The following is a 110,331-nucleotide window of genomic DNA, read 5'->3' as shown; positions in this document are numbered from 1 at the left end:
TGCTGCTGGTGGTCGCCGCCGCCTTCGCCGTCCCGCTGTTCCTGGGCGGCGGGCACGGGCCGCTGCTGCCCGGCTGGGCGTGGACCGTGCTCAAGACGACCGCCGTGCTCGGGGCGCTGCTCTGGGCGCGGCGCCGGGTGCCGACCGTACGGATGGAGCGTTACGTGGAGCTCGCCTGGGTGGTCCTGACGCCGCTCGCGGTGGCGCAGGCGCTGGTGGTGGCCGTGGTGGTGCTCGCCCGGTGAGCACGGCCGCGTTCTGGTGCATGGCCGTCCTCGCCGTCGCGGGCGGCGTCATGGTCTTCCGTTTCGACTCGATGGCGCGTGCGACGTTCTCGCTGCTCACGGCGCTGCTGTGCGTGGGCGGGGAGTTGATCGTGCTCGGTCTGGACTATCTGGGCATCGCCACGATCCTGATGATGACGATCGAGATGGCCATCATGGCCGTCTTCATGATCATGTTCATGATGAACCCGGCCGGGCTCATGCCGATGACGATGATCCACAACAAGCGGGGCGCCGTCGTCATCTGCGCCCTCGCGTTCGCCCTCCTCGTCGCCGGCATCCTGCTCGCCCCGTGGCCCCGCCCGCGCGGACGTCCTCCGGCCGACCCCACCATGGACCTCGGGATGTCCATGATGGGGCCGCAGATGCTGACCATGATGACGCTCGGCATGGCGCTCTTCGCGACGATCGTGGGGACCGTCGTGCTCGCCACCCGGCGGGGCCGTTACGACCGCTACGGCGACGGGCTGCGGGCCGCCCCGCCCGCGGACCCGGTGCGGGGCGGGGTGGGCCGGTGACCCTGGAGCTGTTCCTGATCGTCGCCGCCGCGCTGTTCTGCGTCGGACTGTTCGGCGCGCTGACCCAGCAGTCGATCGTGATGCTGATGATGGGCCTGGAGCTGATGCTGGGCGGGGTGATCCTCGCCGCCGGCGCGGCCTGGCACTACCTCGCGCCCGCGACGGCCGACGGACAGGTCCTGATCGTGGTCGCCGTCACCGCGATGGCCCTGGAGATGGCGATCGGCTTCGCCGTCGTCACCGCCCTCTTCCGGTCCCGGGAGATCGACATGACCGACATGGCGGCGGAGTTGAAGGAATGAGCCTTCTCCTGTGGACGCTCGTCGGCGTGCCGCTCGCGGCGGGACTCCTCCTCACCGCGGCCGGACGACCGGCGGACCGATGGGCCCCCGGTACGGCCGTCGCCGTCGCCGCGGCGGCCCTGGGCCTGGCCGTCACCGCCGCGGTCCGCCGGCCGGCGGTCGAGGCGCCCTTCCTGGAGGGGCTGCCCGTCCGCCTCGCGGTGGACGGTCTCTCCGGAGTGCTCGTCGTCACCGTCGCCGCCGTCACCCTCGCCGTACTCCTGTTCAGCCGGGCCGAGTTCGGGTCCGAGGAGGCGCGGGCCCGCTTCTTCGGCCTGATGCTGCTGTTCGCGGGAAGCATGCTCGTCACGGTCACCGCCGTCACCCTCCCCACACTGCTGATGGGCTGGGAGTCGATGGGCGCCACGTCGTGGGCGCTGATCGGCTACTGGTGGCGCGAGCCCGCCCGTGCGGCAGCCGCCGACACCGCCTTCCTCACCACCCGTACCGCCGATCTCGGGCTCTACCTCGCCGCGGGCGCCGCCCTGGCGGCCGCACCCGGTCCGCTCACCCTCGACGGGCTCGCCGGCCTCGACGAGCCGTGGCTGTCCTTCGTGACGGCGGGTCTCCTGGTCGCGGCCTTCGGGAAGTCCGCGCAACTCCCCTTCAGCTTCTGGCTGTCACGGGCCATGCAGGGCCCGAGTCCGGTGTCGGCCCTCTTGCATTCGGCCGCCATGGTCGTGGCGGGCGCCTATCTGCTGCTGCGGACCGCGCCGCTCCTCGACGCCTCCGGCTGGGGTGCGGACACGGCGGCCTGGACGGGCGCGGCGACCGCCGTCGCCCTGGGGCTCGTGGCCGTGGCGCAGACCGATCTCAAGCAGCTGCTCGCCGCCTCCACCTGCGCGCAGATCGGGTTCATGGTGGTCGCCGCCGGGACCGCGGCGACCACCGGAGGCGCCCTGCAACTGATGGCACACGCCGCCGCGAAGAGCCTGCTGTTCCTGGTGGCCGGCGCCTGGCTCACGGCGCGGGGCACCCAGCGGCTCCCCGAACTCCGCGGGGCCGCCCGGGCGCAGCGGACGGTCGGCGCGGTCTGCACCGTGGGCGCCCTCTCGCTCGCCGGGCTGCCCCCGCTCTCCCTCTGGGCGGCGAAGGACGTACTGCTCGCGGGCGCCGCGGCGGACGGCCCGTGGCTGTACGCGACGGGGCTCGCCGCCGCCGTGCTCTCCGCCGTGTACAGCGTGCAGATCCTCCGCTTCGTCTGGAGCGCCCCCGAGCCGGATGCCGCGACCGCGCGCCGGATTCCCGGCGGAGCGGTCGCGCCGCTCGTGCTGCTCGCCCTCGCGTGCCTCGCCCTGACGCCCGTCGCCTTCCCTCCCGTACGCGACGCGCTCACCGGATACCTCGGCGCGGAGGGTCAACCGGAGCCGCACGTATGGGAGTTCGCGCTGTCCGGCGCGCTCGCTCTCGTCGCCTCCGCCGTCACGTGGAGGCGGGGCGGGATCCGGCCCTGGGGCCTCGCCCGGGAGTGGCTCGGTCTCGAACGCGCCGCCCACGTCCTCCTCGTCTCGCCCACGCTGCGGGTGGCCGGTGTTGCCGCCGCGTTCGACGCCCGGGTCCTGGACCGCGCCGTGCACGTTTCCGCCCAGGGGGCGCTGGGCTTCGCCCGGTGGACGAACCGCTTCGCCGAAGGAGCCGTCGACAGGACGGTCGAGGGTGTCGTCACCACGGCCAGGCGCCTCGGCGGTTGGGCCCGCAGGCCGCAGACCGGACAGCTCCACCAGTACCTCGCCCAGGCCGTCGCCGCCTTCTCCGTCATCGCCGTCGTGCTCGTCCTCGTGAGGTAACCGTGCTCACCGCCCTCGTCTTCGCCCCGACCGCGATCGCCCTGCTGCTCCTCGCGCTCCCCTCCCGTACCCCCGTCCAGGCGCTGCGCGCCCTCTGGGTGGCGACGGCCGCCGTCGAGCTAGGCCTCGTCGTCGCCGTCTGGGCCGGGTACGAGACGACAGGCGCGACGCAGTACGAGGTGAGGGCCCGGTGGATCCCCAGCGCGGGCGTGGGCTACCACATCGGCGTCGACGGACTGTCCCTGCCGCTGCTCGCCCTGACCTGTGTGCTGTTCCTCGCCTGCGCGGTGTACGCGCTGCGCGAGAGCCGCCGGTTCCGCGCGTTCGCCGCCCTGTTCCTCTTCCTCCAGACGACCTGCCTGGGCCTGTTCGTCTCCCTCGACCTGATCCTGTTCTTCGTCTTCTTCGACCTGTCGATCGTGGCGATGTACTTCGTCATCGCCGGGTGGGGACACCGCGACGCCAAGCGGGCCGCGCTGATGTTCTTCCTCTACACCTTCATCGGCTCGCTCGCGCTGCTCCTCGGCTTCATCGGCCTGTACCTCGCCGCCGCTCCGCACACCTTCGACATGGTCGAGCTGGCCCGGCAGAACCCGCTCGCCGGCCGCTCCACGTACGCCGCCCTCGTCCTTCTCGCCGTCGCCGTCGGCCTGGCCGTGAAGACCCCGACGGTCCCCTTCCACACCTGGCTGCCGCCCGCCCACACCGAGGCCCCGGCAGCCGGCTCCGCGATCCTCGCCGGAGTCCTCCTGAAGATGGGGACGTACGGGTTCCTGCGCATCGCCATGCCCCTGCTGCCGGACGCGTGGCGGCGGTACGCCCTCGTCCTCGTCGTGATCGGGGTCCTGTCCGTCCTCCACGGAGCCCTGGTGGCGCTGGCCCAGACCGACTTCAAACGGATGGTCGCCTACACCTCCGTCAACCACATGGGCTACATCGTCCTGGCCGTCGGCGCCGCCGCCGCGACCGCCGACACCTCCGCCCAGGCACGCCGGTTGGCCGTCACCGGCTCGGTCACCCAGATGGTCAGCCACGGCCTGATCACCGGCGCGCTGTTCCTCCTCGCCGGAGTGATGTACGAGCGGGGGCGGACGTACGAGATGAGCGCGTACGGCGGACTCGCCGCCACCGCACCCGTCTTCGCCGCCCTCACCGGCGTGGCCGCCTTCGCGTCGCTCGGGCTCCCCGGGTTCTCCGGGTTCGTCGCGGAGTTCCAGATCTTCACCGGCTCCCTCGGACCGAGGCCGCTCGCCACCGCGCTCGCCGTCCTCGGCATCCTGCTCACGGCCGGACTGTTCCTCCGTGCGCTGCACCGGGTCCTGACGGGACCGCTGCGACTGCCCGACGCACCCGGAACTCCCCGGTCGTTCCCGGACCTCCGGGCCCACGAGAGCGCGGCCGTCCTCCCGCTCCTCGGTCTGGCCGTCGTCCTCGGCATCGCGCCCCGCTTCCTCCTGGACGTCATCGAGCCGGCTTCCCGCACGGTCCTGGAGCAGCTCGCCCGATGACCGACATGAACGAGAACCCGCTCGACATCCTCCCCGAGGTACTGCTCGCGGCCTCCGCCGTGCTCGGGCTGCTCCTCGGCGCGTGGCTGCCGCGCGGCCGGCAGTGGCTGGTGGGCCTGCTGGCGGCGGTGGCGGCGGGCGCGGGGATCGTGGCGGCGGCCGTCGCCGCCGCCGGCCCCGAACTGACCACGTTCGGCGAGGCGTTCACCGTCGATCCGGTCACCAGTACGTCCAGGATCGTCGTCCTGGGCGCCGTCCTGTTCGTGCTCGCCCTGTTCGCGAGGCCGTTCCACGCTCACGCGCGCGAGAGCGAGACGTACGTCCTGCTGCAGCTGTCCGCCCTCGGCGCCCTCGTCATGGCCGGCACCCAGGACCTGCTGCTGCTCGCCGCCGGCTACCTGCTGGCGAGCATCCCCGCCTACACCCTGGCGGGCTTCCGCAAGGACGGGCCGGGCACGGAGGCGGCGCTCAAGTACTACGTGATCGGCGCACTGCTCGGCGTACTGATGCTGGCCGGGATCACCGTGCTGTACGCGGCGGGGCGGGCGACCGGCTACCCCCTGCTGGGCCCCGCGCTCACCGGGGCCCCCGAGGCCCTGGTCGCCGCAGGCACCGTCGGGCTCCTCGCCGGCGTGCTGTTCAAGGCCGGAGCCGTCCCGGCCCACTTCTGGGTGCCGGACGCCGTCCAGGGCAGTACCGCCCCGGTCGCCGCGCTCCTGACCACGATCCCGAAGATCGGCGCGCTCGCCGCGCTGCTGCGGCTCGGCGAGGCGGTCCTCGCCGACAGCGGGATGCCGTGGGCGGGAGTGATCTCCGTGGTGGCGGCGGCGTCGATGACGCTGGGCAACCTGGCCGCCTTCTTCCAGGACGACGTGAAGCGGCTCCTCGCCTACTCGACTATCAGCCAGGTCGGCTACCTGCTGCTTCCCGTCGCGGTCGCCGGCCGATCGGACCTCGCCCAGGAGGCGCTGCTGTACTACGCGGCCGCGTACGCCGTGACGAACCTCGGCGCCTTCGCCGTGGTCTGCGCGCTCCCCCGGGCCACGCGGCTCGACGACTACCGCGGCCTGGCCCGCCGGCGTCCGCTCCTCGCCGCGAGTCTCGTCGTCTGCCTCCTCGGGCTCGTGGGCACCCCGCCGACCGCCGTGTTCGTCGGCAAACTGGAGGGGTTCAGCGCCGCGTTCGACGGCGGCTACGCCTGGCTCGCGGTGCTGGCCGCCGTGAACACCGTCGCCTCCCTCTTCTACTACCTCCGCTGGATCGTGCCGGCGGTCTCGCGGAGCGAAGGTGCCGCGCTCGCCGCCGAGGACCGCCCGGCACGAGCGGTCGCCTACACGGCCACCGCGGTGTCGGTGGGGCTCGGGCTCGCGGCGGGACCCGTACTACCCGCGCTGGGCGGCTCGCTCGCCGGGTGACTAGTGGTCGTGGCTGTGGGGCAGGGCCGCGTGGAGAGCGACGGCGCCGTCGAGCGCGTGGCGCAGTTCGTTCAGCTGATGAGCGGTGAGCGGACCGTCGCCCACCGGCTGGAGCGTGTCGTACTGCGGCGGATTGACGATGCTGGTGTGCTGGTAGTCCTTCACCTCGCGTTCGAGCTCGGGCCGCACCCACGGCCGCGTCCGCCCGGAGCCGTCCCAGGGCTGGAGTCTGCGCACGTACCACAGGGGCTCGCCGGGGTCGTCCCCGTACACGGTGGCGGGGTCGAGCCGGGTGGCCGGGTCCTCGTACTGCCACATCGCGAAGAGGCGGTCCACGTTCGAGTGGAGCAGGAAGACGAACGGGTCGCGGAAGGAGGTGTGCGCGTTGCCGATCGTGCCCCCGACGTACTTGTGGGCGAAGTCGTGGCAGCGCTCGAGCCGGATGCGCATGCTCAGGTAGTTCGACGAGCGGATGATCTCGGAGTCCCGGAAGGGCAGCTCGGGGGCGCCGTCGCGGACCTGTCGCGTGAGGCTGCGCGGCGGGTCGAAGGGATGGCCGTGCGCGACGTCCGAGACGGTGTCGCCGCGGAAGGGGTCCGCGTCCGGCTTGTAGAGGTCGCCGACCCAGGGTTCTCCCGCCTCACCCGTCTTCGACCCCATGAACCGGGGCGTGAAGAGCGGGGCGGCGTCTTCGGTCCAGTCCCAGTAGTGCAGGCTCAGAACCGGGTTGGCCTCCCGCAGCAGCTGCTCGAAGCGGTTGCAGAGCTCACGGTGCCACGGCAGGAACTCCGGCCCCTGATGGACGTGCGTCGCCTGGTGGATCTCGTCCTGCTTGAACCACTTGCTGACGCCGCCGGGCGGGAACTCGTCCCGGGAGCCCGGGTAGAAGGTGTTGTTCAGGTCCTTGATGGCCTTGACGAGCGCGTCCCGTTCGTCATCGTCTATGTCAGCGACGTTGCGGCGGATGCCGTCACCTCGGATCACAAGATCACTCCTTCACGAGGTGGAGTGCGCCGGGCGAGCCGTCGTTCAACGCGCAATGGTTGAAACCGACTTCACCGGAGGAGGGAGGAACCCCCTCTTTCCAGTCCGCCACGAAAAGATGCCGTACGCATGTGGATCAGAACGGCAGGTCAGTGGGGCCCCTGGCCGTGGCGGAGGTGGAGGGTGGTTTCCACCTCCGTCGGCACCGATTCCTCACGATGACCTTGACCGGTCATCCCGGCGAGGGTGACCGCGACGAGACGCCGGACCGCCGCCTTCGACGGGAGGCCCGCCGCCGCGCCGAGCGCGTGGAGGCCGTACGCGGCGAGCTCGTCGGGCGCGACGTCGGCGCGTACCGCACCGCTCGCGGCGGCCTCGGCGACAAGCTGCCGGACCAGGGCCAGGAGCCGCTGATGGGCCTGCGTGACGGCCGGCCCCTGATGCAGCAGCGCGGCCGTGTCGGATCCGCGGTGGGCCTGCCGCTCGTACGAGATGAGGGCGTACGCCTCCAGTACGGCGCGGAGCCGCTGCCCCGGGTCCGCGACGCGGTCGCGCACGGCTTCGAGCTGTTCGAGGTGGTGCCCGACCTGGCGCTCGTGCCAGGCGGCGAGGATCGACGCGACGTCCGGGAAGTACTTGTAGAGCGTCGCCCGTCCGATACCGGTCTCCTGCGCGATGCGCGACATGGTCACCGACATCGGGCCGTGTTCGGCGACGAGCGCGGCGGTCGCGTCCAGCGTCGCCTCCCGCACCGCATGGCGGTGCGCCTCGATCGTCTCGTTCCACAGCTTCGGCATCCCCACAATCTACGGGACGCGGCGAGGGCGACACCATGACTTGACAGAGACACTCTGTATCGAAAAAGTGAACCGCGGCCCGCCACCGAATCGAACGACCGCTTCCTCCCCACACGCACAGGAGCCACCCATGTCCGACCGGACCCCTCCCCCGCACGCTCCCCGCCCACGGTGGGTGACCGCCCTCCTGGTCGGCTCCGCGGTCCTCGCCGTGGCCTTCCTCGCCCTGCACCTCGCGGGCGGCGGCATGCGAGGCCACGGTTGATGGCGATGTCGCCACGCGTGCGCAAGCTCTCCCTCACCGCCCATGTGACCGCCTCCGTGGGCTGGTTCGGCGCGGTCGCCGTCTTCCTCGCCCTCGCCGTCACCGGACTGACCGCGAAGGACGCCCTGACGGTGCGATCGGTGTACGTCACCATGGGCGTCACCGGCTGGTACGTCATGGTGCCGCTCTGCTTCGCCGCGCTGGCGACCGGCGTCGTGTCCTCGCTCGGCACGACCTGGGGCCTGCTGCGCCACTACTGGGTCACGGTCAAGCTCGCGATCACCGTCCTCGCGACCGGCGCGCTGCTCCTCCACATGCCGGCCATCAGCCACATCGCGGGCGCGGCGGCGGCGCCCGACTGGTCCGGCGACGCCTGGACCGGCCTGCGCACGCAGCTCGTCGTCCAGTCCGCCGCGGCCCTGATCGTGCTGGCCGGGGCGACGGCCCTGTCGACCTACAAGCCGCCGGGCCGGACCCGCTACGGACAGAGCAGGCAGCTCAGGGCCGCGAGCCCCGGCGCGTCATAGTTCCAGGCCCTCACCGAGCCGGCCGCCTCCGGGTCGCGAGGGCGAAGACCGGTCCCAGGGCGAGGAGCAGTGCGAGGGCCGCGTACCCGTGGTCGAGGCTCGTGGCGGTTGCCACCCCCGCGACGAGGAGGGGGCCGCCCGCGTCGCCGAGCTCCCGGCCGAGTTCGGCCGCGCCCATGGTCTGCCCCATGCGTTCCTCGGGTGTCGCCGCCGCGAGCGCGGCGAAGCCCAGCGGAGTGATCACACCGGTACCGGCACCGATCAGGACGGCGGCGGACAGGATTCCGTACAGGCCGGGCAGCAGGGCACAGCCGAGCCCCGCCGCCGTGACGAGGAGGCCGGCGACGAGTCCGGTACGGGTGGTCAGCCGCCCCTCGTCGAGCGCGCGGCCGGCACGGGGCTGGACGAGGGCAGCGGTGGCGGCGAGGACGGAGACGGCCGCGCCGGTGGCGACGGTGCCGAGCCCGGCGGCCGCGCCGGACACCGGGAGGAACCCGACGCCGACGGAGAGGGCCGCGGTCGCCGCGGCGAGCGCCGCGGTGGGGGCGAGGAAGGAGCGGTCGGCGAGCCGGCGCGCGAGATCGGCCAGGGTCTGCCGTGACTTGGGCAGCGGCGGTACGACGGGCACGGCGAGGGCGGCCCAGACCGCGACGGCCGCCGCGCACAGCGCCATCACCAGGAACAGCAGTCGCAGCCCGCCCGCCCACACGAGTGCGCCGCCGAGGAGCGGCCCGAGCGTGTAGCCGATGGACTTGTAGAAGCCGTAGCTGCCGAAGGCACGGCCGCGTCTCGCGGCCGGGTTCAGTCGGGCGACGAGCGCGGATGCGGAGGGCGAGAAGGCGGAGGCGGCCGCGCCCTGGCCGAGGCGGGCGGCCCACAGCCAGCCGGGGCTGTCGGCGAGTACGTACAGCGCGGACGCCACGGCGAAGGCGACGAGGCCGCCGAGCAGGACGGGCTTGGCGCCCACGCGGTCGGCGAGGGTGCCGAAGACGGGCTTGAGGACGACCTCGGCTCCGTCGTAGAGGGCGAGGAGCCCGCCGAGGACGAGCAGGGACGTGACGGCGCCCTCGGAGTAGCCGCCGAGATTGGCGGCGATTCCGTGGGCGCCGAAGGCGGTGGTGAACCCGGCCGCGTACAGCGGCCACATGGCCCGCCTGCCGGTCGGGGCGGATATCGCGGGCGTGGTCATCGGACGTCGTTCTCCACCGCGGCACCGGGGCCGCCGTGCAGGACTCCGAAGACGCGCTCGGCGTAGTCCTCGCAGACCTCGGTGCACCGGCGCAGCCGCTCGCGGGCCTCGGGTGCTTCCGGGGCACCGAAGACGTCGCGGGCGGTCAGGTCACGATGCCGGCGACGCAGCCGCTCCAGGCTCTGCTCCTCCTCCTCGAGCTCGGCCAGGGTGAACTTCGCGATCCGGATCTCCTTGGCGATCTCGTGCTCGAACTTGTCGCAGTCGGCCAGGAACTCCCGCCAGTCGTCGGACCGCGCGGCCGTGAACATCGCCCGCAGCCGCGTCTCGTCCTGCGCCCCGCGCCCGCTCGCGGCCAGCGTGACGGCCTCGCCCTCGGCGCGCTCGGTCAGCTCGACAGCGCGCCGGATCCCTTCGGCGAAGACGGGAACGTCGGGGACCGCCCACACCCCCTGCCCCAGCGACAGTGCGCCGACCTTGCGCAGCTCGCGCCAGACGGCGACCCGATGCCGGGACGGCTGGGCCGGCAGCCTGACGAGCAGCAGGAGCCAGTCCCTGCCCTCCTGGTTCACATCGGTCACACACACGAATGTAGCAGGCGTTACATGCGTACTGGTGACAGATATCCCGGTCGCGGAAAGCGATCGGACTCTGCCGACGCACTCACCGAGCCACCATCAGCGGCCGACCCTACGGTGGCCTCATGAGCGACCCCGAGAAGAACAAGGCCACGGCCAAGGCGTTCTACGACCTGATGTTCAACCAGTGCCGCCCCGCCGAGGCCATCGACCGGTACGCCGGCGACACCTACATCCAGCACAACCCGCACGTCGGCGACGGCAAGCAGGCGTTCATCGACTACTTCGAGCGCATGGCCGCCGAGTACCCCGGCAAGCACGTCGAGTTCAGACGTGCGTTCGCCGACGACGACCACGTCATCCTGCACTGCCGTCAGACCTGGCCCGGCGACGAGGACTACGCGGGGATCGACATCTTCCGCTTCGACACCGACGGCAGGATCGTCGAACACTGGGACGTCCTCCAGGTCGTCCCGCCCACGTCCAAGAACGACAACACCATGTTCTGAGCGGCGGCACGGACACGGGACCGTTGCGATGACGGAGGCCGTCCGTCAACTCCCTCCTCTATGGCGCCGGTTGGGCAGGAGAGCCCATCTGCCACACTTGCGCCGTGCGCGCCGCGGCTCGCGGCGCAGGGGGAAGGGATCTCAGTGTGGCCCGGTGGATTGTGCTGGCGATACCCGTCGACGGTGTCAGCGAGATGGATCGAGACGCACGAACGCTCGCGGAATTCGACGGCAGTGCGGAGGAAGCCGAATCCGCGCTGCTGAAGGAGGCGAGCACGTACGAGCACAAGCTCTGGAAGGTGCGACGGCGCGAGATCTTCAAGTGCTCCGACCGGTCCTACTTCCTCCGCATCCACGGCCGCCTGGCTACGTACGGACTCCTGCTCCAGCTCGCCGAGCTGGTCCACGACAGCGCGGAGCTCACGAGCAGGTCCCCCGCCTGAGGACGAGGATTCCGCGTACCGGCTGGACGTCGTCGGCACAGCTCCCGTGCCGACGGTGTGCTGCAGGGCGAGACTGCGGGGCTGCGGGGCTGCGGGGCTGCCGCGAAACGCGTCAGGGGCCGTTCCAGATTGCTCTGAAACGGCCCCTGAGCTGCGACTCTTTCGAGTCGGGACGACAGGATTTGAACCTGCGACCCCTTGACCCCCAGTCAAGTGCGCTACCAAGCTGCGCCACGTCCCGATACCCGTCTGACCTGGGGTTTCCCCTGGCCGAACGCGCATGAGAACAATACCGCACTTTCCCGGGTGGTCACGCACGCGTTTCCTGGGCGCCCCCGTGCAGCGATGCGCCGGGTGCGCCCGTTCACTCTCCGTGACGCGCCCCCGCGCCTTCGAGTGCGCCCGCGCGCCCGCTCCTTCGGCCCCTGAGCGGGGTCCGGGAGGTCGGAGGCCGGTGCGGCCTGGGCAGTAAAAGGGACGGAGAGGTTCCGGAATACCACCCTTCTGGGGAGGAAGGGGTTCATGTGGCGATACGGAGGTTCTCGTCGCCATATGCCATCCACGTCGTTGCCATCGGCATGTGGCAGAAAGATGACCATGGGGAAGGAGCCCGAAATCCGGCCGCCAGCGCCAAGACCACGCGAAACACAGTCAGATCCAATCGTCAACCGCTCCTGTTTCGGACAAACTTCGTGGCGATATTGATCCGTTCCGGAAAGATCAACACCATGAAGAGGTCGGCCTGTTCGGGACGGGACCACTGCCGATGCACCACCTGTTCGGACAACCCCGCCGAGCAGGCGTCTCGCAGGTGAGGACTCGGATGGACAACTACTTCAGCAGCCGACTGCATCATGAGCTCAGGGAAACCGTCCGCGAGTTCGCGGAGCGTGAGGTACGGCCCCGGATAGCCGAGATGGAGGCGTCCCGGACGGTCCACCACGAGCTGTCGCGCAAGATCGCCGAGCAGGGCTGGCTGGGCGCGACAATCAGCCAGGAGTACGGCGGTATGGGCGCCGGCCACCTGGCCAAGACGATCATCATCGAGGAGCTCTCCCGGGTCAGCGGCGCGATGGGCGCCATGGTCCAGGCCTCCCAGCTGGGCACCGCCAAGATCGTCCACTTCGGCAGCGACGAGCAGCGCAAGACCTGGCTCCCCGAGATAGCCGCCGGCGCCTGCCTGCCGACCATCGCGGTCACCGAGCCCGAGTCCGGCGGTCACGTCCTGGGCATGAGCGCCAGCGCGGTCCGGGACGGCGACGACTACATCCTCAACGGCCGCAAGGTCTACGTCGGCAACAGCCACGTCGGCGATCTGCACGGTGTCGTGGTCAGGACCGGTCCGGGATCGAAGGGACTCACCGCCTTCCTGGTCGAATCCGATCGCCCGGGTTTCAGGACCGGTCCCCAGCAGCCGGCCATGGGACTCCACGGCTTCAGCTTCGGCGAGCTGATCTTCGAGAACTGCCGGGTGCCCGCCTCCAACCGGCTCGGCGACGAGGGCGACGGCCTCGCCGTCGCGTACTCCTCCAGCGTGCTCTACGGCCGGGCCAACCTCACCGCCGTCTCGCTCGGCATCCACCAGGCGATCCTGGAGGAGACCACCCGCTTCGCCTCCGAGCGCATCCGCTACGGCAAGCCGCTCCACGACCTGCCCACGGTCAAGCTGAAGCTCGGGCAGATGCAGTCCCGGCTGATGACCGCCCGGCTGGCCGCGTACCACGCCGTGCACCTGCTGGACCAGGGTCTCTCCTGCGACACCGAGCTGATGAACGCCAAGCTCGTCAACGTCGAGTCGGCCATCGACTCCGGTCGCAACGCCATGGAGATCCACGCCGCCGCCGGCCTCTTCACGGACCGGGCCATCGAGCGGTACCTCAGGGACGCGCACCACATCTTCGCCCCGGCCGGCACCTCCGACGTCCAGCTCCTGCGGCTGGCCGAGGTCGCCCTCGGCCAGGACAAGGGCAGCTGGTCGGAGCGGCTGTCCGAGCTGGTCCGCACGCCGGAGCGGGAGCCGGCGCACGTCTGACCGAACCCACCCCCACGGGCCGGGAGCCCCGGTACGGCCGCTGCCGTACCGGGGCTCCCGGGCGAGTGCGAAGGGGTGACGGTCAGAACATGCCGTCCTCACGACGGTGGATCTGCTCCACGAGCTCCGCCGCCATCGCCTTGATCGTCTCCAGACCGGCCCGCCCCCACGGCCGTACGTCCGTGTCGACCACGCAGATGGTGCCGAGCGCGACGCCGGTACGGTCTATCAGCGGCGCCCCCATGTAGGAGCGGATGCCGATCTCGTCGACGACCGGGTTCCCCGCGAAGCGCGGGTAGTCGCAGACGTCCTCGAGGACGAGTGCCTTGCGCCGCACCACCACGTGCGGGCAGTAGCCGTGGTCGCGGGCCATGAAGCGGCCGACGCCGCCACCGCCCGCGGCGGCCGCGCCCAGGTCGCTGCCGGAGTGGGTGCCCTCGGGGGTGTGCAGACCCGCGAAGAACTGCCGGTTCTCGTCGATGAAGTTGACCATCGAGAACGGGGCGCCGGTCACCTCGGCGAGCCGGTGGGCGAAGTCGTCGAACGCCGGGTCCGGTCGCTCCCCGAGACCGAGTTCGCGCAGCCGCTGCACACGGGCGGGCGCGTCCTTGTCGATGGGGGTCAGCAGGAGGTGACCGGTCGGGTCGTAGGTCATGGCGTGGCTCCGTAGCTCGGCACGGTGTCCGGGATGGTGGTGAGCAGATGCTGGACGAGGGTCAGCAGGGTGCGGATGCCGGAGCTGGAGATCCGGGCGTCGCAGAGGACGACCGGCACCTCCGGCTTGAGGTCGAGGGCGGCCCGTACCTCGTCCGGTTCGTAGCGGTAGGCGCCGTCGAACTCGTTGACGGCCACGATGAACTGGATCCCCCGCCGTTCGAAGAAGTCCACGGCGGAGAAGCACTCCTGGAGCCTACGGGTGTCGGCCAGGACGACCGCACCGAGCGCACCCTCGGAGAGCTCGTCCCACATGAACCAGAAGCGCTCCTGGCCGGGGGTGCCGAAGAGGTACAGGACGTGGCGGTCGTCGAGCGTGATGCGGCCGAAGTCCATGGCGACGGTGGTCGTCGTCTTGGACTCCACGCCCTCCAGGCTGTCGGTGGCCGCGCTGACCGAGGTGAGCAGCTCCTCGGTGCTCAGCGGTTCGATCTCGCTGACCGCGCCCACGAGAGTCGTCTTGCCCACGCCGAATCCGCCCGCCACCAGGATCTTGAGCGCGGTGGGGAAGGGGTCGGTCGCGAAACTGTCGTGGCGCTCAGAGCCGTTGTCGTAGGCCATCGAGCACTGCCTCCAGCAAGGAACGGTCGGTGGGATTGGCGTGGAAGCGGGGCGCGCGGGCGGTCAGCGCCCCGCAGTCCACGAGGTCGGACAGCAGGACCTTGGTGACGACGGCCGGAAGCCGTAAGTGCGCCGCGATCTCGGCCACCGAGGTGGGTCCGTCGCACAGCCCGAGGGCCAGGCTGTGCTCGGGACCCATGTGCGCCTGGGGGCTCGATCCGGTCGCCATCACCATGGACAGCAGGTCCAGTGCGGTGGTGGGTTTGGTCCGGCCGCCGCTCACGGTGTACGGGCGGATCAGCCGCCCGGCCGCGTCGTCGAGCCAGGGCCCTTCCTGATGAGACGTCACGTCTACTGCCCGAGGCCGCCCACCGCGCCGGCGGCCTGCCGGGCGGGGGTGACCAGGTAGGGCCGGACGCTCTTGACGAGCATCGCCATCTCGTAGCCGAGGACGGCGGCGTCCGCCTCGCGGCCGGCGAGGACGGCCAGGCAGGTGCCGGAGCCCGCGGTGGAGACGAACAGGAGGGTGGAGTCGAGCTCCACGACCACCTGGCGGACCTCGCCGCCGTCGCCGAACCGGGCGCCGGCGCTGCGGCCGAGCGAGTAGAGCCCGGAGGCGAGGGCCGCCATGTGGTCGGCGGCGTCGGGGTCGAGGCCGTGGACGGATTTCACGAGACCGTCGGAGGAGAGCAGGACGGCGTTGCGGGTGTACGGGACCCGCTGGACCAGGCCGCTGAGCAGCCAGTCGAGGTCCGAGGAATGGCCGGTCGGCACATTGCTCGCCATGGTGATCTACTCCTTGTGCGCGTCGCCGGGACGCAGCGATTCATGGGGGGCGGGCTGGGATTCGGCGAGGCCGATGCCGCGCTGGAACGCGGCCATCAGGCCCGGGTCGTGCAGGGCGTGCTCCTCGGTCTTGCGGGTCACGGGCTCGTCCCGCAGCTGCGGGACGATGTGCTCCTGTGCGCGCCTCTTGGGGAGCAGGGGCCGGCCGTCGTCCTCGGCACGGGGGGCCGGGGGGAGCGGCGAGAGCAGGTGGTCCGGCGGGCCGTTGTGTTCGGCTCCGGCCGGCTGGGCCGGTATCGCGGGGGCGGGACCGGGGTTTCCGTACCCGCTCGACTGCGCGCCCGTACGGAGGTACGGGTGCGAGCCGGGCAGGGGGGCCTCCTCGTGACGGGCGGCGGCCCGCTCCGGGGAGGGTGAGGGTACGGCCTGCGGTACGGGGGTGCCGGCGGCCGTTCCGCCGGGGGCGGCCTGCGCGGGTGCCTGCGGAAGGCCGGAGACGTGGCCCTGGGCGTGCGCCGCGACCGGGGCCGGTGCCTGGCTCGGCGCGGGGGCCGGAGCCTGGGCCGGGACGTGGCCGGGGGCCTGCGCCGGGGCGTGGCCCGGAGTCTGCGCCGGGGCCGCCGTGGGGGCGGTGGCCGCGGGCTGGCTCTGGGGCTGGATCTGCACCTGGCCGGGCGGGATCGCCGCGGAGCCGGCGGTCGCGGCGGTCTGGCGCTCGTGCTGGGCGAGGCCCTCGGGGTCGGAGCCGAGGAGGCCCTGCGGCAGCACGAGAACGGCCTGGACGCCGCCGTAGATGTTGGACTGGAGGCGTACGGCGATGCCGTGGCGGCGGGCGAGCGCCGAGACGACGAAGAGGCCGATGCGGCCGTCCTGGAGCAGATGCGCGACGTTGACCTGGTCGGGATCGGCGAGCAGGGCGTTCATCTTGTTCTGCTCGGTGACGGGCATGCCCAGGCCCCGGTCCTCGACCTCGATCGCGAGGCCGGCCGTGACGTACTGGGCGCGCAGCAGCACCGTGGTGTGCGGCGCGGAGAACAGCGTCGCGTTCTCGACGAGCTCGGCGAGGAGGTGGATGACGTCGGCCACGGCATGGCCCCGGAGCGTACCGTCGATCGGGGGTACGAGCTTCACGCGCGGGTACTGCTCGACCTCGGCGATGGAGGAGCGCAGCACCTCGGTCATGGTGACCGGGTTCGACCACTGGCGGCGCGAGATGGCACCGCCGAGCACGGCGAGGTTCTCGGCGTGGCGGCGGATGCGGGTGGCCAGGTGGTCGACGTGGAACAGGCCCTTGAGCAGCTCCGGGTCCTCGACCTCGTTCTCCAGCTCGTCGAGGAGCTGGATCTCGCGGTGGACCAGGGACTGCAGGCGCCGGGCGAGGTTGACGAAGACCTCGACCTTCTGTTCGTTTCCGACGCTGCTGGAGAGCCGGGAGGCCTGCACGACGGCCGCGACGGCCGCCTCGTGAGACCGCGTCAGCTCCTGGGACAGCAGATCGAACTCGTCGCCGGGGGCGGGTGCGGCAGGCTGCGCGGGGCGGGGCGGGGGGCCTTCGCCCCTGCGCAACTGTTCGACGACCGCACGGAGTTCGCTCTGCCCGCGGGCGCTGGTGCGGCGCAGGGAGTTGCAGCGGTCGAGGACGGACTTGGCCGCCCGGTCCGCACCGAGCGCGGCGGCGGTCACGGAGGCCACGGTGAGGGCGGCGGCTCCGGTGAGCGCGGCCCAGAGGCCGGGCGTGGGGCTGGCGCCCGTGGAGCGGATGGTGAAGAGGACGGCCGCCGCCCCGCCGAGGGCCACCGCGACGGCGGGGAGCACGGAGGTGCGCAGGAGTTGGGGGCGTATGCGGGCTTCCGTGGGAAGCGGCGCGGAGGCCTGCGCCGGGGGGTTGCTGTGGGTACCGGTGGCGGAGCGGGCGCCTGGCCGGCCGTGCCGCCCGCCCTCGCGTCGATCGGACCGCGAGGCGGGTGCGCGAAGTTGAGACATGAGTGTCCTTGGTACGTGCCCAGGAATCGGCGTACTGCGGGGGTGTGCTGCAGGGGGTCTACGGGGGAGGTGTTCTACAGACGTGCGAGGAGCCTAGCGATGATCATCAGCCACACACTGTAGTCGTCAACCGTTCATGTGCGGTGCGCAGTTGACAAACTTACCCGTAGAGCGGGCCGGTCTGGTATCGCCCCTCGTGCGACAGGCCGAGAATGATCGGCCGAAAGTCGATGCCGCGGCCTGAAGGGGGCTCCCGCGGGCGGGAACGGAAGAGGGCGGAGGCGCCTTCGCGCCACCGCCCTCCCCGGAAACCGCCCTGGACCGGAATCCCCCGCAGGAGGCGCGTCCGGGCCCCCCTTGCGGGGACGAGGACGGCCGGGACTCCACCCCGACCCGCGTGTGTACGGCTCCGAGGGCCGCCCTCCGCCACGCGTGTCCGCGACGACTCCGGCGGCCGCACCCGCAGGTGGCTGGTAACCGTCGGTGAGAGCGGAGGGCTCCACCTCGGTCACGGCGCCCGACCCCGGGTCCGTCGCTCGTGCACGGTCACCCCTCCGGGCGCGGACCACCTCGTCGGCCACCGGCCGGATAGCGGCGAGTGGCGGACAGGGCTCTCAGCAGCGGGCGAGCGTTCCGCTGTCCAGAGTGGACTTGTCGCCGAACACCCAGCCTTCGGTCTCCGTTCCCGCGATGCGGGCGTAGATCCACTTGTTGGCATGCGCGTTGGTGATGTAGCAGTGGTAGTAGACCTTCGTACCGGAGTCGAGCGCGGTCACCCAGGAGCACTCCGCGTACGGCCCGGTGTAGAGGTGGGTGTTCTGGGACGCGTGGCCGTAGCCGTCGCTGCGGTTCGAGTGGGCCCAGCCGGTGCACGCCGTCGACACCGGGGTGGGCTCCTTCACCGTGGCACTGGGCGTCGCCTTCGTCGAGGCCGAGGGGCTGCCGGACGGCTTGTCGCCTCCGCCGCCGGGCGACGCCGACGTGGGGCCCGCCGACGGGTCCTCGCCCTTCTTCGAGGGCGGGCCGGACGGCGTCTCGCCAGGGGCGGCGGAGGCCGTCTCGCCGGGGCGCAGGGACGTCAGGTCCCCCGGGGAGGTCGGACCGTCGGTCGTCCCTCCCGCGCCGGGCATGCCACCGCCGGTGGAGGTGCTCGCGGTGGGCAGCGCCGTGTCGGAGCCGCCGTCGCTCTGCGCGCCCCGCATGTCCATCAGCGCGTAGGCGGCTCCGCCGCAGACGAGGACGGTCGCGGCCGCCACCGCGGCGATCGTACGGGTGCGGCGGCGGGCCCGTACCGACGTGGCGCGGGTCTCGGAACGGCTGTTCCCACCGGCCGGAGCACCGGGCACCATGCCCGGCTGCGCGGCACCCGCCGGTGGCGGCGGCTGCGGGGCGGCGTACGCACCGGGCGGGAGGTGCGGAGCGGCCGACTGCGAGGCCGGCGGGGAGTACGGGGCGGCAGGCTGCGGGGCCGGCGAGGGGTACGGCGCGGCAGGCTGCGGGGCCGGCGGGGAGTACGGCGCGGCGGACTGCGAGGCCGGCGGGGAGTACGGCGTGGCCTGGGCGGGGCCGAAGCCCGGCGGAGCGGCGGGATGGGGCGCCGGGGGCGCCGCGAGCTCCGTGGTGCCGCCCGCGGCGACCGCCTCCAGCATCTCGCGCGCCTGACCGGCGTCGGGCCGCTGCAGCGGGTCCTTGGCCATCAGGGCCCGCAGCACCGGGGTGAGCGGTCCGGCGCGCCGGGGCTCCGGCAGGGGTTCGCCGACGATCGCCGCGAGCGTGGACCAGACCGAGGTACGGCGGAACGGCGCAGCACCCTCCACCGCCGCGTACAGCGTCATGCCGAGCGCCCAGATGTCCGACGCGGCACCCGGCACCTGGCCCTGGGCACGCTCCGGCGGCAGATAGTCGAGCGATCCGACGATCTGCCCGCTCTGGGTCAGTTTGGCGAGGGCCTCGTCGCCCGCGGTCTCCATGCTGGCGATGCCGAAGTCGGTGAGCACGACCCGGCCGCCGGGCTCCAGGAGTACGTTGCCGGGCTTGACGTCCCGGTGGAGGACTCCGGCCCGGTGGGCCGCGTCGAGCGCGTCCATCAGCTTCGCGCCGATCGCGGCCGCCTCGCGCGGATCCAGTGCGCCGCGCTGCGCCAGTACGTCGTCGAGGGAGGGCCCTTCGACCAGCTCCATGACGATGACCGGCAGCCCCTGCTCCTCGACGACGTCGTGCACGGTCACGACACCGCTGTGCCGGATGCGGGCGGCGGCCTGCGCCTCCCGCTGCATCCGGACCCGCAGGTCGGCCAGTTCGGCCGGGGAGGCGTCGGTGTAGGCCCGCAGGACCTTGACGGCGACCTCGCGGTTCAGCAACTGGTCCACTGCCCGGGCGACCACGCCCATTCCACCGCGGCCGATCATCGCGGTGACGCGGTACCGACCGCCGAGAACCTCGCCGACCAGATCCGCGCCGTTTGCCCCCGTCACCTGTCACATCCCGTTCGTCGCACTGTTCGAAACACGCCATGTGGCGGGCACCAGGGTAGGGGTTCGCGCATGTGCGAGTGCGCACGGCCCGGCTCTCCGGGCCGCTCGCGCGACCCAACGGCCGTGGTCACCACGACATCTCATCCGAGATCAGGACACCCGAGCACTCGCCTCTGCAAGCACGCGACGGGCACGCGCACGTCGGACCGGCCGAAGTCGCACGGCGGTGCGGGGGCTCGGCGCGTCACGGTCCGGCGAAGCGACCTCATACTGTCCGACGAGTACCGCCGGCCGCCGGCGCCTCATCCGTCCACCACCGACCCGGGAGTCACCACGTTGTACCGGATACGTCCGGCCCGGCTCGCCGGTCTGCTGCTGTCGACCGCACTCGCCGCGGGCGGGCTGACGGGCTGCTCGTACCTCTCCCCGTTCACAAGCTGCGAGGGGACCGGGAGCCGGGCCGAGGGCCTGGAATCACTGGCCATCCTCGACTCCAGGCCCGCGAAGGCGACCGTCCCCCGGGGGCTCGAAGAGGTCGCGTCCGGCTGCGTCGACGACAGTGGCGACGCCTGGCTGTCCGCCTACCGCACGTACGCCTTCCCCGGCAGCAGGACCGAGGTGCTCCGGTACTACCGGACGGCGGCGGAACACGACGGCTGGCACTGGGAACAGGACCCCTGGCAGCCGCACGTGCCCGAGGAGACGGCGGGACTGTGCTTCACCAAGGGCGAGGACGGCGAAGCCATGATGCTGACGGTCTCCTTCATGACCGCCCGGGATCTCGAGTTCGAGGGTTACGGGCCCGGTCCCGAGTTCGCCTCCGGATCGGCCTTCCGCATCGAAGCGGGCTCGGAGGCCGACGGCGCCAGGACGGGCTGCTGGGACTAGGGGCGCCGGGTCAGCGCTCGTAGTACGTCTCGATCGGGGCGCGGGCCTCCTCGTACAGGGCCGGCCCGTCCTGGACGACGGCGGGCCAGGCGCCCGACTCCGGCTTGAGCGCCACGAGTTGGGCGGTGGACAGCGCGTGGACGACCCGGCCGAACGATGGCGCCCGCGCACATGCCGCAGGGCTCGCAGCTGGTGTACAGGGTGGTGCGGGCGGGCGTCCGCGTCGAGTTCACGGGCCGCCCAGCGGGCCAGTTTCAGCTCGGGGTGGGCGGTGATGTCCTCGTCGCGCCGCACGGTGTTGTGGGCCTCGGCGAGGATCGTGCCGTCCGGCCCGGCCAGCAGGGAGCCGTACGGGGCGTCGCCCAGGGTGACGGCGTGCGCGGCGATCTCGACGGCGCGCCGCAGGAGCTTCTCGTCGGCGGGGGTGATCACGGTGCTGTCCTCCGGTGGTCGGCCACGGCGGCGAGGGTCTTCCAGGCGGCGTGCGGCCGGCGGGTCTCCTCGGGGTCGCCGTGGTAGGGGTCGAGTACGACGGTTTCGGCGCGGAGACGCGCCAGCTGGTCGAGGTCGTCCTGGATCTGTTCTCAATCAACTCTCCACCGGAAACCACAGCCGCTCTACCTACGGCTCCCTCTCCACAGCCCGGACGGAGACTGCTTCGGCGGTGCCGGTCGCCGCGGCGACCATGCCGGCGTCGTCAGGCGCCCTGAGCCCGACAGTGGACGAGCCGCTCCTGGACGACCAACGGGATTCCCCGACCGACCCTCCCGGCGAGGACCTCGACGCGGTCCCGATCGGCCAGAGCGACGAGGGAGCACCTGAAGTCTCGCGGGCCGCGGTCCCTCCGCAGGCATCTGGTGAGGGCGGTCAGCGGGCGTTGCCCTCGGCCCGGCATCCCCTCGGCGGACCCCGGACGGAGGTCCCGGCTCTCCGCCGCGCGTTGGTCCGTTCGCTGGAGGCGGTCGAGGAATCCGGGCCCAGCCGTACCGAGCAGACGATCCAGCGCCTCAAGCGTCGTCCGGATGCGCGCAAGGCCGTCCTGGTCCGTTGCGGAGGTCGCTGCGAGAACCCAGGCTGCGGCGGACAGCCGGAGGACGTCACCGACAGCGGCCGGCCGATCCTGGAAGTGGATCACATCGTCGAGTTGGCGGCCGGAGGCCGCGACCACCCCGAGCAGATGGTCGCCCTGTGCCCCGACTGCCACGCCGTCAAGACGCGCGGCCGCTCCCGGGAGTCGCTGTGGCGGCACTGGAGAGGACCGGCCGCCCAGCGCAGCCGGTCCCCGGCGTTGCTAGTAGTGCGTGAGGACGAAGTTGTACCCCTGGGCGTAGTGCGAACCGCCGGAGGGGCAGACGCCGTCCGTGGGGTAGCCCCAGTAGTACATCGAGTAGCACTTGGAGCAGAAGCGCCACTTGTCCTGGGCCGTCGCCGACGGGGGGATGTCGTGGTTGAGGACGAAGTTGTACCCCTGTGCGTAATGCGAACCGCCGGAGGGGCAGACGCCGTTCGTGGGGTAGCCCCAGTAGAACATCGAGAAGCACTTGTTGCAGAAGCGCCACTTGTCCTGGGCGGTAGCCGATGGCGGCACGTCGTACGGGAGGATGAAGTTGTACCCCTGGGCGTAGTGCGAGCCGCCCGCCGGGCAGACGCCGTCCGTGGGGTAGCCCCAGTAGTACAGGGCGAAGCACTTGTTGCAGAAGCGCCACTTGTCCTGGAGGGACTGGATCCCCGTCGAGTCGGCGGCGGCCGGGGTCGCGAACGCGCCGGCGGTGACCGCGGCTCCGGCGAGGCCGGCCGTGACGCCGAGTGCCCGGGTGAGGAATGACCGTCGGTCCGGCGAGGGTCTTGCAGAACCGCCGTCGCCTTCGGCTGAACCGGCTAAACCGGCTGAACGCATGTTGGAACCTCTCCTTCGGTTTCGGTGGAACGCGTTGCCGATGTGGAGTGTCGTGGTTCTCGCGCCGGGAGAGCGTCCCAGTCGCCGGTTTTCACCGTCAAGACCCGGTCGGGCCCGTTATGCGGCCGCTCCCGTTCCGGTCGGGCGGCGCCACCGGCGGGGGCCTGCCGGCAGCCCGGTCGTGGCCCGCGTGACGTACGGCGTCCTCGAGGAATCCGATCGCCCCGGAAGTCGACGCCCCTCATCGGCGACGCGTGTCGATTCGCTTGCGCCGACGCGGAACGGCCGCTCCACCCGGGAGTACCGGATGGAGCGGCCGTCGTCCGCCGGCGCCTCGGTCACTAAGCCGGGGTCTCCCGGAGGGGGACCGTCACGATGGGACCAGGCGGTGGCGCGTCAGCGCAGCGCCGGAGCGTCCCGGGGCTCCTCACACCGGCCCTCCCGCGACCACTCCTGGCAGAGGCGGTGAGCCTGCTCAGGAGATGTCACCTCTCGCCCGCGAGGTCGAGATCACCACTGCGCTTCCCGGTCTCGATCTCGGGACGCCGGGGGCGGCGCCACGGGCGCGGGATCGGGAGGGAGACCGCCCGCCACCACGGCTCCCCCGGCAGCTTCCCCGCCGGTTCGAAGGGCTCGCCGGGGTGCGGGAAGGCCACCGCCTGGCCGGCCTCCTCGGCCGCGTCCCTCGTCCACTCGCCCGGTTCCGCCCACGCGTGCGGCGCCAGGCTGAAGGTGCCCCAGTGGATCGGCAGCAGCACCCCGCCGGGCGCGCCTCCCTGGAGGTCGAGGTGGGTCTGGACGCCCTCGGCCGGCGTCATGTGGATGTCCGTCCAGAACTCCGAGTACGCACCGATCTGGATCATGGTGACGTCGAAGGGGCCGTGGGCGGCGCCGATGTCCTTGAAGCCGGAGAAGTAGCCGGTGTCGCCGCTGTGGAAGATCCGGTGTTCCGGTCCCCGCACGACCCAGGACGCCCAGAGCGTGTGCTGCTTGTTGCGCAGGCCCCGCCCGCAGAAGTGCCGGGCCGGGGTGGCCGTGAGCCGCAGGTCGCCGACCTCGGTGGACTCGTTCCAGTCCAGCTCGCGCAGGCGCGAGGCGGGCACGCCCCAGTGCTCCAGGTGCGCGCCGACGCCGAGCGGCACCGCGAAGAGCGTGTCCGTGCCGGCCAGTGCCTTGATCGTCGGCAGGTCGAGGTGGTCGTAGTGGTCGTGCGAGATCACGACGACGTCGACCGGGCCGAGCTCGGCCAGCGGCACCGGCGCGGGGTGGAGCCGCTTGGGACCAGCGAAGGGGAACGGGGAGCAGCGGTCGCCCCAGACCGGGTCGAAGAGGACCCGGTGGCCGTCGATCTCCGCGAGGATCCCGGAGTGTCCCATCCAGGTCAGGCGCAGACCGGTGGCCGGCGGCCGGGCCAGGTCGGCCAGGGTGGTCGGGTGGACGGGGATCGCGCCGGTGGGGGCTCGGCGCGCGCGTCCCTCCTTCTCGAAGTAGACCTTGGCGAAATCGATGCTCGACCCGGAGGGGCCGCGTCGCGCCGGTTCGGGGTTCTGGAAGATCCCGTCCGCGAAGTTCGGCGAGCGGCGGATCCGGGCGAGGCGCGCGCCCGTGGGTTCCGCGCCGAAGGACTCGGGGCGCAGCGCGCGCAGCCGGGCCCGCGGCGAACGGTCGGAGCCGGTACCGGTCACAGGACCTCCTGATCTCTGGGGGTCGTTCCATTATGGGCGGCCCGCGGCGGAGACGGCCGGGCGGTCGGTCATACTGAATCGCCGTTCAGTACGGATCACCCGGCCGGCCCTCACCTCCTTGGAGCTCCGCGATGCCTCCTTCTCCCCTTCTGTCCGTCTCCTGGACCGATCACGTGACCGGGCGCCGGGGCCATCTGGTGGTCGACCGGCTGGTACGCGGGGTGGCCAGCGGCGGCCTGCGGATGCGGGAGGGCTGCACGGCGGAGGAGGTCGCCGGGCTCGCCCGCGGCATGACCATGAAGGAGGCCCTGCACTACGACCCCTCCGCCCGGTACGTGCCGCTGGGCGGCGCCAAGGGCGGCATCGACTGCGACCCCCGCTCCCCCGAGGCGTACGGCGTGCTCGTGCGCTACCTGTGCGCGATGCGGCCGTACGTCGAGCGGTTCTGGACCACCGGGGAGGACCTCGGGCTCACCCAGGACCTGGTGGACCGCGCCGTGGCCGAGGCCGGGCTCGTCTCCTCGGTGCAGGCGGTGTTCCCGCTCCTGGAGGACGAGGCGGAGGCCCGGAAGCGGCTCGCCGACGCGTTCGCGATCGAGGTGGACGGCATCGGGCTCGACGAGCTGGTCGGCGGTCTCGGGGTCGCCGAGTCCGTGCTCGTCGCGCTCGACCGGGCCGGGCGGGCGTACGAGGGGACCCGGGTGTCCGTGCAGGGCCTCGGCACCATGGGCGGGGCGACCGCCCGCTTCCTCGCCCGGGCCGGTCTGCGCGTGGTGGCCGTCGCCGACGTCCGGGGCACGATCGTGAACCCCGACGGCCTCGACGTCGAGTCGCTGCTCGCCGCCCGGGACGGGCACGGGGCCGTCGACCGTTCCGTACTGCGGCCCGGTGACCGCGAGGAGGCCGGCGACGCCTGGCTGTCGGCCGACGCCGAGGTCCTCGTGCCGGCGGCCGTCTCGTACGCGATCGACGGCGCGAACCAGGACCGGATCACCGCCCGCTGGATCGCCGAGGCGGCGAACATGCCGGTCCTGCCCGAGGCCGAGGAGGCGCTCGCCGCGCGCGGGGTGACCGTGCTGCCGGACGTGGTCGTCAACTCGTGCACCAACGCCTGGTGGTGGTGGACGCTCTTCGGCGACATCGAGGCCGACGCGGACCAGGCCTTCGCGCGGGTACGGGGCGCGATGCGGGCCCTCGTCGGCGGAATGCTCGACCGGGCCGACGCGGACGGCGTCAGCCCGCGCGCCGCGGCGCACGCGCTGGTGGACGAGCGGCTGCCGGTCATCGCCGAACGCTACGGCTGGTACTGACCCGGCACGCGCCACGACCGTTGGCGATCATGCTCTTGTCATGTGCTGTGTAGGCTGCACCGCGTGGCGAGAGTGCGGTTGAGCGTGGCCGAGCGGCGTGACGAACTGCTGAGGGCCGCCGTCGAGCAGATCGAGGCGCGCGGCGTCGCGGCCGTCCGGATCTCCGACGTGGCCTCCGCCCTCGGGGTGAGCAACGCGCTCGTGCTCTACCACTTCTCCTCGAAGGAACAGCTGGTCGCCGCGGCCTTCGCGCACGCCGCCGAGGCCGACCTCGCCCAGCTGCGGCAGCTGCTCGGACGGCGCTCCACGGCGGTGCGGCGTCTGCGGGCCGCGGTCCGCTGGTACGCGCCCACCGGCCAGGCCAAGGGCTGGCGGCTGTGGATCGAGGGCTGGGCGGTCTCGCTGCGCGACCCGGAGCTGCGCCGGGTCGCCGCCTCCCTCGACCGGGAGTGGAAGGCGGCGCTGGCCCGGGTGATCGAGGAGGGGGCGGCCGCCGGGGAGTTCCGCTGCGCGGATCCGGTCGCGGCGGCCTGGCGGCTCACCGCCTTCCTCGACGGCCTCGCCGTGCAGACGACGGCCTACGTGGGCTCGCTCTCCCGCACCGCGATGCTCCGCTGGGCGGACGAGGCCCTGGCCCGGGAGCTGGGTCTCCCGGCCGACGCCCCGCTGACGGCGGGCGGGGAGGCGGCAACCGAAGGGTCCCCGGGGCCTGGACACGACGAGGCCACGGAAGGCGGGGACCCCGCGCGCTGAGGTGCGCCCGTGGTCGCCCGACGGGCCGGTCAGATCAGTTCGTAGACCGCCGAGACCGTGACCTGCTCCTCGATCTCGCCGGGCGCCAGCGGCACGGTCGGTTCGTCCACCGGCATGGTGGGGGCCGCTCCCGGGCCGGGGCGGACCGACTCGCCCTCGCTCAGGGAGACCAGCCGGCCGAGCCGGTGGCCGCTGAGCCGGGCGTGCTGGGAGGCCTTGTCGTACGCGTCCCGGTAGGCGGCCTCACGGGCCTTCGTCCGCAGCGCCGAGGGGTCGGCGACGTCGAAGACGACGCCGTTGACCCGGACCGCGTTGCCGGTTGCCTCGTTGACGGCGCCGATGACCTGGCCGGTCCGGTCGAGGTCGCGGACCTTCACCGAGAAGGACTGACCCGCCTGATAGCCCGTCACCTTGCTGTCCCCGGCGGTGTTCTGGGTGTAGACCGGGGCCAGTGAGAGGTTGTCGGTGCGGATGTCCCGGTCGGCGATCCCCTGCTTGTGCAGGACGTCGAGGAGCGCCTCGGCCGCGGTGGTCTGCGCCGACATCGCCTCCTTCGCCGTCGGGCGGGTGGCCTCGACCCCGACGGACACGATCGCCAGGTCGGGCGCGGCGGACGCGCGGCCGTTGCCCGTGACGGTGACCGTGGCCGTGGCCGGGTCCGTGGCGGCGGTGCGGAGGGAGGTCCGCTCGGGCGCGGCGGCCAGGGCGGGGGCAGCCGTGCCGGCGAGGAGGCCGCCGAGCACGGCGGTGGCGGCGAGCAGACGGGCGGTACGGGCGGCACTGGGCCGGCGGATCGTCACAGGCGGTCCCTTCGGGGGGCGGGTGCCGGGGCTCCGGCGGGCACATCCCAGCACCCGGCGCCGCCGCGTCCCGCGCGCCACTCCTGACCGGCCGCCCCCTTCACCTCTCCGCACCAACCGCGCCGGGGCCGGGACCCCGGGGGCACGAGCCGGGGAACCCGTACGCCGGCCCGCACCGCGCCGCCCGAATCCCCGCGCCCGCCCGTTCGCCGTCCGCCGCTCGTGCACCGCGCCGCCCGAATCCCCGCGCCCGCCCGTTCGCCGTCCGCCGCTCGTGCACCGCGCCGCCCGAATCCCCGCGCCCGCCCCCTCGGCGCCCACCGCCCGTGGACCCTGCCGCCTGCACCCCCGCGACCGCCCCTCAGCCGTCCGCCGGCCGCCGACCGTCCGCCGCCGAGCCGCCCCCTCGGCGTTGCCGCCCGCGTCGCCGTACCGCCCCCTACAGCGGCATGAGGTCGGGGCGCTTCGCCTCGACGTGGTCGCCGGAACTCTCGCCGCGCAGCCGGCGCCCGATCCACGGCACCAGGTACTCCCTGGCCCAGTGGATGTCGTCGCGGCGCACCTCGAGCGTGCCGCGCGGCGGGACCGGCGGCCAGGGCTGGTCGGGGTCGGCGGGCACGGGCATGCCGAGGACCTGGGCGGCGCGCAGGGCGACGCGGGTGTGCCCCTCGGGCGAGAGGTGCAGCCGGTCGTCGTCCCAGGCGCGCCGGTCCTGGACGGACTTGAGCGACCACAGGTCGAGGACCGGGCAGTCGTAGCGGTCGGCGATGGCCCGGACGTGACCGTTGTACGTGGCGATCTTGCCGCGCAGGTGCTTGAGCAGGGTCACGCCGCGGGTGTCGAAGCCGGTGGTCACCATGACGGTGCCGACCGCGGAGGTCAGATCGGCGACGGCGCGCTCGAAGCGCTCGGCCACGTCGTCCGGGTCCGTCCCGGGGCGGATGATGTCGTTGCCGCCCGCGCAGAAGGTCACCAGGTCGGGGGCGAGTTCCTTCGCCCGGGGGACCTGTTCCGCCACGATCTGGTCGAGAAGGCGCCCGCGTACGGCCAGGTTGGCGTAGCGGAAGTCGTTCTCCGGCAGCTGGTCGGCGAGCAGGACCGCGAAGCGGTCCGCCCAGCCGACGTACGTCCCGTCGGGCCCGGGGTCTCCGACGCCCTCGGTGAAGCTGTCACCGATCGCCGCGTACGACCCGAATGCGTTCTTGTCTGTTGATCTCGAATCGTCTGCCACGGGAGCACATCCTTCCCCTTCGGATGTGACCTACGCGACCGTAAGGAGGGGTTGACGGCGGGTGACATATGCCACCGATAAAGATTCCGCCAAGCCGGAATACGCCGGAGGCCCGGCACGTGCGTGCCGGACCTCCTGACGTCGAAAGCGTGCTGACATGATGTCAGATGCTGACGCCGTGCGACCGCAGGGCGGCCAGCGGGTCGATGTCGGAGCCGTACTCCGGCCCGGTGCGCATCTCGAAGTGCAGGTGCGGGCCGGTGACGTTGCCGGTCGCGCCGGAGAGGCCGATCTGCTGTCCGCCGGTGACGGTCTGGCCGGCGGAGACGGAGATGGAGGAGAGGTGGGCGTACTGCGAGAAGGTGCCGTCGGCGTGCTGGATGACGACCTGGTTGCCGTACGCGCCGCCGTCGCCGGCGGAGTAGACGGTGCCGGGGCCGACCGCGACGACGGTGGTGCCGGTGGAGGCGATGAAGTCGACGCCGGTGTGGTAGCCGGAGGACCACATGGAGCCCGAGGCGCGGTACGGGGTGGAGATGCCGCCGTTGACGGGGACGACCCAGCCGGAGGACGAGGTCGTGCCGGTCGAGGCGGAGGACGACGAAGAGGAGGAGGTGGTGGCGGCCGGGGCCGAGGAGCGCTCGCTGCTGCGGGAGGCGCGCGGGGTGTCGCCGTTCTTGCCGGAGCCCTGCGTGCTCTTGTGCGTGGCCTTCGCGTGGGCCTTCGCGGTGCTCTTGCCGCCGAGGGTGAGCTTCATGCCGGGCAGGATCAGCGAGGGGTTCTCGCCGATGACCTGGCGGTTGTCCTTGTAGAGCTTCTGCCAGCCGCCCGCGAGGTGGTGCTCGGCGGCGATCTTCGACAGGTAGTCGCCGCGGACCACGGAGTACGTCTTCGGCGCGGCCTTCGCCTGGGCGGCGGGGGCGGTCTTCACCTGGGCGACGGCCTGGGCGGGAGCGGCGGCGGGGGCGGCCTGCTCGGCGGCGTGGGCGCCGGTGGCTCCGAGGAGCGGGAGGGCGACGACGGCGCCGCCGGTGCCGGCGGCGGCGATACCACGGGTCAGGCGGTTGGCCTTGGGGCGGCGGTGCTTACCCTTCGCGGGCATGGCGAATTCCTCTCCGTCGCCTGCGAGGTGAGCTGTCGGGTTCGGACTGGAGATGTCCGGTCGCGTTCTCACACGACTTCACCCCTAGCCGTCCTTCTTCGAGGGATCGGCGTACTTACCTGGGTCCCCCGCTCCTGCCTCGTACGGGTGAGTGCGGATTCCGGGCGGTGGCAGGATTCGGCGGTCCGACCGGAGTGAGCGCGACGCTAGACGAGGGGGGTCGGCGTGAACAAGCCACGATTTTCAAGGATTCGCGGATCTCTTGATATTCGGCCGGAATTCCGGTCACCCTCCGTGGATGACGCTCCCTCGATCTCCTTTTCCCCGGGGGTATTTGGAAAAGACGATCAGGCACGGTCCGTCACGGTTATGACGCTGCTCACGCGCCGTTCCCCATCTCCCCTACAACCGGGGCGGGTTACCCCTAACGCCTCAATACGGACAGATCACCCATTCCCGTCCGAGGGGGTGCGTGTTCCCGCCCCCACCCGAGATGATTGCCCCAGGAACCGATCTACAGAACAGGAGCAGCCGTGACGCAGCAGCTGCCGCAGACCCCGCCCGCCGGAGCCGACGAGCCCGAGCTGACGGAGGTCCGCAACTTCCGGGACGTGGGCGGCCTGCCGACGACGGACGGGCGCGCGGTCCGCCCCGGCCGCCTCTTCCGCAGCGGCCACCTCGCGCACGCGACGGAGGAGGACGCCGCCTTCCTCGCCTCGCTGGGCCTGCACACCGTCTTCGACTTCCGCAACGACGCGGACCGGAGGATCGAGGGCGCGGACGTCGAGCTGCCCGGCGTGCGGAACGTGAACATACCGCTCAACGACCCGGCCGACGGCAAGGAGTTCTGGCGGCTGGTGCGCGAGGGCGAGATCGCGCAGCTGCGGGAGATCCTCGGCGACGGCAAGGCCGCCGCCCGGATGTCCGATTCGTACCGCAAGAACGTGCTTGAGCGGACCGAGGAGCACAGCCGGCTCCTGCACTCCATGGCGGACGAGAGCGTCCCGGCCCTGCTGCACTGCGCGGCGGGCAAGGACCGGGCCGGGGTCGCCATCGCGATCACCCTGCTCGCGGTCGGGGTCGAGCGGGAGGCCATCGAGGCGGACTACGTGAAGTCGAACGCCCCGCACCGCCGCTACAAGGTGCGCCGCAGCTCCACCTCCCCGGACGCGATGTCGCCCGAGGTGATGGAGCTGCTCAGCCCGCTCTTCGACGCGCGGGTGGAGTATCTGCGGGCCGCCTTCGACACGATCGAGACGACCTGGGGCTCGGTGGACGCCTACCTCTCCGAGGGCCTGAAGCTGGCCCCGGAGACCCGCGAGCGGCTGCGGGAGCGGTTCCTCACCGAGGCGTAGCCCCGGCTACTGGTTCTGCCCGCCCAGCATGAAGAGCAGGTAGAGGAAGCCGGCGAAGAGGTGGCCGGCGATCAGGTAGGCGAAGAGGCGGAGCACGAGCCCCTTGGGGAACTTGCCTTCACCGCGCTCCTCGCCGGTGACCGGTACGGACTTCTCGGACATGTCGGTCCTTTCCTGAGGAATCGTCATGGAACGTCAGCGCCGGTGCGGGGTCCCGTCGCCGAGGCACAGCTCGGCGACGGGGCTCTGCATCAGGGTGTGGACGAAGAGCAGCTCGGCCCCACCGGGGGTGGCGGCGCCGATCCGGTGCGGGGTGAGCGAGTCGAAGTGCGCACTGTCCCCGGGGTCGAGGACGTGGACGACCTCGCCGAGCGCGAGCCGCACCCGCCCCTCCAGGACGTGGATCCACTCCTCGCCGGGGTGGACCCGCACGATGTCGGCCCGGGTGGCGTACGGCACGTGGACCCGCAGGCACTGCAGGGCGCGCCCGGCGCCGCCCGCCTGGCGGTAGATCCAGCCGTCGGCCTCGACGGGTTCGGAGCGGTCGGCCCGGACGACCGGATCACGCTCGGGGGGCGTCTCGCCGAGGAGCTCGGAGACCGTCGTACCGTAGATACGGGACAGGGCGAGCAGCATCGGCAGCGAGGGCTGCCGGTTCCCGGTCTCCAGGCGCGACAGGTGCGCCGGGGAGAGGCCGGCCCGCTGGGCGGCGGCCTCCAGGGTGAGTCCCCGGCGGCGGCGCAGGGCCCGCAGCTGGGGGGCGACGTCGGGCAGGACGCCGACGGTGGCGGGGTCCGGGGAGGTCTCCCCGGGGACGTGGTCCATGCGTCCATTCCGCCAGGATCGTGCCTCTGAGGCAACTTTATTGCCTCAGAGGCAAAACCCCGGGACCCGATCCGGTCAGCGCTGCGCGACCGCCTGCTTGACCAGCGTCTTTCCGAAGTCCCACATCAGCCCGCCACCGCCGTGGGCGTCGTCCATGACGGCGGTGAAGGCGGTGACGAACCGGTCCACGTCCGCCTCGTCGATGACCAGCGGCGGGATCAGCTTGATCACCTCCAGATGGTCCCCGGAGACCTGCGTGAGGATCCGGTGCCGCTGGAGCAGCGGGACGACGACCATCTGGGCGAAGAGGCCCTTGCGGGCCGCCTGGAGCATCGTCCAGCGCCCGCGCAGCCCGAGCGAGGAGGGCCGCCCGAACTCGATCCCGATCATCAGGCCGCGCCCGCGGATCTCGTGCAGCAGCTCGTACCGCGGCACGAGCTCCTTCAGCCGGTCCGAGAGCAGCTCGCCGATCCGGCGCGCGTGCGCGACGGTGCCCTCGTCCTCCATGACGGAGAGGACGGCGAGCCCCGCGGCCATGGCCTGGGCGTTCGACCCGAAGCTCGCCGAGTGGACCAGGACCCGGTCCATCGACGAGTAGACCTTCTTGAAGATCCAGTCCTTGCCGAGGGTGGCGCCGACCGGCACATAGCCGCCGGAGAGCGCCTTGGCGACGCAGACCAGGTCCGGCTCGACTCCCTCCTCGTGCTGGTACGCGTAGAAGTCGCCGGTCCGGCCGAGGCCCGTCTGCACCTCGTCGGCGATGAGCAGCGCCCCGTGCCGGTGAAGGAGCTCCTGGGCGCCCCGGAGGAAGCCCGGGGGCGCCTCGTGGACGCCCTTGCCCTGGATGGGCTCGACGACGAAGGCGGCCACGTCGCCCTTCCGCAGCTCCCGCTCCAGGGCGCCGAGGTCGCCCAGCGGGATCGCCGTGTCCGGGAGGAGCGGGTCGAAGCCCTCCCGGAAGCCCTGCTCGCCGTTGACGGAGAGGGAGCCGGTGGTGAGCCCGTGGAAGGCGTGGTGGCAGTAGAGGATCCTCGGCCGCCCGGTGGCGTACCGGGCGAACTTGAGGGCGGTCTCCACGGCCTCGGTGCCGCTGTTGCCGAAGAAGACCCGGTCAAGGTGCGGGCTGTGGGCGAGCAGCTTCTCGGCGAGGAGGCCGGGCAGCGGCTGGCAGTCGAAGCGGGTGAGGTCGGCGAGCTGGGCGTCCAGGACGTCGTGGAGGGCCTTGCGGACGACGGGGTGGTGCCGTCCGAGGCCCATCACGCCGAAGCCGGCGAGCATGTCGAGGTGGTCGACGCCGTCGGCGTCCCAGAAGTGGGCGCCCTCGGCCCGCTCGTACACCTTGTCGAAGCCGATGGTGTGCAGCATCCGGGGCAGCTGGTGGTTGAGGTACCTGGCGTGCAGCTCGTACCGCTCCGCGCCGCGCTCGGAGAGCAGCGCCCGCAGGTCGAACCCGCCGGTCATGACGTGCTGTTCCCGGAGACGGTCTCCCGGACGGCGCGCAGGGACTCCTTGAGGGAGCCCATGGTGGCGAGGACGGCAGTGGGCTCGTAGCCGCAGTGCGCCATGCAGTTGGCGCAGCGCGGGTCCTTGCCCCGGCCGTACTTGTCCCAGTCGGTGTCCTCGACGAGTTCGCGGTACGTGGGGACGTATCCGTCGCTCATCAGATAGCAGGGGCGCTGCCAGCCGAAGAGCGAGTAGTTGGGAATGGCCCAGGCGGTGCAGGGGAAGTCCGCCTTTCCTTCCAGGAAATCCAGGAAGAGCGGCGAGTGGTTGAGCCGCCAGCGGCGCCGGTTACCGCCCGCGAAGGCCTTCTTGAAGAGTTCGCGGGTCTGCTCGACGCCGAGGAAGTGCTCCTGGTCGGGGGCCTTCTCGTAGGCGTAGGCGGGCGAGATCATCATTTCGTCGACCTGGAGGTCGTCGTTGAGGAAATTGAGCACCTCGATGATGGTCTGCGGGGTGTCGGTGTTGAAGAAGGTCGAATTGGTGGTGACCCGGAAGCCGCGCCGCTTGGCCTCCTTGATGGCCGCCACCGCCTCGTCGAACACGCCCTCCTTGGCGACGGACTCGTCGTGCCGCTCGCGCAGCCCGTCGATGTGGACGGCGAAGGCGAAGTACGGGGAGGGGGTGAACTTCTCCAGCTTCTTGCGCAGCAGCAGGGCGTTGGTGCAGAGGAAGACGTACTTACGCCTGGCCACCAACTGGCGCACGATCTCGTCGATCTGAGGGTGCATCAGGGGCTCGCCGCCCGCGATGGACACCATGGGGGCGCCGGACTCCAGGACCGCGCCGACCGCCTGGGCGACCGGCATGCGCTGCTTGAGGACACCCGCCGGGTGCTGGATCTTCCCGCAGCCCTCGCACTTGAGGTTGCAGGCGTAGAGCGGCTCCAGCTCGACGATCAACGGGAACTTGTCCCGCTTGCGGAGCTTCTGTTCGAAGAGGTAGGTCCCGACCCGGATGGACTGACGGAGCGGCATGGCCATAACTCGTTCACCTCCTGGGGAGCAGCAAAGAACGGTGCCATTCGAAGAATGCGGGAAGGACGGCACGAAGGACGCGGAAGGCTGATATTCCCCCGCGTACCGTGCCGATCCGGACCAGTTCATGTTCCGGAGCGTCCACGACCACCCGGACGGCCGCAACCGGACGCGCGTCCTGGCCGTCCCCGAACGCTCCGGCGGCCCGGGCGGTACGGAGCGTGGCGGCGGACTCCATGTCGACGGCGATCGCGCCACCGGCGGCCAGCGCGGCCCGCTCGGGGCCGCGCACCACGTGGTCGGAGCCGATCAGCGGCCCGGTGTGGACGGCGTGCCCGGGCACCGCCTTGACCAGGGCCTTGACCAGGAGCTCGGTCCCGGCGCAGAGGGTCGTGCCGTCGGGGCCGCGGGTCTCGTCGGCGACGATCAGGTCCCCCGGGTGCATGCCCGGGGCGAGGCCCGCGCAGAAGCCGGAGGCGATCACCGCCGCGTCCCGCCAGGGCTCCTCGTCGAGCGCCCGGGACACGGCCCGCCGGGCCCGGTCGGGACCCATGCCGGTGCGCAGCACGGTCACGGGGCCCGGCGCGGCACCCCGGTCCCCGCTGCGCAGGGCGAACTGCTCGATGCCGAGCGCGCAGGCGATCAGCAGCGGCGGGCCGGCGCCCGGGCCGGGCTCGCGGCCCATCAGTCCTCCTTGCGCGGCGAAGGCTCCCCGTACACGTAGCGCCCGAGCGCCGTGAGCGGGAACACCTGCCGGTAGAGGTGGTAGTTGATGGAGAAGTCCCAGGGGAAGCCGGTGCCGGTGAAGTACGGCTCGTCCCAGGAGCCGTCCTCCCGCTGGTTCTCGACCAGCCAGGCGACGCCCCTGCGGACGGGCTCGGAGTCGCGCTCCCCGGCGGCGAGGAGGGCGATCAGGGCCCAGGCGGTCTGGGACGCGGTCGAGGGGCCGCGCCCGACCCACTCCTCCTCCTTGTACGAGCGGAGGTCCTCGCCCCAGCCGCCGTCGTCGTTCTGCGTGGATCCGAGCCAGGCGACGGCCCGGCGCATCGCCGGGTGCGAGGCGGGCAGGCCGGCGGCGGCGAGCGCGGGGAGCACCGAGCCCGTGCCGTACACGTGGTTGACGCCCCAGCGGCCGAACCAGGCGCCGTTGGGCTCCTGTTCGGCGAGGAGCCACTCGATGCCCCGGCGGGCGCGCGGGTCCTGGGTCATCCCCTCGTGGGCGAGCATCTCCACCACGTGGGCGGTGACGTCGGCGGAGGGCGGGTCGATCACCTCGCCGAAGTCGCAGAACGGCAGCTTGTTGGGGAAGACGCTGGTGTTGTCGGCGTCGAAGGCTGCCCAGGCGCCGTTCCTGGACTGCATGCCGAGGGTCCAGCGGACGCCCCGGGCGACGGCCGCCTCCACCCGGGCCGGGTCGGGGTGGTGCACCCGGCGCAGGGCGAGCAGGACTTCGGCGGTGTCGTCGATGTCGGGGTAGTTGTCGTTGTGGAACTCGAACGCCCAGCCGCCCGGCGGGAGTCCGGGCCGGCGCACCGCCCAGTCCCCGGTGCGGGTGATCTCCTCGTCGAGCATCCAGTCCACGGCCTTCACCAGCGCCGGATGGTCGGGCCGCAGCCCGGCGTCGGCGAGTGCGATGGTGGCGAGGCAGGTGTCCCAGACGGGCGACTGACAGGCCTCGATCATCCGCGAGCCGTCCTCGCGCCACACGGCGAACCGGTCGAGGGACTCCAGGCCGGCCCGCATGACCGGGTGCTGGAGGTCGTAGCCGAGGAGGTGGAGGGCGATGACCGAGTAGACGGCGGGGGGCTGGATGCCGCCCCAGCAGCCGTCGTTCTCCTGGCGCTCGACGATCCACCGGGCGGCGACGTTCATCGCGGTGCCGCGCACCCCGCGCGGGGCGAAGCGGTGGTAGACGTGCAGGGCCTTGTCGAGCCGCTGGAAGATCCCGTCCCAGCCGGTGGCCGGGGCGAGCGGCCGCGGCGGGTTCGGCCGCGCCGGGTCGGTGTGCAGCTCGTCGAGGGGGAACGGCGCGGGCCGGACCGGGCGCTTCGCGGAGACGACGGTGAGCGGCACGATCGTCTGCCGGGCCCAGCAGCCGAAGTCGTAGATGTTGAGCGGGAACCACTTCGGCAGGAAGAGCAGCTCCGGTGGCAGCTCGGGCAGGTCCTCCCAGCGCCACCAGCCGAAGAGGGCCAGCCAGATCCGGGTGAAGACCCGGGCGGAGGCGATCCCGCCGCGGGCGCGGACCCAGGCGGCGGCGCGGGCCATGTGCGGGGCCTCGGGCGGGTCTCCGGCGAGCCGCAGGGCCACATAGGCCTCGACGGTGGCGGAGAGCTCGCCGGGTCCGGCGTAGAAGGTGGCCCAGGCGCCGTCCTCGCGCTGCTCGCGGCGGATGTGGAGGGCGGCGGCGTGAGTGGTGTCGGCGTCGAGGATGCCCAGGAACTGGCGGAGGAGGAGGTCCTCGGCGTCCATGGTGACGTTGGTCTCCAGGTCGCCCTTCCACCAGCCGGCCGGGTCCTGCCGGGCGAGCAGGTGCTCGACGGCCCGTTCGGCGGCCCGCGCGGCGGTGCCGTCGAGGCCGGACGCGAAGGCGTCGGTGTCGTTCGTCTTGCTGGCCGAGGCTGCCCGGGGGCCCACGGCCCCGGCACTTCCGTCGGTCGTCGCTGTCATGGCTTCCCCTTCGTGCAGTCGGTTCCTTCTGCTCCTGCGGGTCTGCCGTCGGCCGGCGCCGGATGGCACCGGCCGGCGACTGCGAACTCATATCAGGGTGATGGTGATCATCTCTTCCGTACGACCACGAAGTCGGCCAGTGCGACCAGCTGGTCCCGCACCCGCGACGGCATGTCCACCTCGTTCAGCGCGGCGATCGCGATCGCGTGCTGGCGGCGGGCCTCCTGGGAGGTCCACTCGCGTCCTCCGGCCTCCTCGATGAGGGCCGCGCGGGTGGCGAACTCCTCCTCGGAGAAGGTGTCGAAGTCGATGGACTTGGCGTCCGCGGCGAGCAGTTCGCCGAGCCGCTCGGAGGCCGGGCCGCCCGCGGCGAGGGCGGCGACGACCGGAAGGGACTTCTTGCGCTGGCGCAGATCGCTCCAGGTCTGCTTGCCGGTGGCCTCCGGGTCGCCCCAGATGCCGAGCAGGTCGTCGACGGCCTGGAAGGCGAGGCCGAGGTGGTAGCCGTACTCCTCCAGCTTGTCGGCGGTGCGGTCGTCCGCCCCGCCCAGGACGGCGCCGATGGACACGGCGCAGGCGAGCAGGGCGCCCGTCTTGTTGCCCTCCATCTCCAGGCACTCCTCGACGGTGACCCGCTCGCGGTGCTCGTAGGAGATGTCCTGGGCCTGCCCGTCGATGAGCTTGCGGCTGGCCGTGGTCAGCCGGCGGGTGGCACGGCCGGCCTCGACGGTGCCGAGCTCGAGCAGGATCTCGTTGGCGAGGGCGAAGAGGGCGTCACCGACGAGGATCGCCTGCGCGGGGCCGTGCACCTTCCACACCGTGTCGCGGTGGCGCCGCTGCTCGTCGCCGTCCATCAGGTCGTCGTGGAGCAGCGAGAAGTTGTGCACGAGCTCCACGGCGACGGCGCCGGGGATCCCGACCTCGGGCCCGACACCGGCGGCCTCGGCCGACAGCAGGGCGAGCGCCGGGCGCACGGCCTTGCCGCTGTCGGCGTCCGTCGGGTTGCCGTGGGCGTCGATCCAGCCGAAGTGGTAGGCGGCCACGGTGTCCATGGGCGGCGCGAGGCGGTCGACGGCCGCCCGCAGTACGGGGGTGGACAGGGTCCGCCCCCGCTCCAGCAGTGCGGACACGTCCGCGGTGTCGACGGCCGGATTTCCCGGCGGCACTGTCGGCACGGTCTCTCCTCTTGTTCCGGTACTCACACTCATACCGCCTCCTGCAGCGGATGGTCATGGCGGCGGCCGAGGGCGGAGAGCGCGGCGCCCGCGGCGCTGAAACCACTGCGGACGGCACCCTCCATGGTCGCGGGCCAGCCGGTGGCGGTCCAGGCCCCGGCCAGGTACAGCCCCGGGGCCCTGGTGCGGGCGCCGGGCCGGAGCCGGCCGACGCCCGGGGTGGGGGCGAACGTGGCCGTCCGCTCCCTGGTGACGAAGAAGTCACGGATCCCGGCGCCGCGGGCGGCGGGCAGGAGCCGCTCCAGCTCGGGGAGGTACTTCGCGCGCAGGGCGGCGACGGGTTCGTCGATCTCGTCCTGGGCGGCGGACTGGGACACGGCGAGGTACTGGCCCCCGCCGGTGAGTCCGGAGGAGTCGGTCCGGTCGAAGACCCACTGCACCGGAGAGCCGAGCGTGGTGAAGAAGGGCTGCTTCAGCACCTTGCGGTCGTAGACGACGTGCAGGTTGAGGATCGGCGCGGTGTCGATGTCCAGGAGCCGGTCCGGGTCGTCGAGGGCGCCCTCGGGCAGCAGGCCGTGGGTCTCCTGCTGCGGGACGGCCAGGACGACGATGTCGGCCTCGATCCGCTCCCCCGGTACGTCGACGGCCCAACGCCCGTCGTCGGTGCGGGAGATCCGCTCGGCCTTGGTGCGCAGCGCGATGCGGACGCCGCACGCGTCGAGTTCCTTCGCGGCGCGGGTGTCGTGGAGTTCGCCGAGCGGGACGTGGGCCCAGCCGATGTCGGCGGCGCCGGGCTCGGAGAGCAGTCCGGTCTTGAAGACCATCGCGGCGAGCCCCATGGAGGCCTGCGGGGCGGGGGCGTTGAGGGTGGGGATGCCGACGAGGTCCCACAGGGCTTCGACGGCCCGCGGGGACTGTCCGTGCCGGCCGAGCCAGGTGGCGAAGTCGATGCCGTCGAGCGCGGGGTCGGCGGGGTCGAGCTTCTTCAGGGCGAGCGCGGCCCGGCCGACGGAGGCGCGCTCGGCCAGGGAGAGGTGCGGGTAGGTCGCGAGGCTGCGCGCGAGGTGCAGCGGTACGGGGAGGTCGTCGCGGCGGATCCGGCCGAGCCGGGGGCCACGGGGGTGCGCGACGTCGAGGACGGGGACGTCGAGGCGGTCCTGGAGGGGCGCGAGGCGGGCGCCGTCGACCCGGTCGAGGAACCAGCGGTAGGCGGTGCAGCAGCGCAGGTAGACGTGCTGACCGTTGTCGACGGTGAGGTAGCCGCGGCGGAAGGAGAAGGCGAGGCCGCCGAGCCGGGGCCGGCCTTCGAGCAGGGTCACCTGGACGCCGCTCTCGGCGAGCTGGAGCGCGGTGGTGATCCCGGCGAGCCCACCGCCGACGACGACGGCGGAAAGCTGCCGCCCGGTCCGGGTGCCGGCCTCGGCGCGCGCACCGCGACCGTCGCTCATGCCGAGGCCGGTGCCCGCGCCGGTTCCCGTGCCCGCGCCCGTACCGGCGCTCATGCCGGGACCAGCGCTCGCGTCTGTGCCCGTACCCGTGCCCGTGCGTGTACGCCCACCGGCGCTCCCGCCCGAGCCGGAGCCGGGCCCGGAGCCGGACACCTGCCCCGTGCCGGACACCGGCCCGGAGCCGGAGTCGTGCCCCGTGCCGGGTGTGGCCGGCGGGGTGGTGTGCTCGGTTTCCTCGGGGTTCACGCGGCCTCCGTTCGGGTCGTCGCGGTCGGATGCGGGGCTGCCTCGGGCAGGGACGCCGGAGCGGCGCCCGGGGTTGCCCGGCCGGCGGGGGCGCAGGGGCGCATCAGGCGCGCCTCCTGACCGTGCGGCGGGCGATGTGGCGGGTGTCGAGGCCGGAGAGGCCACGCACCGCGACGTACGCCTTCTCGCGGCCCGGCAGGGAGACGCGGCCGCGCAGGACGGCCTCGGGGTCGCGCTCGATCCGGTCGAGGAGGCGCCGGTAGATGCCGGCCATGGCGGCGACGCACGCGCCGCTGCGCCGGTCGAGCATGGGCAGGAGCCGGTAGCCCTCGGCGAACAGGGCGCGGGCGCGCCGTACTTCGAAGTGGACGAGCCCGGCGAAGTCGGCCCCGGCGGGCATCGCGTCGCCGCCGAAGCCGTCCGAGCAGCCGAACTTGGCGAGGTCGTCGGCGGGCAGATAGGTGCGCCCGTTCCCGGCGTCCTCGCGTACGTCCCTGAGGATGTTGGTGAGTTGGAGCGCGAGGCCCAGGGTGTCGGCGTACTCGGGTGCCCGGTCCGCGCCCTGGGCGCCGGGCTGGGTGCCGAAGACGCCGAGGGAGAGACGGCCGATCGCGCCGGCGACGCAGCGGCAGTAGACCTTGAGGTCGTCCCAGGTCTCGTAGGTCGCGCCGCGCACGTCCATGAGGACGCCGTCGATGAGCTCGTCGAGGCCGCCGAGCGGGATCGGGAAGCGGCGGGCCGAGTCGGCGAGGGCGACGGCTACGGGGTCGGTGTCGTCCTCCTCGACGAGGTCCTTGCGGATGCGCTCGAGGATGTCCCGGGTGGCTTCGAGCCGCTCGCGCTTCTCCTCGGGCGGGAGCGTGCCGTCGCCGATGTCGTCGACGCGCCGCGAGAAGGCGTACAGCGCGGACATCGCCTGCCGCTTCTCGGCCGGGAGCAGCCGGATGCCGTAGGCGAAGTTGCGGGCCTGCTGTCCGGTGACGGCCTCGCAGTAGCTGTAGGCGGCCTGGACCGGCGCGGACGGCTGGTGCTGTGCCTCCACGGTCGCGCTCACCCCTCTCTCCGCGCCCGGAGCAGTACCGCTCCCGCCTGGCGCATCAGGCTCGGCTTGGTGGGCTTCGGTGGGCCGGCCAGTACGTCGTATCCGGCGTCGGTGACGGCGTCGAGCGCGGCGAGTCCCCCGGCGGTGAACCCGGCGAGGAGGAGGCGGAGCCGTCCGTGGACGCTGCCGACGAGCGGGGCGCCCGCGTGCAGGAGGGCGCGGGCCCGCTCGGCCTCGAAGGCGATCAGGGCCCGCACGGAGGCGCCGGCGGTGGGCGCGGCGAGGTCGTGCTCGGTGACGTGGAAGCGCTTGAGGTCCTCGGCCGGCAGGTAGATCCGGTCGCGGGCGAGGTCCTCGGCGACGTCCTGGAGGTGCTCGACGATCTGGAGGGCGGTGCAGATCTCGTCGGAGCGCCGGATCCGCTCGGGGGTGTCGGTGCCGGTGATCGCGAGGACGAGCCGGCCGACCGGGTTGGCGGAGAGCTCGCAGTACGCGAGGAGGTCGTCGTACGTCTCGTAGCGGCGGACCTGCTGGTCCTGCCGGTTGGCGGCGATCAGTCCGAGGAAGGGCTCGGGGGTGAGCCCGCGCCGCCGGACGGTCGGCTGGAGCGCGCGCAGCAGGGGGTGGTGCGGGGTGGAGTCGAAGACCCGGCGGAGGTCGGCCTCGAAGGCGTCGAGGAGGACGAGCCGGTCCTCCGCGCCCGCGGGGTCGACGCCGAGGTGGCGGGCGTCGGCGCCGCCGGGGGCGAGGTCGCCGTCGCCGATGTCGTCGACGAGCCGGGCGAAGCCGTAGACGGCCATGAGGTCGTCGCGCCAGGCGCGGGGCAGGAAGAAGGGGGCCACGGGGAAGTTCTCGTCCGCGGCCTTGCCGAGTGTGGCGCGCGAGGAGGCGTCGGTGCGCGCCTGCCGGGTCTCCGTCACTGGGCGGTTCCCGACGGAGGGACGGCGACACCCTCGTGGAGCTGGAGATTCTGCGTCATGGCCGTCACGACTCCCGTTCTACACTGCCGATCCAATCCATCCTATTTCGGACACGCCGCCGACCCCTGCCCGTAGGGCCGCCGGCCGGGGCCCGATGGCCGCGGGGTATCGCCCTACTTGCCGCGAAACAGACCGGTCCAGCTTACGTTGTACGACGACCTTCGCCATTCCGGGGTGGCGGGCTTCGCACACCTCACCCGTACGGTCCGTCAACGAGCGTGCCCCACAAGGGAGTTCGGTGTCAGTCGGCGGTCGTTCCGGAGACCACCATGGCGAGGGTGGCCTCGACGACCACGCTCCTGCCCTGGGCGGAGAGACGGCGAAGGGGCCCGTCCACCAGCAGGAGTGACAGTCCGTGCACGGCCGACCACGCGGCGGCACCGGTGGCCGGACGGACACCGCGCCGCGCCGCGCCGAGCGCGGTGAGCGCATCGAGCGCCTCCCTGAGCAGGGTGAACGCGCGGATCTCGGGCTCGGCGGGCGGCCGGTCGGGCGCGTGCTCGCCCGCCGCCGCGGGGCGGGGGACGCAGAACGCGGCCCGGTAGAGGCCGGGCTGCTCCACGGCGAAGCCGACGTACCCCCGGCAGAGCGCGGTGACCCGGCGCTCGGCCGCGAGTACGGGGTCGTCGGCGCCCGGCTCGCGGGCGGCCGCCCGCTCCATGGAGGCCGCGAGCTCCCGGCGGGCGTGCGCCCTGACGGTACGGAGGAGTTCGCCGCGCCCGTCGAAGTGCCGGTAGGCGGCGGTGGGCGAGACGCCGACCCGGCGGGCCGCCTCGCGCAGGACGACCCGCTCGGGGCCGCCTTCGCAGGCGAGGTCGACGGCCGCGCAGATCAGCGCGTTGCGCAGGTCGCCGTGGTGGTAGGTCTTTCCCGCCGAGGTCGCTGCCATGAGCTCATCCTGCCCGAAGTTAACCGCATGAACATTCCAGGTGGGCGTTGCGACGCGCGGAAAACGGAAGAACCCCTACCGGATGAATTCCGGCAGGGGTTCTCACCCGGGCTTCAGCGCGCGGTCTCGCGCTCGTACGCCTTGAGGACTTCCTCCGTGGGGCCGTCCATCAGGAGCTGCCCCTTCTCCAGCCAGAGCACCCGGTCGCAGGTGTCGCGGATGGACTTGTTGCTGTGGCTCACCAGGAAGACCGTGCCGGCCTCCTTGCGCAGCTCGCGGATGCGCTCCTCGGAGCGGATCTGGAACTTGCGGTCACCCGTGGCGAGGGCCTCGTCGATGAGGAGGACGTCGTGGTTCTTGGCCGCCGCGATGGCGAAGCGGAGCCGGGCACCCATGCCGGAGGAGTACGTCCGCATGGGAAGGCTGATGAAGTCGCCCTTCTCGTTGATGCCGGAGAAGTCGACGATGCCCTCGTAGCGGTCCTTCACCTCCTCGCGGCTCATGCCCATGGCGAGGCCGCCCAGGATCACGTTGCGCTCGCCGGTGAGGTCGTTCATGAGGGCCGCGTTGACGCCCAGGAGCGAGGGCTGCCCGTCGGTGAAGACGTTGCCGCTCTCGGTGGGGAGCAGACCGGCGATGGCGCGCAGCAGCGTGGACTTGCCGGAGCCGTTGGAGCCGATGAGGCCGATGGCCTCGCCGCGGTAGGCGGTGAAGGTGACGCCGCGGACGGCGTGGACCTTGCGGACGCCACGGGAGACCTCGGCCTTGCCGCGGCCGACGATCCGGCTGAGCGCCGCCGTGGCGCTGCCCTTGCCGCCGCCACCGGCGTTGACCCGGTAGACGATGTGGACGTCGTCGCAGATGACGGTGGGGACCTTGCCCTGGTCGGTGTCAGCCACGGCCGTACCTCTCCTCGGCCTTCCAGAAGTAGACGAAACCGCCGATGCCGAAGAGCAGGGCCCAGGCGAGTGCGGTGATCCAGACGTGGTCCGGCAGGTTGTGCGCGCTGTAGCCCTCGATGAGCGCGTAGCGCATGAGGTCCATGTACACGGCCGCCGGATTGTACATGAGGATGTCGGAGATCCAGGCAGGCTTGTCGGCGAGCATCGTCTGGATCGAGAACATCACGCCCGACGCGTACATCCAGGTGCGCATGATGAACGGCATCAGCTGGGCGAGGTCGGGCGTCTTGGCACCCATCCTGGCCACGATCATGGCGAGCCCCGTGTTGAACACGAACTGCAGGGCGAGCGCCGGGATCACGAGCAGCCAGCGCAGCGACGGGTAGCTGCCGAAGAAGATCGCGACCGCCACGAGCACGATCATCGAGTACAGCAGCTGCTGGAGCTGCTGCAGCGAGAAGGAGATCGGGAGGGTGGCGCGCGGGAAGTGCAGGGCCCGGACGAGGCCGAGGTTCCCGGAGATCGCCCGGACGCCGGCCATGACCGAGCTCTGGGTGAAGGTGAACACGAAGATGCCGGTGACGAGGAAGGGGATGTAGACCCCCTTGGACATGCCCCGGCCGGCATCCAGGATGAGCCCGAAGATCAGGTAGTAGACGAGGGCGTTCAGGAGCGGGGTCGCCACCTGCCACACCTGGCCGAGCTTCGCCTGGCTGTACTGGGCGGTCAGCTTCGCGGAGGAGAAGGCCAGGATGAAGTGGCGGCGGCTCCACAGCTCGCGGACGTACTCGCCGAGACCGGGCCGGGCACCGCTGACCGAGAGGCCGTACTTCGCGGCCAGCGCGGCCGAGGAGAGGCCCTCGTCGACGGACGGAGGCGCGCTCGTCGCGACCGCCCCGCCCTGGTGTGTGTCACTCACAAGTCGAAACTTTCGTGTTCAAGATGCGCGGCACGTCGGGTACCACGATGTCAGACGACCGGGGGGCGACCCAGCCGGGTCAGCCGCCACACCGTACGCCACCTCATGGGGCGGCGCGGTCCGCAGGGGGTCGTCCAGCCCGCGCGGAATCCGCCGAGCCACGCCTTCAGCGCGGAGGGCGAGGGCCGCCGGGCCAGGGTGAGCAGGAGCCAGACGCCGAGATAGGCCGGCACCAGGGGCGCGGGCAGATTGCGACGTGCCAGCCACACTCGGTTGCGGGCCACGTTGAAGTGGTACGAGGCGTGCCGTGACGGGGCTGTGGTGGGGTGCAGCAGCACCATGTCGGAACGGTAGTCGATCATCCAGTCGGCGTCGAGCGCGCGCCAGGCGAGGTCGGTCTCCTCGTGCGCGTAGAAGAACTCGCCCGGCAGACCGCCGACTTCGGCGAAGACCTTGGTGCGGACGGCGTTGGCGCCGCCGAGGAAGGTGGTGACCCGCGAGGAGCGCATCGGGTCGGACGAGCGCAGCCGGGGCACGTGGCGCCGCTGGGTGAGTCCGGTCTCCGGATCGGCGATCCGGAAGCTGATGATGCCGAGGCGCGGGTCGGCGGTGAAGGCCTGCCGGACCAGCTCCGCGGTGTCGGTGTGGGCGAGCAGCCCGTCGTCGTCGAGGAAGAGCAGGACGTCGACGTCGGTGCCGCCGGGGCCGAAGGCCTCGATGCCGACGTTCCGGCCGCCGGGGATGCCGAGGTTCTCGGGCAGCTCGACGGTGCGGACCCAGTCGGGCACCCCGGTGACCGGGGTGCCCTGACCGACGACGACGACCTCGATCGGGTCGCCCTCCTGCTTCGCGATCGAGTCGATGAGCGCGCGCAGGTCGTCGGGGCGGGTGCCCATCGTGATGACGACGGCACCCACCCTGAGCGGCGTGCTCACGGCCGGCCTCACTTCAGCCTGCTGGAGACCATGATCGACACCAGGTGCAGCACGGTCTGGAGCAGGGCGATGCCGGCGAGTACGGCGACACCGAGCCGGGAGAAGAAGAGGTCTCCCCTGGCCTGGTCCGCGATCGCCAGGACCACGATGAGCAGGGAGGCCTCGATGCCGAGGACGAGCCGGTGGAACTTGAGCGCGGCGGCGGCCCGGCGGGCGAGCGCCATGCCGGAGGAGCGCGGCTCGGAGGCGGCCTCCTTGACCGGAGGCAGACCGCCCTGGTGGCGGGCGACACCGACCAGGTCGGTCTCGGCCTTGATCAGGATGGCGCCGAGGGCGGCCAGCGTGCCCAGGAAGGCCCACAGCCAGTCGATCCGGCCAGAGCCCCACAGGTCGGCGGCGCGCAGGCCGAAGCCGACGAGCACGGCCGCGTCGCACAGGTAGGCGCCGACCCGGTCCAGGTAGACCCCGGCCAGCGAGTACTGCTTCTTCCAGCGGGCCACCTCGCCGTCGACGCAGTCGAGCAGCAGGTAGAGCTGGACCATGAGCGCGCCGAGCAGCGCACCCGGGATCCCGGGCACGAGCAGGGCGGGTGCGGCGAGGACGCCGGCGAGCGTCATGACGTACGTGAGCTGGTTCGGCGTCACCTTGGTGCCGACGAGCTGCCGGGTGATCCTGAGCGAGATCTCCCGCATGTACAGGCGGCCGCCCCAGTGCTCACCGCTCCGCCGGTCCTTCACACCCGGCGGGTGGACGACCGGGCGGAGCTCCGCCACCGAGGGCTTCCGCACAGGACGGACCTCAGCTACCGATGGATTTGGCATAGTCGGCGTACGCGTCCCTGATCTCGTCGTCGGACAGGTCGAGGTGTTCGAGGATGGTGAAGCGGCCCGGCCGGGTCTGCGGGGCGAAGGACACCGCCTGGACGAACTCGTCCACGGTGAAGCCCATCTCCTCCGGCAGGACGGGCAGTCCGTGCCGGCGCAGGGTCTCGACCATCAGGGCGGACGCGTCGCGGTCGCCGCGCAGGTGCATGGCGAAGGCCGCGCCGAGACCGCACTGCTCGCCGTGGCTGGCGGCGCGGGCCGGGAAGAGCAGGTCGAAGGCGTGGCTGATCTCGTGGCAGGCGCCCGAGGAGGGGCGGCTGTCACCGCTGATCGACATGGCGATGCCGGACATCACCAGGCCCTCGGAGAGCGTGACGAGGAAGTCGTCGTCGCCGACGCCGCCGGGGTGGCGGAGCACGGCCTCGCCGGCGCTGCGGGCCATGGCGGCCGCGAGGCCGTCGACCTTCTCGCCGGTCTCGCGGTGCGAGAGCTCCCAGTCCGCGATGGCGGACAGGTTGGAGATCGCGTCGCCGATGCCGGAGCGGACGTACCGCACGGGGGCGTCCCGGATCACGTCGAGGTCGATGACCAGCGCGATCGGGGTCGGCACACCGTAGGAGCCGCGCCCGTTGTCGTTGTCCAGGGTGGAGATCGGCGAGCAGATGCCGTCGTGCGACAGGTTGGTGGCGATGGCCACCAACGGCAGCCCGACCCGGGCCGCCGCGTACTTCGTCACGTCGATGATCTTGCCGCCGCCGAGGGCGACCACGGCGTCGTACCGCTTGCCGCGCATGGCGTCGGCGAGCTTGACGGCCTCGTCGATCGTGCCGCCCGAGACCGGGTACCAGTCGGCGCCGGGCAGCTCGGGGGCGAAGTGGTCACGCAGCTTGAGGCCCGAGCCGCCGCTGATGGCGACGGCGATCTTGCCGTTGCTGGAGATCCGCTGGTCCGCGAGGAGCGCGGACAGGTCGTCCAGCGCTCCCCTGCGGATGTCGACGACGACCGGCGAAGGGATCAGCCGAGTCAGTACTGGCACGCGATCTCACGGCCCTTCGCGAGGTCGTCGTGGTTGTCGATCTCGACCCACTTGACGTCACCGATGGGCTCGATGTCGACGGTGAAGCCGCGGTTGACGAGCTCCTGGTAGCCGTCCTCGTAGTAGAGGTCGGGGTCGCGCTCGAAGGTGGTCTTGAGCGCGTCGGCGAGCTCCTCTGCGGCCTCGGCCTCGATGAGGGTGACACCGATGTACTCGCCGGTGGCGGTGGCCGGGTCCATCAGCTTGGTGATGCGCTCGACGCCCTTGCCCTCGGCGACGATGACCTTCATCTCCTCGTCGGCGAGGTTCTTCACCGTGTCGAGGGCGAGGATGATCTGGCCCTTGCCGCGGGCGGCGAGCAGGGTCTTCTCGACGGAGACCGGGTGGACGGTGTCGCCGTTGGCGAGGATCACACCGCGCTTGAGGACCTCACGGGCGCACCACAGGGAGTAGGCGTTGTTCCACTCCTCGGCCTTGTCGTTGTCGATGAGGGTGAGCTTGAGACCGTACTTGGCCTCGAGGGCGTCCTTGCGGTCGTAGACGGCCTCCTTGCGGTAGCCGACGACGATCGCGACCTCGGTGAGGCCGATCTCGGCGAAGTTCTTCAGCGTCCCGTCGAGGATGGTCAGCTCGTTCTCGGTGCCCTCGCCGGACACGGGCACGAGGGCCTTCGGAAGCGTCTCGGTGTAGGGGCGCAGACGCCGTCCGGCACCGGCTGCCAGTACGAGGCCGATCATGCTGTTTCTCCTTCGTCGTGAACGGCGGGTGCTCCGGAGGAGACCCAGAAACGGATGGACTCCACGAGCACCACGAGCGCGACGGCGACCGCGAGGGCGGTCAGTGCCAGGGTGAAGTCGTCACCGCGGTCCGCCAGCAAGGCGGCGAGGACGGTCACCAGGAGCGTGCGCCCCTCGTGTCCGCCGGTGACGCGCACCAGCCACGCGGGCGGCGCGCCGGTGCCTCCGCGGATGCGGTACACCGTGTCGTAGTGATGGTAGGCGACGGCCGCGACCAGCCCGAATGCGGCGGGGAGGGCCTGGGGGGCGTCGGAGCGCGCGGCCAGGACCAGGACCGTGCCGTACTCGGCGGCGCGGAAGAGCGGGGGGAGGAGCCAGTCGAGGGCGCCCTTGAGGGGCTGGGAGACGGCGAGTCCGGACAGCAGCACGTAGGCGACGGCGGCGCCCACCGCGGTCCAGGGGTCGCCCTGGACGAGGGCCGAGCCGAGCACGGCGACCGCGCCGAGGGCCGCGAGCAGCGGCGTGCCCGCGTGGTGGCGGGCGTCACGGGAGCGGAGCCGCGCCATGGTCTCGGCGATCGGTCCCGAGTCCGCCAGGTCCGCCAGGGCCTGCGCGGCGCGGTCCGTGCGCTGGGCCCTGCGGGTCAGGGAGCGCAGGACGCGGCCGGCCGTGGTGTAGCAGGCGCCGAAGGCACAGCCGATGATCAGGGCCCAGAAGACGATCCGGGGACTCGTGGTGGCGGTGAGGACCGCGATCATCGCCCAGCGCTCGCCGATCGGCAGGATGATCATGCGGCGGGCCCAGACCGTCCAGCCGACGCCGTCCAGCCTGCTGGAGAGGGCGGCGGTGGGGCTGGTGTTGGCCGTGGCGTCGTGGTTGGCCTCGTTGAAGGAGAAGTCCACGACGTGCCGGCAGGTCATGAGGACCATCGCGCCGAGTGCGAGCGCCCAGACGTCGTCGCCGTTGCGGGCGGCGCCGAGGGCGAGGCCCGCGTAGAAGGCGTACTCCTTGGCCCGGTCGAAGGTGGCGTCGAGCCAGGCGCCCATCGTCGAGTACTTGAGCGCGTAGCGGGCGAGCTGCCCGTCGGTGCAGTCGAGGACGAAGGAGACCAGGAGGAGGACGCCGGCCGCGATGTAGCCGGCCCGCTCGCCGGTCGCCGCGCAGCCGGCCGCGATCAGGGCGGTGAGCAGCGAGGCGGTGGTGACCTGGTTGGGCGTGAGGCCGCGGCGGGCGCACCAGCGGGCGATGTAGCGCGAGTACGGGCTGATGAAGAAGGTGGTGAAGAAACCGTCGTGCGCCTTGACGGCCGAGCGCAGGCGTACGGCCTCGTCGTCGACGGCCTCGACGGCGGCGCGGGCCTCGTGGCGGGCCTCGGCGTCGGTGGGCACGGTGGCGACGAGGGTGCCGAGCTGGGGACGGTGCACGGCGACGCCGTCGGCGTCGAGGGTGTCGGCGAGCGCGTCGGTGAGGCCGTCGGTGAGCGTGCCGGTACCTGCGGCCCCGGTGGTCGCGGTGACCGTGGCCAGGGCGCGGGCGAGCGCGGGGCGGGCCTCGCGCTGCGCGGTGAGCGCGCCCGGGGCGGCGGCCGCGGGGAATCGGGGGTCGGTCAGGGTGAGGCGCAGCGCGTGCAGGTGACCGACGAACCGGGGGTCGACGAGCGCGACGCGCTCGCCCGCCGGGACGGCGGCAAGCAGGGCACCGGCCTCCTCGGCGCCGGAGGCGATCCGGACGTCGAAGCCGAGCGACCGCAGATCACCGTCGAGCGAGGATCCGGGTGCCGGCGGGCCGGTGAGGATGGCGGTCGACAGACGAACTCACTCCTTGAAGCTGATGGAGGGGCCGGCGGGGCCATGGCGGCCCCGGGCGCGGCGGTGTGGCCCGGCACCGGGCGGCGACACGTCGGCTGAGGCTATCGGATGAACGGAACGTGAGTTCACCGAGGCTTCGCCGCCCGGCCTCCCCCGGGACCGTCCGTGTCCGTCCGGGTGCGCCGCGTGCCGCGGAGATCATCATGGGCGATCGGCCACCCGCCCCACAAACCCGCTCCGCGAGCCCCTTGACGGCGACTCCCCCTTCTGGCGTTGTCGCAGGTCAGAGCATATGACAACGGTGTTCAGTACCGTGTTGCACATACCCCCCACCCGTAGTTCACTTGCGAATCGGAGACCGCCGAGCAACACGGACGACACGACCGGGAGGCCTTGTCATGGGGGCTGGACACGACCACGGGCACAGCCACGGCGGGCCGCCGCCGACGGGTACGGCGGCCGCCGGGTACCGCAACCGGCTGCGGATCGCGCTCGGCATCACGCTCTCCGTGATGGTGATCGAGATCATCGGCGGTGTGGTCGCCGACTCGCTCGCCCTGATCGCGGACGCGGCCCACATGGCGACGGACGCCGTCGGCCTCGCGATGGCGCTCCTCGCGATCCACTTCGCGAACCGGCCGCCCTCGGGGAATCGCACGTTCGGGTACGCCCGGGCCGAGATCCTGGCGGCGCTCGCCAACTGTCTGCTGCTGCTCGTCGTCGGCGGTTACGTGCTGTACGAGGCGATCCAGCGGTTCCTGGAGCCGGCCGAGACCAAGGGCGGTCTGGCGATCACGTTCGCGGTGATCGGCCTGGTGGCCAACGTGATCTCGCTGTCGCTGCTGATGCGGGGCCAGAAGGAGAGCCTCAACGTGCGCGGGGCCTATCTGGAGGTGCTCGCGGACGCGCTGGGTTCGGTGACCGTGATCGTCGCGTCCGGGATCATCCTGGCGACGGGCTGGCAGTACGCCGACCCGATCGCCTCGATCGTGATCGGTCTGATGATCGTGCCGCGGACCCTCAAGCTGCTGCGCGAGACCCTCGACGTGCTCCTGGAGGCGGCCCCCAAGGGCGTCGACATGGCGGAGGTACGGGCGCACATCCTGGCCCTGCCGGGCGTCGAGGACGTGCACGATCTGCACGCCTGGACGATCACCTCGGGGATGCCGGTGCTCTCGGCGCACGTGGTCGTCGACCAGGACGCGCTGGACTCGGTCGGCCACGAGAAGATGCTGCACGCCCTCCAGGGCTGCCTGGGCTCCCACTTCGACGTGGAGCACTGCACCTTCCAGCTGGAGCCGGCCGGTCACGCGGAACACGAGGCGAAGCTCTGCCTCTGAGGGGCCCCGGCTGATAGCCTCGTGGGACGAACGCGTGTGGAGAGGAGCTGAGGTTGATGACCGTCGCGATGGAGGCTGCCCAGTGCGGCAGCGCCCGGTCGTCCCTCAGCCTCCGGGTCTCCGGCTGACCTGATCCCCGGTCTTCCCACCGGTACGTCACGTCGTCGGCCGGGACCCTTTCACCCAAAGGGTTTTCCACGTTGTCCGACAACGCTCTGCACGACTCCTTCTTCGCCCTGCACCACGGTCTGCCGCGGCAGGGTCCCGGCTCCGACACCACCACCCGCCGGCTCCTCGCGCTCGCGGGGAGGCTCCCGGAGCGCCCGCGCGTACTCGACCTGGGCTGCGGCCCCGGCCGCTCGGCGCTGCTCCTGGCCGCCGAGGCGAACGCCGAGGTGACCGCCGTCGACACCCACGAGCCGTTCCTCGCGGAGCTGCGCGAGACGGCCGCCGCGCGCGGTCTCGACGGCTCGATCCGTACCCTCGACGCCGACATGGGCGCGCTGCCCTTCCCCGACAGCTCCTTCGACCTGATCTGGGCCGAGAGCTCGGTCTTCGTCCTCGGCTTCGACCGGGCCCTGGCCGAATGGCGCAGGCTCCTCGTGCCCGGAGGCACGCTGGTGCTGACCGAGTGCGTCTGGACCACCGAGGAGCCGGGCCCGGCGGCCCGCGCCTTCTGGGAGGACAACTACCGGCTCCGTACCGTCTCCGCGAACGTGGCGGCGGCGGTCGACGCCGGCTACCACGTCCTGGGCACGGTCCCGCAGCCCGAGAGCGACTGGGACGAGTACTACGTCCCGCTCGCCGCCCACGCCGAAGCCGCGGACACCACCGTGCCCGGCATGGCCGAGGCGGTGGCCGGGGCCCGCGCCGAGATCGCGCTGCGGCGCGAGCACGGCTCCGACTACGGCTACGCGGGCTTCGTCCTGCGGCTCGCCGATCCGCGCTGGCGGACCCGGCCGGAGACCGCCGCCGACGCGGCGGCGATCCGGCAGGTCGTGGCGACCGCCTTCGGTTCGGAGGCCGAGCCCTCCGCGACCGAGGCCGATCTCGTCGAGGCGCTCCGTCTCGACGAGGCCTGGCTGCCGGGCCTCTCGTACGTGGCGGAGGCCCCGGACGGCACGGTCGCGGCGCACGCCCTGATCACCCGCTGCCTGGTGGACGGGGCGCCCGCGGCCGCGCTCGCCCCGGTCTCGGTGGCCCCCGCCCACCAGCGGACGGGGGCCGGGCAGGCCGTCGTCCGGGCGGTGCTCGACGCGGCCCGGCTGCGCGGCGAGCCGCTCGTGCTCGTCCTGGGCCATCCGGAGTACTACCCGCGGTTCGGGTTCGTACGGGCGTCCGAGTATGGAATCCGGCCAGGTTTCGAGGTTCCGGACGAGGCGATGATGGCGCTCGTCCTGGACGGTTCCGTACCCGTTCCGCCGGGCACGCTCGCCTATCCGGCACCTTTCGGGGTGTAGTGCCCGATTGACCCCCTCCCGCTCCCGCCGCACCGCCTGTACTCCGGTGCGGTGGGAGCGGCCACGTCCGGCCGCCGAAGTACGGACAAGCCGGTTTTGTACGGCAGACTGTGGTGGCCCCAACGGGCCGAGGACCGATGCGAAGGATGGGTATGCCGATCACACCAGCCCCCGCGGCTCAGATCTCGCCGGAGACCGCGTCGAACGGCTTCCAGCCGTCCGGAGCCCCGGCGCCGATCATGCTCGAACTGGTCGACGAGGAGGGGAGGACCATCGGCACCGCGGAGAAGCTCGCCGCACACCAGGCGCCGGGTCAGCTGCACCGCGCCTTCTCCGTCTTCCTCTTCGACGAGTCGGGCCGGCTGCTGCTCCAGCGGCGGGCGCTCGGCAAGTACCACTCCCCCGGCGTCTGGTCGAACACCTGCTGCGGCCACCCCTACCCGGGCGAGGCGCCGTTCGCCGCGGCGGCCCGGCGCACCTTCGAGGAGCTGGGCGTCTCACCGACGCTGCTCGCGGAGGCCGGCACCGTCCGCTACAACCACCCGGACCCGGCCTCTGGCCTGGTGGAGCAGGAGTTCAACCACCTCTTCGTCGGCCTGGTGCAGGCCGACCCGCGGCCGGACCCGGAGGAGATCGAGTCCACCGCCTTCGTGACCGCCGACGAGCTGGTCGAGCGGCACGCGGCCGTGCCCTTCTCGGCGTGGTTCATGACGGTCCTGGACGCGGCGCGTCCGGCGATCAGGGAGCTGACGGGTCCGTCCGGCGGCTGGTGACCACCGACGGCGCCTCCCGGCCCCGTTGCCATCGGGGCCGGGGCCGTCCCGTCCTCCGCCTCGCGGGAACCGTCACACGGGCCCGAGGGGCAGCGCCGCCCAGATGATCTTCCCGCCGCTCGCGGTGTGCTCGACGTCGCAGGCGCCGCCGGCCTCCTGCGCGATCTCGCGGACGAGGAGGAGCCCCCGGCCGCCGGTCTGTCCCCAGTCGGCCTCCAGCGCCTTGGGCCGGTACGGGTGGTTGTCCTCGACGGACACCCTGACCCACTCGGGGCCGATCGCGACCTCCACCGCTATCTCGGGGGAGAGCAGCGCCGCGTGCCGCACGGCGTTGGTCACCAGCTCGGAGACGATCAACAGCAGGCCGTCCATGGTCTCCTCATGGACGGGGACGCCCTGGCGGACCAGCAGGTCGCGTACGGCGTGCCGGGCCTGCGGGACGGAGACGTCGACCGCTGCAGCGGTGAAGCGCCAGACTCCTTCGTAGGACGGTTGCCGGGCGGGGACGCCTCCGTGGGCCTCCACGGTCCCGTTCCCACCCTCGTGCTCGATTCTCGCCACGGATCGAGTCTTGGCAATGCGCGCAGGCGGACCGGCCTACTGACCAGAAGTCGACACTTATCGGCCACCTTCTGATCGGCTGAGTATGCCAACGTCAGTTGTTCGACCGTTCCTGCGCGGTTTCTGAGGACTCCGGAATGGGGGCCGTGGCCGACGCCGACGGGGTCACCATACTGACGATCCGTCGCCCGCCCACCCCGATCGCGATCAGGCCGAGACCGTCGAACAGCAGGGCGAGCGAGAAGAAGACGCCGAGGACGTACAGGCTGCTGTGCGGCCAGTCGAACAGGACCAGCAGACCGAGGAGCAGCCCGAAGGCTCCCTGCAGCAGCGTCCAGCCGAACTGCGGCCCCCGCACCACCACGCTGCCGACCAGACGGAACAGCCCGCCGGTGAGGAACAGCAGGGCGGCGAACATCGTCAGCGCCTCCGCCGAGCCCTCCGGGTGACGGATGACCACGACACCGGCCGCGATGTTCAGCGCGGCGACCACCGCCGCGAGCCAGAAGTAGCTGGTGCCGCGCGACTGGATGGCCTGCAGCAGCCCCACGACACCGCCGATCAGCAGCAGCCAGCCGAAGAGCAGCATGGACGTCAGCGTCGCGACGCCCGTGTAGACGAGGCCGACCACTCCGCCGACCACGAGCAGGATGCCGAGCACGGCCAGCCAGCTGAAGCTGCGGCGGAGCTTCTTCCCCTCGCGCCTCAACTCCCGGACCGGGTCGGAGGTGGGGTCGGGGTCGGGGTCGGGGTCGCCATGCGTCCCATGGACGTCCTTGGCCATGTGGTGCCTCCTCGGAGCGACCCCTTCCTGATCGTACGTTCGGGCCCGGCGGATAGCATCCGGCCCATGGAGCCGCAGCTGAAGGAAAGCGTCACGGACGGGATCGCCACCGTCGTCATCGCCAACCCCGCCAAGCGCAACGCCATGAGCGCCGGGATGTGGCGCGCCCTGCCCGGCGTCCTGGAGCGGCTCGCCGCCGACCCCGCCGTCCGGGTCCTGGTCCTCACCGGCGAGGGCGACACCTTCTGCGCCGGGGCGGACATCGCGGGGCTGCGGGAGCCCGGCGACGAGCAGCAGACGCTCGCGGTACGGGCCGAGGACGCGCTCGCCGCCTTCCCCAAGCCGAGCCTCGCCGCCGTCCGGGGCTTCTGCGTCGGCGGCGGCAGCCAGCTCGCCGCCGCCTGCGACCTGCGCTTCGCCGAGGAGGGCACCCGCTTCGGGATCACGCCCTCGAAGCTCGGCATCGTCTACCCGTCCTCCTCGACCCGCAGGCTCACCGCCCTGGTCGGGCCCTCGACCGCCAAGTACCTGCTGTTCTCGGGCGAGTTGATGGACGCGGAGCGGGCGCTGCGGACCGGCTTCGTGGACGAGCTGCACCCGGCGGGCGCGCTGGACAAGCGGGTCGCCGAGTTCGCCCGGCTGCTCGCCTCCCGCTCGCTGCTCACCCAGGCGGCGGCCAAGGAGTTCGCCGACGGGCGCCTGGACCGGGACGAGCACTGGGCGGAGCAGGCGCGCGGCAGCGGCGACACCGCCGAGGGCGTCGCCGCCTTCCTGGAACGCCGCGCGCCCCGCTTCACGTACGGGCTCTGAGCGCACGGCCGCCGAGCGTCAGCCGACCTTCCGGCCGCGCCAGTGCGCGACGATCGCGGCCGGGGCCTTGGACGACGAGGACGCGTCGCTGGGGCACCGCTCCGTCCTTGGCGGGGCCGGTGCCGTCCGCCACGGCGGGGAGCCCACCTTTTCCGCCATGCGCTCCGGCCGTTCCCGTCGTACCGACCAGTCGGTAATGTTCAGACCATGACGACTGCTCTCCCCCCGCGTGCCGGCCGCCGCTGCCACAACGCCCTCAACCCGATCCACTCCACGCTGTACTTCTCGCCCGATCTGGACCGGGAGTTCGGCGCCCTCGGATTCACCGACCGGAGCGCGATGCGGCTGGCCGCGCGGAGCTCCGCGCTCGGCGCGGTGGGCGCGGGCGCGGTCGCCGCGACCTTCTACAACTACAACCACGGCTTCCTCGCGCAGCACCTCCCTGCCGCGTGGGACATCGCCTCCCCCGCCGAGGTCCTCGACGCGCGGCTGCGGACCGCCGACGCGACCCTGCGCCGGCTGCTCGGCGACGAGGCCGTCGCCTCGGCGGAGATGGCCGAGGCGGCGGAGCTCGCGCTGCGCGCCAGCGAGGCCTGCACCCGGCACGCCCGGCCGCTGTACGCGGCCAACGCCGACCTGCCGGTGCCGGAGCAGCCCCACCTCGCCTACTGGCACGCCACCACCCTGCTCCGCGAGCACCGGGGCGACGGCCACCTCGCGGCGCTGCTCTCCGCCGGGCTCGACCCCGTCGAGGCCCTCGCCTCGCACACCGCCACCGGAAAGGGCATGGCCCCGCGCTGGGTCCTCGGCACGCGCGGCTGGGGGCGGGCCGACTGGGAGGCCGCGACGGAGCGGCTGCGCGAGCGCGGGATCCTCGACGCCGACGGCGAGCTGACGGAGTCGGGCACGGCGCTGCGCGCCGAGCTGGAGGACCACACCGACCGGCTCGACTCCGCTCCGTACGAGCACCTGGGCGCGGCGGGGGTCGAGCGCCTCACCGAGCTGGGCCGCGGATTCCTCTTCGCGGCGGCCGGAGCGGGCGCCTTCCCGGCGGACCTCGTCGGCAGGGGCTGAGCCGGGCGGGCTCGCCGTCCTGCGGATCGGGCCGGGCTCGCGGGGCCCGGGACGCGCGCGGGACGGGTCGGTTACCGCGTCCGGGTGACCGACCCGGCAGAATGCACTGGCAAGCTTGAGGCACGAGAAGGCGAGTCGGGACACCGTGACGACGTCCATCGAAGCAAGGATCGCCGAGGAGCTCGGCGTACGCGAGCGACAGGTGAAGGCAGCCGTCGAGCTGCTCGACGGCGGCTCGACCGTGCCGTTCATCGCGCGCTACCGCAAGGAAGCGACCGAGATGCTCGACGACGCGCAGCTGCGCACCCTGGAGGAGCGGCTGCGCTATCTGCGCGAGCTGGAGGACCGCCGGGCGGCGATCCTCGACTCCGTCCGCGAGCAGGGCAAGCTGACGGACGAGCTGGAGGCGAGCATCCGGGCGGCCGACACCAAGGCGCGCCTGGAGGACATCTACCTGCCCTTCAAGCCGAAGCGCCGCACCAAGGCGCAGATCGCCCGCGAGGCCGGTCTGGCGCCGCTGGCCGAGGGGCTGCTCGCCGATCCGTCCGTCGAGCCGGCGGCCGCCGCCGCGGCCTTCGTGGACGCCGGCAAGGGCGTCGCGGACGCCGCCGCGGCCCTGGAGGGCGCGCGGGCCATCCTCGCCGAGAAGTTCTCCGAGGACGCCGACCTCATCGGCGAGCTGCGCGAGCGCATGTGGAGCCGCGGCCGCCTCGTGGCGAAGGTGCGCGAGGGCCAGGAGGAGGCGGGAGCGAAGTTCGCCGACTACTTCGACTTCGCCGAGCCCTTCACCGCGCTCCCCTCGCACCGGGTGCTCGCCATGCTGCGCGGCGAGAAGGAGGACGCCCTCAGCCTGGAGCTCGAGCCGGAGGAGCCCACGGAGGGTCCTTCCTCGTACGAGGGGATCGTCGCGGGTCGCTTCGGGGTCGCCGACCGCGGCCGTCCCGGTGACAAGTGGCTGCAGGACACGGTCCGCTGGGCCTGGCGGACCCGCATCCTGGTGCACCTGGGGATCGACCTGCGGCTGCGGCTGCGGACGGCCGCCGAGGACGAGGCGGTGCGGGTCTTCGCGGCGAACCTGCGGGACCTGCTGCTCGCCGCCCCCGCCGGCACCCGGGCGACGCTCGGTCTTGACCCCGGTTTCCGTACGGGCGTGAAGGTCGCCGTCGTCGACGCGACCGGCAAGGTCGTCGCCACCGACACGATCTACCCGCACGTCCCCGCCAACAAGTGGGACCAGGCGCTGGAGAAGCTGGCCCGGCTCGCGAAGGAGCACGCGGTCGAGCTGGTCGCGATCGGCAACGGGACGGCCTCCCGCGAGACCGACAAGCTGGCGGCCGAACTCCTCGCCAGGCACCCCGAGTTGAAGCTGACCAAGGTGATGGTCTCGGAGGCGGGCGCCTCGGTCTACTCGGCCTCCGCCTTCGCCTCGCAGGAACTCCCGGGTCTGGACGTGTCGTTGCGCGGCGCCGTCTCCATCGCCCGGCGGCTCCAGGACCCGCTCGCCGAGCTGGTGAAGATCGACCCGAAGTCCATCGGCGTCGGCCAGTACCAGCACGACCTGGCCGAGGTGAAGCTCTCGCGCTCGCTCGACGCGGTGGTCGAGGACTGTGTGAACGGTGTCGGCGTGGACGTCAACACCGCCTCGGCGCCCCTGCTTTCGCGGGTCTCGGGCATCAGCTCCGGTCTCGCGGAGAACATCGTCGCGCACCGCGACGCCAACGGCCCCTTCCGCTCCCGCAAGGCGCTCAAGGACGTGGCGCGGCTCGGCCCGAAGGCGTACGAGCAGTGCGCGGGCTTCCTGCGCATCCGGGGCGGCGACGACCCGCTGGACGCCTCGGCGGTGCACCCGGAGGCGTACCCGGTGGTGCGCCGGATGGTGAAGGCGACGGGCGGCGAGGTCGCGGCGCTGATCGGCGACACGGGCACGCTGCGCTCGCTGCGGGCGGACGACTTCGTCGACGAGACCTTCGGCCTGCCGACGGTGACGGACATCCTGCGCGAGCTGGAGAAGCCGGGCCGTGACCCGCGTCCGGCGTTCCGCACGGCCACGTTCAAGGAGGGTGTCGAGAAGATCGGCGACCTGGCGTCCGGGATGGTCCTGGAGGGTGTCGTCACCAACGTGGCCGCGTTCGGCGCGTTCGTGGACATCGGCGTGCACCAGGACGGTCTGGTCCATGTGTCGGCGATGTCGAAGACCTTCGTCAAGGACCCGCGCGACGTGGTGAAGCCGGGCGACGTGGTCAAGGTGAAGGTCCTGGACGTGGACGTCCCGCGCAAGCGGATCTCGCTGACCCTGCGGCTCGACGACGAGGCGGGCGCCGAGGGCCAGGGCGGCGCGCCCGGGCGCGACCGGGGAGACCGGGGCGAGCGCTCCGGCCGGCCGCCGCAGCAGCGTCAGGGCGGTGGCCGCCGGGCCGAGGGCGGTAACCGGAACGAGCGCGGGGACCGGGGCGGCAACCGGAACGACCGCGGCGGCCGGGACCGCTCGGCGGCTCCCGCGCCCGCCAACAGCGCGATGGCCGACGCCCTCCGGAAGGCCGGCCTGCTGGGCGAGGGCGGCGGCAAGCGCCGCTAGAACCGCAGGTCAGAGGCGGTTTCCGACCGGACTGCCGGAGTCGTCCCCGTACACCCCGATCGGGCGTGTGCGGGGACGCCGCATGTTCACCGGATATTGAATCAGGACGTCCGTTTTTCCCGTTGACGCGAGCAGAACAAGGAACCAAGATCATCTCCGGCCGCCACGGAAGGCCGTGACATGTTCCTGCTCCCAGAGGACGACAGATGAAGCGCGCGATCGCGAAGGTGGCGGGAGTCTCCGCCGCCGCGATGACCATGGCCCTGATCCCGCTCGCCGGCACCTCGTACGCCGCCGGCTGCTACGGCACCGGCTGCGACAACCTCGGCCCCGTCTCGCAGGGCTGCGACAAGGACGCCACCACCAAGGTGACCGCCACCGCCGACGGCGGCCTCAAGGCCGAGCTGCGCTGGTCCGCCGCGTGTCAGGCCGCCTGGGTCCGGGTGACCGACTCCAGCGGTGGCCAGTGGTGGGACAAGTACGGCTACATCGAGAAGTGGTCGGGCTACGGCACCGGCTTCGTGCGCAGCCTGTCGGTGAAGTTCCCCAACCCGGGCTCGGACTGGTCCAACATGCTCGGCGGCAGCAGCTACTACTACCGCACGTGCATCAAGGACACCGGCACGGGCCACATCGACTGCAGCACCTTCTGGTAAACCCACCGGCCCCCGCGTCGACGCACAGACGGCCGCCCGCCCTGCCCGCCGACGCGAACACGCCAGATTCGCAAGATCGACTCCGGCCTCCACGGCGGTCCGGAGAAGTCCCCGCTCCCGGAGGTATCGGCAACAGATGAAGCGCGCACTCGCGAAGGTCGCGGGGGTCTCCGCCGCCGCGATGACCATGGCCCTGATCCCGCTCGCCGGCACCTCGTACGCCGCCGGCTGCTACGGCACCGGCTGCGACAACCTCGGCCCCGTCTCGCAGGCCTGCGACAAGGACGCCACCACCAAGGTGAGCACCGTCAACGGCAACGGCTTCAAGGCCGAGCTGCGCTGGTCCAACACATGTCAGGCCGGGTGGGTCCGCGTCACGTCGCCCTCCGGCAGCCAGTGGTGGCCCCGGTACGGCTCCATCGAGAAGTGGCTGGGCCCCGGCACCGACTTCCAGCGCAGCCTCTCGGTGCAGTTCCCCTACGAGGCGGGCACCGACTGGTCCAACATGCTCGGCAGCAGCAGCGCCTACTACCGCGTCTGCATCAACGACAACGGCAACGTGACCTGCAGCAACTTCTGGTAGAAAGCCGGTCCCGCGCCCGCGTCGAGGAGGCCACAGCCCACCGGGCTGTGGCCTCCTCGCGTCCGGCCCCGTTACGGGAGGAAGCGCAGCGCCCACTCCGCCCGGTTCGCGACCGAGAGGTCGTCGTCCTCCGTCATCGGCTGGAGCAGCCGGCGGGCTTCCTTCGGATTCGCCTGGACCAGGTCGACGATCTCGGTGGCCAGACCGTCCTGGTCGTCCCCGAGGTCGACGGCGGAGGCGCGGATCAGGGCCGGGAGCACGTCCGGTCCCCCGATGGCGGCGAGGACGCCGCCGAGGAGCTCCCGCGCGTAGAAGTTCCGCTCGGTGATGACACGGTCCAGCTCCGCCTGGAGGCGCGGCAGGAGACCGGCGTCGCCCGAGGCCGCGATCTCGTCGGCGAGGTCGATCGTCTCGTCCACGTCGGAGTCCAGATCGTCCAGCATCTCGGTCAGCCGGGTCAGTAGGTCGGTCATGGTGCCTCCTGGAATGCGCCGTCCACGAGGACCGGGACGACCGTCGAGCCGTCGAGCTCGGCGGCCACGGCCACGTCCTGCGGAAAGCCGTACTCGTACAGTTCACGGCCCGAGTCGCAGCCGTGCAAGGCGGCGACCGGGTCCTCGGTCGCGTCCCACAGCGTGGCCGCCGCGGTCGCCTCCGGGGTCAGGGTGTGCGTCCTCGCCAGGGCGGACAGCACCGCTCCCGCGCCCAGCAGGTCCTCCAGGGCCGGGCGCAGCGAGCCGTCGGGCCACCGCTCGCCCGAGGCGATGACGGCGAGCGGGCGGTCGGCCGTGCCGTACCCCCGGTCGGCGAGCCGGCGGGCGACGGCCGAGTGGTTGCGCAGGGAGGCGGCGACGACGGTCGCGCCGCCCGAGGCGGCCTCGGCCGCGATGGTGGAGCCGTTCGGGGAGGGCAGGACCAGGCGCTCGGGCAGGGCGGCCGTGCGCAGGGCGGCCGGGGAGAGCGTCCAGGGGTTCGCCTCGGTGGCCTCGCGCCGGCCGACGGCGAGCGCGGCGCCGTTCTCCCGGGCGTACGCAGCGGCCGTGGCGTCCCTCCACCGGTAAGGCAACACCGCCGTGCCGCCCTCGACGGCGACGCCGACGGCCGTGGTGAAGGACAGGACGTCGACGACGACCACGCAGGCGGCCGCCGGGGCCAGGACCCGCGCCTCGACGGGGCCCCAGCCGAAGGAGACGGTCACCGCGGGCCCCGCCCGGAGGAGAACCGCATCAGAGCTCGGTCACCTTGCCGTCGGCGACCTCGATGCGACGGGTGGTGCGGACCGCGTCGAGCATGCGCCGGTCGTGGGTGACCAGCAGCAGCGTGCCGGTGTAAGAGTCGAGGGCCGACTCCAGCTGCTCGATGGCCGGCAGGTCCAGGTGGTTGGTGGGCTCGTCCAGGACGAGGAGGTTCACGCCCCGGCCCTGGAGCAGGGCGAGCGCGGCGCGCGTGCGCTCGCCCGGGGACAGCGTGGTCGCCGGCCGCAGCACATGGACGGCCTTCAGACCGAACTTGGCGAGCAGCGTCCGCACCTCGGCGGGCTCGGTGTCGGGCACGGCCGCGCAGAACGCCTCCAGGAGCGTCTCCGTGCCGTGGAACAGCTTCCGGGCCTGGTCGACCTCGCCCACGACGACCCCGGAGCCGAGGACCGCGTCGCCGGAGTCCAGCGGGAGACGCCCGAGCAGGGCGGCGAGCAGGGTCGACTTGCCCGCGCCGTTGGCGCCGGTGACGGCGACCCGGTCGGCCCAGTCGATCTGGAGCGTGACGGGGCCGAAGGAGAAGTCGCCGCGGCGCACCTCGGCCTCCCGCAGGGTCGCCACGACCGAGCCGGAGCGCGGCGCGGCGGCGATCTCCATGCGCAGCTCCCACTCCTTGCGGGGCTCGTCGACGACGTCGAGACGCTCGATCATGCGCTGGGTCTGCCGGGCCTTCGCGGCCTGCTTCTCGCTGGCCTCGCCGCGCAGCTTGCGCCCGATCTTGTCGTTGTCGGTGGCCTTGCGGCGGGCGTTGCGGACGCCCTTGTCCATCCAGTTGCGCTGCATGAGGGCGCGCCCCTCCAGGGCGGCCTTCTTGTCGGCGTACTCCTCGTACTCCTCGCGGGCGTGCCGCCGGGCGGTGTCCCGCTCCTCCAGGTAGGACTCGTAACCGCCGCCGTAGAGGGTGATCTGCTGCTGGGCGAGGTCGAGTTCGAGGACCTTGGTGACGGTGCGGGTGAGGAACTCGCGGTCGTGGCTGACGACGACCGTCCCCGCGCGCAGCCCCTTCACGAAGGCCTCCAGGCGCTCCAGGCCTTCGAGGTCGAGGTCGTTCGTGGGCTCGTCGAGCAGGAAGACGTCGTAGCGGGAGAGGAGCAGCGAGGCGAGACCGGCGCGGGCGGCCTGGCCGCCGGAGAGGGCGGTCATCGGCTGGTCGAGGCCGACGGTGAGACCGAGGGAGTCGGCGACCTCCTCGGCGCGCTCGTCGAGGTCGGCGCCGCCGAGGTTCAGCCAGCGCTCCAGGGTGATCGCGTACGCGTCGTCGGCGCCGGGCGTGCCGTCGACGAGGCCCTGGGTGGCCTCGTCCATGGCGGTCTGGGCGGCGGCGACCCCGGTGCGGCGGGCGAGGAACTCGCGCACCGTCTCCCCCGCGCGCCGCTCGGGCTCCTGCGGGAGGTGGCCGACGGCCGCGGTCGGCGGGGAGAGCCGCAGCTCGCCCTCCTCCGGGGTGTCGAGCCCGGCGAGCAGCCGCAGCAGGGTCGACTTGCCGGCGCCGTTGACGCCGACGAGGCCGATGACGTCACCGGGGGCGACGACGAGGTCGAGCCCGGCGAAGAGGGTGCGTTCGCCGTGGCCGGCGGCGAGGTCCTTGGCGACGAGGATTGCAGTCATCAGGGAACGAATCCTAGGCGACGCGTCGACACGCCGAGGATTCGAGGAGCCGCAGGAGCACGGAGCGGTAGCCGGCGCCGGGGAAGCGGTACGGGCCGACGCCGGGGTAGCCCTCGCGTACGAGGTCGACGGCGGGACCGGTCTGCCAGGCGAAGTCGCGCCAGACGACGTCCGTGCCCTCGCGTGCGACGACGGCGGTGACCGCGCCGCAGCCGGGGTCCTCGCAGTCGGGGCAGGAGTGGATCACCTCGCGGGAGCCGTCGGCGAGGAGGAGTCGCTGGGCGTGCTCGGGGCGGACGGTCGGCGGGATGTCCGCCGCGAGGGGCGAGACGGTGTCGAAGCCGTCGGTCTCGTCGAGCCGGTGGAGCAGCGGCCTGCCGTCGACGAGGAAGTCGTGGTGGAGGTGCTCGCCGACCGGACTGGCGGCGGAGACGAGGTCGAGGGTGGTGTACGGGACCGGCATGACTCCAGTGTTTCCCCCTTCCGTGGCCGCACCGTCCCGGAAATGTCCCGGTCCCGGTACGGTCCGGGACATGACGAGCGACGCGATCGTGGTGGGGGGCGGGGTCGTCGGTCTGGCGACGGCGACGGTACTGGCGGAGCGCGGCCTCCGGGTACGGATCTGGTCCCGGGACGACGTGCTGGGCACGACCTCGGCGGTGGCGGGCGCCCTGTGGTGGCCGTACCGGATCGAGCCGGCGACCGAGGCGGGGGCGTGGGCGCTCGCTTCCCTGCGGCTGTACCAGGAGTTGGCGGCCGACCCGGACCGCAGCGGCGTCGGCCTCGTGGCCGGGGTCCACGCGGACACGGTCCTCGACGGACTGGGGTCCTGGGCGAAGGAGGTCGAGGGGCTGCGGCAGTTGGCGCCGGACGAGGTGCCCGGGCCGTACCGCACGGGGCTCGGGGCACGCCTGCCGTTGATCGACATGCCGGTCCATCTGGCCTTCCTGCGAAGCCGGTTCGAGGCGTTGGGCGGCACCTTCGAGCAGCGCGAGGTCAGGGACTTCGCCGAGGCGGCGGCGCTGGCCCCGCTGGTGGTCGACTGTACGGGGCTCGCGGCGCGGGAGCTCGTACCGGATCCCGGACTGCGGCCCGTGCGGGGGCAGTTGGTCGTGGTGGAGAACCCGGGGATCGAGGAGTGGTTCACGGCGGCGGACGAGTCGGCGGGCGAGACCACCTACTTCTTCCCGCATCGCGACCGGCTGGTGCTCGGCGGGACGGCGGAGGAGGGGGACGAGCGGCTCGGCCCTGATCCGGAGACGGCGGCGGCGATCGTGGCGCGGTGCGCACGGGTGCGGCCGGAGATCGCGGAGGCCCGGATCCTCCGGCACCTGGTGGGGCTGCGGCCCGCGCGGGTGGGCGGGGTGCGGATGGAGGCGGTGCCGCTGCCGGGCGGCGGGCGGCTCGTCCACCACTACGGGCACGGCGGCGCGGGGGTGACGGTGGCCTGGGGCTGCGCGGAGGCGGCGGCGGATCTGGCACTCGGCTGAGCGGGGGGAACGGCCCGGACGCGGCCGCGGGACTTCCGTCGGCGGCCGACGGGCCGGAGACGATCGCGGTCCACCGACCACCGCGGGGCTGGATGTGGCCGCGGGACTTCCGCCGTCCGCCGGCGGGCCGGAGACGACCGCGGGACCTCCACCGGTCGCAGGGGCGGCCGGAAACGGCCGCGGGGCGGTTGCCGGCCTTTCGGATGGCAACCGCCCCGCGTGAACCCTTACTTCCAGAGCGGCGGCTTGCTGTTGTTGTCCGCGTCCGCGCACTGCTTGGCCTGGCGCTCCAGGGCGTCGGCGCGGGCGAAGGCCTTGCGGGCGTCCCCCGTGGCGCCGAGGCGCTTGAGCTGGTTGCCGCGGTCGCGCTCCTTGCGGGCTTCCGCCCGCAGCTTGGTGACGTTGCAGGTGATGCTCTTGGCGGCGGCCGGCTCGGCCGTCACCGTCTGTCCGAGCAGCACGCCCCCGGCGAGCAGCGTCGTGGCGAGCAGGGCCGTCAGGGCACGGCGTGCGGGCTTGGTGTGGCGCATGGTGGTTCTCCAACTTCAGGGCCTTGCGGGCCCGTTCGAGGCATGGTCAGTACCAGCAGGTAACTTTACCTCGGCAAACATCGGAATCGCGCCACACCGTGCCGGAGGCACCCGATCGTCAACACCTCTCCACAGGACTCCCACTGACGAGGTGGTAGGTCGCCCGCGCGTCCAGGAGCAGCGGAACGAGCGCGCGTTGCGACTGGCGCAACGGGACGAACGCCCCCGCTCCCTCCGCCCGTACGGTCACCCCGTGCAGGGCGAGTTCGTCGCCCACCTCGGCGTACTGGGCGGCGTCCAGGCGGTAGCCGCAGGGCGGGTCGGCGAGGATCTCGGCGGGCTCGGCCGGGTCGTTGTCGGCGCCGCCGAGGTACACCGGGCCCCGGTCGGCGAAGCCGGTGTGCCGGGCGAGGGCGGTGGCCGCGGTGAGCGGCCCGCGCCGCTCGTCGAGGTAGGCGAAGGCGCCTTGCAGGGCGGCGTGCTGGGTGGCGACCCGGCGCCGGTGGTTGAGGGCCGGATCGTCCTTCTCGGCCTGGTCCAGGGCGTCGACCCGGGTCTCGACGAGCAGTCCGGCGGAGTGCTTGACGCCGGCCGTGTTGCGCAGGATCCGCTCCTGGCCGTCACCGGCGACCTGCTTGATCGGCTCGCCGGTGAGGGGGTCGGTCCAGATGCCGTAGATGCCGCTGCTGTAGCCGGCGAGTCCGGCGGCGGGCCGGACGTAGGACTCGGAGAGGGTCCGGGACTCGTCGTGGACGTGCGGGTCGGCGTCGAGGCTGCGGGGCCAGAGGGCGAGCAGGTCCTTGTCGTAGTAGCGGGGGGTGGCTCCGTACTCGTGCAGGTCGTAGACGAGGGCCGGCTTCCGGTCGCGGATGACGGCGGCGATCGCGCGGGCCTCGGCGGTCCGCAGGGCGAGGTGGTCGCGGTTGACGTCGACGCCGTCGCCGTTGCCCCGGGTGTCGGCCTCGCGGCCGTCGGGATTCGCGGTGGGGACGACCAGCAGGGTGGTGCGGGCCAGGAAGCGCAGGCTCTCCTTGTCCTGGGCGTAGGCGAGGTCGCGCACCGTGCTCAGGCAGGCCTCCCGGCCCGCCGGCTCGTCGCCGTGCTGGCTGCAGACGAGCAGCACCGTGGTGGAGCCCTTGCCGAGGGTCGCGAGCCGCAGCGGGCGACCCTGCCGGGTGGTGCCTATCTCGCGCAGCGACACCCCGTCGCTGCCCCGGTCGACCGCCGCGAGGAACGCCCCCTCCTCGGCCTCGGTGGTCCACCGGGCGCCCCGGCTCTCCTCGAAGCCGGTGTGCGGGAGGGCCTGCACGGGCGCACTGTCCGCCGCCTTGGCGGGGACGGTGACGAGCGGCAGGGCGAGGGCGGCGGCACCCACGACGAGGGCGAGCGCCCGGCGTGAACTCCGTTGTGCGTTAAGGGGGTTCATCGGGCGGCTCCCTCGTGGGCGGGGCCCGGCAGGCGGGGGCCGATGACGGCGGCCGGCGGGACGGCGCCGGTCAGGGACGGGACGGTCGTCGGCGAGGGCAGGGCCGGGGCCGCCCCCGTGGTCGCCCGGTCGAAGGCCCCTGCGCCGCCGACGAGCGGCACCTTCGCCCAGGTGCGGGCCAGGTCGAGGGTGAGGGTCGGGGTGGTCGACGGGGGGTCGAGGAGGTCCTTGTCGGTGCCGCCGACGATCAGGGCGAGCCGGTGACCGGCCGGGACGACGTGGTCGGTCGCCGCGAGGTTCAGGGTGAGGGTGTACGCCCTTCCGGGGGTCAGCGGGCGCTCCTCGCGCGGGTCGGCCCAGGTCCCGAGGTCGGCCCAGCCCCGGCTGACGACCGTGTACGCGACGTCCGTCGTCCGGGCCGCGGTCTCCTTGAAGCAGGCGCTGTCGCCCGCCGTGCTCGCGCCCCAGCAGGTGCGGTCGGTGAGGGTGGTGATGCCCTCGCCGGCGGCACCGTAGTCCCGGATCGTGTCCGGGCCGAGGTCGACGAGGACGGCGGAGAGGTGTGCGGTGGCGGTCGTCGGGGTGGCGGTGACCGTCACCTTCGACGAGCCGGAGATCCGCAGGTCCCGGGAGAGCGGGCGGGTGGCGAAGCCGGCCTTCTCCGGGGTGTCCTCGTCGATCCGGGCGGCCCAGTCGAGCTCGCCGAGGCCGGGGTCGTCGGTGAAGGTGGCGGTCGAGCCGGGAGCGGCGGGGGTGAGGCCGAGGCCGCCGGCGCCGGGCTGGGCGGTGCGCACCGGGCGCATCGTGGTGGTCTCGGTGGCGCGCGCCGGCCAGGCACGGTCGGTGGACCAGACGTCCGGGGCGCGCTCGACGTCGGCGACGGGCTCGCGGTCGATGCCGTTGTCGTAGCCGAGGAGGTAGTGGTCGAACCAGCGGTGCAGGGTGCGGACCCAGTCGGCGCGCCGGAAGTCGAAGGGGTCGACGTGGCCGGTCTGCGAGAGCCAGATCTTCCGCTCGACGCCGTGGGCGGCGAGCGCGTCCCACCACTGGCCGAACTGGCCGGCGCGCACGTTGAGGTCCTGCTGTCCGTGGACGACGAAGACGCTGGCCCTGACCTTGCCGGCGTCCTTCACGTGGTCGCGTTCGGTCCAGTCCGGGGTCCAGTCGCCGCTGTAGGGGGTGCCGGCGGTGATGCGGTCCTGGACGGCGCCGCAGCGGCGCTGCGCCTCGGGGCTGTTCACGTACTCGGAGAGCCAGCTCGGGTTGGCGTTGTAGAGCGGGGCGCCCTGCGAGTGGAAGTAGTCGTACCAGGAGGAGATGGCACCGATCGGAACGATCGTTTTCAGCCCTTCGACCCCGGTGGCGGCGACGCCGTTGGCGATGGTTCCGTCCCAGCTCTTGCCTATCATGCCGACGTTCCCGGTGCTCCAGCCGGTCGCGCGGGCCGGGGTGCCGCCGGTGCGGGAGGTGTAGCCGCGGGCGCGGCCGTTCAGCCAGTCGACGACGGCCTTCGCGGACTGGACGTCGGAGCGGCCGCCGACGTCGTCGCAGCCGTCGGAGCGGTTGGTGCCGGCGAGGTCGACGGCGACGAAGGCGTAGCCGCGGGGAACGAAGAAGTTGTCGTAGAAGAGCGGGAGCTGGACGGGGTTCCCGTCGGCGTCGTAGGTCTTCTTCTGGCTCTCGTTGCCGCGTCCGCAGCAGGCGTAGTACGGACTGGCGTCCATGATGACCGGGATCCTCCGGCCGGCCGCCGCGGGCTCGCGGGGGCGCACGATGTCGACGGCGACCCGGTCGGCGCGTCCGTCGCCGTCGCCGTCGAGGCCGGTGTCCACCCAGACGGACTCACGGACGGCGTCGGCGTACGAGTGGACCGGGCGGGACTCTCGCACGAAGGGCGAGACGGGTTCCGGCAGGGCTCCGGCGGGGGTGACGAGGGTGGCGAACAGGGCGGCCGTGGCCGCGGACACGAGGGTTCCGTACGTCAGTCGGGCTCCGCGGGTTCTCCGCTTTCGCATCGGCATGCGCCGGAACGTACCCCGGTCAACTCCCGGGCAAAAGAGTGCCGGAGGCATTCGACTGCGATCCGTGTGGCGCACGGTACATGTCGGCCGAATGGCGATCGTGTGACAGGGGGTCCTCTGGACGTGACGGTGCGTCGGAGGGCTGAATAGGGTCCGAGCTAAGGACCGACGACCACCCGCGCGTCTTACGTTTCTTATGACTTGGGGAGCACCTGTGCACCGCAGACTCATCGTTCCGAGCGCCCTCGCGGCCTCGCTGCTGCTGGCGATCCCGGCATCGGCCGCCTCCTTCAACCCGGGCGCCCCGGGCATCGGCGACTCCTACTACCCCGCCAGCGGCAACGGCGGCTACGACGTCTCCCATTACGACCTGCGCCTGAAGTACCAGCCGGCCACGGACCTCCTGGAGGGCACGGCGACGATCCTCGCCACCACCACGCAGGACCTGTCCCGCTTCAATCTGGACCTCGGCCTGAAGGTCAGTGAGATCCGGGTGAACGGCCGCGTGGCGAAGTTCGCCACCTCGGGCGACCACGAGCTGGAGGTCACCCCGGCGAGCCCGCTGGCGAAGAACACGCCGATCTCGGTGGTCGTCCGCTACGCGGGCAAGCCCTCCGAGTTCAAGATCGACGGCTGGTCGGCCTGGGCCCGCACCCCGGACGGCGCCGTGGCCGCGCAGGAGCCTGACTCGGCCGTCTGGTGGTTCCCGTCCAACGACCACCCGCTGGACAAGGCGACCTTCGACGTGTCGGTCCTCGTGCCGGACGGCCACCAGGCCATCAGCAACGGCGTGCTGCAGTCGCAGTCCTCGCGGCTCGGCTGGACGCGCTACAACTGGCGCTCCAACAAGCCGCAGGCGACGTACCTGGCGACGCTCGCCGTCGGCAGGTTCGACATCACGACGGACAAGACCGCGAACGGGCTGCCCGTCCTCAACGCCTACAGCAAGGACCTCGGCGACAACGCGGGCGCGGCGCGCGCCTCGATCGAGCGCACGACCGAGGTGGCGGAGTGGCTGGAGTCGGTCTTCGGGCCCTACCCCTTCAACGCCCTCGGCGGCTACGTGCCGAACGTGACCAGCGGCTTCGCCCTGGAGACGCAGACCCGTCCGTTCTACAGCCCGCGGCAGTTCGCCAACGGCGCGAACGTGTCGGTGGTCGTCCACGAGCTGGCGCACCAGTGGTACGGCGACAGCGTGTCCGTCAAGGACTGGAAGGACATCTGGGTCAACGAGGGCTTCGCCCGCTACAGCCAGTGGCTGTGGTCGGAGAAGGAGGGCGAGGGCACGGCCCAGGAGCTGGCGGACTACGTGTACGCCACGCGGGCGGCCGAGGACCCGTTCTGGACGGTGAAGCCGGGTGACCCGGGCGCCGACAACCAGTTCCACATCGCCGTGTACGACCGGGGCGCGCTGGCGCTCCAGGCGCTGCGCAACGAGGTCGGCGACGAGACCTTCTTCGCGATCCTGAAGGGCTGGCCGCAGGAGTTCGCCTACGGCAACGCGCACGTCTCGGACTTCGTGCGGTACGCGGAGCGGATCTCCGGCAGGCCGCTCGCCGGCCTCTTCGACACCTGGCTGTACCAGCCGTCGAAGCCGTCCGCCCCGTCGGCGACGGCGGCGGGCCTGTCCGCCGCCGCGGTGGCGCCGTCGTCCCGCTCCGCCGCGAGGCCGGCGAAGCCCGCGCAGCCGAAGTCGTGGAAGAAGATCGCGGAGACGAACACGATCCACGAGAACGAGACCGCGGGGAACCACACGGGTCACTGATCCGGGCCGCGGGTCAGGGCGCCGGCCCGACTGCGGCCCGCCCCCGCTGCCGTGTGGGCAATCGTCCCGCAGGGCGATGGGGGTCCCCCTGCTCGAGCGAAGCCGAGAGCTTGGGGGGGAGGGTGGGCGCACGGGACGGCGCCCTCCAGCGGCGCCCCCACGTTCCGCGCCTGGACCCGCACCACCGTGCGCCGTCACCAGGGGTGCGGGCTCAGACGCGGGAGCCTCTGGCGCCGGCAGAGGCGCCGTCGCCAGGGGTGCGGGCTCAGACGCGGGAGCCTTTGGCGCCGGCAGAGGCGCCGTCCGTTGTGCCCACCCGTTCCGCTCTGGGGGCACCTCCCGGACGAAGTCTGGGGGAGGAACGCATGCCCACAACGGGCTTCGCGCGGCGGGCGGCCTCGCGGGCTTTGCGGGCCAGGGGGAGGTAGCGCAGGCGCTCCGGGAGGACCGGGACCACGGCCCGCACGACCCGGGCGAACCGGCGCAGGGTGCGCTCCTGGGCGTCCGTCCACTCCAGGCCGATCGCCTCGCGGGCGTCCGGCGGCATCAGGCCCACGGTGAGGAAGGCGCGCAGCCGCAGGAAGGGACGGCGGAGGACGGGCCAGAGGAGCCGGAGGACGAGCCGGAGCGGCAGCGGGCCGCGGTCCGGGGCGGGCAGCGGCAGGTCGGTGTCGAGCAGCTCCCGCACGACGGTGGTGGCCTCGATCTCCTCGGCGAGGACCTTCCGGTAGTACGGCCAGAACTCCTCGATCGTCTGCGGCATGTCCCGGTCGTGGATGCCGAGGATCCGGCCGACCTGGAGCCACTCCGCGTACAGCTGCCGTTCCTGCGCCTCGGTCAGCGGGCGGGCGAGGAGGCGGAGCCCGTGCCGGTAGATCGGGAAGCCGGTCGCGTGCACCCAGGAGTAGTAGGCCGGGGTGAGGGCGTGGTAGCGGCGGCCGTGGGCGTCGGTGCCCTGGATGGTCCGGTGCAGGTCCCGGAGCCGGCGGCCCTCCCTGGCGGCTTCCTCGCCGCCGTAGATCCACAGCTGGAGCGAGCGAAGGGAGCGCTCGCCGCGCCCCCAGGGGTCCGTACGGAAGACGGAGTGGTCGTCGACGCCGGCGCCGATCGCGGGGTGGGCGACCTGGAGGGTGAGGGCGGCGGGCAGCATGAGGAGCGCCCGGACGTCCCCCGCGACGCTCCACAGCACTCCGCCGACGGGCGGGGGCACGGGGTCGTGACCGGCCGGGGCCCGGTCGAGCGGCTTCACACGGTCCATGGCCATCGCCTTCTCCTCCTCTGTCCAGGCTGCACCCATGACGAAGGGGCCGTCACCCGGGCGCTGCGGCCCGGGTGACGGCCCCTTCCGGGGAGTACGGGGTCAGGCGCGGTCCGCGCCGACCGGCTCGCCGACGATGCGGGCGGCGAGGGCGTGGGCCCAGGCGTCGACGTCGGCGTTGAGCTCGCGCTCGGCGGCCGCGCGCTCCTCGGCGATCTTGGCGGTGCCGGCGGCGAGGATCGCGTCGCGCTCGGCCTGGCCCTCGGCGCGGGCGGCGGCGATGGCGGCCGAGCCCTCCTCGGTGGCCTGGGAGCGGATGCGCGCGGCCTCGTGGCGGGCCTCGGCGAGCTCCGCCTCGTACTGCTCGCGGATGGCGGTGGCCTCGGAGCGCAGGTCGTCGGCGCGCCCGGTGCCGCCCTCGATGGCGTCGTCGCGCTGGTCGAGGGTGCGCTTGATCTTCGGAAGGATGCCCTTCGCCAGGATCAGGAAGGTGAGCCCGAACAACACCAGACCGAGGATGAGCTCGGCCCAGACGGGGTTGAGCGGACCGAGGTCCATCTTGAAGACAGTGGAGTTCGTCGCGAGGGTCATGCGCGCATTCTACCTGCTCCAAAAAGTGACAAATCAGACACCGGCCAGAGAGTTGGCGTGATCTTGCGAGCTCGGCAAGATTCCCGGCACCCAGAGGCTACCGGAAGGTAACCACGGCTGATTGTATGTGCGCGCCAGCCCAACCCCCCACGTACTCACGGGAGTTCACGTGTCGTTCGCCGCGCTCCGCCGCGCCCCCGGCGCCGCCCTTTCGCTCGCGCTCGCCGCCGCCACCCTGGCGACGTCCGCCCCGGCCGCGTCCGCCGCCGCCACGGAGGCCCCGCGCCTGAAGGTGCTCACGTACAACACGTTCCTGTTCTCCAAGACCCTGTACCCGAACTGGGGCCAGGACCACCGGGCCAAGGCGATCCCCGCCGCCTCCTTCTTCCAGGGGCAGGACGTCGTGGTGCTCCAGGAGACCTTCGACAACTCCGCCTCGGACGCCCTCAAGGCGAACGCCGCCGCGCAGTACCCGTACCAGACGCCCGTCGTGGGCCGCAGCAAGACGGGCTGGGACGCCACCGGCGGGGCCTACTCCTCGACCACGCCCGAGGACGGAGGGGTGACGATCCTCAGCAAGTGGCCGATCGTCCGCAAGGAGCAGTACGTCTACAAGGACGCCTGCGGCGCCGACTGGTACTCGAACAAGGGCTTCGCCTACACGGTGCTGGACGTGAACGGCACCCGCGTGCACGTCGTCGGCACGCACGCGCAGTCCACCGACCCCGGCTGCTCGGCGGGCGAGGCGGCGCAGATGCGCAGCCGGCAGTTCAAGACGATCGACGCCTTCCTCGACGCCAAGAACATCCCGGCGAACGAGCAGGTCATCGTCGCCGGTGACATGAACGTCGACTCGCGCACCCCCGAGTACGGCACGATGCTCGCCGACGCGGACCTGGCGCCGGCCGACGCCCGCACCGGTCACCCGTACTCCTTCGACACCGAGCTGAACTCGATCGCGTCCTACCGCTACCCGGACGACCCGCGCGAGGACCTCGACTACGTCCTCTACCGCTCCGGGAACGCCCGGCCCGCCGGCTGGACCAACAACGTGGTCCTGGAGCAGAGCGCGCCGTGGACGGTGTCCAGCTGGGGCACGCAGTACACGTACACCAACCTCTCCGACCACTACCCCGTGACGGCGTACTGACCCGGGCCCCGGACCGCGTCAGTACCCGTAGCCGCCGAAGACGCCGTAGAGCCAGACGCCGAGCACTCCGGCGACGCAGAGCAGGACGAAGAAGGAACCCGGACTCGTGTGCCGCTCCCTGCGGGGCGGCCGGGCGGGGCGGTCGGCGCGGGCCGTCCGCCCCTTCCTCTCCTCCCTCCGCCCCCGGCCCGTCTTCCCGCCCCCGCTCTCCTCCCGCACCGGCTCGGCGGCCGCGGCGACATCGGCGAGCAGCCGGCGGCAGACGGTCGCGAGCTCCGACGTCCCCGCCGTCAGGTCGACGACCACCTCCGTACGGGCCGGGGCGGTCGTCCCGCCGTCCAGGATCCGCCCGGCGCGCAGCAGCGCCCGGTCCTTGCCCCCGGTCGGGGCGAGGCTGATCCAGCGCCGCACGTGCTCGCCCCGGATCACCACACCGCCGCCCCGCTCCCGGTAGACGGTGTGCTCCCGCCACAGGACTCCGGCCAACTCGGCGGCCGTCTCCCTGAGTTGCGCGTACATCTCTCTCCCCTGTGTTCCTGTGCCCCCGATGCGAACAGCCGCCGACTCTAGCCCGCCCGCTCGAAAGCCCGTGCGACGCCCCGCCCCCACGCCCGTTACCCGCCGAAGTCGTACACGGTGACCGGTATCCCCCGCGCCGCCAGCCGCTCCCGGACCAGCGGCTCCACCCGGTCCCAGGTGCCGCCGGCGAGCCCGCAGCCGATCCGGGGCATGTGGACCGAGGCCCCGAGCTCGACGGCCTTGTCCGCCAGCAGCCCGAGGGCCGCGTCGATCGCCTCGTACCGCACGGGGACGCCGCTGCTCCGACCGGTGCGTATCCCCCGCTGGCCCACCAGGTTCGCCACCCAGAGGTACGGGGAGACCTGGACGAACTGGGCCGCGCCGAGCCCGAAGTCGTTGCCCGCCCGCTCCCGGTGCCAGCGCCGGAAGGCCGCCTCGGGCTCCGGCCAGCGCCGCGAGACGGCCAGCACGAAGCCCTTCCCCCAGCCGCCCAGGTCGTTGCAGACATGGGCGATGATCCGGACGCCCTTCCCCCGCGGCGCGGTGGCGTCCCCTCGTACGTATTCGATCACGGTCATGGGGTCACCGTAGGACGCGGCACCGACAGTGCCGTGGCGTGCGGAACGTCAACCAGGGTTGACGCGCGAGGCGTGTCAACCTACATTGACAACATGACCGATGCGACCGATCTCGCCGCACGGGCCGGCGACCGCGACCCCCGGGTCGGGCTGCGGGCCGTCTCCGCCCTGCGGCGACTGCTCGAACAGCTGGAGGCCGTCCAGGTGCGCAGCGCGCGCAACCAGGGATGGTCGTGGCAGGAGATCGCCACCGAGCTGGGTGTCAGCCGGCAGGCAGTCCACAAGAAGTACGGGAGGCAGTGATGTTCGAACGGTTCACGAAGGCCGCGCGTGCCACGGTGAAGGGGGCGGCCGCGCACGCGGAGCGCGGCGGCGCCGCCGTCGTCACCCCGGAGCACCTCCTCCTGGCCCTGCTCGACCGCGAGGACAGCCGCGCGGCGGCGGTGCTCGGGCGGCTGTGCCCGCCGGAGCGGCGCCCGTCCCTGCTCTCCGCACTCGCCGAGGCGCGCCGCCGGGCCGGACTGTCCCGGGCGGACGCGGAGGCGCTGGCCGGCCTCGGCATCGACGTCGGCGCGATCGTCGAACGCGTCGAGGAGACCCACGGCGCGGGCGCGCTGACCGGCGACCGCAAGGACGGCGGGTGGTGGTCGGGCCGGCTCAGCTTCTCCCGCGAGGCGAAGACCGTCCTGGAGAAGTCGCTCCGCGTGGCCCTGGCCCGCAAGGACCGGGAGATCGGCGACGAGCACCTCCTCCTGGCCCTCACCACCCTCGGCGGCGTCGTCGCCGAGGCGCTGGCCGACCACGGCGTCACCTTCGCCTCGGTCGACACGGCCCTGTCCTCGCCCGCCCCCCTCTGATCCGGTCTCCCCCAGGTCTTTTACAGCGCTGGTGAGACAGCAATACTGTTGAACCATGGAGGACGTGAGCGACGACGACCTGGTGCCCGGCTACACCGTGGACGAGCTGGCCGCACGGGCCGGGGTCACCGTGCGGACCGTGCGGTTCTACGGGACCCGGGGGCTGCTGCCGCCGCCCGTCATCGGGCCGCGGCGGGTCGGGCGGTACGGCGCCGACCATCTCTCGCGGCTCGCGCTCATCGAGGAGTTGCAGCGGCAGGGGATGACGCTGGCCGCGATCGAGCGCTATCTGGAGCAGCTGCCGCCCGACCTCAGCGCGCAGGACCTGGCGATCCACCGGGCCCTCGTCGCCTCCTGGGCGCCCGAGTCCGCCGAGACCATCACCCGGCGCGAGCTGGAGCGGCGGGCCGGGCGGGCGCTGACCGAGCGGGACGTGGACCGGCTCGCCGCGATGGGGGTGCTCGACCGGACCGAGGAGGCCGATACGTACCGGCTCGACGGGGCGCTGCTGCGGCTCGGGGTCGAACTGCTCGACGTGCCCATCGAGCACGAGACCATCCTCGCCTCCCGGACCGTGCTCCTGGAGCACGCGCGCGCGGCCGCCCAGGAGCTCTCCCGGCTCTTCCGGGACGAGGTGTGGAGCCCGTACCGGGAGAGCGGGGAGGACCCGGACCACCTGAGCGCGATGAAGTCGCTCTCGGCGCACATGCAGCCGATGGTGGTCCAGGCCCTCCTCACCGCTTTTCAGCGCTCGCTGAGCGAGGAGCTGAGGACCGCCTTCAGGAGTCGGTGAAGGTCTCGCCCCGGTCCGCCTTCTCCACCAGGAGGGCCGGCGGCTCGAACCGCTCGCCGTACGTCCGCGCCAGCTCGCGCGCCCGGGCGACGAAGCCGGCGACCCCGCCCTCGTACCCGTTGACGTACTGCAGGATGCCGCCGGTCCAGGCCGGGAAGCCGATGCCCATGATGGAGCCGATGTTGGCGTCGGCGACCGAGGTCAGGACGCCCTCCTCCAGGAGCCGGACGGTGTCCAGGGCCTCGGAGAACAGCATCCGCTCCTGCATGTCGCGGAACGGGATCTCGTACCCCGGCTTCGCGAAGTGCTCGCGCAGGCCCGGCCACAGCTTGCCGCGACTGCCGTCCTCGCCGTACTCGTAGAAGCCCGCGCCGCCGCTGCGCCCCGGGCGCCCGAACTCGTCGACCATGCGGTCGATGACGGCCTCGCCCGGGTGCGTGACCCAGGTCCCGCCGGCCTCCTCGACCGCCCGCCGGGTCTCGTTGCGGATCTTGCGGGGCAGGGTGAGGGTCAGCTCGTCCATGAGGGAGAGGACCTTCGCCGGGTAGCCGGCCTGGGCGGCGGCCTGCTCGATCGAGGCGGGCTCGATACCCTCGCCGACCATGGCGACGCCCTCGTTGATGAAGTGGCCGATCACCCGTGAGGTGAAGAAGCCGCGCGAGTCGTTGACGACGATCGGCGTCTTGTTGATCTGGCGGACCAGGTCGAACGCGCGGGCCAGGGCCTCGTCGCCGGTCCGCTCGCCCTTGATGATCTCGACGAGCGGCATCTTGTCGACCGGCGAGAAGAAGTGCAGTCCGATGAAGTCGGTCTGGCGCTCGACGCCCTCGGCGAGGACGGAGATGGGGAGGGTGGAGGTGTTGGAGCAGAGGAGGGCGTCGGGGGCGACGACGTTCTCGATCTCCTGGAAGACCTTGTGCTTGAGCGCCGTGTCCTCGAAGACCGCCTCGATGACCGCGTCGCAGCCGGCCAGGTCCGCCACGTCGGCGGTGGGCGTGATGCGGGCGAGGAGGGCGTCGGCCTTCTCCTGGGTCGTACGGCCCCGGGAGACCGCCTTGGCGCAGAGCTTCTCGGAGTACGCCTTGCCCTTCGCGGCCGACTCGGCGGAGACGTCCTTGAGGACGACCTCGATGCCGGCGCGGGCGCAGGAGTACGCGATGCCGGCGCCCATCATGCCGGCGCCGAGCACGGCGACCTTGCGGACCTGCCGCTTCTCCACGTCCTTCGGGCGGCTCGCGCCCGAGTTCACCGCCTGGAGGTCGAAGAAGAACGCCTGGATCATGTTCTTCGCGGTCTGGCCGATGACCAGCTCGGTGAAGTAGCGGCTCTCGATGGTCAGGGCGGTCTCGAAGTCGACCTGGGAGCCCTCGACCGCGGCGGCCATGATGGCCTTCGGCGCCGGGTAGGGCGCGCCGTTCAGCTGCTTGCGCAGGTTGGCCGGGAAGGCGGGGAGGTTGGCGGCGAACTTCGGGTTCGACGGGGTGCCGCCGGGGATGCGGTGGCCGGGGACGTCCCAGGGCTGGTGGGACTCCGGGTGCGCGTCGATGAAGGCGATGGCCTTGGCCATCATCTCCTCGGCGGTGGCGGCCACCTCGTGGACGAGGCCGTTGTCCAGGGCGCGCTTCGGGGCGTACTGGGTGCCCTGGAGCAGCACCTTGAGGAGGGCGTCGGTGATGCCCATGAGGCGCACGGTGCGGGCGACGCCGCCGCCGCCCGGCAGCAGGCCCAGGGTGACCTCGGGCAGGCCGATCTTGGAGCCGGGCGCGTCGAGGGCGACGCGGTGGTGGGAGGCGAGGGCGATCTCGTAGCCGCCGCCGAGCGCGGCGCCGTTGATCGCGGCGACGACCGGCTTGCCGAGGGTCTCGATGCGGCGCAGCGCGTTCTTGATCTCGATGGCGGAGTCGAAGATGTCCTGGGCGTGCTCGGGGCCCGCCTTGATCATGTCCTTGAGGTCGCCGCCGGCGAAGAAGGTCTTCTTCGCGGAGGTGTAGATGATGCCGCGGATGGAGTCCTTCTCGGCCTCCACGCGGTCGGCGATCGCCTTGATCGAGGCCCGGAAGGCCTGGTTCATGGTGTTGGCGGACTGGTTGGGGTCGTCGAGGACGAGGGTGACGATCCCGGTCTCGTCCTGCTCCCAGCGAATGGTGGTGCTCTCGCTCATGACTGCTGCTTCTCCGTGGGTGAGGGGTGCGGACGGGACGGTCAGACGCGCTCGACGACGGTGGCGATGCCCATGCCGCCGCCCACGCAGAGGGTGGCGAGGCCGTAGCGCTTGTCCTGGCGCTCCAGCTCGTCGACGAGGGTGCCGAGGATCATCGCGCCGGTGGCGCCGAGCGGGTGGCCGAGCGCGATGGCGCCGCCGTTGACGTTGACCTTGTCCAGGGAGATGCCCATGTCCTTGACGAAGCGCAGGACGACGGCCGCGAAGGCCTCGTTGATCTCGACGAGGTCGATGTCGTCGATGGTGAGTCCGGCCTTGGCGAGCGCCTTGCGGGTGGCCGGGGCGGGGCCGGTGAGCATGATGGTCGGCTCGGAGCCGGAGACGGCCGCGGAGACGATCCGGGCGCGCGGCGTGAGCCCGTACCGCTCGCCGACCTCCTTGGAGCCGATGGCGACGAGGGAGGCGCCGTCGACGATGCCGGAGGAGTTGCCCGCGTGGTGGACGTGGTCGATCTCCTCGACCCAGTGGTACTTCTGCAGGGCGACCGCGTCGAAGCCGCCGAGCTCGCCGATGTCCTTGAAGGAGGGCTTGAGGCGGGCGAGGGTGTCGGCGGTGGTGCCGGGGCGCAGGAACTCGTCGTGGTCGAGGACGGTGAGTCCGGCGCGGTCCTTGACGGGGACGATCGAGCGGGCGAAGCGGCCGTCCTTGACGGCGGCGGCGGCGCGCTCCTGGGAGAGGGCGGCGTACTCGTCGACGTCGCGGCGGCTGAAGCCCTCGATGGTGGCGATGAGGTCGGCGCCGATGCCCTGGGGGACGAAGTTCGTCGCCATGTTCGTCATCGGGTCGGCGAACCAGGCACCGCCGTCGGAGGCCATCGGGACGCGCGACATGGACTCGACGCCGCCGGCGAGGACCAGGTCCTCCCAGCCGGAGCGGATCTTCATCGCGGCCATGTTGACCGCTTCGAGGCCGGAGGCGCAGAAGCGGTTCTCCTGGACGCCGGCGACGGTGTCGGGGAGTCCGGCGGCGATGGCGGCGATCCGGGCGATGTCCGAGCCCTGGTCGCCGACCGGGCCGACGACGCCGAGGACGATGTCGTCGATGGCGGCCGGGTCGAGTCCGGGGTGGCGGGCCTGGATCTCCCGGATGAGACCGACGACCAGGTCGATGGGCTTGGTGCCGTGCAGGGAGCCGTTTGCCTTGCCGCGTCCGCGCGGGGTGCGGATCGCGTCGTACACGTACGCTTCGGTGCTCACGGGAAGCCTTTCGCGATGAGGGGTCTTCGAGGGGTGCGGGGGGGTCAGCCGAGGAGGGAGCGGCCGATGATCTCCTTCATGATCTCGGTCGTACCGCCGTAGATGGTCTGGATCCGGCCGTCGGTGAAGGCACGCGCGACGGGGAATTCGCTCATGTAGCCGTATCCGCCGTGCAGTTGCAGGCAGCGGTCGGCGACCCGCTTCTGCAGCTCGGTCGCCCACCACTTGGCCATGGAGGCGTGGACGGCGTCGAGGGCCCCGGCCGCGTGCTCCTCGATGCAGCGGTCGACGAAGGTCCGGGTGACGGCGCACTCGGTGGCCATCTCGGCGATCTCGAAGCGGATGTGCTGGAGCCGGGAGAGCGGACGGCCGAAGGCCTCGCGCTCCTTGACGTACGTGGTGGTGAGCTCCAGGAGGTGCTCGGCCCCGGCGATGCCGGCGACGGCGATGGCCAGGCGCTCCTGGGCGAGGTTGGTCATGAGGTGGATGAAGGCGCCGTTGAGCTCGCCGAGCAGGTTCTCCTTCGGGACGCGGACGTCGGTGAAGAAGAGTTCGGCGGTGTCCTGCGACTTCTGGCCGATCTTGTCGAGGTTCCGGCCGCGCTCGAAGCCCTCCGCGCCGCGCTCCACGACGAGGAGGGAGAGGCCGTGGGCGCCGCCCTCGGGGGTGGTCTTGGCGACGACGACCACGAGGTCGGCGAGGATGCCGTTGGAGATGAAGGTCTTGGAGCCGTTGAGGATCCAGTGGTCGCCGTGGTCCTCGGCGGTGGTGCGGATGCCCTGGAGGTCGGAGCCGGCGCCGGGTTCCGTCATGGCGATGGCGGTGATGATCTCGCCCGAGCAGAAGCCGGGCAGCCAGCGCCGCTTCTGCTCCTCGGTGGCGAGCGAGGTCAGGTACGGGCCGATGATGTCGTTGTGCAGGCCGATGGCGAGCCCGGGGGCGCCCGCGCGGGTGAACTCCTCGGCGAGGACGGCGCCGTAGCGGAAGTCGGGGTTCCCGCCGCCTCCGTACTCCTCGTCGACGGCGAGCCCGAGGAGGCCCTGCCGTCCGGCGGCGAGCCAGACCTCGCGGGAGACGATGCCGTCCTTCTCCCACTGCGCGTAGTGCGGCAGCACCTCCTTCTCCAGGAAGGTGCGCACCGTCGCGCGGAAGGCCTCGTGGTCCTCGGTGTAGAGCTGACGCTTCATGCTTCGGGCTCCTGGGTCTTCAGGCTGGGTACGGACCAGTCGCGGGCGACCTCTGCGGTGTCGGCACCGGGCAGGGCGGGGCCCGTGCGGAGGGTGCCGGGGGTGACGGAGAAGCGGGGTGCGGGGGCGGGCTGGGCGGTCCCGTCCCGCTCGGTGAAGGTGCCGCGGGCGGCGAGGTGCGGATGGGAGGGTGCCTCGCGGAGGGAGAGGACCGGGGCGACGCAGGCGTCCGTGCCCGCGAAGACGGCCGTCCACTCCTCGCGGGTACGGCTCCGGAAGCGGTCGGCGACGGCCGCGCGCAGCTCGGGCCAGCGGGCGAGGTCGCGGCGGGCGGGGGCGAGGTCCTCGACGCCGAGGAGGCGGACGAACTCCGCGTAGAACTGCTCCTCAAGGGCCCCGACCGCCATGTGGCCGCCGTCGGAGGTCTCGTACACGCCGTAGAAGGGGCAGCCGCCGTCGAGCAGGTTCACGCCGCGCCGGTCCTGCCAGCCGCCGGCCGCGAGCATGCCGTGGATCATGGTGGTGAGGTGGGCGGTGCCGTCGACGATGGCGGCGTCGACGACCTGGCCCTCGCCGCGCGTCCGGGCGTGCTGGAGGGCGGCGAGGACGCCGATGACGAGGTAGAGGGAGCCTCCCGCGTAGTCGCCGACGAGGTTGGCGGGGATCGTCGGCGGGCCGTCCGGGTCGGGGCCGATCATGCCGAGGGCGCCGGTGATCGCGATGTACCCGATGTCGTGTCCCGCGGTGGGGGCGAGCGGGCCGTCCTGGCCCCAGCCGGTCATCCGGCCGTAGACGAGGCGCGGGTTGCGGGCGAGGCAGGCCTCGGGGCCGACGCCGAGGCGCTCGGCGACGCCGGGCCGGTAGCCCTCGACGAGGATGTCGGCCCGCTCGACGAGGTCGAGCACGGTGGCGGGGCCGTCCTCGGCCTTGAGGTCGACGAGGACGGAGCGCTTGTTGCGGTTGGTGAGGTCGCGGGCGGGGTCGATGCCGAGGCCGGCGCCGCCGGGGCGGTCGACGCGGACGACGTCGGCGCCGAGGTCGGCGAGGAGCATGGCGGCGAAGGGGCCGGGGCCGATCCCGGCGAGTTCGACCACGCGCACGCCCGTCAGCGGGCCGTTGCGGGCGGTGTGCGTCGTGCTCATCGAGCCCCCAGGAGTGTGTGACACCAATGATGTAACACCGGAGATGCTAGGAACGGGTTCCACTCGGCACAAGCCCCCCGGCCGAGCAAGCGCTTGGAAAATGTGCGGGGCCGGACTTCCGCTATCCTCCGCCGACGACAACCGCGCGCGGCGGCGCGGTACGGCCGAGACGAGGGTCTTGATGGAGACAGGGGCGGGCGTGGGACGCGAGACCGGAGCCAGACCGTACGACGTGGTGCTTTTCGGGGCGACGGGCTTCGTGGGCGAGCTCACCGCGGAGTACCTGGCCGAGCACGCCCCGACGGAGTGCCGCTGGGCGCTCGCCGGGCGCAGCCTCGGCAAGCTGGAGGCGCTGCGGGAGCGGCTCGCCGCGGGCCGGCCGCACCTCGCCGCCCTTCCGCTGGTCGTCGCGGACTCGGCCGATCCCGGCTCCCTGCGCGAACTCGCCGAATCCGCGCGGGTGGTGGCCACGACCGTGGGCCCGTACGTCTGGTACGGCGAGCCACTGGTCGCGGCCTGCGCGGAGGCGGGCACGGACTATCTGGACCTGACGGGCGAGTCCGAGTTCGTGGACCTCATGTTCGTACGGCACGACGCGCGGGCCCGGGAGACCGGCGCCCGGATCGTGCACGCCTGCGGCTTCGACTCCGTCCCGCACGACCTGGGCGTCCACTTCACGGTCCGGCAGCTGCCGGAGGGCGTGCCGCTGCGCGTCGACGGCTTCGTGCGGGCCGGGGCCGCGTTCTCCGGCGGCACCTTCGCCTCGGCGCTGACCGCGTTCGGCCGGGGCCGGCAGATCCTGCGGGCCGCGCACGAACGGCGCCTGCACGAACCGCGCCTGGTGGGCCGCCGGGCCCGCGCGCCGCTCGGCGGACCCCGGTTCAGCCGGGAGACGGGCACGTGGGCGCTGCCGCTGCCGACGCTCGACCCGCAGGTCGTGGCCCGCTCGGCCGCGACCCTCGAACGGTACGGGCCGGACTTCCGCTACCGGCACTACGCCTCCGTGAAGACCCTCCCGATGGCCCTCGGGGGCGCCGCGGTCGTCGGCGCGGGCGTCGCGGCGGCCCAACTACCGCCCGTGCGCTCCTGGCTGATGGGCCGCTACTCCTCGGGCCGGGGGCCGTCGGCCGAGCGGCGCGCCCGCAGCTGGTTCTCGGTCCGGTTCGTGGGCGAGGGCGGCGGGCGGCGGGTCTTCACCGAGGTCTCGGGCGGCGACCCGGGCTACGACGAGACGGCGAAAATGCTCGCCGAGTCGGCCCTCTGCCTCGCCTTCGACCCCCTGCCGAAGACCGCGGGCCAGGTGACGACGGCGGCGGCGATGGGCGACGCCCTGACGACCCGCCTCCAGTCGGCGGGCATCCGCTTCCGGGTGGCGCACCGGGGCTGAACGGCGCCCGTGCCGGGCCGCGTTGTCGTACCCCGCCCCTAGGCTTCGCCTCGAACGGAAGAGCGACTGAGAGGCAGGACAGTGGGCGGGGACAGCTGGTGGCAGACGGGACCGTACGACAGCGACCCGGCGGTCGCGTTCCGCCGGGCGCAGGAGGCGGAACTGGCCAAGGACGACCGCGGCTTTCCGGGCCGCACCGTCGCGGAGCTGTGGGAGAGCGAGGACTGGGCCGAGTTCATCTTCACCGGTGGCACGGGCACCGTCCTGGACCAGATCCACACGGTCGACGCGACGGAGCCCGAGCGCGGCCCCTACATGCGCCCGGTGACGGAGGAGGAGCTGCGCGCCTGGTGCCCGCACGGCAAGCCGACGTCGGCGGAGTGGCGGGCGGCCCTGCGCGCCGACCACGAACTCTTCCCCCGCCGCGGCCTCGGCCGCTGCACGGTCCTGTACGCGGACGGTGAGCCGTCGGAGATCGGCTACTGGGGGGTCACGGCGGACTAGCCTGTGGCCCCCGTGGTGGCTCCGTCCCCTCGCAGGCGGCCCCCTGCGGTCAGGGTCGTACGAGCCGGAAGGGGTGGCCGGCCGGGTCCGCGTAGACGCGCCACAGGGCGTCGCCGGTCTCCCCGTCGAGCGGTACGGCTCCGAGGGCGACGACGGCCTCGTGCGCGGCGGCCAGGTCGTCGACCCGCACGTCGAGGAGGAACTGCTGCTCGGGCGCGCCCCAGACGGGCGGGCGGTGGTCGGCGACGCCCTGGAAGGCGAGGACCGGGCCGTCCGCGCCGCGCAGGACGGCGGCGCCTTCGCCGACGGCCCAGCGGGGATCGGGGCTTCCGACCTCTCCGCCGATCAACTGCCGGTAGAAATCTGCCAGTTCACGAGCGTCGGGGCAGTCGAGGACGACGCACCGCAGCCGCCCGATCACCCGAGCGTCCAGGTGGTGAGGACGTACAGGATGGCGCAGGTCCAGGCCAGGGCGAGGGCGCCGGCGGCGGCGAGGACCAGAGTCAGGCCGCGCCCGGTCGAACGCGGCGGAACGGAAAGGGGAGTTGTCATGGGCCCCACTCTGCCGGGCCGGGCGGCGGACCGGAATCCGTACGCGTACTCAGACGGAACCGAGTGCCTCCGCGAGGGCCCGCCGGCAGAGCGAGTCGGCGTGCCGCGTGGTCTCCGGGATCCGGAACCGCGGGGCGAGGTGGAGGGTGTGGGCGCAGGCGTTGGCCAGGGAGACGCGGTGGCCGACCGACACGAACACCGGCTTCACCCCCGCCTGGGTGCGCAGGGCCCGGCCCACCTCCTCGCCCTCGGCAAGGAGCGGGGACGCGTCGCCCCGGGCGGTGCCGGGCTGCTCGTACGTGAAGGTGAAGGGGTTCTTGGCGACGCCGATGGACGCTCGTCCGGTGAGCACCCCGAGGTGGCTGGCGAGGCCGAAGCGGCGGGGGTGGGCGAGGCCGTAGCCGTCGCAGACGAGGAGGCCCGGGTCGGCGGTCAGGGCGTCCAGGGCGGCGAGCACGGTCGGGATCTCGCGGAAGGCGAGGAGCCCGGGGACGTAGGGGAAGGAGACCCGGCCGACCGCCGTGGCCTCCTCCACCACGTCCAGGGTCCGCGCGTCGAGGACGACGGCCGCGGCGGCGACGAGGTCCCGCTCGTCGTCATAGGCCACGTCGAGACCGGTGACGTGACCCTCGCCGACGACCGGCCCCTCCTCGTCGCGCACGAGCCGGCCGCGCAGCTCCCGCTGGACGGCCAGGGCGGCGTCCTCGTCGGCGGGCCAGCCCGCCGGAATGTCGATGATCTTCATGATGCGGGCCACCCTACGACGGGGGCCGCGCCGGGTCGGTGCGCGGCGCAGGTCATGGGAGCAGTCCCGTTCGCGGTCGCCCGGCCCGCGGCTGGCCCGGTGGACCGTACGCGGGACCGGCCCTACGCCGAACGGTCGCCGGGGCACGGGTAGCCTGGCGATCATGTTCGTACTCGAATTGACCTACACCGCGCCCGTCGAGCGGGTGGACGCGCTGCTCGACGCGCACGTCGAGTGGCTGGACGCGCAGTACGCCGAGGGCGTGTTCCTGGCGTCGGGGCGGAAGAACCCGCGGGACGGCGGGGTGATCCTGGCCGCCGGGGTCGACCGCGCGGAGATCGAGAGGATCGCGGCGGCCGACCCGTTCAGCGTCGGGGGCGTGTGCGCGTACCGGATCACGGAGTTCTACGCGACCAAGACGGCCGACGGGATCGCCGCGTACCGGGAGCAGCTCCCCTCCTAGTCCTCGACGGCCAGCCTGGCGATGCGGCCCTTCTCGCCCGAGGCCCAGCAGGAGCCGTCCGGGGTGCAGTCGACGGTGTCGTACGAGCCGGTGTCGACCGTGCGCCAGGTGCGGCCGCCGTCCGTGGTGAGGTCGGTGCCGGTCGGGCCGACGGCGAGCGCGGCGGTCCTGCTGTGCGGGAGCCAGGCGACGCCGGAGCGGTAGGCGGGCGGCGGGGTGGCGGCGGGGAGCCAGGTGCGGCCGCCGTCGGTGGAGACCGCGCCGGCCCGCGGGGACGGCTGGTCCGGGCGGTAGTCGCCGCCGACGGCGATGCCGTGGGTGCGGTCGCGGAAGGCGAGTCCGAAGACGCCGCGGGCCGGGTCGCCGGCCGGGATCGGTGTCTCCGTGGCGGTCCAGGTCAGCCCGCGGTCCGCGGAGTGGAGGACGCGCGCGGTGGCGCCGCCGCCCGTCGCGAGCCACGCGTCGTGGGGTCCGGCCGACACGAGGCACTGGCCGCTCGCGGCGAAGCCCGCCTCGCCGGGCAGGGCGTCGGGCATACCGGCACTGGGCAGGACCTGCCAGGAGCGGCCGCCGTCGCGGGTGGAGAGGATGCGGTACTTGCCGTCGACGGGGTCGCTCATGGCGAGTCCGTGCCGGTGGTCGAAGAAGGTCATGCAGTCGTAGAAGGCGCGCGGGTCGGTGTTGCGGAAGGACTCGGTCCAGGTGGCGCCGCCGTCCTCCGTGCGCAGCACGCGGGAGGCCTCGCCCTCCCCGATGGCGAGGACGACGGCCCGGCGGGCGTCGAAGGCCTCGACATCGCGGAACTGCAGGTCGCCCGCACCCGGCGGCGAGACGTTTCGCCAGCTCCGGCCGCCGTCGGTGGTGCGCAGCACCGTGCCCTTCGAGCCCGCGGCCCACGCGGTCCTGCGGTCGACCGGCGCGAGGCCTCGGAAGCGGGCGTCGGTGCCGGTCGGTGTGAGCTGCCAGCCGGCCGCTGCCGTGGGGGTCTCCCCGGCCCGCGCCGGGGCGGCCAGGGTCAGCGCGAGCGCCGCCCCGATCAGCCCCACCGACATCATTCGTCTCGTCTTCCCCATGGACGTCATGGCGCCGGAAGCTAGTGCCCCGGCCCTCTCCCCGTCCAGGGTGCGTCCCCGGCCGGGCGTTCCTAGGCTGGGTCGCATGACGGAAGGTGAAGGTGCGACGGAGGACCGGCCCCGCCTCAAGGAGTACGAGGGCGAGGGCATCACCGTCACGTTCGAGCCGCGCCGCTGTCTGCACGCGGCCGAGTGCGTCCACGGCCTGCCGGAGGTCTTCGACCTGTCCCGGCGCCCGTGGGTGCTGCCCGACGCCGCCGAGCCGGACCGGGTCGCGGAGCTCGTCCGGCGCTGTCCCCCGGGAGCGCTCCAGTACCACCACCGCCACGAGAACGCCGTGCCCGAGCCGCCGGACTTCCCCGCGAGGAACCGCCGACAATCGCTGACCGCACGGTGACGCAGGTCACGTGGGGGCCCAGTGCACGTTCCCGCCGCTTCGCTCGTCTAGAGGGGTGTCAGGTGCCCTGGTGTCGGGGAGACGCACAGGATCCGAAGCCCGCGTGAGAGGAGCCGGTCTTGTCCGCCGTCATCGAGCAGGCCGTGCAAGCCCGTCTGGTCGCATCCGCTCCCCGGATGGAGACCGTCCCCGCCACCCTCCGGTACGACCGTGAGGATCCGTACGCCGTGAGCATGGCCTTCCCGCCGCCCGCGACCCTGGAGGGCGTCGAGGTCTCCTGGGCCTTCTCGCGTGAGCTCCTCGTCCAGGGGGTCGAGCGCCCGGCCGGCGTCGGGGACGTGCGTCTGCGTCCGTACGGCTACGACCGCACGGTCGTCGAGTTCCACGCCCCGGAAGGCGTCGCGATGGTCCATGTACGGACCTCCGAACTGCGACGTTTCCTGGAGCGCTCGCAGCACCTCGTCCCGGCGGGGCGCGAGCACCAGTACCTGGACTGGGACCAGGGCCTGGCGGAACTGCTCCGCGACCGCCCCTAGGCGCACCCCCGTTAAATCGTTTGCCGCTCCTTCCGTCCCGGACGTACCGTCGGTCCTGACCTTGTCGTCACCCGATCGGAGAAGGACGTTGCTCGTCTGAGGTTGCGAGACACCGAGCCGCGCGTGCCCCCTGTGCCGCGTGTGCCGTTCTCGACCTCGGCGTACGAGCCGTTCTCCACGCTGCCCGCGCCCCGGTGTCTCTCGCGTTGCCCCTTTCCATGCCTACGCGACCGGGAGGCCTCCATGGCGCATCACCCCACCTTCCTCACCTGTTCCTCGCTCTCCTTCTCCTGGCCGGACGGCACCGAGGTCTTCGACGACTTCCGGCTCACCGTCGGCCCCGGCCGCACCGGCCTCGTCGGGCTCAACGGCTCCGGCAAGTCCACGCTCCTGAAGCTCCTCGCGGGCGAACTGACCCCGCAGGACGGCACGGTCCGGGTCACCGGCGAGCTCGGCCACCTTCCGCAAAACCTCGTCCTGGACACCTCGCGACGGGTGGACGAGATCCTCGGCATCGCCGCCAAGCGGACCGCCCTGCACGCCATCGAGGCGGGCGACCCCGCGGAGGAGCACTTCGCCGCGATCGGCGACGACTGGGACGTGGAGGAGCGGGCCCGGGCCGTCCTCGACCAGCTCGGGCTCGACCACGTCGGCCTGGACCGGACCGTCGGCGAGATCTCGGGCGGCGAGTCCGTGCTGCTGCGCCTCGCCGCGCTGCTGCTCGCCCGACCTGACGTACTCCTGCTCGACGAGCCCACCAACAATCTGGATCTGCACGCCCGCGCCCGGCTGTACGAGGCGGTGGAGAAGTGGTCCGGGGTCCTGGTCGTGGTGAGCCACGACCGTGAACTCCTGGAGCGGGTCGACCAGATCGCCGATCTCCGTGACGGCGAGGTCGCCTGGTACGGCGGCAACTGGTCCGCCTACGAGACGGCGCTCGCCGCCGAACAGGAGGCGGCGGAGCGGATGGTGCGGGTCGCCGAGGCCGACGTACAGCGCCAGAAGCGCGAACTGTCCGAGACCCACATGAAGTTGGCCCGTCGCAAGCGCTACGGCCAGAAGAGCTTCGAGAACAAGGTCGCCTCCAAGATCGTGGCGAACGGGCGCAAGCGCGACGCCCAGGTCACGGCCGGCAAGCAGCGCACGCTGCACGCGGAGCGCCTCTCCGAGGCGAAGGAGCGGCTCGACGCTGCCGTGGAGGCCGTACGGGACGACGACGAGATCAGGGTCGAGTTGCCGCGCACCTCGGTGCCGCCGGGCCGCGAGGTCCTGCACCTGCGGGACCTGGAGCTGCGCTACGGGGCCAGGGTCGGCGGCGCGTTCGAGCTGCGCGGCCCGGAGCGGATCGCCCTGGTCGGCCGGAACGGCGCCGGGAAGACGACGCTGCTCCGGACGATCGCCGGCGAGCTGGAGCCGCTGTCGGGCGAGACGGACGCGCGGGTGCCGCTCCGCTTCCTGCCGCAGCGGCTGGACGTGCTCGACGACGGGCTGAGCGTGGTGGAGAACGTGGCCCGTTTCGCGCCCGCCGCGACGCCGAACACGATCAGGGCCCGGCTCGCCCGGTTCCTCTTCCGGGGGGCGCGGGCGGATCAGCCCGTGGGCACTCTGTCGGGCGGGGAGCGGTTCCGGGCGACGCTGGCGGCGCTGCTCCTCGCGGAGCCGGCTCCCCAGCTGCTGATGCTGGACGAGCCGACGAACAATCTGGACATGGCGTCGGTACGGAAGCTGACGGCGGCCCTCGACGCCTACGAGGGGGCGCTGATCGTGGCGAGCCACGACGTGGCGTTCCTGGAGTCGCTGGGGATGACCCGCTGGCTGCTGCTCGACGGTGAGCTGCGGCCGACGACGGCGGAGGAGGTCAGGGGGACGGCCCCGAGCCCAGCCTGATCCGACGGACTGCCCGACCCGACGGACCCCACCTGATCCGACGGACTGCCTGATACGACAGACACCCGGTCTGACGGACTAGTGGTGGAGTAAGGCCCAGGACTTGGTCCCTCCACCCGGCGTGAGGACGGGGGCGAGTCCCCAGTCCCCGCCGTGCGCTTCGACCGCCGCGGCCAGCAGCCACATGCTGCGGCTGCGGCGGTCGCGGCATTCCTCGGCCGCGTGCGGCGAGGAATGGGCCGGGTGCTGGTCGTAGAGGACGATCCGCAGGGCCTCGAACTGCCAGCGGACGCGCAGGATCATCTCCCGGTCGGGGGTGAACCGGTAGGCGGCCGAGACGAGTTCGGAGGCGGCGAGTGCCGCGGTCTCACAGAGATCGGACAGGCCGTGCCGGGTGAGGAGCGAGCGGACCGCCTGCCGCGCGAGCCCCGCGCAGTAGGCGCCGCCGGGGAGCAGCATCGAGTAGCTGAGGTTCTCCGTGGCGGGAGGTATGGGCCCGGCCGTGGCGGCGGACGGGAGGCAACGCAGGGCGCCCTTCATCGGTTTGCTCACATTTCCTGGTGCATGGGGGGGGTACCTGCACACGGTCACCGTAGCCCCGTGTGAGACTTGCGCTACCGACCGTAGCCTACGAGCGGAGCACAGTGCTACTACTTGCGGGTAGTGGCTCCATTCCGGCCGAAATCGGCGGTTCTCCCGCGCCACGGCGTCACGGAACGAAAGGGGTTCAGAGCGTGCCACCCAGGAGCAGCCCTACCGCGCGACAGCAGCGCCTCGGGAGCGAACTGCGCAAACTGCGCGAACAGTCGGGGATGTCGGCCCAGCAGGCCGCCGCCCTCCTGGGCGTCGACCGCACCCGCATCCCGAACATCGAGTCGGGCCGGTTCGGGATCAGCGCCGAGCGCGTCCGCACCCTCGCCTTCAACTACGGCTGCCCGGACACCGGACTCGTCGACCTCCTCGCCGGCATGGCCCAGGAGCGGGACCGGGGCTGGTGGGAGGAACATCGCGGGCTGCTCCCGCCCGCCCTCCTCGACATCGCCGAACTGGAGTTTCACGCCTCGGAGTTGGAGACCTCGGTCACCACCCACATCCCCGGCCTCCTGCAGACCGAGGAGCACGCGAGGGCGGTCTTCGACACCGCCGTCCCCCCACTGCCCGGACCCGACCTGGAGGCACGGCTCGCCCTGCGGATGCGCCGCCAGGAGGTCCTGGACCGGGACCGGCCGGTGCGTTACGAGGCAGTGATCCACGAGGCGGCGCTACACATGCAGTTCGGCGGGCCGAAGGTCGCGCGGGCCCAGCTGGAGCACATCCTGAATCACACCGAGCGGGACACCGTCTCCGTACGCGTGATCCCGTTCGCCGCGGGGGGTTTCCCCGGGGCGGGCCAGTCGTTCACCTACGTAGCCGCGCCGGTGCCACAGCTCGACACCGTGCAGCTCGACTCCTCGCACGGCTCGCTGCTGCTGGACACCGACATGCAACTGAGGCGGTACCGCGGCCTGCTGGACCGACTGCGCGGGCTCGCGCTGTCCGCGACCGAATCCCGCGCGTTCGTCCGCGCCATATCCCAGGATCTGTGAAGGACCCCCACACCATGAACGTCACGACCCACGCCCCCACCGCCCACGCCGCCGCGATCGACTGGAACGAGGCCTTCTGCAGCGAGGGCGCCAACTGCTTCCGCTTCGGTCTCGACGGCTCCGGCCGGGCCTACATCGGCTCGACCCTCTCCCCCGACGAGTACGTCAGCGACTCCGTCGAGGCGCTGCGGGCGCTCATCTCGGCGGTGAAGGCCGGAGCGGCCGATCATCTGCTCTGAGGCGCCGGGCGCCTGCGCTGCGTAGTCGACCGCAGGGGCGTCGCGTGCCGGCCGGTACGTGACCTGCGTCTCCGGCACCCCGCCGGAGCAGCACACATAACGGAACGTAACCGGACATCGCCAGGACGGGCTTGGCCGACGCTCTTACGGAGGCTTAACCTACGGTCTCGTAACCTACGAATCCGTAGGTAATCCCGTATGCCCTTCTCCGTCCCCAGGAGTTCCCCGTGACGCTCACCTCTCCCCACCTCGGCAGCTCGGCGGAGTGGACCGACGCGCGCCTGCTCTACGCGCTCGAAGAGGTCGTGGAGAAGGAACTCAACCGGCACCTGAAGGTCACCAAGGACTGGATGCCGCACGAGTACGTGCCGTGGTCCGACGGCCGGAACTTCCCGGGCTTCTTCGAGGACGGCGAGGCCTGGGAGCCGTCGCAGTCCAAGGTCACCGACATCGGCAAGATCGCCCTCGTCGTCAACCTGCTCACCGAGGACAACCTCCCGAGCTACCACCACGAGATCGCCAGCCTCTTCGGCCGCGACGGCGCCTGGGGCACCTGGGTGCACCGCTGGACCGCCGAGGAGGGCCGCCACGGCATCGTGATGCGCGACTACCTGCTCGCCTCCCGCGCCGTCGACCCGGACAAGCTGGAGCAGTTCCGGATGGCGCACATGAGCGAGGGCTTCGAGTCCGACAACCGGCACTCGATGCTGCACTCCGTCGCGTACGTGGCCTTCCAGGAGCTCGCCACCCGCATCTCGCACCGCAACACCGGCCACCAGTCCGGCGACCCGGTCTGCGACCGGATGCTCGCGCGCATCGCGACCGACGAGAACCTGCACATGGTCTTCTACCGCAACCTGCTGGGCGCGGCCTTCGAGCTCGCCCCCGACCTGACCATGCAGGCCGTGCGGGACGTCGTGGTCAACTTCCGGATGCCCGGACACGGCATGCCGGGCTTCGAGCGGGCGGCGGCGCAGATGGCGATCGGCGAGATCTACAACATGCGCATCCACCACGACGACGTCCTCCAGCCCGTCCTTCGCTTCCTCAAGGTCCTCCAGATCGAGGGCCTCGGCCCGGACGGCCTGCGCGCCCAGGAGGAGCTGGGGCTCTACATGAACGGCCTGGACAGCGAGGCCAGCAAGTTCGACGAGAAGCTCGCGGCCCGCAAGGCCCGGATGGCCTCCCGCGCCGCCGGCTGAGCCACCGGCCCTCGCCGGGGCGGCTCAGCGGCCCTGCCGCTTGAGCCGCCCGCGCTCCTTCTCGGACAGCCCGCCCCAGACCCCGAACCGCTCGTCGTGGGTCAGCGCGTACTCCAGGCACGCCAGGCGCCCCTCGCACGCCCCGCACAACTGCTTCGCCTCACGCGTCGAGGAACCGGGAGCCGGGAAGAAGAACTCCGGCCCGGCCTGGGCGCACAGGGCGTTCTCGCGCCAGCTCATGTCGGGCTCCGGGGCGGTCAGTACGGTCGTGTAGGTCTGCATGCCGTACACCTTGCCGGGGGGCCGTAAACGAGCCATCAACGTTCGATCAATGCGGCGCGCCGAAAGGCTTTGCGACGCGGCCGGCCCTCGACGAGGATCGCGGTCGTGCAGAAGACCGCCCTCGCGCCCTACGCCGGCCTGCCCCGCGCCCACCACGACCGGCACGTCCTGACCAGCACCGTCGACGCCTCCGGCACCGCCCACTGGCTGCTCGCGGAGCATGCCCCGAAGGCCGGGGGTGACACACGCCCCTTCGACGCGGTCGTGGTCTCCGTCCACGACGACGGTGCCGTGGAGATCACCGGACTGGGCGCCGTACGCACACGGTGGCCGCACCTGGACCGCTTGCCGGACGGCGGGTTCGTCCTCGCCTCCTCCCGCTCCCGCCGGGGCGACAAGGGACCTCAGGTACAGGTCTTCGACGCACTCGGCCGCGAGACCACCTCCTTCACCTTCGGGGACGCGATCGAGCACATGCTCGTCGACAGGACCGGCGACATCTGGGTCGGGCACTTCGACGAGAACCCGGACGGCATCCGCCGCTGGAGCGCCGCCGGGGAGCTCCGCTGGGCGTCCGAGGACGTCCCCGGCGCCGGATGGATCATGGACTGCTACGCCCTGAACGTCTCCGGCGCCGTCGCCTGGGCCTGCCCGTACACCGACTTCCCGCTGCTGGAGATCCGGCCTGGCCTGCCGGTGAAGGTGCGGGCCAACACCGTGCGGGGCGCCCACGCGGTCGCCGTCCACGAGGGGTGGGTCGCCTTCGTCGGCGGCTACGGCGAGGAGCGCGACCGGATCGTGTACGGAGGGCTCACCGAGACCTCCGTCGAGGTGGGCGGAACCGGCGTGCTCACCGCGCCCGACGGTGCTCCCCTCGGCCGGCGGCGGGTCGTCGGGCGAGGGAGCAGGGTCTACGTGCAGGCCGAGCCGTTCACGGAGTGGGGCGTGTTCGACCTCAGCGGGTGACGCCCAGCGCCGGGAGGACCGTTTCGGCCACTCGGTACGCCTCCTCCAGGAGCGGGTTCCCGGACAGGAGTGTCCACTCCCAGCTCCTGGTACTCCTTGAAGCGCTCCACGACCTGGTCCGTGGAGCCCACGACGGCCGTGCCGGGGCCGGGCCGGAACAGGCTGATGCCGGGCCACAGGTTCGGGTGGGTCTCCAGCTCGCGGGCCCGGGCCGGGACTTTGCCGCCGTGCTGGCGGAACTGGCGCAGCCAGCGGACACCGTCCTCGCCCGCCCGCTCCCCGAGCTGCCGGGCGCACTTCGCCTCGCTGGTGACATCGAGGAGCCGGTCGGCCGCGGCCCAGGCCTCGTTCTCGGTGTCCCGGACGATGAGGTGGAGGCGGAGGCCGATGCGGAGGATCCGCCCGTGGGCGGCGGCCCGGGCCCGGACGTGGTCCAGTCGCGGGACGTGCGGCCCCTGGACGGGGCGCAAGTCGCGGAGGGAGGCCCCGGCGCCCTTGAGGTCGTAGAACCTCCCCTTGTGGTCGAAGGCCTCGCCGGCGCGGTGGAAGATCTCCGCGGGGAGGTCGGACCGGGTGGTCGCAGGCGCGTGGCGCTCTCTACGTCACGGAGGACCGGGCACGGCCGGGGAGAGCGGCGGCGCGTCGGCGACCGCCGGCGTCAGCGACAGCCTGTGCCGGTGACGCGGGCCAGGTCGATGTGGCGGCGCCGGGTGAGGGCGAGCGGTACGTGTCGTGCGTTCATCGCCGGCCTGCTCCTTCCGACTCGCTGGCGCCGTGGTGTCGGCCGGAACCTTGCCACGCCTCTTCCGCCGCCCACAACTCGTCTCCCACCATGTGGGATTGCTTGTGAACACGGTGTTTCCGACCCCGCCGGGGGCCTGATTCGGCTCCCGCCATGTGGGAGCGTGGGAGCCCGATCACCCACGGGGAGCGAACCCTATGACGACCGAGGCCGGCATCGTCCGACCCCCGGCGGGCGCCCAGGCGGTCCGCCGCGCACTGGACGTGCTGCACTGTTTCCACGACAACGGCCCCGACCTGAGCGCCTCCGACCTCGCGCGCCGGCTCGGGCTCTCCACTTCGACGGCGCACCGTCTGGCCCGCACGCTGCTCGGTGCGGGCTTCCTGGAGCAGGACGCCAGGACCGCCCGCTACCGGCTCGGGCCGGCGATGACCGAGCTGGGCCGTCTCTCGTACCACCAGCGGGGGCTCCACCTGGCGGCGCCCGAGCTGTCCGACCTTGCCGAACGGACCGGCGCGACGGCGGACTTGGCGCTGCGGAGCGGTCCGCACGCGGTGATCGTGGCGGGCGGTTCGGTGACGCCGAAGGTGGGGCTGCGCCGGCCGCTGCATTCGACGGCGCTCGGGAAGGTGCTGCTCGCCTGGCCGCGTGCGGGTGAGGGCGGCCCGCGCTCATTGCCGCCGCTGTACGCGTTCACGGAGCGGACGATCGTCGAACCGCCTGCCTTGGCAGTCGAGTTGGCGCGGGTACGGGAGGCGGGGTACGCCCTCAACGACGGCGAGTCGGCGCACGGGGTGCGGACGGTGGCCGTGCCGGTCCTGGAGCGGACGGGGCACGCCCGGTTCGCGCTGGCGGTCCGCGCGACCCCGGAGCTGATCACGGACGCGCGGCTCGACTGGTACGTGGCCCAGGCTCGGGCCTGCGCGCGGGCCCTCGAGGTGCTGCTGCTCGCCCCCGGGGAGCGGCGGGACCCGGCAGAGCGGGCGGGGTAGCCCCCGGAGCGCGAAGATTTCCGCACGGTCGTGCGTTCAGTACGATGGGGGCATGAGCGGCAACACCGGAAGCGGCACCGGCACCAAGACCGACGGACGCGTCGAGCGGGGCAACCAGACCCGGCGGCTCGTCCTCGGCCGGACGATGGACATCGCATCGGTGGAGGGCCTCGAAGGCCTGTCCCTGGGACGGATCGCGACCGAGCTGGAGCTGAGCAAGAGCGGTGTCTTCGCCCTCTTCGGCTCCAAGGAGGAGCTGCAGCTCGCGACCGTCAGGGCCGCCGTCGCCGTCTTCGCCGACCGTGTCGTCACCCCGCTGAAGGATCTGCCGCCGGGTGCGCGGCGGGTCCGTGAGCTGTGCCGGAACTGGCTCGCGTACTCCTCGGAGCGGGTCTTCGCGGGCGGCTGCTTCTTCTACGCGGTCTCGGCCGAGTTCGACGCCCGCACGGGCCCGGTGCACGACGCCGTCGCGGGGACCCGCCGGGACTGGACCGCGTACGTGGAAGACGCCCTGACGGAGGCGCGCGCCGTCGGGGAGTTCACCGAGGACCTGGACGTGGAGCAGCTGGCCTTCGAGGTGATCGCCCTCATGGAGGCGGCCAACGCGCAGTCCGTCCTGTTCGGCGACCCCGGCTCGTACGCCCGGGCCGAGCGGGGCATCACCGCCCGGCTGCTCGCCTCGGCCACGGACACGGGCCGGGCGGCGCTCGCCGACGAGAGCTGAGCCGAACCCTTCACCCCCTACGCCAGGGGGCTGCAGCCCTCGTGTGCCATGACCGCCGGCTCCGCCGCCCGGCCGGAGCCGGCGGTCGCGAAATCCACCGCGTCGGCCACGACTTCCGGGTCCGTGAGGATGCGCCGGTGGCCGAGGCCCCGGGTGACGACGAGCCGGGCCCGCTCGCCGTGCGCCCGGGCGAGGAACCGCGCGTGGGCCAGGGGCACCATGTCGTCGCCCTCGTCGTGGAACAGCAGGACGGGCGCGCCGAGTTCGTCCGGGGCGTGGTCGGCGCCGAAGCGGTCCCAGACGCCCGGCTCGCCGGGGGCGAGGCGCCCCTCGACGTACCGGCGCATGGCCCGCACCACCCGCTGGTCCAGGCCGAGTCCGGCCCGGAAGCCCTCCATGAGCATGGCGAAGGAGCCGACGCCGCCGAGGCCCACGAAGCGGGCCGTGCGGACGCCGTCGCGGAGGGCGAAGAGGGAGGCGAGGACGCCGAAGGAGTGGGCGACGACGGCCTCGAAATCGCCGTGCCGGGCGTGCAACTCCCGGATGATCTCCCGGTATTCGACGATGTTGGTGGCCTTGCCGGAGGACCCCCCGTGGCCGGGTCCGTCGAAGGCGACCGGGCTGTACCCGCGTGCGAGCAGAGCCTCGGCGAAGGCGCCGAGCCGTGAGGCGCGGGAGGACCAGCCGTGGACGAGGAGGACGGGCCGCCGGCCGTCGCCCCAGGCGTACGTGACGACCTCCTTGCCCCGGACGCGGAGGGTCCCGGTGCGGGCGGCGGCGAGGAGCGCCTGCTCCTCCGGCCTCACCCTCGCCCTGCCGAGCGGGCGGACGAAGAGCTGGAAGGCCCAGCGGCCGGCGGGGCCGGGGGCGACGCGTGCGGTGGTGTTCAGGGCGGTGCGGATGAGCGGAGCCATCGGGTACACGGCGGATCTCCTCGGTCGTCCAGGGTACGGAGGGCGTCCTGGATCTGGAGGCGTCCTCGATACAGAAAAATGCTAGCACGACCGTTCGTGTTGTTTTAGAGTGAACGGCGAGGGCCGGTGACGCCCACCCGGAGGCGCACCGGCCCCTCACTCCTCCGTGGACTCCTTCTTCGCCCGGCTCGGCTGGACCCGCTTCGGCTCGCCCGGCATCTTCGGGTACTCCGGCGGGTACGGCAGGTCTCCCAGACCGTGCTCCGCCTCGTCCCGGCGGGCCAGTTCGAGCAGCGACTCCAGACTGAACCGCTCGTCGTCCATGTCCGCGTGGACGTCGCCGACCTCCGCGTACCGGGCGGGCATCGTCCTGATGTCGAAGTCCTGCGGCACCGCCTCGTCGATCTCCTCCCAGCGCAGCGGCGCCGAGACGGGGGCGTGCGGGCGGGGGCGCACGGAGTAGGCGGAGGCGATCGTGCGGTCCCGGGCCGTCTGGTTGTAGTCGACGAAGATCCGCGCGCCGCGCTCCTCCTTCCACCACTTGATCGTGACCCGGTCCGGCATCCGCCGCTCCAGCTCCCGGCCGCAGGCGATCGCCGCCCGCCTGACCTGGGTGAACGTCCACTCGGGGAGGATCGGCACGAAGACGTGCAGGCCCCGGCCGCCCGAGGTCTTCGGCCAGCCGCGCAGTCCGTGCTCGTCGAGGACGGCACGCAGCTCGTGGGCGGCGCGGACGGCGTCGGCGTAGTCCGTGCCGGGCTGCGGGTCGAGGTCGATGCGCAGCTCGTCGGGGTGGTCGGTGTCCTCGCGGCGCACCGGCCAGGGGTGGAAGGTGACGGCGCCGAGGTTGGCCGCCCAGAGCACGGCCGCCGGCTCGGTGGGGCACATCTCGTCGGCCGAGCGGCCACTGGGGAAGGTGATGTGCGCGGTGGGGATCCAGTCGGGCAGGTACTTCGGCGCCCGCTTCTGGAAGAAGGACTCGCCGGTCACCCCGTCGGGGTAGCGCTCCAGGGTGGTGGGCCGGTTCCGCAGGGCGCGGGTGACCCCGTCGCCGACGGCCAGGTAGTACCGGACGAGGTCCATCTTGGTGTAGCCGGGCTCGGGGAAGTACACCTTGTCGGGGTTGGAGACCCGTACGGTCCGGTCGCCGACTTCGAGTTCCACCGCTGCCGCCTTGCCTGCCATGCCGGTCAGCCTAGGGCTCGCCGACAACTCCCGCATACCGGACAATCACCCCATGGATCTTCCGGTGATGCCGCCCGTGAAACCGATGCTCGCCAAGTCCGTGAAGCGGATCCCGCCCGGCATGCAGTACGAGGCGAAGTGGGACGGCTTCCGCGCGATCGTGCACCGGGACGGGCCGGAGCTCGTCATCGGCAGCCGTACGGGCAAGCCGCTCACCCGCTACTTCCCCGAGCTGGTCGAGGCGCTCGCGGCCCGGCTGCCGGAGCGCTGCGTCGTCGACGGGGAGATCGTGATCGAGCACGAGGGGCGGCTCGACTTCGACCGGCTGTCCGAGCGGATCCATCCGGCGGACTCCCGGGTACGGATGCTCGCGGAGACGACCCCGGCCCGGTTCATCGCCTTCGACCTGCTCGCCCTCGGGGACGACGCGCTGCTCGACACCCCGCTGAGCGAGCGTCGGGAGGCCCTGGAGCGGGTCCTCGACGGGGTGGACGCGCCGGTCCACCTGGCGCCGGCGACCCGGGACCCCGAGCTCGCCGCGCGCTGGTTCGACCAGTACGAGGGCGCCGGGCTCGACGGGGTGATCGCCAAGCCGCTCGACCTGCCGTACCGGCCGGACGCCCGTCTCATGTACAAGATCAAGCACGAGCGGACCGCCGACGTAGTCGTGGCCGGATACCGCTTCCACAAGAGCGGTCCCGTGGTCGGTTCGCTGCTGCTCGGTCTGTACGACGACCGGGGCGTCCTCCAGCACGTCGGCGTGTGCGCGGCCTTCACCGCCGTCCGCCGCGCCCAGCTCGTCGAGGAGCTGGAACCGCTGCGGATGGACCCCCCGGAGGGGCACCCCTGGGCGGCCTGGACGGACGAGGCGGCCCACGAGGGGGCCCGGCTGCCGGGTGCCCCGAGCCGCTGGTCGGGCAAGAAGGACCTGTCGTGGGTGGCGCTGCGGCCGGAGCGGGTCTGCGAGGTCGGCTACGACCACATGGAGGGCGACCGCTTCCGCCACACCGCGCAGTTCAAGCGGTGGCGCCCGGACCGGACGCCGGAGTCCTGCGGCTACGGACAGCTGGACGAGCCCGTCTCGTACGACCTGGCCGAGATCTTCGCGTAGGGGCTGACTTCGTCCGGAGAGACCGCTCGGGCGCAACGTGAGATGCCACACATTCGGCATGCCCGAACCGCCCGCGTCCGCGCCGGGCTTCCGGGCGGTGCGCGGAGGCCGTGCACCCTGCGGCGGCCGCCGCCCGGCCCCGTACCTGCGGGAACGCCCGGGCCGCTCGCCACGGCGCCGCGCCGTGGGGGTCCGCGGCTCCTCCGGTGGCCCGCTCTGTCGTTGCCGGGCCGCGACATCTCCGTACCGGAACCCGTACCGCGATCCGGTACGTATGGAGAGGAGACCCTTCCGTACCCTCCCCGGACCGACTAGGACTGACCCGTGATCACCTCGCCCTCGCGCCTCGTTCCCGTCCCGATCCCCGACAGCGTGGCCGCGATGATCGGCGCCTGCCTGCCGCTCCACGTCCTCCAGGCGGAGGTCGACGCGGACTGCGCGGCGCGCGAGGTGTACCGGTTCCGGGGACCGCTCTGCGCGGAGGACCGGGCGGACCGCGAGCACGCCCTCGCCGCCCTCGCGCGGGCCAACAAGATCCTGGCCAAGCACCACCCCCGACTGCCCGTCACCCCCTGACGGGACACGCACCGGGTACACCTGTTCGGCCGTCCCTCGCATGCGTGAGGGCGGCGGCGATGTGACGCTGCGAGAGTGACCACGACCAGCGACGCAGCGCCCGCGCCCTCGGCCGCCACCGAGCCACCCGTGCTCGACAGCCGCCGCCGCAACATCGTCTTCGGCACGATCATGCTGGGCGTCCTTCTCGCCGCCCTCGACCAGACGATCGTCGGCACCGCCCTGCCCACGATCGTCTCGGACCTGGGCGGCGCCGCCCACATGTCGTGGGTGGTCACCTCGTACCTCCTCGCCGAGACCGTCGCGACCGCCCTCGTCGGCAAGTTCGGCGACCTCTTCGGCCGCAAGGTGATCTTCCAGATCTCCGCGGTCGTCTTCATCACCGGCTCGTTCCTCTGCGGCCTCGCCACCAACATGACCCTGCTCATCGTCTGGCGCGGACTGCAGGGCATCGGCGCCGGCGGCCTCATGGTCACCTCGATGGCGCTCATCGCCGATGTGATCCCGCTGCGCGAACGCGGCAAGTACCAGGGCGCGATCGGCGCCGTGTTCGGCGTCTCGACCGTCATCGGCCCGCTCCTCGGCGGTCTGTTCACCGACCACCTCAGCTGGCGCTGGGCGTTCTACGTCAACGTCCCCATCGCGATCCTCGTCGTCATCGCCGCCGCCCGCACGATCCCCTCCGTCCGGTCCGCGAGCCGGCCGGTCATCGACTACGCGGGCATCGCGCTCGTCGCCGCGGGAGCCAGCGCCCTGATCCTCGCGACCAGTTGGGGCGGCAACGAGTACGCCTGGGACTCCGGCGTGATCATCGGGCTCTTCGCGGGCGGCCTCGTCGCCCTGGGCCTGTTCTGCTGGGTCGAGACCCGGGCGGCCGAACCCATGCTGCCCATGCGGCTCTTCGGGAACCCCGTCTTCACGGTCTGCTCCGTGCTCAGCTTCGTCGTCGGCTTCGCCATGCTCGGCGCCATGACCTTCCTGCCGACCTATCTGCAGTACGTCGACGGGGAATCGGCCACGATGTCCGGCATCCGCACCCTCCCCATGGTCATCGGCCTGCTGATCGCGTCCATCTTCAGCGGCAACGTCGTCAGCAAGACCGGCCGCTACCGGATCTTCCCGATCGTCGGCTGTCTGGTGATGGGCGTCGGCCTCTTCCTGCTCTCCCTCATGGGGCCCGACACCGGCACCGGGCTTGAGTCCCTGTACATGTTCGTGCTGGGCGTCGGCATCGGCCTGTGCATGCAGGTCCTGACGATCGCCGTGCAGAACACCGTCGACTACGCCGACCTCGGCACCGCCACCTCCGGCGTCACCTTCTTCCGCACCCTCGGCAGCTCCTTCGGCACCGCCGTCTTCGGCACGATCTACGCCAACTCCCTCAAGCCGAACCTCGCGTCGGGCGTCGTCGAGGCCGGCACCATCGCCAGGAGCCTCGGCGTGAACCCGGCCGTGATCCCGCAGGCCGCGCAGAGCCCCGCGGGCCTGCACAGACTCCCGGACCGGATCGCCGAGCCGATCGTCCAGGCCTACGCGGACACCCTGCACACCGTCTTCCTCTGGACGGTGCCGGTCGCCGCCGTCGGCTTCGTCGTCGCCCTCTTCCTCAAGCAGGTGGAGCTGCGCGACTCGGCCCGCTCCGCCGCCCCCGACATGGGCGAGGGCTTCGGCTCCCCCACCATGTCCGGCGACTCGGAGAAGCTCCTCGAACTGGCCGTCGGCCGCATCCTGCGCCGCACCGACTACGAGACGGCACGGGCGATCGTCTCCGCGTCCGACACCCGGCTCGACACGGCCGGGGCCTGGGCGGTGATGCAGGTCGAGCTCTTCACGCGGACGGTCGGGCACGCGAGCCTCGGCCTGATCTCGGCCGGCCGGCGAGTGCCGCCCGAGGTGCTCCTGCCGGTCTTCGACCGGATGGTCGACGAGGGCTACCTCACCCGTGACGGCAACCTGCTCTCGCACACGCCGGCCGGCAAGCGCGAGGCGGACGTCATCACCCACGCGTGGGGCGAGTGGCTCTCCGACGTCGTCGCGCAGGAGCGCGGCCGCCCCAGCGGACCCGAGCTGCGCGTGGCGACCGACGCCATCGCCAAGAAGATCGTCGCCGAGGACCTCGCGAGCGGTCTGCCCCGCGGGCGGGTGACGGCGGGCGTGGGAGCGCGCTGAACCGCCGCTTGAACCGTCAGTCCAGGAAGTCGCCGTCCACGTACACCCAGGCGCTTTCGTCGCGGCGCTGAAACCCTCAGTCGAGGAAGTCGCCGTCCACGTACACCCACGCGCCCTCGTGGCGGGCGAAGCGGCTCCGCTCGTGCAGCGTGCCCGGGTCGCCGTCGTGGACGTAGCGTGCGGTGAAGGTGACGGTGCCCTGCTGGTGGAAGGCGGTGCCCTGACCGGTCTCCTCGATCTCCAGGCCTGCCCAGCGCATCCCCGGATCGAAGTCGACCTCGCCCGGCCTGGTCTCCGGTGCCCAGGTGCGCAGCAGATACGCCTCGTCGCGGACGACGAAGGCGCTGTAGCGCGAGCGCATGAGCAGCTCGGCGGTCGGCGCGGTGCCGGCGCCCGAGTGGAACCGGCCGCAGCACGCGCCGTACGCGGCGTCGAGTCCGCAGGGGCAGGGCGAGGCCGCGGTCACGGCGGGTGCGGCGGCGGCCGGGGACGTGCGGGGGCGGGTCTTGCGTCGGGACATGGCGCCATTGTCCCCCACCCGCCGCGCGCGGCGGACGCCCGGCATGTGGACGCCGCCGTGGACGGCGGCCCGGAATCGCGCTGCTCAGCGGGCCCGTCCGAGTAGCGTACGGGCATGAAACTGACGATTCTCGGAGGCGGCGGATTCCGGGTGCCGCTGGTGTACGGAGCCCTGCTCGGCGACCACGCCGAGGGGCGGGTCACGCACGTCACCCTGTACGACCTCGACGAGGGGCGGCTGTCGGCCATCGCCCGGGTCCTCGCGGACCAGGCGGAGGGGGTGCGGGACGCGCCGGCGGTGACGGCGACGACGGACCTGGACGAGGCGCTGCGCGGGGCGGACTTCGTGTTCTCCGCGATCCGGGTCGGCGGTCTGGAGGGCCGCGCGGCCGACGAGCGGATCGCGCTCGCCGAAGGCGTGCTCGGTCAGGAGACGGTGGGCGCGGGCGGCATCGCGTACGGACTGCGGACCGTTCCCGTGGCCGTACGCATCGCCCGGAGGATCGCCGAACTCGCCCCCGACGCCTGGGTCATCAACTTCACCAACCCGGCGGGACTGGTCACGGAGGCGATGTCCCGGGTGCTCGGCGACCGGGTCGTCGGCATCTGCGACTCCCCCGTGGGCCTCGGCCGCCGGGTCGCCCGCATCCTGGGCGCGAACCCGGACGAGGCCTGGATCGACTACGTGGGCCTCAACCACCTGGGCTGGCTGCGCGGGCTGCGGGTCGGCGGACAGGACGTGCTGCCGCGGCTGCTCGACGACGAGGAGAAGCTCGGCTCCTTCGAGGAGGGCCGGCTCTTCGGCCCGGAGTGGCTGCGCTCGCTGGGCGCGATCCCCAACGAGTACCTGCACTACTACTACTTCAACCGGGAGGCGGTCCACGCCTACCGGACGGCCGAGCGGACGCGCGGGACGTATCTGCGCGACCAGCAGGGCGCGTTCTACGAGGAGATGAGCAAGCCCGACACGGCCGCGCTCGCCGCCTGGCACCGTACGCTCGCCGACCGCGAGGCCACGTACATGGCCGCCAACCGGGAAGCCGCCGGGATCGGTGACCGGGACGAGGAGGACCTGGAGTCGGGCGGCTACGAGAAGGTGGCGCTCGCGCTGATGCGGGCGATCGCCCGGGACGAGCGGACGACCCTGATCCTCAACGTGCGCAACGGCTCGACGCTCTCCGTGCTCGACGCGGACGCAGTGATCGAGGTGCCGTGCTTCGTGGACGCGAACGGCGCCCATCCGGTGTCGGTGGCGCCGCTGCCGTACCACGCCGTCGGTCTGGTGACCGCGGTCAAGGCGGTGGAGCGCGAGGTCCTCGCCGCCGTGGAGAGCGGCTCGCGGGCGACGGCCGTCAAGGCCTTCGCGCTGCACCCCCTCGTGGACTCGGTGGCGGTGGCGCGCCGTCTGGTGGAGGGCTACACGGCGGAGCACCCCGGCCTTGCCTGGCTGCGACGCTGAGACGACCGGGCGGCGAACAGACGGCTGACGAACATCTTTACGGGGCAGGGGGCGCGGCCTAGGCTCGCGCCCCATGACCTCACAGCGCAAGGGAGTTCGAGGTGCCGCGGCGCGCCTCGCCGCGGTCTGTCTGCTGGCCGCCGGGCTGCTGGGAACGGCGCCGGCGGCCGCCGGGACACCCACGTCCGGCGAGGGGCCGGCCGTCGTCCCCGTACAGACCACCGGGCCCGCCGACCGCCGGTTCAACCTGGTGTTCCTGGGCGACGGCTACACCGCGGCGGAGATGCCGGCCTTCCGGGCGGATCTGGAACGGCATCTGAACACCCTGTGGAGCATCGAGCCCTTCGCCTCCTACCGCTCCTACATCAACGTGTGGGCGGTGGAGGTCCCCTCGGCGGAGTCCGGGGTGGACTGCGACCCGGGGCTCACGGCCCCCGCCCGCGACACGGCGCTCGACATGGGCTTCTGGGGCGGCTGCGATCCGGACAGCGTGCAGCGGCTGCTCACCGTCGACAGCCGGAAGGCCGGCGCGCTCGCCGACCTCGTCCCCGGCACGAGCGCCGCCAACCGCCAGATCGTCGCCCTCGCCCACAGCGACACCTACGGCGGCGCGGGCGGGAGTTACGCCACGGCCTCCGGCGGCAACGCGCTCTCCTCGCTCATCACCCCGCACGAGATAGGGCATTCGCTCGGCGGCCTCCAGGACGAGTACGACTACTACGCGCGCGGGGTCCCCGGCGGGACCTACGAAGGCCCGGAACCCTCCTCCGTCCACCACACGCTCCTGACGGAGGACCAGATGCGGGAGCAGCGGGCCAAGTGGTGGCGCTGGCTCGGCGAGGAGAGCGAGTCCGGCGGGGTCATCGGCCGCCACGAGGGCGGCATGTACAGCACGAAGGGCGTCTGGCGGCCGAGCCGGCACTCCATCATGAAGACCCTCGGCTACTCCTTCGACCAGGTGGAGCGGGAGGTGATGGTCCGGGCGATCTCGGCGAAGGTGAACCTGGTCCAGGACCACACCCCGAACTCGGCGCCGATCGGCGCGGACCGCACGGTGTGGGTGGACACCCTGCACCCGGTGGGCGGTGCGCTCGCCGTCACCTGGAAGCTGGACGGGCGGACCCTCGACACCCGCGGCGCCCGCACCGTCGACCTGCGCGGACTGTCGGTTTCCCCGGGCGCGCACACTCTGACGGCGACGGTCACCGACCCGACGCCCTTCGTCCGCGACCCTGCGGTCCGCGCCTCGACGGCGCTCACCCGGACGGTGACGTGGAGGGTGGACCCCTCGCTGACCACCGTACGGAGCCCGGAGGACCCCGGCTTCACCGGGCACACCCCGACCGGGTCCCCCGTCGGCGCCCGGAGCGTCGTCCACGCGGACACCACCCACGCGGCGGACGCCACCCCCGCCTTGCGCTGGCTCCTGGACGGGAGCCAGGTCGCGACGGACGGCCGCAACGACCGTGATCTGGACCTGCGTTCGCTGCGGATCACACCGGGGAGCCACACCCTCACGGCCCGTCTCGCGGGCACGGAGGAGGAGTTGAGCTGGACGGTGGACGCCCGCCCGGCCACCGCCGCGTACGAACTGTCCGAGCCGCTGCGGACGGTACGGCGTCCCGGGCGCCCGGTGGAGTACGTGTACGACGGCGCGTTCACGATGCGGCTGACCGCGCGGGACGACCAGGAGGGCGCCGTGGTCAGCCAGTTCCGCGTGGACGGCGACGGCTGGTACACGTACTACGGCTGGCCGACGGACGCCGACGCGCCGTTCCGCTTCTCGCCGGGCGGCACGGTCATCGACGACCTCGTGTACGGGAAGCTCGGCCGGAGCCGGGCGGTGCCGTGGGACGACGCGACCCCGGACTACGGCACGCACACCGTCGAGTACCGCACGATCGACGCGGCCGGGAACGTCGGCCGGGCACAGAGCTTCCTGGTGACGCTGGTGGAGCAGTAGGACGAAGGGGGCCCGCCGACGGTGTCGGCGGGCCCCCTCGGCGTACGGATCGGATCAGGGCTTGCGGGCCACCGCGGCCCACCCCGGGATGGGGTCGTCGCCCTGGACCGGGACGGGCTCGCCCAGCTCCGGGTGCCATTCGGCGGTGAGCGAGACGCCGGGCTCGACGAACTCGAGCCCGTCGAAGAACGCGGCCAGCTCGTCGCGCGAGCGGGGCCGCAGGGTCAGCCCGCGCGCCTTGTACATGGCACTCGCCTTCGCCGCGCCCTCGGGGTCGAAGTCCCCGGTGACATGGGAGAGGACGAGATAGCTGCCCGGCGCGAGCTTGTCGACGATCTTGGAGACCAGTTCGTACGCGCCGTCCTCGTCCCCCACGAAGTGCAGCAGGGCGAGCATCGACAGCGCGATCGGCTGGTCGAAATCAAGGACCTTTCCGGCCCTTTCGAGGATGATCTCGGGCTCGCGGGCGTCCGCCTGGATGTACTCGGTGGCCCCCTCCGGGGTCGAGCGCAGCAGGGCGGCCGCGTGCGCGAGCACGATCGGGTCGTTGTCGCAGTAGACGATGCGGGACTCCGGCGCGGCCTCCTGCGCGATCTGGTGCAGGTTGGGCTCGGTCGGGATGCCCGTGCCGACGTCCAGGTACTGGCGGACGCCGTGGGCGCTGAGCCAGCGGATGGCGCGGTGCATGAAGGCCCGGTTGACGCGGGCCATGTCCCGCCCGCGGGCGTCGACGGTGAGCAGCTGGCGTGCCATCGCCTCGTCGACCGGGTAGTTGTCCTTGCCGCCCAGGAACCAGTCGTACATCCGTGCCGGATGGGGCTTGCTGGTGTCGATCCGTACGGATGCGGGGTCCGGGGTCATCGGCTCTCTCCTGGTCGGGTTGAACGGGTGGCGCTACAGCAAGAGTTACGCGACGGTACGGCCGGGGCGGAAGAGTCAGGTGAGGAGAAAGTCAGCCTGACCGGATTTCGCGCCCTGGATGAATGCGGCGATCTCCCCGTGGGTGTAGATGAGCGCTGGTCCTTCAGGGTCTGCGGACTGTCGCACGGCGACTCTGCCGTCGGCCAGTTTCATGGCCTCCACGCAGTTGCCCCCGTTCCCGCCGCTCCACGGCTTGTGCCAGCCCTCGGCACCGAGCTCAGCGGCGGGCATGCCGTTGTATATGCGATCCATTCACAGCTCCTTGCGGAGATTCCGGAGAATCTCCTTCGTGCGTTGTGCAGTCGCGGCCTGCGCCGCCATGCGGTCCATGACCTCCAGGTGGGATGCCACCTCGGGACGCGCGTCGAGGTAGACGGCGCCGGTCAGGTACTCGCTGTAGACCATGTCCGGGAGTTCGGGCATGGCGAAGCGGAAGAGGACGAACGGACCGTAGGTGCCGGGATGGTGGCCGGACGCGAACTCCGCGATCTGCAGGGTGACGTTCGGCAGCTCTGACGCTTCGAGCAGCCGGTCGAGCTGGTCGCGCATCACTTCGGGCCCGTCGCCGACCGGTCGGCGGAACACCGTCTCGTCCATGATCACCCAGAACTTCGGGGCGTCGTCCCTGGTCAGCAGGGACTGACGCTCCATCCGCAGGGCTACATGGCGCTCGGCGTCCTCGTCCTTGCCGGCATCGCTGCCGCCACCGACCGCCCCGCTGCGCAGAATGGCGCGGGCGTACTCCTCGGTCTGGAGCAGACCGGGGACGAACTGCGGTTCATAGGCCCGGATGAGGCTCGCGGCCCCCTCCAGGCTGACGTACATGGAGAACCAGCCGGGCAGCACGTCGTGGAACCGCTGCCACCAGCCGGGGAGGTTGGCCTCCTCCGCGAGGGCGACGAAGCCCTCCGCCTCGGAGTCCGTGATCCCGTACTCCTTCAACAGGAGCTGCACGTACGGAATCTTCAGCGCGACCTCGGCGGTCTCCATCCGCCGGACGGTGGCCGGGGCCACCCGAAGGATCTTCGCCGCCTCTTCCCGCTTCATGCCGGCCCGCTCGCGCAGGTCCTGCAGACGCTTTCCGAGGACGACCTGTCCCACCGTCGGGGCGGACCGCGGCTCGCTCACTCTCAGACCTCCCCGACGCGCTGTTTCGACGAGTGTGCCACGAAGCCCGGCCAGAGAGAACACAGCACTCTGCAATTTTCAGAGTGCCACTTGCCAAGTGTCCGACGCAGGAGGACAGTGTTCCGGTGAACCAGTACACGCTGCCGCCGTGCGCCACCATGCCCACGGCGACAGCGCCGTACGGCAGTCCTGCCCACTGTTGTGAGGAACCGGTCGTGGCTTCTGGTAACGCGCAGCCCTCAGGTCTCATGAGCCCTCGAGCCCCTCGGGTCATGGCCCAGCGCCCACCGCAGCACACCGATCCCGTCCGCCGCTTCGCCTTCGAGCTGCCGGCCCTCACCGCCTCCGTCGCCCGCGCCCGCAGGCTCGCGGAAGAGCGGCTCATCCTCTGGGGCTGCGACCCCGAGATACGCGACACCGTCGCCCTCGTCGTCTCCGAGCTCGTCACCAACGCCGTCGTGCACACCGCGAGCGACCGCATCGTCTGCGAACTCCGCGAAGGCGAGGAGACCCTCCGGATAGCCGTGCGCGACGAGGGCGGACCCGCCGGACCGCGGATACGCGACTGCGGCGAGGAGGAACGCGGCCGCGGCCTCCTCATCGTCGACGCCCTCTGCAGCGCCTGGGGCGCCGACCGCACCGGCCACGGCACCGCACAGATCGTCTGGGCGGAACTCGCCCACGGCATGGGGGAACCGTGCTGAGGTCCCTCCGCATCATCCCGCGCAGCCTCAGGTCCCCCGACACCGCCGCCGTACCGCCCCAGCGCCGCTCACCGGAAACCCACCGCACCCGGACCCGGCCGGGAGAACTCGGCGCCACCCGCCTCACCGTCCCCGTCGGACTCCACACCGGCCTCGGCTGCGACGCCGTCGGCGTCCCCGCCCGCTTCGGCTTCAAGATCCTCTCCCGGCTCCCCGCCAAGGGCTGCATCTACGCCGACTCCGACTGGTGGTGGTGGCTCGTCCCCGCCGGCTCCGACCACGACCTCACCTGGCCGCTGCCCGCCTGCTACGCCCGCGGCGCCGAGATCCCGGACCGAGGCCCCCGCCTGATCCACCACCCCGACGGCACCTCCCCCTACACCCCGCCGATCCCCCTCTACCTCCTCGTCTGCCAGCTGACGGGCATCGCCCCGTCGTGGCCCGCGCCACCGGTACGCAGCGCGCTCTGACACGTACGGTGCGTGGCGGAAGGGTCACCGCGATCCGGCTGAGCCGTCTCTTTCGGATCTTGCCGGTTGAGCCCGCGGCGTCTGGTGCCGTACATCGCAAGGCGGAGGGTCGCCCGATTGCTGGACGTCCTTGGGCGAGCCCGACAACGCGGCGAGGTGCGGTGCCGGGCGTCGCGGGTCAGGCAAGATCCGGAAGAGACGGCCTAAGCTCGATGCCATGTTCACCCCGCAGGGTCCCAGCCTCCGCGAGCTGACCGTCCAGGCCCTCTCCTCGGTCGAGCACGGCTACGACCTGCTCGCGGACAAGTTCGACGCGACCCCCTTCCGGACCTCCGACCGGCTGCTGACCGCGGTCGCCGACACCCTGGAGACGCTCGGCCCCTTCGACTCGGGCCTCGACGTCTGCTGCGGCACCGGCGCCGGACTCGGCGTCCTCCGCTCGGTCTGCGCGGGCCGCGTCACGGGAGTCGACTTCAGTACGGGCATGCTGGCCCGGGCCCGCGACGCGCACCCGACCGCCGACCTGGTCCGCGCCGACGCCCTGGCCCTGCCGTTCGCGCCGGTCTTCGACCTGGCGGTCAGCTTCGGCGCCTTCGGCCACTTCCTCCCCGCCGACCAGCGCACCCTCTTCGCCCAGGTCCACGCCGCCCTGCGCCCCGGCGGCACCTTCGCCTTCCCCCTCCCGGCCCCGCCCCCGGTCGGCTCCCGCCTCTACTGGACCCTGTGGGGCTTCGACGCGGCGATGCGCCTGAGAAACGCCGTCTGGCGCCCGCCGTTCGTCATGTACTACCGCACCTTCCGCCTCGCGGACGTCCGCGCCCGCCTGGAGGAGACGGGCTTCGAGGTCACCCTCACCCCGATCGAGCCCCTGGGCCGACGGGCGGACGGCAGCCCGCACTGCAGGCTGGTGGTGGCGCGGAAGAGGGGTCGGGGCGAGGCGTAGGGCTCGGCCGGGTAGGGGCCGCGCAGCACCCGCCGGACACGCAGGACGCCGGATGTGGACAACGGGAAGTGCCGGTCGATGCGAGATCGACCGGCACTTCCGTGTGGTGTCCGAGGGGGGACTTGAACCCCCACGCCCGATAAAGGGCACTAGCACCTC

The 110,331-nt window shown here is 72.4% G+C and carries 111 protein-coding genes, 1 tRNA gene, 4 pseudogenes and 1 riboswitch (1 of these 117 only partly in view); of the genes and pseudogenes, 50 read left to right on the top strand and 66 right to left on the bottom strand.

Annotation, left to right across the window (positions count from 1 at the left end; genetic code table 11):
• The 6 genes in view from ABT041_RS20750 to ABT041_RS20725 are tightly spaced (at most 20 nt apart) and all read left to right on the top strand, a layout consistent with a single transcriptional unit that may run on beyond the window.
• Nucleotides 1-245: the final stretch of an NADH-quinone oxidoreductase subunit H gene (locus tag ABT041_RS20750; RefSeq protein WP_351186439.1), read on the top strand. Its footprint begins 643 nt before the window's first position; only the last 245 of its 888 coding nucleotides appear in the window; the start codon falls outside the window, past its left edge; it ends in the stop codon at nt 243-245.
• A gap of 20 nt (nt 246-265) precedes the next feature.
• Complete coding sequence (locus ABT041_RS20745) at nt 266-802, top strand: NADH-quinone oxidoreductase subunit J (protein WP_351186576.1); 537 nt, start codon at nt 266-268, stop codon at nt 800-802.
• Complete coding sequence (locus ABT041_RS20740) at nt 799-1,104, top strand: NADH-quinone oxidoreductase subunit NuoK (RefSeq protein WP_351186438.1); 306 nt, start codon at nt 799-801, stop codon at nt 1,102-1,104. Before ABT041_RS20745 ends, ABT041_RS20740 begins: the two co-directional genes overlap by 4 nt.
• Complete coding sequence (locus tag ABT041_RS20735) at nt 1,101-2,930, top strand: proton-conducting transporter transmembrane domain-containing protein (protein ID WP_351186436.1); 1,830 nt, start codon at nt 1,101-1,103, stop codon at nt 2,928-2,930. The genes ABT041_RS20740 and ABT041_RS20735 overlap by 4 nt, the downstream gene beginning before the upstream one ends.
• 2 nt (nt 2,931-2,932) lie before the next feature.
• A complete protein-coding gene (locus ABT041_RS20730; protein ID WP_351186434.1) occupies nt 2,933-4,438 on the top strand; it encodes a complex I subunit 4 family protein in 1,506 nt (501 codons plus the stop codon).
• Nucleotides 4,435-5,853 carry an NADH-quinone oxidoreductase subunit N gene (locus ABT041_RS20725; RefSeq protein ID WP_351186432.1) on the top strand — a complete coding sequence of 473 codons (1,419 nt, stop codon included), beginning with the start codon at nt 4,435-4,437 and terminating at the stop codon, nt 5,851-5,853. The genes ABT041_RS20730 and ABT041_RS20725 overlap by 4 nt, the downstream gene beginning before the upstream one ends.
• Here ABT041_RS20725 and ABT041_RS20720 read toward each other — a convergent pair whose 3' ends face one another.
• Both ABT041_RS20720 and ABT041_RS20715 read right to left on the bottom strand, forming a co-directional pair.
• Nucleotides 5,854-6,837, bottom strand: a complete 984-nt coding sequence (locus tag ABT041_RS20720) for a tyrosinase family protein (protein ID WP_351186430.1) — start codon at nt 6,835-6,837, stop codon at nt 5,854-5,856.
• Nucleotides 6,838-6,986: 149 nt separating this feature from the next.
• A complete protein-coding gene (locus tag ABT041_RS20715) occupies nt 6,987-7,634 on the bottom strand; it encodes a TetR/AcrR family transcriptional regulator (protein ID WP_351186428.1) in 648 nt (215 codons plus the stop codon).
• Nucleotides 7,635-7,764: 130 nt separating this feature from the next.
• On the opposite strand from ABT041_RS20715, the gene ABT041_RS20710 reads away from it, so the two are divergent.
• A complete protein-coding gene (locus ABT041_RS20710) occupies nt 7,765-7,899 on the top strand; it encodes a hypothetical protein (protein WP_351186426.1) in 135 nt (44 codons plus the stop codon).
• Between the two features lie 5 nt (nt 7,900-7,904).
• On the top strand, nt 7,905-8,426 hold the full coding sequence (locus ABT041_RS20705) for a hypothetical protein (protein ID WP_351186424.1): 522 nt from the start codon (nt 7,905-7,907) through the stop codon (nt 8,424-8,426).
• Between the two features lie 10 nt (nt 8,427-8,436).
• Here ABT041_RS20705 and ABT041_RS20700 read toward each other — a convergent pair whose 3' ends face one another.
• Entirely contained in the window at nt 8,437-9,615 is a 1,179-nt protein-coding gene (locus ABT041_RS20700) for an MFS transporter (protein WP_502976552.1), read from the bottom strand.
• The gene (locus ABT041_RS20695; protein WP_502976551.1) at nt 9,612-10,202 is read right to left on the bottom strand and encodes a Chromate resistance protein ChrB; all 591 of its coding nucleotides are present in this window, start codon (nt 10,200-10,202) and stop codon (nt 9,612-9,614) included. Before ABT041_RS20695 ends, ABT041_RS20700 begins: the two co-directional genes overlap by 4 nt.
• 116 nt (nt 10,203-10,318) lie before the next feature.
• Here ABT041_RS20695 and ABT041_RS20690 point away from each other — a divergent pair, with 116 nt between their 5' ends.
• On the top strand, nt 10,319-10,702 hold the full coding sequence (locus ABT041_RS20690) for a nuclear transport factor 2 family protein (RefSeq protein WP_351186420.1): 384 nt from the start codon (nt 10,319-10,321) through the stop codon (nt 10,700-10,702).
• Nucleotides 10,703-10,848: 146 nt separating this feature from the next.
• Nucleotides 10,849-11,145, top strand: a complete 297-nt coding sequence (locus tag ABT041_RS20685; RefSeq protein WP_351186418.1) for a hypothetical protein — start codon at nt 10,849-10,851, stop codon at nt 11,143-11,145.
• Nucleotides 11,146-11,312: 167 nt separating this feature from the next.
• Here the strand turns inward: ABT041_RS20685 and ABT041_RS20680 are convergent.
• Nucleotides 11,313-11,386 (bottom strand) — tRNA-Pro (locus ABT041_RS20680).
• Between the two features lie 582 nt (nt 11,387-11,968).
• Between ABT041_RS20680 and ABT041_RS20675 the strand changes: the two genes are divergently transcribed.
• Nucleotides 11,969-13,177 (top strand): acyl-CoA dehydrogenase family protein, encoded by a 1,209-nt coding sequence (locus tag ABT041_RS20675; protein WP_351186416.1) that lies wholly within the window; start codon nt 11,969-11,971, stop codon nt 13,175-13,177.
• A gap of 82 nt (nt 13,178-13,259) precedes the next feature.
• On the opposite strand, the gene ABT041_RS20670 is transcribed toward ABT041_RS20675, so the two are convergent.
• The 6 genes from ABT041_RS20670 to ABT041_RS20645 form a co-directional block, all read right to left on the bottom strand.
• On the bottom strand, nt 13,260-13,832 hold the full coding sequence (locus ABT041_RS20670; RefSeq protein WP_351186414.1) for a GAF domain-containing protein: 573 nt from the start codon (nt 13,830-13,832) through the stop codon (nt 13,260-13,262).
• Nucleotides 13,829-14,452, bottom strand: coding sequence for a GTP-binding protein (locus ABT041_RS20665; RefSeq protein WP_351186412.1), 624 nt, complete (start codon nt 14,450-14,452; stop codon nt 13,829-13,831). Before ABT041_RS20665 ends, ABT041_RS20670 begins: the two co-directional genes overlap by 4 nt.
• Nucleotides 14,430-14,801, bottom strand: coding sequence for a DUF742 domain-containing protein (locus ABT041_RS20660; RefSeq protein WP_093873136.1), 372 nt, complete (start codon nt 14,799-14,801; stop codon nt 14,430-14,432). The genes ABT041_RS20665 and ABT041_RS20660 overlap by 23 nt, the downstream gene beginning before the upstream one ends.
• A gap of 2 nt (nt 14,802-14,803) precedes the next feature.
• A complete protein-coding gene (locus ABT041_RS20655; RefSeq protein WP_041132185.1) occupies nt 14,804-15,238 on the bottom strand; it encodes a roadblock/LC7 domain-containing protein in 435 nt (144 codons plus the stop codon).
• A gap of 6 nt (nt 15,239-15,244) precedes the next feature.
• Complete coding sequence (locus tag ABT041_RS20650; RefSeq protein WP_351186409.1) at nt 15,245-17,221, bottom strand: sensor histidine kinase; 1,977 nt, start codon at nt 17,219-17,221, stop codon at nt 15,245-15,247.
• A 614-nt stretch (nt 17,222-17,835) separates the two neighbouring features.
• Nucleotides 17,836-19,695 (bottom strand): serine/threonine-protein kinase, encoded by a 1,860-nt coding sequence (locus tag ABT041_RS20645; protein ID WP_351186407.1) that lies wholly within the window; start codon nt 19,693-19,695, stop codon nt 17,836-17,838.
• Between the two features lie 336 nt (nt 19,696-20,031).
• Between ABT041_RS20645 and ABT041_RS20640 the strand changes: the two genes are divergently transcribed.
• The gene (locus ABT041_RS20640) at nt 20,032-20,583 is read left to right on the top strand and encodes a hypothetical protein (protein WP_351186405.1); all 552 of its coding nucleotides are present in this window, start codon (nt 20,032-20,034) and stop codon (nt 20,581-20,583) included.
• A 10-nt stretch (nt 20,584-20,593) separates the two neighbouring features.
• Here ABT041_RS20640 and ABT041_RS20635 read toward each other — a convergent pair.
• Both ABT041_RS20635 and ABT041_RS20630 read right to left on the bottom strand, forming a co-directional pair.
• A pseudogene (locus tag ABT041_RS20635) lies at nt 20,594-21,015 on the bottom strand (nucleoside deaminase).
• Nucleotides 21,012-21,167: pseudogene (locus ABT041_RS20630) on the bottom strand (LLM class F420-dependent oxidoreductase); the annotation flags it as partial. The pseudogenes ABT041_RS20635 and ABT041_RS20630, both read right to left, overlap by 4 nt.
• A gap of 101 nt (nt 21,168-21,268) precedes the next feature.
• On the opposite strand from ABT041_RS20630, the pseudogene ABT041_RS20625 reads away from it, so the two are divergent.
• Nucleotides 21,269-21,787, top strand: a pseudogene (locus ABT041_RS20625) (HNH endonuclease); the annotation flags it as partial.
• Between the two features lie 87 nt (nt 21,788-21,874).
• On the opposite strand, the gene ABT041_RS20620 reads toward ABT041_RS20625, so the two are convergent.
• On the bottom strand, nt 21,875-22,480 hold the full coding sequence (locus ABT041_RS20620) for a hypothetical protein (protein ID WP_351186403.1): 606 nt from the start codon (nt 22,478-22,480) through the stop codon (nt 21,875-21,877).
• 485 nt (nt 22,481-22,965) lie between these two features.
• Nucleotides 22,966-24,165, bottom strand: a complete 1,200-nt coding sequence (locus tag ABT041_RS20615) for an MBL fold metallo-hydrolase (protein WP_351186401.1) — start codon at nt 24,163-24,165, stop codon at nt 22,966-22,968.
• Nucleotides 24,166-24,296: 131 nt separating this feature from the next.
• On the opposite strand from ABT041_RS20615, the gene ABT041_RS20610 reads away from it, so the two are divergent.
• Nucleotides 24,297-25,475 carry a Glu/Leu/Phe/Val dehydrogenase dimerization domain-containing protein gene (locus tag ABT041_RS20610; RefSeq protein WP_351186399.1) on the top strand — a complete coding sequence of 393 codons (1,179 nt, stop codon included), beginning with the start codon at nt 24,297-24,299 and terminating at the stop codon, nt 25,473-25,475.
• Nucleotides 25,476-25,538: 63 nt separating this feature from the next.
• On the top strand, nt 25,539-26,228 hold the full coding sequence (locus tag ABT041_RS20605) for a TetR/AcrR family transcriptional regulator (RefSeq protein ID WP_351186397.1): 690 nt from the start codon (nt 25,539-25,541) through the stop codon (nt 26,226-26,228).
• Between the two features lie 29 nt (nt 26,229-26,257).
• On the opposite strand, the gene ABT041_RS20600 is transcribed toward ABT041_RS20605, so the two are convergent.
• The 3 genes from ABT041_RS20600 to ABT041_RS20590 form a co-directional block, all read right to left on the bottom strand.
• Complete coding sequence (locus ABT041_RS20600; RefSeq protein WP_351186395.1) at nt 26,258-27,028, bottom strand: SIMPL domain-containing protein; 771 nt, start codon at nt 27,026-27,028, stop codon at nt 26,258-26,260.
• Between the two features lie 439 nt (nt 27,029-27,467).
• Nucleotides 27,468-28,259 carry an SGNH/GDSL hydrolase family protein gene (locus tag ABT041_RS20595; protein ID WP_351186393.1) on the bottom strand — a complete coding sequence of 264 codons (792 nt, stop codon included), beginning with the start codon at nt 28,257-28,259 and terminating at the stop codon, nt 27,468-27,470.
• A 163-nt stretch (nt 28,260-28,422) separates the two neighbouring features.
• Entirely contained in the window at nt 28,423-29,361 is a 939-nt protein-coding gene (locus ABT041_RS20590) for a M23 family metallopeptidase (protein ID WP_351186391.1), read from the bottom strand.
• A 2-nt stretch (nt 29,362-29,363) separates the two neighbouring features.
• A riboswitch (cyclic di-AMP (ydaO/yuaA leader) is annotated at nt 29,364-29,538 on the bottom strand.
• Between the two features lie 356 nt (nt 29,539-29,894).
• On the opposite strand from ABT041_RS20590, the gene ABT041_RS20585 reads away from it, so the two are divergent.
• Entirely contained in the window at nt 29,895-30,716 is an 822-nt protein-coding gene (locus ABT041_RS20585) for a tyrosine-protein phosphatase (RefSeq protein WP_351186389.1), read from the top strand.
• 6 nt (nt 30,717-30,722) lie between these two features.
• Here ABT041_RS20585 and ABT041_RS20580 read toward each other — a convergent pair whose 3' ends face one another.
• From ABT041_RS20580 to ABT041_RS20495, 18 genes are all read right to left on the bottom strand, one after another.
• A complete protein-coding gene (locus ABT041_RS20580) occupies nt 30,723-30,878 on the bottom strand; it encodes a DUF6126 family protein (protein WP_189803391.1) in 156 nt (51 codons plus the stop codon).
• Nucleotides 30,879-30,911: 33 nt separating this feature from the next.
• On the bottom strand, nt 30,912-31,541 hold the full coding sequence (locus ABT041_RS20575) for a helix-turn-helix domain-containing protein (protein WP_351186386.1): 630 nt from the start codon (nt 31,539-31,541) through the stop codon (nt 30,912-30,914).
• 75 nt (nt 31,542-31,616) lie between these two features.
• On the bottom strand, nt 31,617-33,002 hold the full coding sequence (locus ABT041_RS20570) for an aspartate aminotransferase family protein (protein WP_351186384.1): 1,386 nt from the start codon (nt 33,000-33,002) through the stop codon (nt 31,617-31,619).
• Complete coding sequence (hpnH, locus tag ABT041_RS20565; RefSeq protein ID WP_351186382.1) at nt 32,999-34,024, bottom strand: adenosyl-hopene transferase HpnH; 1,026 nt, start codon at nt 34,022-34,024, stop codon at nt 32,999-33,001. Before hpnH ends, ABT041_RS20570 begins: the two co-directional genes overlap by 4 nt.
• 7 nt (nt 34,025-34,031) lie before the next feature.
• Nucleotides 34,032-34,703, bottom strand: a complete 672-nt coding sequence (locus ABT041_RS20560) for a phosphorylase family protein (RefSeq protein WP_351186380.1) — start codon at nt 34,701-34,703, stop codon at nt 34,032-34,034.
• On the bottom strand, nt 34,703-36,688 hold the full coding sequence (shc, locus tag ABT041_RS20555) for a squalene--hopene cyclase (RefSeq protein WP_351186378.1): 1,986 nt from the start codon (nt 36,686-36,688) through the stop codon (nt 34,703-34,705). The genes ABT041_RS20560 and shc overlap by 1 nt, the downstream gene beginning before the upstream one ends.
• A 107-nt stretch (nt 36,689-36,795) precedes the next feature.
• Nucleotides 36,796-37,896, bottom strand: a complete 1,101-nt coding sequence (locus tag ABT041_RS20550) for a polyprenyl synthetase family protein (RefSeq protein WP_351186376.1) — start codon at nt 37,894-37,896, stop codon at nt 36,796-36,798.
• Nucleotides 37,893-39,311 (bottom strand): hydroxysqualene dehydroxylase HpnE, encoded by a 1,419-nt coding sequence (gene hpnE / locus ABT041_RS20545; protein WP_351186572.1) that lies wholly within the window; start codon nt 39,309-39,311, stop codon nt 37,893-37,895. Before hpnE ends, ABT041_RS20550 begins: the two co-directional genes overlap by 4 nt.
• Before the next feature lie 349 nt (nt 39,312-39,660).
• Nucleotides 39,661-40,611 carry a presqualene diphosphate synthase HpnD gene (hpnD, locus tag ABT041_RS20540; protein ID WP_351186374.1) on the bottom strand — a complete coding sequence of 317 codons (951 nt, stop codon included), beginning with the start codon at nt 40,609-40,611 and terminating at the stop codon, nt 39,661-39,663.
• Nucleotides 40,608-41,519, bottom strand: a complete 912-nt coding sequence (gene hpnC / locus ABT041_RS20535; protein ID WP_351186372.1) for a squalene synthase HpnC — start codon at nt 41,517-41,519, stop codon at nt 40,608-40,610. Before hpnC ends, hpnD begins: the two co-directional genes overlap by 4 nt.
• Nucleotides 41,520-41,820: 301 nt before the next feature.
• The gene (locus ABT041_RS20530; RefSeq protein WP_351186370.1) at nt 41,821-42,468 is read right to left on the bottom strand and encodes a TetR/AcrR family transcriptional regulator; all 648 of its coding nucleotides are present in this window, start codon (nt 42,466-42,468) and stop codon (nt 41,821-41,823) included.
• A gap of 113 nt (nt 42,469-42,581) precedes the next feature.
• A complete protein-coding gene (locus ABT041_RS20525; protein ID WP_351186368.1) occupies nt 42,582-43,367 on the bottom strand; it encodes an ABC transporter ATP-binding protein in 786 nt (261 codons plus the stop codon).
• Nucleotides 43,360-44,289 (bottom strand): ABC transporter permease, encoded by a 930-nt coding sequence (locus tag ABT041_RS20520; RefSeq protein WP_351186366.1) that lies wholly within the window; start codon nt 44,287-44,289, stop codon nt 43,360-43,362. Before ABT041_RS20520 ends, ABT041_RS20525 begins: the two co-directional genes overlap by 8 nt.
• Nucleotides 44,290-44,339: 50 nt before the next feature.
• Complete coding sequence (locus tag ABT041_RS20515; protein ID WP_351186570.1) at nt 44,340-45,185, bottom strand: glycosyltransferase family 2 protein; 846 nt, start codon at nt 45,183-45,185, stop codon at nt 44,340-44,342.
• A 47-nt stretch (nt 45,186-45,232) separates the two neighbouring features.
• Nucleotides 45,233-46,012 carry a CDP-alcohol phosphatidyltransferase family protein gene (locus ABT041_RS20510; protein ID WP_351186364.1) on the bottom strand — a complete coding sequence of 260 codons (780 nt, stop codon included), beginning with the start codon at nt 46,010-46,012 and terminating at the stop codon, nt 45,233-45,235.
• 10 nt (nt 46,013-46,022) lie between these two features.
• Nucleotides 46,023-47,084: an iron-containing alcohol dehydrogenase family protein gene (locus ABT041_RS20505; protein ID WP_351186362.1), complete on the bottom strand. Its 1,062-nt coding sequence runs from the start codon at nt 47,082-47,084 to the stop codon at nt 46,023-46,025.
• A complete protein-coding gene (locus ABT041_RS20500; protein WP_351186360.1) occupies nt 47,072-47,821 on the bottom strand; it encodes a phosphocholine cytidylyltransferase family protein in 750 nt (249 codons plus the stop codon). The genes ABT041_RS20505 and ABT041_RS20500 overlap by 13 nt, the downstream gene beginning before the upstream one ends.
• On the bottom strand, nt 47,818-49,629 hold the full coding sequence (locus ABT041_RS20495; RefSeq protein ID WP_351186568.1) for a DUF5941 domain-containing protein: 1,812 nt from the start codon (nt 49,627-49,629) through the stop codon (nt 47,818-47,820). The genes ABT041_RS20500 and ABT041_RS20495 overlap by 4 nt, the downstream gene beginning before the upstream one ends.
• 398 nt (nt 49,630-50,027) lie before the next feature.
• On the opposite strand from ABT041_RS20495, the gene ABT041_RS20490 reads away from it, so the two are divergent.
• From ABT041_RS20490 to idi, 3 genes are all read left to right on the top strand, one after another.
• Nucleotides 50,028-50,969 carry a cation diffusion facilitator family transporter gene (locus ABT041_RS20490; protein ID WP_351186358.1) on the top strand — a complete coding sequence of 314 codons (942 nt, stop codon included), beginning with the start codon at nt 50,028-50,030 and terminating at the stop codon, nt 50,967-50,969.
• A gap of 200 nt (nt 50,970-51,169) precedes the next feature.
• Nucleotides 51,170-52,429, top strand: a complete 1,260-nt coding sequence (locus ABT041_RS20485; protein WP_351186356.1) for a bifunctional class I SAM-dependent methyltransferase/N-acetyltransferase — start codon at nt 51,170-51,172, stop codon at nt 52,427-52,429.
• Nucleotides 52,430-52,581: 152 nt separating this feature from the next.
• Entirely contained in the window at nt 52,582-53,202 is a 621-nt protein-coding gene (gene idi, locus ABT041_RS20480; RefSeq protein WP_502976549.1) for an isopentenyl-diphosphate Delta-isomerase, read from the top strand.
• A 72-nt stretch (nt 53,203-53,274) separates the two neighbouring features.
• Here the strand turns inward: idi and ABT041_RS20475 are convergent, their stop codons facing one another.
• Complete coding sequence (locus ABT041_RS20475; protein ID WP_351186564.1) at nt 53,275-53,727, bottom strand: ATP-binding protein; 453 nt, start codon at nt 53,725-53,727, stop codon at nt 53,275-53,277.
• A gap of 130 nt (nt 53,728-53,857) precedes the next feature.
• Nucleotides 53,858-54,547, bottom strand: a complete 690-nt coding sequence (locus tag ABT041_RS20470; RefSeq protein WP_351186354.1) for an HdeD family acid-resistance protein — start codon at nt 54,545-54,547, stop codon at nt 53,858-53,860.
• A 66-nt stretch (nt 54,548-54,613) separates the two neighbouring features.
• Here ABT041_RS20470 and ABT041_RS20465 point away from each other — a divergent pair, with 66 nt between their 5' ends.
• The 5 genes from ABT041_RS20465 to ABT041_RS20445 all read left to right on the top strand — a co-directional run bounded on the left by ABT041_RS20465 (nt 54,614) and on the right by ABT041_RS20445 (nt 60,245).
• The gene (locus tag ABT041_RS20465; RefSeq protein ID WP_351186352.1) at nt 54,614-55,357 is read left to right on the top strand and encodes an enoyl-CoA hydratase/isomerase family protein; all 744 of its coding nucleotides are present in this window, start codon (nt 54,614-54,616) and stop codon (nt 55,355-55,357) included.
• A gap of 207 nt (nt 55,358-55,564) precedes the next feature.
• Nucleotides 55,565-56,431: an SCO6745 family protein gene (locus ABT041_RS20460; RefSeq protein WP_351186350.1), complete on the top strand. Its 867-nt coding sequence runs from the start codon at nt 55,565-55,567 to the stop codon at nt 56,429-56,431.
• Between the two features lie 145 nt (nt 56,432-56,576).
• Complete coding sequence (locus ABT041_RS20455; RefSeq protein ID WP_351186348.1) at nt 56,577-59,006, top strand: Tex family protein; 2,430 nt, start codon at nt 56,577-56,579, stop codon at nt 59,004-59,006.
• A 206-nt stretch (nt 59,007-59,212) separates the two neighbouring features.
• Nucleotides 59,213-59,662, top strand: coding sequence for a DUF2690 domain-containing protein (locus tag ABT041_RS20450; RefSeq protein ID WP_351186346.1), 450 nt, complete (start codon nt 59,213-59,215; stop codon nt 59,660-59,662).
• A 136-nt stretch (nt 59,663-59,798) separates the two neighbouring features.
• Nucleotides 59,799-60,245 carry a DUF2690 domain-containing protein gene (locus ABT041_RS20445; protein WP_351186344.1) on the top strand — a complete coding sequence of 149 codons (447 nt, stop codon included), beginning with the start codon at nt 59,799-59,801 and terminating at the stop codon, nt 60,243-60,245.
• Nucleotides 60,246-60,316: 71 nt separating this feature from the next.
• Here ABT041_RS20445 and ABT041_RS20440 read toward each other — a convergent pair whose 3' ends face one another.
• From ABT041_RS20440 to ABT041_RS20425, 4 genes are read right to left on the bottom strand one after another with little or no spacing between them, the layout of a single operon-like run.
• Nucleotides 60,317-60,718 (bottom strand): hypothetical protein, encoded by a 402-nt coding sequence (locus ABT041_RS20440; protein ID WP_351186342.1) that lies wholly within the window; start codon nt 60,716-60,718, stop codon nt 60,317-60,319.
• Nucleotides 60,715-61,443 (bottom strand): 2-phosphosulfolactate phosphatase, encoded by a 729-nt coding sequence (locus tag ABT041_RS20435; protein ID WP_351186340.1) that lies wholly within the window; start codon nt 61,441-61,443, stop codon nt 60,715-60,717. The genes ABT041_RS20440 and ABT041_RS20435 overlap by 4 nt, the downstream gene beginning before the upstream one ends.
• A 28-nt stretch (nt 61,444-61,471) precedes the next feature.
• On the bottom strand, nt 61,472-63,109 hold the full coding sequence (locus ABT041_RS20430) for an ABC-F family ATP-binding cassette domain-containing protein (protein WP_351186338.1): 1,638 nt from the start codon (nt 63,107-63,109) through the stop codon (nt 61,472-61,474).
• 13 nt (nt 63,110-63,122) lie between these two features.
• The gene (locus tag ABT041_RS20425) at nt 63,123-63,572 is read right to left on the bottom strand and encodes a hypothetical protein (protein ID WP_351186336.1); all 450 of its coding nucleotides are present in this window, start codon (nt 63,570-63,572) and stop codon (nt 63,123-63,125) included.
• Between the two features lie 70 nt (nt 63,573-63,642).
• Between ABT041_RS20425 and ABT041_RS20420 the strand changes: the two genes are divergently transcribed.
• The gene (locus tag ABT041_RS20420; RefSeq protein WP_351186334.1) at nt 63,643-64,599 is read left to right on the top strand and encodes an FAD-dependent oxidoreductase; all 957 of its coding nucleotides are present in this window, start codon (nt 63,643-63,645) and stop codon (nt 64,597-64,599) included.
• Between the two features lie 227 nt (nt 64,600-64,826).
• Here ABT041_RS20420 and ABT041_RS20415 read toward each other — a convergent pair whose 3' ends face one another.
• The 3 genes from ABT041_RS20415 to ABT041_RS20405 form a co-directional block, all read right to left on the bottom strand.
• Nucleotides 64,827-65,129 carry a hypothetical protein gene (locus ABT041_RS20415; protein WP_351186332.1) on the bottom strand — a complete coding sequence of 101 codons (303 nt, stop codon included), beginning with the start codon at nt 65,127-65,129 and terminating at the stop codon, nt 64,827-64,829.
• A gap of 118 nt (nt 65,130-65,247) precedes the next feature.
• Complete coding sequence (locus ABT041_RS20410; protein ID WP_351186330.1) at nt 65,248-66,555, bottom strand: M14 family metallopeptidase; 1,308 nt, start codon at nt 66,553-66,555, stop codon at nt 65,248-65,250.
• A complete protein-coding gene (locus ABT041_RS20405; RefSeq protein ID WP_351186328.1) occupies nt 66,552-68,576 on the bottom strand; it encodes a Xaa-Pro dipeptidyl-peptidase in 2,025 nt (674 codons plus the stop codon). The genes ABT041_RS20410 and ABT041_RS20405 overlap by 4 nt, the downstream gene beginning before the upstream one ends.
• Before the next feature lie 214 nt (nt 68,577-68,790).
• Here ABT041_RS20405 and ABT041_RS20400 point away from each other — a divergent pair, with 214 nt between their 5' ends.
• On the top strand, nt 68,791-70,341 hold the full coding sequence (locus ABT041_RS20400) for a M1 family metallopeptidase (protein WP_351186326.1): 1,551 nt from the start codon (nt 68,791-68,793) through the stop codon (nt 70,339-70,341).
• A 265-nt stretch (nt 70,342-70,606) separates the two neighbouring features.
• Here ABT041_RS20400 and ABT041_RS20395 read toward each other — a convergent pair whose 3' ends face one another.
• The gene (locus ABT041_RS20395) at nt 70,607-71,605 is read right to left on the bottom strand and encodes an oxygenase MpaB family protein (RefSeq protein ID WP_351186324.1); all 999 of its coding nucleotides are present in this window, start codon (nt 71,603-71,605) and stop codon (nt 70,607-70,609) included.
• 96 nt (nt 71,606-71,701) lie between these two features.
• A complete protein-coding gene (locus ABT041_RS20390; RefSeq protein WP_351186322.1) occupies nt 71,702-72,190 on the bottom strand; it encodes a F0F1 ATP synthase subunit B family protein in 489 nt (162 codons plus the stop codon).
• A gap of 169 nt (nt 72,191-72,359) precedes the next feature.
• Here ABT041_RS20390 and sph point away from each other — a divergent pair, with 169 nt between their 5' ends.
• Nucleotides 72,360-73,340, top strand: a complete 981-nt coding sequence (gene sph, locus ABT041_RS20385) for a sphingomyelin phosphodiesterase (RefSeq protein WP_351186320.1) — start codon at nt 72,360-72,362, stop codon at nt 73,338-73,340.
• Between the two features lie 18 nt (nt 73,341-73,358).
• Here sph and ABT041_RS20380 read toward each other — a convergent pair whose 3' ends face one another.
• Both ABT041_RS20380 and ABT041_RS20375 read right to left on the bottom strand, forming a co-directional pair.
• Nucleotides 73,359-73,859: a hypothetical protein gene (locus ABT041_RS20380; protein WP_351186318.1), complete on the bottom strand. Its 501-nt coding sequence runs from the start codon at nt 73,857-73,859 to the stop codon at nt 73,359-73,361.
• Between the two features lie 95 nt (nt 73,860-73,954).
• Nucleotides 73,955-74,437, bottom strand: coding sequence for a macro domain-containing protein (locus tag ABT041_RS20375; RefSeq protein WP_351186316.1), 483 nt, complete (start codon nt 74,435-74,437; stop codon nt 73,955-73,957).
• Nucleotides 74,438-74,530: 93 nt separating this feature from the next.
• Between ABT041_RS20375 and ABT041_RS20370 the strand changes: the two genes are divergently transcribed.
• The 3 genes from ABT041_RS20370 to ABT041_RS20360 are packed head-to-tail and all read left to right on the top strand — an operon-like array spanning nt 74,531 to nt 76,087.
• Nucleotides 74,531-74,740 (top strand): helix-turn-helix domain-containing protein, encoded by a 210-nt coding sequence (locus ABT041_RS20370; RefSeq protein ID WP_030315760.1) that lies wholly within the window; start codon nt 74,531-74,533, stop codon nt 74,738-74,740.
• Nucleotides 74,740-75,294, top strand: coding sequence for a Clp protease N-terminal domain-containing protein (locus ABT041_RS20365; protein ID WP_351186313.1), 555 nt, complete (start codon nt 74,740-74,742; stop codon nt 75,292-75,294). Before ABT041_RS20370 ends, ABT041_RS20365 begins: the two co-directional genes overlap by 1 nt.
• Nucleotides 75,295-75,349: 55 nt before the next feature.
• On the top strand, nt 75,350-76,087 hold the full coding sequence (locus ABT041_RS20360; protein ID WP_351186311.1) for a MerR family transcriptional regulator: 738 nt from the start codon (nt 75,350-75,352) through the stop codon (nt 76,085-76,087).
• Here the strand turns inward: ABT041_RS20360 and ABT041_RS20355 are convergent.
• From ABT041_RS20355 to ABT041_RS20340, 4 genes are read right to left on the bottom strand one after another with little or no spacing between them, the layout of a single operon-like run.
• Nucleotides 76,074-78,248: a 3-hydroxyacyl-CoA dehydrogenase NAD-binding domain-containing protein gene (locus ABT041_RS20355; protein WP_351186309.1), complete on the bottom strand. Its 2,175-nt coding sequence runs from the start codon at nt 78,246-78,248 to the stop codon at nt 76,074-76,076. The two genes, ABT041_RS20360 and ABT041_RS20355, sit on opposite strands and share 14 nt — an antisense overlap.
• 41 nt (nt 78,249-78,289) lie before the next feature.
• A complete protein-coding gene (locus tag ABT041_RS20350; protein WP_351186307.1) occupies nt 78,290-79,504 on the bottom strand; it encodes an acetyl-CoA C-acetyltransferase in 1,215 nt (404 codons plus the stop codon).
• A 44-nt stretch (nt 79,505-79,548) separates the two neighbouring features.
• Nucleotides 79,549-80,691, bottom strand: a complete 1,143-nt coding sequence (locus ABT041_RS20345; protein WP_351186305.1) for an acyl-CoA dehydrogenase family protein — start codon at nt 80,689-80,691, stop codon at nt 79,549-79,551.
• The gene (locus ABT041_RS20340) at nt 80,688-81,833 is read right to left on the bottom strand and encodes a CaiB/BaiF CoA transferase family protein (protein WP_351186303.1); all 1,146 of its coding nucleotides are present in this window, start codon (nt 81,831-81,833) and stop codon (nt 80,688-80,690) included. The genes ABT041_RS20345 and ABT041_RS20340 overlap by 4 nt, the downstream gene beginning before the upstream one ends.
• Before the next feature lie 181 nt (nt 81,834-82,014).
• Here ABT041_RS20340 and ABT041_RS20335 point away from each other — a divergent pair, with 181 nt between their 5' ends.
• Nucleotides 82,015-83,220, top strand: coding sequence for a saccharopine dehydrogenase family protein (locus ABT041_RS20335; RefSeq protein WP_502976546.1), 1,206 nt, complete (start codon nt 82,015-82,017; stop codon nt 83,218-83,220).
• Between the two features lie 81 nt (nt 83,221-83,301).
• Entirely contained in the window at nt 83,302-83,724 is a 423-nt protein-coding gene (locus ABT041_RS20330; RefSeq protein WP_351186299.1) for a hypothetical protein, read from the top strand.
• 49 nt (nt 83,725-83,773) lie between these two features.
• On the opposite strand, the gene ABT041_RS20325 is transcribed toward ABT041_RS20330, so the two are convergent.
• The 3 genes from ABT041_RS20325 to ABT041_RS20315 are packed head-to-tail and all read right to left on the bottom strand — an operon-like array spanning nt 83,774 to nt 85,021.
• The gene (locus tag ABT041_RS20325; RefSeq protein ID WP_351186297.1) at nt 83,774-84,145 is read right to left on the bottom strand and encodes a VOC family protein; all 372 of its coding nucleotides are present in this window, start codon (nt 84,143-84,145) and stop codon (nt 83,774-83,776) included.
• The gene (gene mmpA, locus ABT041_RS20320; RefSeq protein WP_351186295.1) at nt 84,142-84,276 is read right to left on the bottom strand and encodes a morphogenic membrane protein MmpA; all 135 of its coding nucleotides are present in this window, start codon (nt 84,274-84,276) and stop codon (nt 84,142-84,144) included. The genes ABT041_RS20325 and mmpA overlap by 4 nt, the downstream gene beginning before the upstream one ends.
• Before the next feature lie 49 nt (nt 84,277-84,325).
• The gene (locus ABT041_RS20315; protein ID WP_351186293.1) at nt 84,326-85,021 is read right to left on the bottom strand and encodes an endonuclease V; all 696 of its coding nucleotides are present in this window, start codon (nt 85,019-85,021) and stop codon (nt 84,326-84,328) included.
• A gap of 163 nt (nt 85,022-85,184) precedes the next feature.
• Between ABT041_RS20315 and ABT041_RS20310 the strand changes: the two genes are divergently transcribed.
• Nucleotides 85,185-85,484: a YciI family protein gene (locus ABT041_RS20310; protein WP_351186291.1), complete on the top strand. Its 300-nt coding sequence runs from the start codon at nt 85,185-85,187 to the stop codon at nt 85,482-85,484.
• Here the strand turns inward: ABT041_RS20310 and ABT041_RS20305 are convergent.
• Entirely contained in the window at nt 85,481-86,566 is a 1,086-nt protein-coding gene (locus ABT041_RS20305; RefSeq protein ID WP_502976545.1) for a WD40/YVTN/BNR-like repeat-containing protein, read from the bottom strand. The two genes, ABT041_RS20310 and ABT041_RS20305, sit on opposite strands and share 4 nt — an antisense overlap.
• A 76-nt stretch (nt 86,567-86,642) precedes the next feature.
• On the opposite strand from ABT041_RS20305, the gene ABT041_RS20300 reads away from it, so the two are divergent.
• The 3 genes from ABT041_RS20300 to ABT041_RS20290 all read left to right on the top strand — a co-directional run bounded on the left by ABT041_RS20300 (nt 86,643) and on the right by ABT041_RS20290 (nt 89,377).
• The gene (locus ABT041_RS20300) at nt 86,643-86,954 is read left to right on the top strand and encodes a (4Fe-4S)-binding protein (protein ID WP_502976544.1); all 312 of its coding nucleotides are present in this window, start codon (nt 86,643-86,645) and stop codon (nt 86,952-86,954) included.
• A 119-nt stretch (nt 86,955-87,073) separates the two neighbouring features.
• On the top strand, nt 87,074-87,490 hold the full coding sequence (gene ssgD / locus ABT041_RS20295; protein ID WP_351186289.1) for a spore wall synthesis regulator SsgD: 417 nt from the start codon (nt 87,074-87,076) through the stop codon (nt 87,488-87,490).
• A gap of 243 nt (nt 87,491-87,733) precedes the next feature.
• A complete protein-coding gene (locus ABT041_RS20290) occupies nt 87,734-89,377 on the top strand; it encodes an ABC-F family ATP-binding cassette domain-containing protein (protein ID WP_351186287.1) in 1,644 nt (547 codons plus the stop codon).
• Between the two features lie 78 nt (nt 89,378-89,455).
• On the opposite strand, the gene ABT041_RS20285 is transcribed toward ABT041_RS20290, so the two are convergent.
• A complete protein-coding gene (locus tag ABT041_RS20285; RefSeq protein ID WP_351186285.1) occupies nt 89,456-89,929 on the bottom strand; it encodes an ATP-binding protein in 474 nt (157 codons plus the stop codon).
• 182 nt (nt 89,930-90,111) lie between these two features.
• Here ABT041_RS20285 and ABT041_RS20280 point away from each other — a divergent pair, with 182 nt between their 5' ends.
• The 3 genes from ABT041_RS20280 (at nt 90,112) to ABT041_RS20270 (ending at nt 92,404) form a co-directional block, all read left to right on the top strand.
• Complete coding sequence (locus ABT041_RS20280) at nt 90,112-90,963, top strand: helix-turn-helix domain-containing protein (protein WP_351186283.1); 852 nt, start codon at nt 90,112-90,114, stop codon at nt 90,961-90,963.
• Between the two features lie 14 nt (nt 90,964-90,977).
• Nucleotides 90,978-91,202: a hypothetical protein gene (locus ABT041_RS20275; protein ID WP_351186281.1), complete on the top strand. Its 225-nt coding sequence runs from the start codon at nt 90,978-90,980 to the stop codon at nt 91,200-91,202.
• Between the two features lie 227 nt (nt 91,203-91,429).
• Nucleotides 91,430-92,404, top strand: a complete 975-nt coding sequence (locus tag ABT041_RS20270; protein WP_351186279.1) for an acyl-ACP desaturase — start codon at nt 91,430-91,432, stop codon at nt 92,402-92,404.
• A gap of 24 nt (nt 92,405-92,428) precedes the next feature.
• Here the strand turns inward: ABT041_RS20270 and ABT041_RS20265 are convergent, their stop codons facing one another.
• Nucleotides 92,429-92,686 (bottom strand): WhiB family transcriptional regulator, encoded by a 258-nt coding sequence (locus ABT041_RS20265; RefSeq protein WP_052499395.1) that lies wholly within the window; start codon nt 92,684-92,686, stop codon nt 92,429-92,431.
• Between the two features lie 105 nt (nt 92,687-92,791).
• Between ABT041_RS20265 and ABT041_RS20260 the strand changes: the two genes are divergently transcribed.
• The gene (locus ABT041_RS20260) at nt 92,792-93,652 is read left to right on the top strand and encodes a hypothetical protein (RefSeq protein WP_351186277.1); all 861 of its coding nucleotides are present in this window, start codon (nt 92,792-92,794) and stop codon (nt 93,650-93,652) included.
• Here ABT041_RS20260 and ABT041_RS20255 read toward each other — a convergent pair.
• Nucleotides 93,642-94,242: pseudogene (locus tag ABT041_RS20255) on the bottom strand (LLM class flavin-dependent oxidoreductase); the annotation flags it as partial. The gene ABT041_RS20260 and the pseudogene ABT041_RS20255 sit on opposite strands and share 11 nt — an antisense overlap.
• Nucleotides 94,243-94,591: 349 nt before the next feature.
• On the opposite strand from ABT041_RS20255, the gene ABT041_RS20250 reads away from it, so the two are divergent.
• Together ABT041_RS20250 and ABT041_RS20245 are read left to right on the top strand one after the other, a co-directional pair.
• A complete protein-coding gene (locus ABT041_RS20250; protein ID WP_351186275.1) occupies nt 94,592-95,386 on the top strand; it encodes an IclR family transcriptional regulator in 795 nt (264 codons plus the stop codon).
• Nucleotides 95,387-95,438: 52 nt separating this feature from the next.
• Nucleotides 95,439-96,110: a TetR/AcrR family transcriptional regulator gene (locus tag ABT041_RS20245; protein WP_351186273.1), complete on the top strand. Its 672-nt coding sequence runs from the start codon at nt 95,439-95,441 to the stop codon at nt 96,108-96,110.
• A gap of 17 nt (nt 96,111-96,127) precedes the next feature.
• On the opposite strand, the gene ABT041_RS20240 is transcribed toward ABT041_RS20245, so the two are convergent.
• Both ABT041_RS20240 and ligD read right to left on the bottom strand, forming a co-directional pair.
• On the bottom strand, nt 96,128-97,024 hold the full coding sequence (locus ABT041_RS20240; protein ID WP_351186560.1) for an alpha/beta hydrolase: 897 nt from the start codon (nt 97,022-97,024) through the stop codon (nt 96,128-96,130).
• A gap of 156 nt (nt 97,025-97,180) precedes the next feature.
• Nucleotides 97,181-98,209, bottom strand: coding sequence for a non-homologous end-joining DNA ligase (ligD, locus tag ABT041_RS20235; RefSeq protein WP_351186271.1), 1,029 nt, complete (start codon nt 98,207-98,209; stop codon nt 97,181-97,183).
• Between the two features lie 52 nt (nt 98,210-98,261).
• Between ligD and ABT041_RS20230 the strand changes: the two genes are divergently transcribed.
• From ABT041_RS20230 to ABT041_RS20220, 3 genes are all read left to right on the top strand, one after another.
• The gene (locus tag ABT041_RS20230) at nt 98,262-99,320 is read left to right on the top strand and encodes an ATP-dependent DNA ligase (RefSeq protein ID WP_351186269.1); all 1,059 of its coding nucleotides are present in this window, start codon (nt 98,262-98,264) and stop codon (nt 99,318-99,320) included.
• Nucleotides 99,321-99,701: 381 nt separating this feature from the next.
• Nucleotides 99,702-99,896, top strand: a complete 195-nt coding sequence (locus ABT041_RS20225; protein WP_221518607.1) for a hypothetical protein — start codon at nt 99,702-99,704, stop codon at nt 99,894-99,896.
• 75 nt (nt 99,897-99,971) lie between these two features.
• Entirely contained in the window at nt 99,972-102,065 is a 2,094-nt protein-coding gene (locus ABT041_RS20220) for an MDR family MFS transporter (RefSeq protein WP_351186267.1), read from the top strand.
• Between the two features lie 76 nt (nt 102,066-102,141).
• Here ABT041_RS20220 and ABT041_RS20215 read toward each other — a convergent pair whose 3' ends face one another.
• Complete coding sequence (locus ABT041_RS20215) at nt 102,142-102,585, bottom strand: YchJ family protein (protein ID WP_351186265.1); 444 nt, start codon at nt 102,583-102,585, stop codon at nt 102,142-102,144.
• Nucleotides 102,586-102,699: 114 nt separating this feature from the next.
• Between ABT041_RS20215 and ABT041_RS20210 the strand changes: the two genes are divergently transcribed.
• On the top strand, nt 102,700-104,043 hold the full coding sequence (locus ABT041_RS20210) for a 6-phospho-beta-glucosidase (RefSeq protein WP_351186263.1): 1,344 nt from the start codon (nt 102,700-102,702) through the stop codon (nt 104,041-104,043).
• Nucleotides 104,044-104,116: 73 nt separating this feature from the next.
• Nucleotides 104,117-106,006, top strand: a complete 1,890-nt coding sequence (locus ABT041_RS20205; RefSeq protein ID WP_351186261.1) for a M64 family metallopeptidase — start codon at nt 104,117-104,119, stop codon at nt 106,004-106,006.
• Between the two features lie 54 nt (nt 106,007-106,060).
• Here the strand turns inward: ABT041_RS20205 and ABT041_RS20200 are convergent, their stop codons facing one another.
• The 3 genes from ABT041_RS20200 to ABT041_RS20190 all read right to left on the bottom strand — a co-directional run bounded on the left by ABT041_RS20200 (nt 106,061) and on the right by ABT041_RS20190 (nt 108,055).
• Nucleotides 106,061-106,867: an SAM-dependent methyltransferase gene (locus ABT041_RS20200; RefSeq protein ID WP_351186259.1), complete on the bottom strand. Its 807-nt coding sequence runs from the start codon at nt 106,865-106,867 to the stop codon at nt 106,061-106,063.
• Between the two features lie 75 nt (nt 106,868-106,942).
• The gene (locus ABT041_RS20195; RefSeq protein WP_015037566.1) at nt 106,943-107,179 is read right to left on the bottom strand and encodes a DUF397 domain-containing protein; all 237 of its coding nucleotides are present in this window, start codon (nt 107,177-107,179) and stop codon (nt 106,943-106,945) included.
• Nucleotides 107,180-108,055 carry a Sco1979 family transcriptional regulator gene (locus ABT041_RS20190; protein WP_351186256.1) on the bottom strand — a complete coding sequence of 292 codons (876 nt, stop codon included), beginning with the start codon at nt 108,053-108,055 and terminating at the stop codon, nt 107,180-107,182. It lies immediately after the preceding gene.
• A 272-nt stretch (nt 108,056-108,327) separates the two neighbouring features.
• On the opposite strand from ABT041_RS20190, the gene ABT041_RS20185 reads away from it, so the two are divergent.
• The 3 genes from ABT041_RS20185 to ABT041_RS20175 all read left to right on the top strand — a co-directional run bounded on the left by ABT041_RS20185 (nt 108,328) and on the right by ABT041_RS20175 (nt 110,172).
• Nucleotides 108,328-108,759, top strand: coding sequence for an ATP-binding protein (locus ABT041_RS20185; protein ID WP_351186254.1), 432 nt, complete (start codon nt 108,328-108,330; stop codon nt 108,757-108,759).
• A complete protein-coding gene (locus tag ABT041_RS20180) occupies nt 108,753-109,229 on the top strand; it encodes a hypothetical protein (RefSeq protein ID WP_351186252.1) in 477 nt (158 codons plus the stop codon). Before ABT041_RS20185 ends, ABT041_RS20180 begins: the two co-directional genes overlap by 7 nt.
• A 217-nt stretch (nt 109,230-109,446) precedes the next feature.
• Complete coding sequence (locus tag ABT041_RS20175) at nt 109,447-110,172, top strand: class I SAM-dependent methyltransferase (RefSeq protein ID WP_351186250.1); 726 nt, start codon at nt 109,447-109,449, stop codon at nt 110,170-110,172.
• Nucleotides 110,173-110,331: the final 159 nt, after the last annotated feature.

Source organism: Streptomyces sp. NPDC002825 (assembly GCF_040295385.1).
In the GTDB taxonomy this organism is placed as follows: Bacteria; Actinomycetota; Actinomycetes; order Streptomycetales; family Streptomycetaceae; genus Streptomyces.
This window is presented reverse-complemented; position numbering and strand designations above follow the sequence as displayed.

Excerpts from the sequence above, each read along its gene's own strand:
- ABT041_RS20745 (WP_351186576.1), top strand. The coding sequence starts at position 266 with ATGGCCGTCCTCGCCGTCGCGGGCGGCGTCATGGTCTTCCGTTTCGAC.
- ABT041_RS20735 (WP_351186436.1), top strand. The coding sequence starts at position 1,101 with ATGAGCCTTCTCCTGTGGACGCTCGTCGGCGTGCCGCTCGCGGCGGGA.
- ABT041_RS20725 (WP_351186432.1), top strand. The coding sequence starts at position 4,435 with ATGACCGACATGAACGAGAACCCGCTCGACATCCTCCCCGAGGTACTG.
- ABT041_RS20715 (WP_351186428.1), bottom strand. The coding sequence starts at position 7,634 with ATGCCGAAGCTGTGGAACGAGACGATCGAGGCGCACCGCCATGCGGTG.
- ABT041_RS20710 (WP_351186426.1), top strand. The coding sequence starts at position 7,765 with ATGTCCGACCGGACCCCTCCCCCGCACGCTCCCCGCCCACGGTGGGTG.
- ABT041_RS20705 (WP_351186424.1), top strand. The coding sequence starts at position 7,905 with ATGTCGCCACGCGTGCGCAAGCTCTCCCTCACCGCCCATGTGACCGCC.
- ABT041_RS20700 (WP_502976552.1), bottom strand. The coding sequence starts at position 9,615 with ATGACCACGCCCGCGATATCCGCCCCGACCGGCAGGCGGGCCATGTGG.
- ABT041_RS20690 (WP_351186420.1), top strand. The coding sequence starts at position 10,319 with ATGAGCGACCCCGAGAAGAACAAGGCCACGGCCAAGGCGTTCTACGAC.
- ABT041_RS20675 (WP_351186416.1), top strand. The coding sequence starts at position 11,969 with ATGGACAACTACTTCAGCAGCCGACTGCATCATGAGCTCAGGGAAACC.
- ABT041_RS20670 (WP_351186414.1), bottom strand. The coding sequence starts at position 13,832 with ATGACCTACGACCCGACCGGTCACCTCCTGCTGACCCCCATCGACAAG.
- ABT041_RS20665 (WP_351186412.1), bottom strand. The coding sequence starts at position 14,452 with ATGGCCTACGACAACGGCTCTGAGCGCCACGACAGTTTCGCGACCGAC.
- ABT041_RS20655 (WP_041132185.1), bottom strand. The coding sequence starts at position 15,238 with ATGGCGAGCAATGTGCCGACCGGCCATTCCTCGGACCTCGACTGGCTG.
- ABT041_RS20650 (WP_351186409.1), bottom strand. The coding sequence starts at position 17,221 with ATGTCTCAACTTCGCGCACCCGCCTCGCGGTCCGATCGACGCGAGGGC.
- ABT041_RS20620 (WP_351186403.1), bottom strand. The coding sequence starts at position 22,480 with ATGCGTTCAGCCGGTTTAGCCGGTTCAGCCGAAGGCGACGGCGGTTCT.
- ABT041_RS20610 (WP_351186399.1), top strand. The coding sequence starts at position 24,297 with ATGCCTCCTTCTCCCCTTCTGTCCGTCTCCTGGACCGATCACGTGACC.
- ABT041_RS20590 (WP_351186391.1), bottom strand. The coding sequence starts at position 29,361 with ATGCCCGCGAAGGGTAAGCACCGCCGCCCCAAGGCCAACCGCCTGACC.
- ABT041_RS20580 (WP_189803391.1), bottom strand. The coding sequence starts at position 30,878 with ATGTCCGAGAAGTCCGTACCGGTCACCGGCGAGGAGCGCGGTGAAGGC.
- ABT041_RS20575 (WP_351186386.1), bottom strand. The coding sequence starts at position 31,541 with ATGGACCACGTCCCCGGGGAGACCTCCCCGGACCCCGCCACCGTCGGC.
- ABT041_RS20570 (WP_351186384.1), bottom strand. The coding sequence starts at position 33,002 with ATGACCGGCGGGTTCGACCTGCGGGCGCTGCTCTCCGAGCGCGGCGCG.
- hpnH (WP_351186382.1), bottom strand. The coding sequence starts at position 34,024 with ATGGCCATGCCGCTCCGTCAGTCCATCCGGGTCGGGACCTACCTCTTC.
- ABT041_RS20560 (WP_351186380.1), bottom strand. The coding sequence starts at position 34,703 with ATGGGCCGCGAGCCCGGCCCGGGCGCCGGCCCGCCGCTGCTGATCGCC.
- shc (WP_351186378.1), bottom strand. The coding sequence starts at position 36,688 with ATGACAGCGACGACCGACGGAAGTGCCGGGGCCGTGGGCCCCCGGGCA.
- ABT041_RS20550 (WP_351186376.1), bottom strand. The coding sequence starts at position 37,896 with ATGAGTGTGAGTACCGGAACAAGAGGAGAGACCGTGCCGACAGTGCCG.
- hpnE (WP_351186572.1), bottom strand. The coding sequence starts at position 39,311 with ATGAGCGACGGTCGCGGTGCGCGCGCCGAGGCCGGCACCCGGACCGGG.
- ABT041_RS20530 (WP_351186370.1), bottom strand. The coding sequence starts at position 42,468 with ATGGCAGCGACCTCGGCGGGAAAGACCTACCACCACGGCGACCTGCGC.
- ABT041_RS20515 (WP_351186570.1), bottom strand. The coding sequence starts at position 45,185 with ATGGGCACCCGCCCCGACGACCTGCGCGCGCTCATCGACTCGATCGCG.
- ABT041_RS20500 (WP_351186360.1), bottom strand. The coding sequence starts at position 47,821 with ATGATCGGCCTCGTACTGGCAGCCGGTGCCGGACGGCGTCTGCGCCCC.
- ABT041_RS20490 (WP_351186358.1), top strand. The coding sequence starts at position 50,028 with ATGGGGGCTGGACACGACCACGGGCACAGCCACGGCGGGCCGCCGCCG.
- idi (WP_502976549.1), top strand. The coding sequence starts at position 52,582 with ATGCCGATCACACCAGCCCCCGCGGCTCAGATCTCGCCGGAGACCGCG.
- ABT041_RS20470 (WP_351186354.1), bottom strand. The coding sequence starts at position 54,547 with ATGGCCAAGGACGTCCATGGGACGCATGGCGACCCCGACCCCGACCCC.
- ABT041_RS20465 (WP_351186352.1), top strand. The coding sequence starts at position 54,614 with ATGGAGCCGCAGCTGAAGGAAAGCGTCACGGACGGGATCGCCACCGTC.
- ABT041_RS20460 (WP_351186350.1), top strand. The coding sequence starts at position 55,565 with ATGACGACTGCTCTCCCCCCGCGTGCCGGCCGCCGCTGCCACAACGCC.
- ABT041_RS20450 (WP_351186346.1), top strand. The coding sequence starts at position 59,213 with ATGAAGCGCGCGATCGCGAAGGTGGCGGGAGTCTCCGCCGCCGCGATG.
- ABT041_RS20445 (WP_351186344.1), top strand. The coding sequence starts at position 59,799 with ATGAAGCGCGCACTCGCGAAGGTCGCGGGGGTCTCCGCCGCCGCGATG.
- ABT041_RS20440 (WP_351186342.1), bottom strand. The coding sequence starts at position 60,718 with ATGACCGACCTACTGACCCGGCTGACCGAGATGCTGGACGATCTGGAC.
- ABT041_RS20430 (WP_351186338.1), bottom strand. The coding sequence starts at position 63,109 with ATGACTGCAATCCTCGTCGCCAAGGACCTCGCCGCCGGCCACGGCGAA.
- ABT041_RS20425 (WP_351186336.1), bottom strand. The coding sequence starts at position 63,572 with ATGCCGGTCCCGTACACCACCCTCGACCTCGTCTCCGCCGCCAGTCCG.
- ABT041_RS20420 (WP_351186334.1), top strand. The coding sequence starts at position 63,643 with ATGACGAGCGACGCGATCGTGGTGGGGGGCGGGGTCGTCGGTCTGGCG.
- ABT041_RS20415 (WP_351186332.1), bottom strand. The coding sequence starts at position 65,129 with ATGCGCCACACCAAGCCCGCACGCCGTGCCCTGACGGCCCTGCTCGCC.
- ABT041_RS20410 (WP_351186330.1), bottom strand. The coding sequence starts at position 66,555 with ATGAACCCCCTTAACGCACAACGGAGTTCACGCCGGGCGCTCGCCCTC.
- ABT041_RS20405 (WP_351186328.1), bottom strand. The coding sequence starts at position 68,576 with ATGCCGATGCGAAAGCGGAGAACCCGCGGAGCCCGACTGACGTACGGA.
- ABT041_RS20395 (WP_351186324.1), bottom strand. The coding sequence starts at position 71,605 with ATGGCCATGGACCGTGTGAAGCCGCTCGACCGGGCCCCGGCCGGTCAC.
- ABT041_RS20390 (WP_351186322.1), bottom strand. The coding sequence starts at position 72,190 with ATGACCCTCGCGACGAACTCCACTGTCTTCAAGATGGACCTCGGTCCG.
- ABT041_RS20380 (WP_351186318.1), bottom strand. The coding sequence starts at position 73,859 with ATGTACGCGCAACTCAGGGAGACGGCCGCCGAGTTGGCCGGAGTCCTG.
- ABT041_RS20375 (WP_351186316.1), bottom strand. The coding sequence starts at position 74,437 with ATGACCGTGATCGAATACGTACGAGGGGACGCCACCGCGCCGCGGGGG.
- ABT041_RS20370 (WP_030315760.1), top strand. The coding sequence starts at position 74,531 with ATGACCGATGCGACCGATCTCGCCGCACGGGCCGGCGACCGCGACCCC.
- ABT041_RS20365 (WP_351186313.1), top strand. The coding sequence starts at position 74,740 with ATGTTCGAACGGTTCACGAAGGCCGCGCGTGCCACGGTGAAGGGGGCG.
- ABT041_RS20360 (WP_351186311.1), top strand. The coding sequence starts at position 75,350 with ATGGAGGACGTGAGCGACGACGACCTGGTGCCCGGCTACACCGTGGAC.
- ABT041_RS20355 (WP_351186309.1), bottom strand. The coding sequence starts at position 78,248 with ATGAGCGAGAGCACCACCATTCGCTGGGAGCAGGACGAGACCGGGATC.
- ABT041_RS20345 (WP_351186305.1), bottom strand. The coding sequence starts at position 80,691 with ATGAAGCGTCAGCTCTACACCGAGGACCACGAGGCCTTCCGCGCGACG.
- ABT041_RS20340 (WP_351186303.1), bottom strand. The coding sequence starts at position 81,833 with ATGAGCACGACGCACACCGCCCGCAACGGCCCGCTGACGGGCGTGCGC.
- ABT041_RS20335 (WP_502976546.1), top strand. The coding sequence starts at position 82,015 with ATGGAGACAGGGGCGGGCGTGGGACGCGAGACCGGAGCCAGACCGTAC.
- mmpA (WP_351186295.1), bottom strand. The coding sequence starts at position 84,276 with ATGACAACTCCCCTTTCCGTTCCGCCGCGTTCGACCGGGCGCGGCCTG.
- ABT041_RS20315 (WP_351186293.1), bottom strand. The coding sequence starts at position 85,021 with ATGAAGATCATCGACATTCCGGCGGGCTGGCCCGCCGACGAGGACGCC.
- ABT041_RS20310 (WP_351186291.1), top strand. The coding sequence starts at position 85,185 with ATGTTCGTACTCGAATTGACCTACACCGCGCCCGTCGAGCGGGTGGAC.
- ABT041_RS20305 (WP_502976545.1), bottom strand. The coding sequence starts at position 86,566 with ATGACGTCCATGGGGAAGACGAGACGAATGATGTCGGTGGGGCTGATC.
- ABT041_RS20300 (WP_502976544.1), top strand. The coding sequence starts at position 86,643 with ATGACGGAAGGTGAAGGTGCGACGGAGGACCGGCCCCGCCTCAAGGAG.
- ABT041_RS20290 (WP_351186287.1), top strand. The coding sequence starts at position 87,734 with ATGGCGCATCACCCCACCTTCCTCACCTGTTCCTCGCTCTCCTTCTCC.
- ABT041_RS20275 (WP_351186281.1), top strand. The coding sequence starts at position 90,978 with ATGAACGTCACGACCCACGCCCCCACCGCCCACGCCGCCGCGATCGAC.
- ABT041_RS20265 (WP_052499395.1), bottom strand. The coding sequence starts at position 92,686 with ATGCAGACCTACACGACCGTACTGACCGCCCCGGAGCCCGACATGAGC.
- ABT041_RS20250 (WP_351186275.1), top strand. The coding sequence starts at position 94,592 with ATGACGACCGAGGCCGGCATCGTCCGACCCCCGGCGGGCGCCCAGGCG.
- ABT041_RS20245 (WP_351186273.1), top strand. The coding sequence starts at position 95,439 with ATGAGCGGCAACACCGGAAGCGGCACCGGCACCAAGACCGACGGACGC.
- ABT041_RS20240 (WP_351186560.1), bottom strand. The coding sequence starts at position 97,024 with ATGGCTCCGCTCATCCGCACCGCCCTGAACACCACCGCACGCGTCGCC.
- ligD (WP_351186271.1), bottom strand. The coding sequence starts at position 98,209 with ATGGCAGGCAAGGCGGCAGCGGTGGAACTCGAAGTCGGCGACCGGACC.
- ABT041_RS20230 (WP_351186269.1), top strand. The coding sequence starts at position 98,262 with ATGGATCTTCCGGTGATGCCGCCCGTGAAACCGATGCTCGCCAAGTCC.
- ABT041_RS20225 (WP_221518607.1), top strand. The coding sequence starts at position 99,702 with ATGATCGGCGCCTGCCTGCCGCTCCACGTCCTCCAGGCGGAGGTCGAC.
- ABT041_RS20215 (WP_351186265.1), bottom strand. The coding sequence starts at position 102,585 with ATGTCCCGACGCAAGACCCGCCCCCGCACGTCCCCGGCCGCCGCCGCA.
- ABT041_RS20210 (WP_351186263.1), top strand. The coding sequence starts at position 102,700 with ATGAAACTGACGATTCTCGGAGGCGGCGGATTCCGGGTGCCGCTGGTG.
- ABT041_RS20205 (WP_351186261.1), top strand. The coding sequence starts at position 104,117 with ATGACCTCACAGCGCAAGGGAGTTCGAGGTGCCGCGGCGCGCCTCGCC.
- ABT041_RS20200 (WP_351186259.1), bottom strand. The coding sequence starts at position 106,867 with ATGACCCCGGACCCCGCATCCGTACGGATCGACACCAGCAAGCCCCAT.
- ABT041_RS20195 (WP_015037566.1), bottom strand. The coding sequence starts at position 107,179 with ATGGATCGCATATACAACGGCATGCCCGCCGCTGAGCTCGGTGCCGAG.
- ABT041_RS20185 (WP_351186254.1), top strand. The coding sequence starts at position 108,328 with ATGGCCCAGCGCCCACCGCAGCACACCGATCCCGTCCGCCGCTTCGCC.
- ABT041_RS20175 (WP_351186250.1), top strand. The coding sequence starts at position 109,447 with ATGTTCACCCCGCAGGGTCCCAGCCTCCGCGAGCTGACCGTCCAGGCC.